Below are 104,539 nucleotides of genomic sequence, written 5' to 3' on the forward strand. Positions count from 1 at the left end.
GTATATTTGAATACTAATTAACAGATGAAAAAAAGTAGTTTTTAATGAAAAATGGAGGTGGTCATTTTGCTCCGGAATTAGGTGGTCATTTTGAATTGGAATCAGGTGGTCACTTTAAATTGGAATTGGGTGGTCAATATCACTGGAATTTGCACAGTATAAAACCAACATTAATAAAGGTATAGATTTTAATTTTAGAGCAGGAGCTAAGTATTTTTTACCTGTAAAATATAAAATAGAAGCAAAAGCAAATAATGTAAATGGCACAGCTTATTATCCGGATGTTAATTTGACTATTGATAATTTACCAGAGTATGGTTTTGGAGGACAAAGTAAGTATTCGGCAACTGGAGAATACCAAACTAAAAGTATTGTGATGAGCATGTTTGAGTTAGGATTTACATTTGATATGGGTACTAAAAATTCATTGTATGCAGCTATGTTTCTTGAAAGTGGATATGGAACAATACTTGATCAAAAAAATAATGAATCTTATATAGGTTATAACCCAACATCTGTTTCTGATAGAAAAGCAAATGGTTTGTACAGTACAGATAAAGATTCAGAAACTCGTCCTGTTGCCTTTGGATTAACATTAGGATGGAATTTTAAATAATACTTGTCTGATTTTCATATAATATCTACCTCTATATATTACAAATTCGATCTAGAAATTGAAGATCCTTGACGGAGTTCGAACCGAAATTAGTTGTAAACACTGACTCTGCTTAAAGTTAAAAATCTCTAAAGCATTTTCGAACCATAAAAAAAGCCTAAGAATAAAGATTCTCAGGCTTTTTGATTTTTATAGTGAACCTTAAGGTAAAAATTCGAACCTTTTACCAGAAGATTTGAAACTATTAGCCAACTGTTTTGATGGATAAAGTTACTAAAAATTCAGTAGTATTTTTTTATATTATTGAATGTAGTTTAAATCAGGCTGATACAAGCGAGCAGGTTTTCATTATAACACAATTAATAATGGACAAATTTGTCCATTATTAAAAATAAATGATTACATTTGTCCTGTAAAAAAAAGAATAAATGTTTTCAAAAGCTTGTGAATATGGTATTAAGGCATCAATCTACATTGCTGAACAATCTTTGGCTGGAAGAAAAGCGGGCTTGAAAGAAATTTCAGAAGCAATAGAATCGCCAACTGCCTATACTTCAAAAATACTGCAACAGCTTTGCCGCAATGGTATCATAAACTCCGACAAAGGACCTACGGGAGGCTTCTCAATGGATATTCAAAAAATAGAAAAGATCAAGCTGAGCGCAATAGTTTTTGCAATTGATGGAGATTCCATTTACAATGGCTGTGGTTTAGGATTAAAAAAATGTGATGAAAAAAAGCCCTGTCCTGTACATGATCAATTTAAACTAGTTAGGGATGAACTAAAAAAAATGTTAGAAACAACTACTGTAAAAACATTGGCTATGAATCATGAAAAAAAATTAACTTTTTTAAAACGATAAAAAAAAAATTAACTCAATAGTGGATATTTTTATCCAGTATAATTACAAGAAAATACATATTAACACAATACTTTAAATTATAAAAAAATGAATATTCAAGAAAACCAAATTATAGGCGAATTGGTAGCAAAAGACTATCGAACTGCATCAGTATTTAAAAAATACGGTATTGACTTTTGCTGTCAAGGTAACAGAACCATTAATGATGCTTGTGAGGCAAAAAAAATTGATGACCAATTAGTTGTTTCAGATTTGAATGCACTCCTACAATCCAATTCAGAGAATACCACCGATTATAAATCTTGGCCTATAGATTTATTGGCTGATTATATCGAGAAAAAACACCATCGTTATGTGCAGGAAAAAACGTTGGAAATAGAACCCTACCTAGATAAAATCTGTAGAGTTCACGGAGAACGTCACCCCGAGTTGTTTGAAATCAAGGAACATTTCGACGCTACTGCCGGCGAGTTGGCAAAACACATGAAAAAAGAAGAGCTTATTTTGTTTCCTAGTATACGCAAAATGGTTCAGGCAAAACAAGAAAACTCCAAGTGGGAGGCACCACAGTTTGGTACCGTACAAAACCCTATACAAATGATGATGGACGAACACACCACCGAAGGAGATCGATTTAGAAAAATTGAAACATTGAGCAATAATTATACACCGCCAGAAGATGCCTGCAATACGTATAGAGTAACAATTGCATTACTCAAGGAATTTGAACAAGATTTACACCTTCACATTCATTTGGAGAATAATATTTTGTTTCCAAAAGCTATTGAATTGGAAAAAGAATTGTCACAAAAAACTAATCAAAAATTATGAGTCAAGAAAAAAAATTATGGATTGGATTGTTAATAGTAGCGGTCTTTTCCTTTGGAGTTTTAGGCTATTATGGCTATGAAATTTACCAACAATCACCACCCGTTCCCGAAAAAATAATTTCAGAAAACAAGGAAGTCATTTTTACCGGTCAGGAAATTAAAGACGGTCAAAATGTTTGGCAAAGTATGGGAGGCCAAGAAGTGGGAACCATCTGGGGACATGGTGCTTATGTAGCCCCAGATTGGACTGCCGACTGGCTTCATAGAGAAGCCGTTTTTATATTGAATCGCTATGCGCAAAAAGATTTCAATAAAGATTTTGACGCATTGGACAAGGAAAAGCAAGCGGCTTTAAAAATACGTTTGCAAACCGATTTAAGAACCAATAGATACGATGAAAGAACAAAAACAATAACTATTTCTGAAAATAGAATTTTGGCCATTCAATATTTAAGTCATTATTATGAAGGTTTGTTTATGAATTCTCCCGAATTTGACAAATTGCGTAATGACTATGCAATTCCAAAAAATGCCATCAAAGACACAAATAGAATGCACAAAATGAATGCGTTTTTCTTTTGGGCAACTTGGGCAACAGTTACAGAACGACCTAATTCTACTATTTCATACACGCACAACTGGCCTGCAGATGATTTAGTGGGAAACAAAGCCACCACCGATTTAATGGCTTGGTCCGGAGTCAGTATAATTACCTTGATTTTGTGTATTGGATTATTGGTTTTTTATCATGCAAAATCTGGTGAAGGGGAAAGTTTACCAATACCAACATCAGATCCGCTTTTAAAACAAGGGATGACCCCATCGATGTATTTGGTGAAAAAATATTTCTGGGTGGTAAGTTTGCTCATGATTTTACAAGTGCTGTTGGGAATTGTAACTGCCCATTATGGTGTTGAAGGAAATGGTTTGTATGGAATTCCAATAGATAAATTTCTGCCATATGCCGTAACCAGGACTTGGCACACCCAATTGGCCATTTTATGGATAGCCACTGCCTGGCTTGCAACAGGATTGTATATTGCTCCGGCAGTTTCGGGCAAAGATCCTAAATTTCAATGTTTTGGAATCAACTTTTTGTTCATTGCCTTACTGATAATAGTGGTTGGATCCATGATCGGTCAATGGTTTGGAGTGATGCAAAAACTAGACTTGGTTCAAAATTTTTGGTTTGGACATCAAGGGTATGAATATGTTGATCTCGGTCGTTTTTGGCAAATCTTTTTGCTGGTTGGACTTTTCTTATGGTTGGCTTTAATGGTTCGACCTCTACTTCCTATTTTAAAAAGAAAAACGGAAGAAAAAAATCTAATCATTCTCTTTTTAATTTCATGTTCCGCGATTGCACTTTTCTATTCTGCCGGATTAATGTGGGGAAGACAAACCAATCTTGCCATTGCTGAATATTGGAGATGGTGGGTAGTCCACTTGTGGGTGGAAGGATTCTTTGAAGTATTCGCAACAGTGGTAATTGCATTTCTTTTTGTTCGTTTGGGGTTATTGAAAACCAAAACGGCCACATTGAATGTATTGTTTAGCACGATAGTCTTTTTGTCTGGAGGAATTTTAGGAACATTTCACCATTTGTATTTTTCAGGGACACCCAGTGCCATTATGGCTTTGGGAGCTACGTTTAGCGCCTTGGAAGTAGTACCGTTAACCCTTATCGGATATGAAGCGTATCACAACTATAAACTTTCTAAAGCGACAGCCTGGGTTGATGATTATAAATGGCCTATTTATTTCATGCTTGCCGTATCTTTTTGGAATTTCCTTGGAGCTGGTATATTCGGGTTTATCATTAATCCTCCAATAGCATTGTATTATGTTCAAGGCTTGAATACTACTCCTCTTCATGGTCATACCGCATTGTTTGGAGTGTATGGAATGTTGGGAATTGGTTTGATGTTATTTGTGCTAAGAAGTTTGTATAGAAACACCTTATGGAACAACAAGTTAATCAAAACCACTTTCTGGTCACTTAATATTGGTCTGTTTTTAATGGCGACAATGAGTTTACTTCCAATTGGAATTTGGCAAGCCATTGAAAGCATCGAAAAAGGAATGTGGTTTGCTCGTTCATCTGAATTAATGCAAGACCCTACCATGATTACATTAAAATGGCTGCGTACCTTTGGAGATGTTCTCTTTGCAATAGGTATTGTTACCTTCGCTTGGTTTGTATTTGATCTAACATTAAAAAACAAAAACAAGTAAATATTGAGTAATATAAGGACTTGAATTAGATTGTTTTAAAAAAAGCATCAAATTCAGATCCTTGAGTTTATCGGTTCAATTCCTGTGTTCATTATAAAAAAACCTTAAATAATTGATATTTAAGGTTTTTTTTATTGGGGATGGTATTTTAACCCAGAATCCGCATTAGAAATAAGGAGTTCGAAGCATATTGGTTTGAAATCGATAATTATCAATTTAATCACCATTCGTATCGGTTATTTCAAAACATCTACAAAGAGGTTCAAAAATTGTCTGACTCGACCACAATCCTTGAATAAATAGCGAAAATAAATATTCAAAGTTCAAATACAACTACCAAAGCAAAAAGAGCGAGGAAACAGAGTGGCAAAAATTTGAAAATCAGTTAAATTTGGGGTTTAAATAAAATTTCTTCTCTATTTCCACGTTTTTTATATATTCTAATGGTAAGCCGTTGGGTGAAATTTAATTAAAAAATGAACCACATACGCACATAGATTTAATATAAAATCATTTAAGAACGAATAGAAATAGCACTATTTTTCACATAGATTGACTATGTGAATAGTAAAACCTCTATCAAGCTCTTTTTTAAAACTATAAATTCTAAGTTTCTATGTGTTTAAAAAATAATTACATCCAACGAGTCAATAGTATTATGTTTTTCTGATTTAGGTCTAAATCGCTCATAAGAATCTGCAACCATCCACGACTTCAAAGTTTCATTTTTCAAATAATACCCAAACCACTCTTCGGTCCGTTGCGTCAGGTCTTTTTGATTCGATCCATCCATCAATGCGTGACCATCTCCAGGATAAATCAGCATAGTATGCTTTTTTCCAAGCCTTCTCAACGCAAGATAGAATTCAATGCTCTGGTAATAATTAACATGTCGATCTTCGGCACCAGTCCAGGACAATAAAGGCGTATGCACATTGGCAGCTTGCAGCACGGGAGAATTTTTCAAATAGCTGTCTGTATCGTCAAACAACGATTTCCCAATCCGCAGCTGGTCGTACTCAAAACGCCAAAAGTCTGGCTTTTGTTAATTCCCGCCTATATACAAATAGACGCTGACCAAATCAGTCCATACCGCTCCAGCTATAGCCGTGGCAAATCGATCCGTTTGCGTAATGATAAAATCCGTTTCATACTCGCCGAAAGAATGCCTAATCAAACCAGGACCTTGATGTAAAAATTAAAGATTGAGCTTTATTGATAGACCGCAGAGAATAATAAAAAAAAAGCCCCCCAGAAAAACCCAAAGGGTTATAAATTGAAATCTTATTTTTTAGATTCTTCAACAGAATCTTTTCTAAAGTCTTTTAAAAGTTTTTCAAGTTCCAAAGTTGATTTATATGTTTTTTGGCTTAATGATTACCAGTATAACAGTAAAAACAGGAAATGGGTCTGTCTTTTTAATCAATCTCCAATTATTTATGTATAATTTACTGTTATAGCAGTAAAAAATAACATTTTTATAATAAAAACACCTAGCCGAAACATATATTTGCTTAATTTTACTGTCAAAACGGTAAAATATGGATAGTTTTAATTTGGGGCTCTTTATAAAAGAGCATCGTAAGCAAGCAGGACTGACGCAATTAGAATTGGCGAACCTGGCAGGAGTAGGTAAGACCACAGTTTTTGATATTGAGAAAAATAAAGAAACAGTTAGTTGGAATAAACTTTTAGCTGTACTGAAAGTATTGAATATTGAAATACAATTTAAAAGTCCAATCCATAAACAGTCATGAGAAAAGCGATCATATTGGTTCACGATAAAAAGGCAGGAGTGTTGATTGAAGATACCAGCGGCGGTTATGAATTTATCTATGATGACAACTATGAAGGAGAAGCCGTATCGTTAACTATGCCATTGACCAATAAAAAGTATTCTTTTACAAAATTCCCTTCTTTTTTTGAAGGATTATTGCCTGAAGGGATAATGCTTGAAGGGCTCTTAAAAATAGGCAAGATTGATAAAAACGATTATTTCTCCCAACTTATAGCCACTGGAAATGATTTGGTAGGAGCGGTTACGGTAAAAGAATGGCAAGATGAATAGATGTCCAATAACCTACGAATTATGTGGTACTGAAAAATACAGTGAAAAGGGACTTCGTATGATTGCTCCTAAACTTACCACATTAAAGGATTTGCCATTTACAGCTGCCGAGCAAAGGCAAGAGGCTGCCAATCGTGCAAAGAAATTATCTATTCAAGGAGTTCAGCCAAAATTAAGTGCCGTTATTTCAGCTGTAAATCAGCAATTTGAAATTGTGGACCAGTTTGGTAATTATATTATCAAACCACAGAATGATCTATTTCCGGAATTACCCGAAAACGAGGATGTAACTATGAAAATGGCAAAAGTATATGGACTTGAGGTGCCTTTTCATGGATTGGTCTATTCAAAGGATGGAAGCCTTTCTTATTTTATCAAACGGTTTGACAGATATAGTAAGGGAAAGAAATATGCCACTGAGGATTTTGCTCAATTAACAGGCAATTCAAGAGATACAAAATATGATTACACCATGGAAAAATTGGTTAAAGTAATTGATGAATATTGCACTTTTCCTGCTATAGAGAAAGCAGATTTCTTTAAACGAGTTTTGTTCTGTTTCATAACAGGTAATGAAGATATGCATTTAAAGAACTTTTCAGTAATTACAAAAGCGGGAAAAACAACTTTGGCGCCAGTGTATGATTTCTTGAATTCTTCGATTTCCATTAAAAATCCGCAGGAGGAGTTAGCGCTATCCCTCAAAGGTAAAAAGAACAATTTCAAATCGACGGAATTGATAGATTATTACGCAAAAGAACGATTGGAACTTAATGATAAAACAATAAATGCCATTTTATCGAATATGAATAAAAGTCTATCGAAATGGATTGAACTAGTAGAAATGTCATTTTTATCAGATAGCATGAAAGAAAAGTATTTAAAGTTGATGGATAATAGGATTAAGAGATTTTAATAATTGCTCTTTGTATTTATAGCTACAACAGGATTTATTTAATAACATGTATAGTTTTTAGGACGGGACAATTAGCTTAATGGAAAATTGTTTTTGTATTTGCGAGATTTACTTCGTCTATTCTTCCCGATAATTATCGGGACTCGGGTGCTTCGCCTGTTCACAGAGAATGAACAATAAACTCATGAAAACGTCCTCTTCTCCGCCCTCATATTTTTAAACCAAAAACCCGATCCACGAAGTGTTCCTCTTTACGCTATGCAAATGTCTCACGCCTTTGCATTTTTATAAAAGTTATTGAAAACTGGAAATACGATAAAAGTCTTCTAACTTTTTTCAATGAATGATTTAAGAGTGTTCCCTGTGTTGTGCTGAAAAATTAGCCCAATGGCGCGAAATTGCATAATTTTGTAATGCATTAAGTAACTAGCTTCTTGATATCATACTATGAGCAACACATTTTCTGACAGCAGCCAAATTGGAATGGTGTCCACTTTTTCTGAACTTGTAAATACCGATTTTAAAGGAAAAATAAATGCACTATGCTGGTACCGAAATTTGGAAGGCGATTTTGCAGCGATTGTAGGTAAACTGCAAATAAAAGAAAATATAACGGAAGTTTATCCTGATGATCTATTGGCACTCCAACTATCGGAAAAGGGCAATATAGCAAGGGAAATTATCTTAAATGATTTACGATTATTAGCTGATTTGGGAGCTTCCCCCTCTCTTAATTTACTTAAATATTATGAACGAGATGATGAATTTGATTTCATATCCACAGATGTATATTCGTATCATGTTGATCGTTCTCCCATTGCAACGGATACTTTTTTATGTACCTATCACGGTATAGCAAGTGATATTATTTCTAACGAACAAGCGGAGCAAAAAATTCTAATTCCTGACATTCGAAAAAAACTGACAGCACTACATAACGGCCCATCGGAGGAATTTGAACACTTTTTGAAGGAAAATTATTTTGATTTGCATTATCAGGCGAAATCCCATGCAGCCCCTATTAATTTAGGATTAGGACATCTTTGGCGCTTGGCGGTGGATCATCCCAAACAACAGGTGCTACCTTGTATTCACAGAGCACCAATAGAAAAAGATGGAGAATATCGATTGTTGTTGATATGCTAAAAAACAGATGACGCGGAATTACACACGAACGAAGTGAACTGACGCAGTAATTCGTGACCGTATTTTTCACTTATAATTGCCAAACCAAAAATCACGATAGGGATTTGTGCGCTGGCGCTGGGAGTGCCCCCTAGCGGAGCGGCTGGGGTCATGATAAAGAAAACCGAAACGAAGTGAGGTTCATCGAATAACAATAAGTGATAAGTGAGCTAAAAGAAAAATCACTTCTTAATACTTTCTTTCACTTCAGAAATATCCCTCTTTAATTCCAAAAACATTTCTTTTACACTAAGCGGTTCTGAAATTTCAGCCTTTCTATCACTACGACCAATATTGCATTCATACTCCCATATCTCCAATATGTCAGAAGCTTTGACTTCATAGTTAGGGTAAAGTCTATTGTCGGACTCCAAAACAAGTGCATTCTTTTTGTTTTTGTTGAGACGCTTGTACACCATCCCCTCACTTTTAGTGATGAATATGTAGGTCTTGCCATCAAGAACCTCACCCAGTGATTCTACATAACGGCCAATAATGATGGAACCATCCTCATGGGGAGGCATGGAATCACCTTCCACCGGAAATCCCCTATGCTTACCCGAACCCAAGAAAGGAAGTGAGATTTGTTGCAGACTCTCAATATACTCCGGATCTGCATAACCATTTAAATAACCGGCTTTCACTTTTTGGGTAACTACTTCTATGAAGTTCTCCCCTTCTCTATCCACCATAATGGGAAGCACCAAACGATTATTCTCTAATTTTAATAAATCCTGGGAGTCAATTTTGCGGACATCCACCGACAGTAATAGATCGATACTGATATGATAATAATGTGCTATTTTCTTTAAAATATCATACGGAGCTTCTGATGTGCCATCTTCATACTTCACATACCTACCCCTGGTAATGCATAGACTCTCAGCAAGTTTTTCCTGCGATATCTTCTGCTTTACCCGAAGGGTTCTGATGTTGTCTGAAAATAAGGACATAGCTATTTTGTTACAATTTATAACAGCAAATATACTAAAAAATGTTGCAAACTGTACTAATTTTGTTCACTACAAAAACAAAGGAAAATGATACGGGCAATTGTACACATGGATTTGGATACCTTTTTTGTATCCTGTGAAAGATTGGAAAACTCCCAATTGGAAGGAATTCCACTAATTATTGGTGGTGGTGATCGCGGTGTGGTAGCCTCCTGCTCCTATGAGGCACGTCGTTTCGGGGTACGCTCGGCGATGCCCATTAATATGGCGATGCGCCTTTGTCCACAGGCCAAGATTGTCAAAGGGGATATGGAATTGTATTCCAAATTATCCCATGATGTAACCCAGGTGATTCAAGAAAAAGCGCCTATAATGGAAAAAGCCAGCATTGACGAGTTTTATCTTGATATTACCGGTATGGATCGATTTCATGGCAGTTATAAATGGACGAATGAACTCGCACAATCTGTGATTAAAGAAACGGGATTACCCATTAGTTTTGCTTTGTCTATCAATAAAACCGTCTCTAAAATAGCCACCGGTGAAGGCAAACCCAGAGGGAACTTAGAGATCCCTGAAAATAATGTACAAGCCTTTTTAAACCCGCTGTCCATCCAAAAGATACCGATGGTGGGCAATGTGACTTTTCAGCTTTTATCACGAATTGGCATTCGCACCATACAGACACTATCTGAAATGCCCGCCGAAGTACTGCAACGCATGATTGGCAAAAATGGTTTGGAGATTTGGAAAAAAGCCAATGGCATTGACAATACTCCTGTAGAACCCTATACCGAGCGAAAATCCATTTCCACCGAGCATACTTTTTCCCAGGACACGATTGACATCATAAAACTCAAATCGGTGCTGATGGGTATGGTTGAAAAACTAGCTTTCCAGCTCCGTTCCGAGCAGTGGCTAACCTCAACAATAGTGGTTAAAATACGCTATGCCAATTTTGACACCGAAACCAAACAATGCAAAATAGCCTATACCTCAGCGGACCATATCCTGACCAGAAATGTAACCGATCTCTTTGACAAACTCTATCAACGACGCATGAGGCTTCGATTGATAGGCATACGCTTTAGTGGTCTGGTGAGAGGTACCTATCAAATCAATCTTTTTGAAGACACTCAGGAAATGTTGTCCCTTTATGCCGCTATGGACAAAATGAAGAGCCGTTACGGATTTGATGCCGTGATGCGTTGCGCCGGAGCGTCCTTCAAACCCAATACCAAAGACGAAATTTTAAGAAGACTGGCTAAACCTAAAGAGTGAAGAGTCAAGAGTGAAGAGTTAAGAGTCAAGAGTCAAGAGTGAAGAGTGAAAAACAAAAAAACAAAAACCTAAATAATTATACCATTAAACAACTCTCATGTACCTCAACTGTCATTCGTTCCACTCCTTACGCTACGGCACCATCCCCCTTAATGATCTTATAGGGCAAGCCGTTACTTGTGGAGTAAAAGCAATGGCGCTCACTGATATTAATACTGTAACTGGTATTTATGATTTTATAAAAAGCTGTGGTGCTGTAGGGATTAAACCCCTTGTAGGTATCGAATTCCATTCTGAAAACAAATTGCGTTACATCGGTTTAGCCAAAAACGCAAGCGGACTGGCAGAAATGAATCGTTTTTTAACGGCTCATAATTTCAGCGGCGAACCATTACCAAAACAAGCACCAGAATTCGATTCCGTTTTTATAATTTACACCCTAGAAAATGCACCAATTTCGCTTAAAAAGAATGAATTTGTAGGCATTCGCCCCGAAGAATTACCCAAACTTTTTTCTTTGGAACTTAAAAATAAAATAGCCAAAATGGTGGTATTGCAACCCGTAACTTTTAGAACCAAAAAGGAATTCAATCTGCATAAAATTTTACGGGCTATTGATTCCAATATCATTCTATCAAAACTAACAGAAGCCGACTATTGCAAAACTACAGAAGTATTAAAACCTTTAAAAGAACTTCTAGCTCATTATACAGAATATCCACAAATTATTGCCAATACAGAACAACTAATAGAACAATGCAATTTCAAATTTGAATTCAATACCCCCAGAAATAAAAAATTCTATACCAACAATCGGGAAAGTGATTTTGCATTATTAACTTCATTGGCTCAACAGGGCATGTTATGGCGGTATGGGGGGGGAAATATTGATGCTAAAGTACGAGTTGAAAAGGAACTCAAAGTTATTGACCAATTAGAATTCAGTGGCTATTTTCTAATAACCTGGGATATTATTCGCTACAGTAACAGCCTTGGTTTCATGCACATTGGACGTGGAAGCGGTGCCAATAGCATTATAGCCTATTGTTTGGGGATTACGGATATATGTCCACTGGAACTGGATTTGTATTTTGAACGGTTTCTAAATGAAAATCGAAAAAGCCCACCTGATTTTGATATTGATTGGAGTTGGAAAGAACGGGATGTAATCCTGGAATACATCTTCAATCGGTATGGCAAAGAAAACGTAGCTTTTTGTGGTACGAATGTCGAATTCAAATACCGCTCCATCTTTCGGGAAGTTGGAAAAGTATTTGGTCTTCCAAAAGAAGAGTTAGACATGCTAGCAAAAAATCCAATGCAATTTCATGATAAGAACAACATTGTAAAGTTTGTGCAAGAATATGGAATGATGCTAGAGAAATACCCCAATCAACGCAGTATGCATTCCTGTGGTATTATAATCTCCGAAGAACCTATCACCAATTACACACCACTTGAAATGCCTCCAAAAGGATTTCCTATTGTGCTTTTTGATATGCATGTCGCCGAAGATATTGGTTTTGAAAAATTCGACATTTTAAGTCAACGAGGCATTGGTCATATTGATGATACGGTCAAACTGATTGAAAAAAACAGAAGTGTTCGGGTGAATATTCGCGATACTTCAATTTCAAAAAATGAAGCATTAGCCAATAATTATTTGGCTGAAGGCAAAACCATTGGATGTTTTTATATAGAAAGTCCTGCCATGCGGGGATTATTAAGAAGACTTAAATGTGATAATTATAAAACACTGGTGGCTGCCTCCTCTATTATTCGCCCTGGTGTGGCACAATCCGGCATGATGAAAGAATATATTTTTCGTCACAACCATCCCGACAAATTCGAATACTTTCACGAAGTGTTTAAACAACAGCTTGGGGAAACCTACGGAATTATGGTCTATCAGGAAGATGTTATTAAAATAGCATTACACTATGGAGGTTTACCTGCAGCAGACGGAGATATTCTAAGGAGAGCCATGAGTGGCAAAGGACGCTCGAAAGAGGCTTTGCAAAAAGTAAAGGACAATTTCTTTGCCTGCTGTACCCAAAAAGGACATCCCTTAAAACTGAGCGAGGAAATATACAGACAGATTGAGTCCTTTGCGGGTTATTCTTTTTGCAAAGCACACTCAGCATCCTATGCCGTTGAAAGCTATCAAAGCTTGTATCTCAAAGTATATTATCCCATTGAGTTTATGGTGGCCGTAATCAACAATCAAGGGGGATTTTACAGAACCGAAGTCTATGTGCATGAAGCGCGTATGGCTGGAGCCTCCATCCATAATCCTTGCATAAACAAAAGCGAATACGAAACCACGCTCTATGGTACTGATGTCTATTTGGGATTTATGCACCTGCAGAGTTTGGAATCCAAAATGGCACATTTCATCGTCTCAGACCGCAACAGAAATGGTAATTTTCAGTCGCTGGAGGATTTCATCAATCGCATTCCAATGGGAATTGAAGGAATTAAAATCTTAATTTTTATAGGCGCTTTTCGCTTTACTGGCAAAACCAAAAACCAGTTGCTGGTTATCGCCAGCTTGCTCTTAAACAATTATAAACCCAAAAACAGAAACTTACTCTTGATACAGGAACCCGTAAAAGAATACAAACTCCCAACGCTGGAGCGTTCTCTGTTTGAAGATGCTTTTGACGAAATTGAACTGCTGAGTTTTCCTGTATCCTGCACCCCCTTTGATCTTTTGCAGACCAAAAACCGCGGAGATATAATGGCCAAGGACCTGCTCAACTGTCATAAAAAACAAGTGCGCATGCTGGCCTATCTCATTTCAAGAAAACAAGTCCCTACCAAAAGAGGAACCATGTATTTTGGAACTTGGGTTGACCATGAAGGTTCTTATTTTGATACGGCACACTTTCCCGACAGTCTGACGCAATATCCTTTTCTGGGAGGTGGCTGTTATCTTCTCTTAGGTAGTGTAGAAGTGGACTATCATTTCCCCACTATTACCGTAACTAAAATGGCCAAGATGCCTTTTATCCCCGACCCTAGATATATGGATTCAAAAGACCAGTTCAAGACACAAAATCAAATCAGGGAAGATGTCAGTAGTACCCATCGTGAACCCTATCCTCAGGAACATGAGATTCATCTCCCTAGACATAGAATGATTTCTTGATAAAATTTTACCATTTAAAATTCGAAATAAAACAGTCTATCTTGCTTATTTTCATTTGCTTCTTTCTTCTTTATCCTGCCTCCTTTTACAATCTTTTTTATATGGAAAAACATATAAAATGAATACAATATCCGATTTTGTAAAAAAGAGATGAAAACAAGCAGGTCTTACACAAGAAGAATTTGCCATGAAAGCTGGTGTAGCATTGACCGTTATCCAAAAGATTGAACAAGGTAAGGACAACTTCAGTTTATGTAGTGTAAATCAGGTACTGAAAATGTTCGGGCACATTTTAGGTCCTATAAACGAAAAACAATTAGGCGACAAGCCATAATAAAATACAACGACATCCTCTCTTTCATTTTAAGAGAGCGAGATAGCGAATATGAATTTTTATATGATGAAGATTACATTCAAAACTATTCCGATTTATTTGTAATTTTCAGTATGTCAGTGTGAAATCATTCCAACACTGGCCCCATCTTCACAAATATTTCAGATAAAGAAAAACAGAAGATTCTAGGTTTTAATTAATTCCCTATTAACAGGAATCACAAGAAAAACCTTCTGTTAAAGTGAAAAAGTTTTCACAAACTTTACATGTCCTTTTCATAAATTAAAATTAAAGTTTTATTGATAACTTTGCATGTGAATAAATGTAGCACGTACAGGATTCTCAAAAACAATTAATTAGTGTTAGATATTATATCTCTATAATTATCATTTATAAGTTTGCCATACTATCATTGAGTTTTACAATAAAAGAGCAACTAGAGTTTAATTGAACATGCCTTTTGTTCTAAAATCTTTATTGTAGATTAGCGGTTGTATTTATAAAAAACGGCTAACCTTAGCAAAGATCTAATGACAACAAAACGATGGAAGACAAACTCTTAAATTATTTTTCTAGAATAATGCCTATTTCAAAAGAAGAAGCTGATGCTATTGCAGCCACTATGGTGATTAAAAAATATGAAAAGGGCACTATACTACTTAAAGAAGGGCAAATTTCAACAGAGGCTTATTTCGTTTTAGAAGGCTGTGTGAGGCAATATTTTATCGTTGATGGTGAAGAAAAAACGGGTAATTTTTTCACCGAAGAACAATGGGTAATTTCTTTAAACAGTTTTGGTAATAACCTCCCCTCAAATCACTATATGGCTTGTTCCACAGATTGTTTTCTTGTGGTTGGCAATAGAGACAAAGAAGAAGATTTATACCGTCGTTTTCCTAAACTAGAAACCGTTTCCAGAAAAGTAATGGAAAAAGTGTTTGCAGAACAGCAGGAACTGATGTCATCTTATACCACTGACACTCCTGAACAACGATACGTGAGGCTCTTAAATTCAAGACCTCAATTGTTTCAAACAATCCCCCAGTATCAAATAGCCAGTTACATAGGCATTAAACCAGAATCGTTAAGCCGGATCAGGAGAAGAATTGCATTGAATCGTGATAGCAACTGATCTTTAATTCGAAAATATTCTAATTCGTGCAACCACACATCAAATGATAACAGGAATTATAATAAAACTAAATCGTAGCAAGTTTCGGATTTTATAACGATAAACTTCTTTCGATATTTGCATTATAAAATATGACGAAAATGACTGAACAACAAAATATTAATTATAACAGAATTGCTGAAGCAATTGACTATATAAAAGAAAACTTTAAAGAGCAACCCAATCTGGATGAAGTTGCTGAGAAAGTTCATTTAAGCCCTTTTCATTTCCAGCGGCTTTTTAGTGAATGGGCAGGCACAAGTCCAAAAAAATTTTTACAATATACCACAGTTGAATATGCCAAAACCTTATTAAAAGACAATCAAGCCACACTTTTTGAAACAGCCTACGAAACAGGGCTTTCCGGTACAGGGCGATTACACGATTTGTTTGTCACTATAGAAGGTATGACACCCGCTGAATACAGAAATGGCGGAAAAAATTTAGTTATAAATTATAGTTTTTCGGAGAGCCCTTTTGGAAATATTATAGTAGCATCTACTGACAAAGGAATTTGCTATATGGCATTTTCCGATAATGAAACTTTGGCATTTTCAACAATGCAAAACCATTTTCCAAATGCCCTTTTCAGACAAATGGTAGATATAATTCAGCAAAATGCACTTTATATTTTCACTCACGATTGGACAAAATTAAATCAAATAAAACTGCACTTAAAAGGAACTGATTTTCAACTAAAAGTTTGGCAAACCCTTTTAAAAATTCCTTTGGGGCAACTGACAACCTATGGTGCTATTGCAGCTAAAATTGAAAAACCAAATGCTTCAAGAGCTGTGGGCACAGCAATTGGCAGCAATCCCGTTGCTTTCTTAATCCCTTGTCATCGAGTAATTCAATCTACAGGAATATTGGGTGGGTATATGTGGGGCAATACTAGAAAAACAGCCATTATTGGTTGGGAAGGAACAAAAATACATTCCGAATTTATTTAGCAAGTTTCGGGTTTTATGGCTACACGAATAGTTCGATTTTTGCATTTACTATTAAAGTCAAAAAAAAATGAAACTCACGAACACTTGGATAGCATACCTCAGTTTGCTAATTATTGCACTATTTTTTAATCCATTTCAAATGAATGCTCAAAACAAAAATGACAAGAAAACCTTTATTCTAATTCACGGTTCTTGGCATAGTGCTTGGAATTGGTATAAAGTAACACCCTTACTTGAAAAGCAAGGACATATCGTTTACTCCATTGATTTGCCAGGAATGGGAAGAGATAAAACACCAATAGAAAATGTACGATTTGATTCAACAATTCAACAATTGTGCAAGCTTATCGACAGTATTCCCGGAAAAGTAATACTAGTGGCTCATAGCAAAAACGGAATATTCAATTCTCAATTAGCAGAATTGAGACCAAATAAAATCGAAAAATTAATTTATCTAGCAGCGGTACTAGTTGCTAATGGAAAATGTGCCAAAGACTATTTTGCATTAGATGAAAAAGAAGTTCTAGGCGGACACATTACTTATAATGGTACTATTTCTTCTATGCTTTTACCTGAAATTTACAAAGAGGGATTATACCACGATTGCCCCGATGACATTACGCAAATGGCTAACATCATTCTGTTACCCGAATCAACAGAGTCTGCAAAAGCAAAATTGAAACTTACTGAAGGTAATTATGGAAACGTGCCACGATATTATATTGAATGCACCGAAGACCGAGCAATAACACCTTGGTTGCAAGAAAAAATGCTAGCGGAAATGCCCTGCTTGAAAGTATATAAAATTGCTTCTAGCCATTCGCCATTTTTTAGCATGCCCGATAAATTGACAGAAATTATTAATGAAATATCGAAGTTATAAGTATGTACATATCCGAGATATTTAAAATAACTGATCAATCGATTATCGCACCATTTATCAAAGAAAAACGAATTGGTACTTTAATACGTTCTGGAGAAACATATCCACTAGGAACCCATATTTCAATGGAGTTAGAAACCAATAGCAAAGTAGAAAAAATTCTAGGAGGACCTATTTCCAAAGAGAATCGACAATGGATTGATTTTGATAAATCACCGTTTTCATTAGAAAACACAACAAAATCGGTTCAAAAAACAAATGAACAGAATTGTTGGATTTGAAATTAGGATCGACAAAATAGATCGGAAGCCGATTTTGCCAATATTATTAAAGAACTACGACTAAACAATGCGTTTACCGCAATGCTGATGGCTGATGAAACGGAAAAGCAAAGAATAATTCAATCTAATAAATAAAACAATTAGTATTAAATGGAAAATACAAAAATGGCAGCAATAAATTGGCAAAATATAACCGAAGAAATGCACGAAAAAGGATATGCCATTATTCAAAATGTTTTAACCCACTATGAATGCACTGAATTAATAGCAGGCTACAACAATTCAAACAGTTATAGAAAAACCGTAGTTATGGAACGCTACCGTTTTGGTTTGGGCGAATACAAATATTTTAATTATCCGTTACCAAATCTAATTCAAAGTATTAGAGAAAGCGTATATCCAAAACTTGTTCCAATTGCAAACGCTTGGATGAAAGTACTAAATATCGCTACAATTTTTCCGGATGCACATCAAGAAATGCTAAATCAATGCCATGATAATAATCAAACAAAAGCAACCGTTTTGATTTTGAAATATGGCAAAGGCGGGCATAATACGTTGCATCAAGATTTGTATGGAGCTGTATATTTTCCCATTCAAACCGTTTTATTTCTAAATGAGCCCGATGAAGATTATACAGGTGGCGAATTTGTGCTAACCCAACAAACACCAAGAGCACAATCAAAAGCGATTGTATTAAAACCCAAGAAAGGCGATATGCTCCTTTTTACCACTAACTTTCGGCCAATAAAAGGAACCAAGGGGTACTATCGTGTGAATATGAAACACGGTGTAAGTGAAATTCAAAGTGGCGAAAGATACACTTTAGGGATTATTTTTCACGATGCATTAAGTTAAAAATGATAAAACATCTTGACATAAACGATGGAGATTTACGAAGCAAAATCAAACATAAAGTGATTACTTTTGGTGGAAATGTAAATTTAAAAATATACGGAACATTAAAATGCAAATCAGGCAAACGTTTGAAACGGGAAAACAGGATTTTCTTCTTTTCAGAAAGTGAAGCTCATGAAAATGGTTTTCGCCCTTGCGGACATTGCATGAAAATAGAGTACAAAAAATGGATTTATTCAACAACGAAATAGACGGCTCAACAAACCTATTACCAAAAGATGGTATAGTAAATTATTACGGAAAATTAATGTCTAATAAAGAGGGGAGTCATTATTTTGACACTTTAATGAATACAATCGAATGGAAAAATGACCAAGCCATAATCTATGGCAAACTAATAATAACCAAACGAAAAGTAGCTTGGTATGGGGACAGTGATTTTGAATACACCTATTCGAACACCACTAAAAGAGCCTTGCCTTGGACAAAAGAACTCTCGGAATTAAAATTACTAGTCGAAGAAAAAACAGGAGAAATATTCAACTCCTGTTTACTCAATTTATACCATAATGGCGATGAAGGAATGGCGTGGCATAGCGATGCAGAAAAAGATTTAAAGAAAAATGGGGCAATTGGTTCCTTAAGTTTTGGAGCCGAACGCAAATTTGCATTCAAGCACAAGGAAACAAAAGAAACCGTTTCATTGATTTTAGAACATGGAAGTTTACTTGTCATGAAAGACATAACACAAACGAATTGGCTACACCGACTTCCTCTAACAAAATTCATAGCCAAACCAAGAATAAACTTAACTTTTAGAACAATTGATTTGTAAATGGGACGAAAACCAAATTTAACAGTTATTTAAAAAAATGTATCTGACGGCAAAACGAAATAATAATTCTAATTTTAATTTTGGTGTTTTGGTGTCGTGCGTTAGAATGACCACTACCTCATCGATACAAGAAGTACTTTTTCTTTGTCCTCTTTTATCAATTTAAAAATAGTTTACGTGTTTTTTTTTACCATATTAATCCTATTTATTTTTTCGTCATTTATTTCAAAAATAACTACTTGCTCAATTTTTTCACTACTCCCATTACGTCCATGAATATATTCTTGCACAATAACCTTATTATCAAAAGTAATAGTGTTTACTATTTCAGCTCGAAGATTCGGTGAATTCACGAAAAGTTCAACATACATTTTTCGACAATCATTAATGCCTTCAATAATTATTTTGTTGTTTGAAAAGTCAACTACTTTAATTTCTTCACTAAAAACAGCCATCATACTATCAATATCTCTCTCATCATAAGCACGCATCTGTTTCTCTACAATTTGTTCTATTGTCATTTTATATTTTTTTTATTTATGTATTTACTATTTACGTATTTAATAGCACTCTGAACAAGCTGAGATGTTTTCGATAAAAATTTTGGTTTTGCATTTTGTAAGATCAAGTAAGACTAAACCTTTGGTTAATGACTAACTTCACAAATATTTAATCAACTTTAAAGTAAGCCTAAACCCAGCCTATTTCCAAACAGCGCTTAGCGGTAGGGTTTTGCTTTTATCTCGATTTGGGTTTTAATACTTTGTTTTACCTCTTCCCATTCACTATCCAAAATACTATAAAAAGCGGTATTTCTGGGTATTCTATTTGGTTCGATTTTATCTTTTCTTAAAACCCCTTCAAATATTCCGCCAATTTTTTGAATTGCTTTTCTTGAACGTGCATTGTTCTCTTTTGCTCTAAATTGAACTCTATTGGTTTTTAAATTTTCGAAACAATAATTGAGCAATAGTAATTTACATTCCAGATTTACAGTTGTCCCCCAATATTCTTTCATAATCCAAGTAACACCAATTTCAATTTTTTTGTCATTCGGATATATTTCAAGAAATCTAGTAGTTCCGATAATTTTGTTGGAATCTTTGTGAACAATAACAAACGGATACGCTGTACCTTTTTCTCTATCCTTTATAGCGCTGTTGAAATTAGGATAAAATATTTCTTCAACTGAGTAGTCTACAGATGTAAGTTCCCATATTTCTTTATTGGATGCCGCACGAAATAAATCTTGCAAATGTTCTTTTTCTAAAGGTAGTACCACTATTTCATCTCCTTTTAATACTACCGGGTGATTAATCCAATTGTCCTTCATAAGGCATTATCATTTATTTGATTACTAATTTTTTGTTGTGCTGATTCCCATTCGCTGTCAATCAAATGCCCTAGGATTTGCTTCTTGCTCCATTTTTCTATTTCTGGTTTATACGAAAATATTTCCTCTTCTATATTTTCTAATAAAGAGGGTACGGTTTTACATAAAAATTCAAGTCGTTTTATTGATTCCTTCATCCTATCAATTTATATTCGTTGTTATTTGGCGTTCTAAATACGATGGCTGCCAAGTGTAAAGCAAAACAGTAATCAAAATAACAAGACACAAGCCCAGAGCACTCGCTTCTATCCCAAAATCGCCTCCGCTAAGCCAAATTGGTGCATTATCAAATACCGGTTTAAATAAACTAGGCTCTTTGCTACCACTAACACCAAAGCCAAGAATTGTCCCTTGCATATAATTTGCCATAAAATGTAGCCCTAAAGGCATCGCTAAACTTTTAGTTTTTATATAAGCAATCCCAAACATAATCGAAGCAATAAATATATTAATTGAAGCCAATGTTTTTACTGTACCGGTCATTCCTGGGTTATTGATATGGGTTAGTAAAAAGAGTCCCGCAAGAACTAATTGCGCTGGCCACTCACCAAAAGCCCTAATTAATCGTTGAAACATAAAACCCCTAAACAGTAGCTCTTCAGCTATTGCTGCTAAAAGAAATATTGAAAAACCAGAAAGAATAGTTGAAAAAGAAAAAACATTTAGCTGCCAATGTATAAAATCAAAAATTGTCAAAATAGAAACAGGTAAAATCATCAGTACAGCACCAATCAGTAGTCCAATACAAAGTTCCTTAAGCCAAGTTGCATTAAATTTTCCAACCAAGTCACTTACTGATTTACGCCTTATCATTTGACAAATTATAGAAACAACCGAAATCAAAATGATTTGATGTATCATTGTTATTTCAAATGAAAAACGATCCGCCAAAATAATTAACGAAAATAAGAAGGAAGCCAGAATCAGGAAAAACAGAACCACCCACCAGATGCTTCGGATTTGTTTTTCGGGAGTTAAAAAAAAACGTAATGCCATATTTATTTATTTTTTAATTATCCGCTTTATTTCAATTTTGGTGATGCTTTCCGGCAACTGTTAACATACAATTTAGCAATTTGTAGTTGCTTTTTTTTTCAAAACATTCCAAATCAATAGGGCCAAAATTAGTGTAAAGACAGAAAACAATTTTTCGGAGTATGACTTGGCTGATAGGTTTCCAATAGTATTAAGAATAAAAAGAAAAAAGAAAATCCACAATATGCTATTTATTACTTTTTTATTCACCCGGAATTTTAAATAGTTTGCTCTAATAGATAAAACAGAAATTAAAAATAGATTGATGAAGATCGAAATTGCTTCGAATCCATACATTTCAGTATCATTTGTAAGGCGACCGCCCCAAGCAATGTCATAAGGAATAAGTTTTACCATTATGAAAAAGTGAAAAACAGTAACCATAAGTAGCATTCCCAGCAATATTTGTATCGAATTTATCTTTTTTTTCATTTTAAAATTTTATCCGCAATTTAATAAATCTCGATTGCTATATTCCCTTTTTTATGTCCTTTTTCTACATAAGTATGTGCTTCTACCATTTGTTCTAATGAATATGTTCGGTCTATAACCGGTTTCAATTGATCAGCGTCAATAAGCATTTTAAGGAAATTGATATCTTCTGCTGTATGACTTATAATACCATTTAATACTTTTATTTTCTTGCTACTGGTTATGGATGTCCAAGTCCCTTGCACCATTTCTGAAAATCCTGCCGCACTTAAAATCAATGTCCCACAAACTTTTAATGACCGCAAACTATCCGAAATTGACATCTTATTAACCGTATCAAAAATTACGTCATACGTTTCTCCGTTTTTACTAAAATCTTCTTTGGTGTAATCAATTACCTTGTCTGCTCCTAATGATTTCACTAAATCAACATTAATGGTGCTGCAAACTCCTGTAACATTTGCTCCAAAATATTTTGCCAGTTGAACAGCAGCCGTTCCAACTGCTCCTGAAGCGCCAAAAATAAGTACTTTTTGACTCTTTTGAATAGAAGCTTTTTTCAAAAAATGCAAAGCAGTTGTTCCTCCAAATGGAATTACCGCTACTTCTTGATGTGTAATAGTCGTAGGTTTTAATGCTATGGAACCCTTTTCCGGAAAACATTTATAGGAGGCATAAGTACCAAAACTCATATCGGTATGACCAAAAACGTCATCACCAACTTTAAAACGTTGCACTCCTGAACCTATACTTTCAATTTCACCTGAAAAAACACTACCAAGTAGATTTATTTTTGGTTTAAAAAGTCCAAAAAATAATCGAACGGCAAAAGGATCTGCTTTTCGTAGTCTTACATCACCTGAATTGACTGCTGTTGCCCGAATTCGTATCAGAATTTCATTATCCTTTGGAATTGGTTTTTCGACATCTCTCAACTCAAGAACTTCCGGAGAACCATATTGTGTATAGACTATTGCTTTCATGTAAAAATTAATTTTAAAACAAAGCAAAAGTACTAGCAACATTATTCCCTTTCATTGACTTTAGTTAAGAAATGAAAAAAATGTGTTTTTAAATTTTACAAAAGAAATAAAACCAATTATCATGAAAGACTATTATAAAAATGTTTACATCTAATGGAATATCACTTTCTCAAAAGAAATCCTTTTAGTAATTCCTTAAAAAGAATTTCCGATTTATATTGTAGATTAATACAAGATACTTTTGTCCAATGGATCCGGATATACAAACAAAAACTACACCTTTTGTTAAGCTACATTTTTGTATTTAATTTGATTGTTAAATTCTTCAATAGTTGCATAATTTAAAGTTGTGTATCCCTATTTTCTGTTGCACCAAATTTCACTATATCCAAAGATTTCCAATTTCATTTGTACTTTAGAAATGAGTCTCTTTCCATAAATATAAGCAGTTTTCAAGGATTTAAGAAAGCTTTCTGCTACTGTGTTGTTCCAGTAATTTCCTTTGTGTCTAAAGACCAATATAGAATCAAGTCATGTTCCAATTATTATTCTGTCTGCAAAATCAGAATTAGAAGATCAAATTTTAGGAATCGATTTAGGAGCAGATGCCTATATCACAAAACCATTTAATATGGATTTGCTGAAAACTCAAATTCGAAATTTGCTTAATTAACGTCAAAAGCTAAAAGAAAAATTCAGTAACTCTATTAAATGGGAAGTGGAAAGCGGTATTCTGATGTCGGCAGATGAACGTTTGATGGAGAGGATGTTTGATATAATAAAGAAAAATATGGATAATCCGGCACTTAGTGTTGAAATGATAAGTGATGAATTGAAAATAAGCCGAGCACAACTACATCGCAAAATGAAAGGAATTATAGATCAAACACCCGTAGACTTAGTGCGAAGTATCCGTATGAATCATGCCGCTACTTTGCTAACTACGACAGATCTTAAAACCTATGAAGTCGCTTATGCTGTAGGAAGTAATTCGCAATCGTATTTTTCAAGCAGTTTTTCCTAATTTTTCGGCAAGTCACCATCACAATTTAAAAAAGAAGGAAATAGTTAATATAAATAATCTTGACACCGCAGCACATTATACTCCCATAGATGATTTTTTGATTCCAACAGGAGAAATCGCTGGCGTAGAAAATTCAATTTTTAACTTACAAAAAAAGATAGCGATTGCAAAAAATCCAGATGCTCAAAATCAGCAACTACAATATGGTCTTGTTCATGATTATATTTATGTACTTAATCAAAAATTAGAATGTATAAATTATGCTGCTAAGGTTATAGAAACTTTTTTCAGGAAGAACTATGGAAATTTATAAAAACGAATCTGGTTTACAGCCCTATAGAAAATTTATTTTGGATATTACTGCAACTGAAAAAAATAGTAAAGTGTATGACTACAATAATAAATTCGCCAGAATTTCCCATGTAATTGGTTTTTCAATATAACCGCAAACATTTTTGTTTTTAGCTGCGCGGTCCTTATCCAACTGGTCAACTGAAGACGAAAGCATATAAATTTTTAATTGATCTTTTATACGGGTGTCAAAATTCTCAAATTCTTCTAGGAAATCCCAACCCGAGAGTATCGGCATATTAATATCTAAAAGAAGTATTGCTATTTTTTCGCTGGACTCAAAATAAAAGGACTTGATATAACTGAGTCCTTTTTCGGGATTACTAAATGCTTGCACTTCTGCTTTAGGAAAAACATGATGAATGACTTTTCGGCAAATAAGATTGCTAACGGCATCATCATCCACAACAATAAAATCTTTATATTTTTCGACAGAGCTAATTAAATCCATTTTAAAATTTGATTTTAAATTCTGTTTCTCAACTCTATTTAACACACCATACCCAAACTTTTACCCAACCTCCAAAATACCCCAATATCCTTATTGGTGCAACAATGCTATTTCAATTTTGTTACCCTAAACGTATGGCTACACACCACTTTACCAATTAATTATTTAAATAAAAAAAACTAGTATTAAACTTTATTTCATTTTTTAGGAATATCTAAACTAGGATACCTCTTACTGTATTTTGATAACATGTAAATTAATACTTTTAAATGGTTACCACAATACCCACTTTGGGTGATATTTCAATTATAAAGAAAAAAAAAGCATAAAACATGAAAAAAAAATTACAAGTAAGACACTATTAATCTTTTTCAATTCTTTTCTTTCAGTTAAAAAAATTTCCTTACTGCTTAAATCAATTGATAAAAATACGCATTTAGCCATTTTTAATAATTCTTGATACCCTATTATTTTATACTTTTGATTCATGCATTATACGAGGTCAACATGGATTAAAATAAAATAACGTATGAATTCCGATCAATTTATTTTCTGCCTCGAAGCTGTTCCCGACGTAGAAACTAGCACCACTACCGAAGTGGTCAAAAATTTAGAACAATTAGCTATGGAACTAGGCATTGCAAGTATTTATAAAACCTGCGACACCATTGAAGGATTGGAAGACAGCTTAAGTGCTTTACTCTATCATGACCATAATTTTACCGATTATGAAATCATTTATTTGGTAATGCCTGGGCAGAGAAACAACATTTGTCTCAATAACTATTACTACAGTTTAAAAGAAATAGCTGAAATTTTTGAAGGCAAAATGAAAGGTAAAATCATTCATTTTGCCAATGCAAAAATATTGGACTTAGACGAGGAAGAATCACAATATTTCTTAGCCATTACGGGAGCATACGCTATTTCTGGTTATGGTTCAAAATACAATAAAATAGCGAGTTGCAGTACTATCGACAAAGCTTTCTTTAGCCTATGCCAAGAACTAGATGATGTTGTGGAAATTGTGGAGAAATTGCATCAAAAACATTATGCACTTTGTAAGTTACTTGATTTCAGGTTGTATTATTAGTTTACCTTGTTGGTCTAAAAATGATCCTATTTAAAGTATCTTTACTTTTATTAAATTTCAAAAACAATGATTCTTTATATCAAAAATATGGTTTGCAACCGTTGCAAAATGGTAGTCAAAGCAGAATTGGAAAAACTTGGCATAACTACGCAAAAAGTCGAATTGGGAGAAGTTACCATTGACAAAGATTTGAACACATCAGAAAAGGAACAATTGGATCAGGTCCTCAAAGAATTGGGTTTTGAATTAATCGATGATAAAAAAAGCCGATACATCGAAAAAATAAAATCGCTAATTATTGAATTGATCCATGAACAAAACAATGATTTGAAAATTACCTTATCGGATTATTTGAGCCAAGAGGTGTATCACGATTATTTCTATCTTTCCAATCTTTTCTCTGAAATTGAAGGAACCACTATCGAAAAATACTTTATTGCCCAAAAAATAGAACGCGTCAAAGAATTATTGGCTTACAAAGAATTGTCTTTAGGCGAAATTGCATTCCAGCTGAATTATTCCAGTGTTGCCCATCTCAGTAATCAGTTTAAAAAAGTTACTGGACTTTCGCCAAGTCATTTTAAAAACATCCGATTGGGAGGTAGAAAATCTTTGGATGAAGTATAACTAATCAAAACACTGATTATCAATACATTAAAAACAAAGACAATTGCAATAAAAAGGAACTGACAAAAGTTTTTTCAGTTCATTTTTATTTACAATATTATCATTGATTACAATAAATTCCAAGCTCTACATTAAAGAAAATACTCATCTAATTTTAGGTTGTGGTAAGGACACAAACTCTGTTTCGTTGGGAACTCTTGGAAACTTTTGGTCCATCCAATCCTGTTTGGCTTTTTCAATTACGGCTTTATCCGAATGAACAAAATTCCAATAGATAAAATGCTCTTCAGGGAAAGGTTCACCTCCAAAAATATAGATTGTGCTATTTTCACTCATTTCAAATTGACAAAGACTGCTTTCCTTGGCAACCAAAATTTGCTTTGCCCCATAAGTGTTTCCGTCATTTTTAATTTCGCCTTCTAAAATATACAAAGCGCTTTCTCCGAACAGGTCTTTACCAATATTCAGTGTGGCTCGGTCAGTGCTTTTGATTTCAATAAGATATAACGGACTGTAAACAGGAACTGGTGATTTATTTCCAAAAGCTTCTCCCGCTATGAGTTTTATCGTGACATTGTCTTGTTGCCATTCGGGTATGTCTTTGGCTTCTATATGAAAGAAAGATGGTTCTATATTTTCCATTGCTTTGGGCAAGGCCACCCAAATTTGTAAACCGTGAAGGCTTTTATCGGTAGTTCTCAAACGCTCGGGTGTTCGCTCGGAATGGACTACTCCTTTTCCAGCGGTCATCCAATTGACAGCTCCAGGAGTAATTTCCATTTCGGTGCCAATACTGTCGCGATGCAATATTGCTCCTTCAAACAAATACGTGAGTGTCGATAACCCAATGTGAGGATGAGGCGGAACATCTAAGTTTTGGTAATCCTTCAGTTTTGCAGGCCCCATATGATCCAAAAAAACAAAAGGTCCTACGGCTCGCTTTTCTCGAAAGGGTAACAATCTTCCCACCAAAAAATTTCCAATATCGGCCGCTCTTTCTTCTATGATTAATCCAATGTTTGACATGACTATATTATTTGAGAATTAAAATCTTGAGGAACGAAATAGTCTCTATCAAAAGACAATCCTAAATTAAACAAAAAAAACCGCAAAAAGATTAATTTTTACGGTTTGAAATAGACAATAAAAACTTATTGCTTGATTAATTGTATTTCAACATTCAATTTAATTTCTTCTCCAACCAAAACTCCTCCAGTTTCAAGTGTGGAATTCCAAGTCAAGCCAAAATCTTTACGGTTAATTTTTCCTGTTATAGAAAGCCCTGCTTTAGTATTTCCCCATGGATCTGTCATTACTCCACTATATTCCGTTTCCAAAGACACGCTTTTTGTTACGTCTTTAATGGTTAAATCTCCATCTATTTGATAAAGACCTTCGTTCAGTTTTTTTACAGAAGTCCCTACGAAAGACAACTTTGGAAATTTTTCAACATCAAAAAAGTCTGCACTTCGCAAGTGATTGTCTCTGTCTCCATTGTTCGTGTCTACTGTATTTACATCAGCAGAAAAATTAATTTTTGAAGTTTCAAATTGATTGTCTTCGTTTTCGATTGTTACTTCTGATGTATTGAATTTACCAGATACATTAGTGAACATCATGTGTTTTACTTTAAATCCAATTTCGGAGTGTGTAGGGTCAATTGCCCAAGTTGATTTTGCCATTTTAATTTATTTTTTAAAGGTTTGTTATTATTTTTAATATTTGTTGTTGTTTATTATAAAATCATTGGTACTTCCATCAGTAAGATTTCGGTATCATCTGTATTTGCTGTAACTGTGAATGTGTTTGTATCCCAAATACCAAAACCATCTCTTTTCTCCAGTTTTTGGTTTTCGATAGTAGCTTCTCCTTTAAGAATGAAAGCATAGACACCATTCCCTTTTTTCTTGATGTTGTATGCTGTGGTAATTCCTTTTTCAAAGTTTCCCAAATGAAACCAAGCGTCTTGATGAACCCAAACGCCTTCATCATCGGGATTAGGTGATACAATTTGCTGAAATTTATTTTTACGAGCGTTCGGATCTAATGTGATCTGATCGTATCTTGGTGTAACATTCTTTTTATTGGGATATACCCATATTTGAAGAAACTTCACTAACTTATCTTGATTCTTGTTGTATTCACTGTGAAAAATTCCTGTTCCGGCGCTCATCACCTGAATATCGCCATTTTTGATTACAGTCGAATTCCCCATACTGTCTTTGTGTTCCAAATCACCTTCCAAAGGAATGCTGATGATTTCCATATTATCGTGTGGATGTGTTCCAAAACCCATTCCTGCATCCACTCTGTCATCATTAAGCACTCTTAAAACACCAAAATGCATTCGTTCTGGATTGTGATAATTAGCGAAACTAAAAGTATGATGACTTTCTAGCCAACCGTGATTGGCAAAACCTCTGGTATCGGCTTTATGTAAGATAGAATTTTCCATAATCTTTGAATCTGTATTTTGAATGTGATTGAAACCTAAAATTTCCGGTTTTTTGATTTCATCAATATCATTATCAACTATATTTCCAAGTGCGGCTGTTGCTGCAAACATTCCTGTTCCAAATAAGCCTTTTTTTATAAATTCTTTTCTGTCCATCTTTTATAATTTTATAGTACAAAGTTCTCTCTTTTCGAAACCCAAAGCATTGAACTAGTTCAAGAAAAATTCTTTATTAGTTTTAAACTTTTACTATCAAAGAACAAGGCAAATTTCTGACGATTCTAATTCCTGTGCATTGAACTAGTTCAAGAAAAAATCTCTTATTCTAAACTTTTACTTTCAAAGAACAAGGCAAAGTTCTGATGATTTCAATGGCTGTGCATTGAACTATTTCAAGAAAATCAAACTCAAAAAAAAACTCCCCATAAAACCAAAGCTCAATGGGAAGTCAATCATTATGCAAATAAATTTATTGTTTGGAAATCTTTGTTCTGATTTTACTCAAAAACTCTGCAGAAATTCCCAAGTAAGAAGCGATATAATGCTGAGCTACCCTTTGGGATATGGTAGGATATAATTTGATAAACTCAAGATATTTTTCAGGAGCCGATTTGGCCATCGTATTAATCAATCGGTTTTGAGTAGCAGAAAGGTTCTTTTGGACTATCAATCTAAAAAAGCGCTCGAATTTGGGAACTTTATGCAACAGCTCTTCTTTGTTGGTATCCGTAAGAACAAAGAGTTCGCAATCTTCCATTGTTTCAATATACATTTTACTAGGTTTCTTATCATTGAAACTGGCAATATCACTAACCCACCAATCCTCTATTCCAAACTGAAGAATCACTTCAAAACCATTGGCATCAATAAAATAGCTGCGAATACAACCTTTAACGATATAGGCTTCAAAATTGCAAATTTCTCCTTCTTGCAGCAAATATGTCTTCTTTGGAATTTTTTGATATTTCAATAAAGAATTGAATTGTTCTAGTTCCCCTTGAGTAAAAGAGGCAAATTTGCTAACGTTTTTATTTATGGCTTCAAACATAAAAAACTGATTTAAAGTTGGATTGCTACAAAATTTGTCGTCCCGATTCGGCTAAAGCGGATAGTATTTCATTTTTCAATAAGCCGCTTCCTCCACCGTAATGCTGAATGATAATTAGAGTTGGATTTAATTCGATTGCTTTTTCCCGAATCAATTGTTCTATGGTTTCTTCAATTCCGCAACTCAATAAAAGTATATCAAACTTAGAAAAATCGGAAACTGACAATGCCTGATTTTCATCCATAAAACCTTCGGCTGTCCAATCTTTCTCTGTATTTAGCAAACGGACAAGCACCTCGAGGATGGCTTCATTTTTACCTATTACCAAAAACTTTAATTTTTTCATGTTACGCATTTAAAATACAAAATTAGCCTAAATTTAAGAAGCATCTCTTAATCTAGTTCAAGAAAGGGACGATTCTTTTCTTTTCCGTGTTAATTATTTGTTGTATTGCAAAAACAGAATCGGAATATTGTATGGAAATTGTTTTTATCATTTAATAATTTTGAGGTAAGATTATATAAATTCAAAAAATCCTCTTATGAAAACGGATTTGCATGAGGGATCGCAACGGCATCTCCCGGTTTAGAAAAACAAGGCTTTTTTGCCGTAGTTTTTGTTAATCGGGAATACAGTGTAGCGCCCGACCTCGTTGCCTAAAATTGATGTTATCTAACCAAATGTTGTACAACGAGGTCATGCCCAAATTGAAACCCACCAAAGTCTTGCAACTCTTTCACAAGAATCTATAACTTATTAGAAGATTATCTGCTGAACTTTGTACTATAATTTAAAAGAAATACAAAAATGGCAACTCCAATAAATACTATATTTTACATTCCGCTGGAAGATGTCGAGAGCGAACATTGCGCACTTATCATCGATAACGGCCTGGGAAAAATAAAAAGCATCGATTCCCATACAGTGGAACTCAACAACAACAGAGCCGTGATTACGACTTCGAAACCCGAAGCATTGCCGGAAGCAGTCAGTGCGATTCGGGATTTGGGTTATGGCGTGACAACGGTAAAGAAAACCTTTCCCGTTCTAGAGATGAGTTGCGCCTCTTGTGCGATTGGGGTAGAAACTGCCGTTCAAATTCAACCCGGAATCGTTAGCGCATCGGTCAATTTTGCAACTGCAACTGTGGCAATAGAATACTTGCCTAATATGATTTCTATAGCCGAAATCAAGAAAGCAGTTCAGCTAGCTGGTTATGATTTGTTTATAGAAGAGGACAATAAAGAGCAAGAAACGCTGGAAGAAATTCATGAAAAAAAATTCAACCAATTGAAACTGAAAACGCTTTGGGCGGGATTGCTAACAGTTCCTGTGGTGATCATTGGAATGTTTTTTATGGATATTCCCTACGCCAATGAAATCATGTGGGTTTTATCGACCCCGGTGGTCGTTTGGTTTGGTCAAAACTTCTATATTAATGCTTGGAAACAAGCCAAACATCGTTCAGCTAATATGGATACGTTGGTGGCTTTAGGAACAGGTGTAGCGTATATTTTTAGTGTATTTAATACTTTGTTTCCACATTTTTGGCACGAAAAAGGTTTGCACTCCCACGTTTATTTTGAAGCAGCAGCGGTAATCATTACGTTTATACTGCTAGGGAAATTATTGGAAGAAAAAGCCAAAGGAAACACTTCTACTGCCATTAAAAAACTAATGGGGTTACAACCCAAAACCGTAACAATAATTACTGGTGATGAACAACAAACCACGATACCGATTGATACAGTTAAGCACGGAAATATTATTCTTGTAAAACCAGGAGAGCAAATCGCTGTGGATGGAATGGTAACCAAAGGAAACTCCTACGTAGACGAAAGCATGCTGAGCGGCGAACCTGTTCCGCTCTTAAAAAAGGAGAATGAAAAGGTGTATGCCGGAACGATTAACCAAAAAGGAAGTTTTCAATTCCGTGCCGAGAAAGTAAGTTCCGAAACAATGCTGGCCAGCATCATCAAAATGGTGCAGGAAGCCCAAGGAAGTAAAGCGCCTGTACAAAAACTGGTCGATAAAATAGCGGGTATTTTTGTTCCAATAGTAATTTTGATTGCGATTATTGCTTTTGTTTCATGGATTCTTTTAGGCGGGGAAAACGGATTTTCCCAAGGTTTGATAGCCTTTGCTACCGTTTTGGTGATTGCTTGTCCGTGTGCCTTAGGTTTGGCGACTCCCACTGCGATTATGGTCGGAATTGGTAAAGGTGCCGAAAACGGAATATTGATTAAAGATGCGGTAAGTCTGGAATTGGCACAAAAAGTGAATGCCGTTGTTCTGGATAAAACGGGTACTATTACCGAAGGTAAACCAATTGTAACTGATTCGCATTGGATGGACGAAAGTGGGCTTCTAAAACAAATTTTGGTCAGCATTGAAAAACAATCCGAACATCCTTTGGCGGAAGCCGTAATCAAACACTTTGATGACAATAGCAGCATTGCTTTAGAGCACTTTGAAAGTATTACAGGAAAAGGTGTTGCAGCAACAGTAGAAGGTAAAACGTATTTGGTTGGTAATAAAAAGTTATTACTGGAAAAAAACATACCCCTTTCGGATGAACTTATTGCAAAAACCAATGAATGGAGCGCCGAATCAAAAACGGTTATCTGGTTTTCGGACGGTAGCCAAGCGATAGCTGTAATTGCCATTGCTGATAAAATTAAAGAAACGTCTATAGCTGCCATTCAGCAATTGCAAAAATCAGGAATAACAGTTTATATGCTTACGGGAGATAATGAAGCTACAGCCGCAGCAATATCTAAAAAAACAGGTATTACCAACTATAAAGCCGAAGTGTTGCCTGAACAAAAAGCTGCTTTTGTAAAACAATTGCAAAGTGAAGGGAAAATTGTAGCAATGGTTGGAGACGGAATTAATGACAGTACCGCTTTGGCACAAGCCGATGTGAGCATTGCGATGGGAAAAGGCAGTGATATTGCGATGGATGTGGCCAAAATGACCATCATTTCATCTGACCTCAGTAAAATTCCCGAAGCCATTACACTCTCCAAACAAACTGTAGCGACAATAAAACAAAACCTGTTTTGGGCCTTGTTTTATAATATCATCGGTATTCCGATAGCCGCGGGAATTTTATATCCCATCAACGGATTCCTGTTGAATCCCATGATTGCCGGAGCAGCGATGGCGTTGAGCAGCGTAAGTGTGGTGAGTAACAGCCTAAGATTAAAATGGAAAAAATAATTTAGCCATTAGTGACTAGCAAATAGCGACTAGCTTCCATAATGATGAAACGATAAAACTAGGAATCTGCATTAGATATTTTTTTCGCAAAGACTCGCAAAGGACACACGAAGAATCACAAAGTTTTTTATAATAATACATTAAGAAAACAGTTAATCTTCGTGAATCTTGGAGCTACTTTGTGAAACTTCGTGAAATAATTTTCTATTGGGCAATAAAAAGTTAAAAACAACAAATAAATCTAACAAAAATGAACACTAATTTAAACGAAAAAGAAACCACATTTCATTTCAAAACAAATATAAAATGTGGTGGTTGTGTTGCAACTGTAACACCCTTTCTAAATGCTGTAAAAGGCATTAGCCAATGGTCTGTCGACACCGCAAACAATGACAAAATTCTATCCGTAACCTCCAATGGTATTTCAGAAGGCGAAATTATAGATACGGTTCAAAAAGCGGGTTATAAAATTGAGACTATAGATTAAAGAACCATTTTTCTATCATCAAAAAAATGAATGAACTTTCGACTCATTGGATTAAAAATTAGAGGTTTAAGGGCTTCATTCGTAGTGGATTCAATGTTGTTCCTTTATGTGCCACAATATGTTATTATTCACTCCTAATAGCCATAAAACATAACAACCTCATTCTTAATGAATAACATTTTATAAATAGATAAAAAATTTCTACTTTTAATTAATATTTAGACTGTTGGGCATGATTATTTAAAACGTCAGTTCGAGTGTTTTTTGTGGATAAAACGCAATAAAAAATGTATTGCGAATCGTTTCTAATAAAATTTTTCTTGTTCTCGATAAGATTTTCTAACGAAAATCACTCGACCTGACGAAAAATTATCATCAAAAACTAATTACGCCCAACGGCTTACTATTTATAAAAAAATAAGCATAAAAAATTGGTATAAAAGCAAAAAACTATCAGTAGAATAAATTCTTAAATAGTAAAGCCATGAAATATTTTGCAGACATACACAGTCATCCCACTATGAAATCCTATGGGCATAGCTTCCCGTCAAAAGAGAACAGTCAAAATCCATTATCTAACAGTTCCATTTGGTATTATGATCCGCCGACTCTTTCTGATTACCTCATAATACAAGCCCATAATTACATGACAAACTTTTCGGCCAATCTAACCCAAACTCGTAACCGAATTGATCCGGAAGAAATTGTAAACCGCATAATGGGCGATAATACTTATCCGTTTATACAAAAGCAATACCGTTAACATAAACCCTTATTACCATTGAAAGTGTATTAAATAAACGTAGTATAAAAATGATTTTAGTAACCTGGCTTCAATTGAATATCTGGTTTAAAAAAATCATCATATAGTGTACTTCAAGAAACTAAACAACTGTAAACCATCACATTCAGAATTGTTATTTACACAAATAAGTAGGTGTTTTTAATTTACATATGTTAAAAATTATTACTTTTAACATATAATTTCTTTGTAAATTATTTTTTTTTATAAAAAAAGGCAAATCTCAAGTGCCATTGTTCTTTAAGAATTTTCGAATTTCATTCCAAGTCTGATAAAATATTTAAGATTAACTCTCTAATTAAAAATTAAATTTATTATTCAAGTCCTAAAAACAAAAATAGATATAATATGCAATCAGAACAATACCTAAAAGAAAGAGTAAACGACCAAATAACATGGTACAACAAAAACAGTGGCAATAATAAATTCTATTATATGACTACTAAAGTTGTCCTAACCATTTCGGCTGCCATTATTCCAGCTCTAACGGCTTACATGGATAAAGACAATATTATTATCAAAATAGCAATTGGTGTTCTATCCGTATTAATGGCGATTTTAGTCAATATTAATGGGATTTTTCGATTTAAGGAAAACTGGATTCAGTACCGCTATATGTCCGAATTATTGCAAAGTGAAAAGCAACTCTACATTGCTGAAGCAGGAAAGTACAAAAACAACACGGAAAAAGATTCACTTTTTGTGGAATCTATTGAAGGGCTGCTAAAAAATGAAAACAGCCAATGGTTGGAAACCATCAAATCAGGAAAAGAAACGGAAAATAAATAACTAATGTTTCTAGGACAATGACAAAAAGCAAAGTTTATATATCATCAACTTTTAAAGACCTTGAATCCTTTAGAGGTTTAGTTATAAAAGAGTTTGAAAGTGAATTTTCAGAATCCTTTGAACTAAGCAGAATAATGGAATATATGTATGATAGTGGTAAAAACGTTCCTTTTGTTGATGACTGTTTAAATGAAGTGAAAGAAAGTGATGTTTACTTATTAATTCTTGGAAACCGTGTGGGCACGAATGTTCCAAATTCAGATAAAACATATACGGAACTCGAATATGAAACTGCCTTGAAAAATGGCAAACGTGTTTTTCGATTTATTAACAAAAACTTTGTCCAAACAGATTGTGATAATGTAGAAAAATACAATGCATTCAAACTAAAAATGCAAGGTTTACCTGCTCACGAATATTCAGATCTACAATCATTCGAAAATAAATTTTTAAAATGTATGAGTTATTTGTTACAGCAACCAATAGGAAACGCAACAAATGATCGTAAATTTTATATCATCCTTGCCTCTATACTTGGTTTAATAGGCATTATTGCATCTTATATCACCTACTCCCTTACAAAAGAATCCGAATACAATATACTCATAACATTACTAATTCCTTTGCTCTTTTCCTGCATCATTTTATTTGTATTGAAAAACGTAATATTCCCCACAGCAATGACAACTTTTAAATCATAATTCATGAAATGAGCATGGCTGTAAATTGATCATAAATAACAATGATGATATGCAAACTACATATGACCAATAAAAAACAATAAATATCGACATATGAAAAAAGAAACTGATTTACTCGAATATTTCATAGAAAATGAAAAGAAACAAAAAAAAATAACTCTTGTGGCGGCCATTTTTTTTTCCCTTTTTGCCATTGTAATTATAAGCTTAGGACTTTATGCACATAATCAAAACAAAATAATCAAATCAAACGAAGAAAATATCTCTAAGCTAAATACAAGTTTGAATGAGGCAAATAAAAAACTAAATCTAGCTGTTTCAAAACTAAAACAAGATTCATTGTCTTTAAATAGAACAGCTAAATATTTTAAAAAAGAAGAACTTGAACATCCTGAAACTTCAAACAATATTCCTCTAAACACTAATGAATACACATTATACATTCAATATATGGATGGTTATTTAAAGCAATCTCATCAATTAAAAGAAGTGTTTTCAGAAAAAAAATACACTATTGCAAAAGAACAGAACATGAAAATTATATTCAAATCCAGTGTTCGCTATTTTTATCCAAACGATAAGGAAAAAGCAATTAAAGTAGCCGAAATAGCTGAACAAACTATTGGAATGAAATTTAAAGTTCAGTATATGAATTTAATATCTCCAAAAAATCAATTGGAAATTTGGGTAGGGAAATAATTAATAAAATAAATAAAAATGACTACAGAAATAGAAAATGCATACACCACAATAGCACGGCAAATTACATCTCCTGTAGGACAATGTGTTTTGATATTAGGACCAGAATTGGTGATTAATAAAGATGGAATTGGATACAAAAACTATTTCAGAGACATTTTACCTAAAAAAAGTAAGTATTTTGATTCCGAAAATCTCTTTTACTTTTATGACCAATCTGACTGTTTTACCGTAAAAGACAAAGTAATAAAATATTATGAAGAAGTAGGTGACCCCGCCCTTATAGAAATGATTTCCAGAATTCCATTTCCGTTAATTATTAATGTAAATCCTGATAAAGCAATAAACAAAATTTACAAAAATAAAGGAATTCCATTTGCAGAAGGTCATTTCACAAAAGATTCTAAAACCGAATTTAATTCCTTAATACCCATTCCTTCAAAAGAAATACCTGTAATCTATAATATATTTGGTACCATCGATGTAGAACAATCTCTTATACTAACACATAAAAAATTATACCAAACCATTGAGTTCCTATTGCCAAAAAAATCATTACCCGATAATATTGAACTTTTTTTAAACGAGACTGCAAACAGTTTTATTTTTTTAGGTTTTAAATTTGATTCGTGGCAATATCAACTATTATGTCATAAACTTATAATAAAATCCCAAGAAGATGTAAAAACAAACATCAGTTCAATTGATATAATTGAAAATGAAAATGTCTCCATAATCATGAATAATTCTTTTGACATGAAGTTTACTTCGCAGAATCCGATGCAATGCATTCAGAATATAATTAGGAACATTGAAAGTATTCAAAAAGATAAAAACATACAATATTTGAGGCCAAAAAACCCCAATGGAGCTTATAGTACTTTTATTTCTTATGCACGAAAAGACGATAGCAATATTGAACGCGAAAACATTGTCAATTACATCGAGAAACAATTTAACACAAACAATCAAAATAATATATACCAACTTTTTAGAGACCGAAATGATCTTAAATATGGTGATAGCATAGATTCCTTTATGACCCATATTGGAGTGGGAAAAACGGTAATTCGCGTGATTAGCCATAAATATTTAACCTCAATTTTTTGCATGATTGAAGCCTATCGAATGCAAACCTATATGGATAATGATAAAAGAATATACACTATCGTAATGGACGATGCCGATATTCATTCGAAAGATAGTATAAAAAAATACAAGGATTATTGGTTCAATGAATGCCAAACCATTTTGAATGATCCAACAAAATTAGGAAACGGTAATTACGATGATTATGTAAAGATTTATCGATTTATAGACACTTTCATAGCCGAAATTAAAGATCAAGTGCATCTTCAATTAGCATATACCGATGTAAATAAAAAAAATGATCTTATAGCCCCTTCTGAATATACTATCAACGACACTAAAAAACCAGAATTCGAACAATTTTTAAGCAATGTGTTCAGTAAAATGCAAGAGCAATAATCATGGAAAACAACAACAACTATCGATATCCTGGGGTAAATTATTTCACAAAAAAAGACAAAGATATATTTTGTGGAAGACAAGAAGACACAAATGAATTCTATACTCAAGTAATGCTAAGTAGAACACTTGTTTTGCATGCTGAATCTGGTAACGGAAAAAGCTCTTTAATACAAGCTGGCTTTTTACCTCTATTAGAAGAAAAACAAAATGAATCGATTAAACTGGAACACAACCAATTCCTATTTTATCCTATTACAATTCGGTTTGATTCCATTAACAAAGCTAATGACACTAAAAAACAGCCCCTTGATACTAAAATACTAATTAACGACACTATTTCAAAAATTGAAAATTCGTTTCCAGAATTAAATAAAATTGAGCTTCCTTATTTAGAAAAAACAAACACAAATTCATTGTGGTGTATTGCAAAAAAATTAGCCACTAAAAAATTAAAATTGCTATTAATATTCGACCAATTTGAAGAATTACAAGGCTACCCAACAGAAACAATTACTTCTTTTAAAAAAGAATTAGCCGAACTATTAAATTCTGAAATCCCTAAACCTATTTATGAAGAGATAAAAAAAATAGCTTCTGAAAATGCTCTAATTGAAAATCTTGAAGAAGAAAAGAGAGAAGAATTCAATACTAATTTTAAATTTTACGAAAAGCCACTTGACGCAAAAATAATTTTTGTAGTACGAGAAGACAAACTTGGGACAATGAGTTTATTATCAGATTATTTTCCCAATATTCTTAAAAATGATTTTTTATTAAAATCATTATCGTTTCAGAATGCATGTCATGCTTTGACAAAACCAGCTACAGTGCCAGGAGATTTCATTTCACCCATTTTTAAATTTGAATCGAATGAGTTAGTACAAAATTTAATTACTGAAATTGCGGATAAACAAACAGGATTGGTTGACCCAATACAGATTCAAATAATAGCTACCAGAATAGAGAAAAATATTATTGAAAAAGCAAAATTAAATCCCAATACTGATTCTGAAACATTAGTTGTAACCAAAGATGACATTCCGCAATTAGGAGATATTATTAATGAATTTTACAATAATTGCTGGGAGACTGCAAAAGCCAAACTGCAACTTAGTGACGCTGAATTTGAGCATAAAAAAAACAATATCATCAGTGTACTGGTTGTAAATGACCGAAGAGATCTCGTAAACTCTGGCTGGATTATTGAAAACAAAACCGAAGAAATAGATCAAAAAATTGTGTCTGAATTACTAAAATCCGGGCTCCTTAGAGAAGTGCCTTCGGGAAATGATAAGTTTTATCAGCTTTGTCATGATCGATTTATAAAACCGGTATTAGAAGATCAAAAAAGGGTTGAATTACTGCAAAAGGAAAAAGAAGAAAAAGAAAGAACAGAAAACCTTGAAATACAATTAAAAGAGGAGAAAAAAAGAAGTGACCAGTTAAAAGAACTTAATGAAAAAGTCAAACATTCAAAGAAAATTGCTAATATAATTGGTATATTTTTTATTATTCTTCTATCATTCATGTTATATCAGAATAAAAGCGAATTAAATAAAAAATCAATAGAATTAAACAATAATAAAGATTCTGTAAATGAATTAACAATTGAACTAAAAACAAATGGAAAAGAATCCATTCCCGCATTTTATGTCTATGCAAAGCAACTATTGGACGAAAAAAAGCCATTGGAAGCTAAAAATGTGTTTTTAAGAATTCTAAAAATTGAAGATTCACCAAAAATCAGATATGCAATAACCAATATTTATTTTAAAAAAACTGGAATCAGTCATTTTAAAGAATTTTTCTTATCCAACAATTCAAATATAAAAGATTATTATGAGTTCTTTAATAACAACACTTTTTACGAAACTTTTGGTAATGGAACTTATGATAATAAAACTTTATTAGAATATTATTCAAATCTAGTAGCTTTAGATTTGGAATATTTAAAAATGAAACCGGTTAATAAATATGTAGTAGAAAAAGAAACTTCAGAACATTACAACTCTTTGGGCTATTATAGTTTATTATGCAAACAATATGAAAAAACGATTTATTTTTTTAATGAAAGTATAAAATATAGTAAAAGATATGGTATTAATAACGACGCTGCAAAGGGTAACTTACCACATGCCTATTTGTTCAATAATCGATATGAAGAAGCAAAAGAACTGTATTTAAGTCTAAAAGATAAACCTTTTAAAAATTTAAATTATGACGATAAAATTAAAACCTTTAAAGATGCTTTTTTAGATGATTTTAAAAATTTCAGAGAAGCAGGTATTACAAATAAAGATATGGATGAAATTCAGGCATTATTAGAAAAATAATGTTCAGCAAACCTTAAACAATGCTCTTTCTATTATCAAAAAAATGAATGGGTTTTCGGCTCATTGGATTAAAAATTAGAGGCTTTAGGGCTTCATTCGTAGTAAATTCGATTTTTGGTGTTACACGCAATTTAGCTCTGAAATGATCTTTTAATTCCTGCAAGAAAATCGGTGTTGGATTTTGAACCGCAATTTTTATGAGAATCTCATCTGTTCCTAAATCATTGGTGGTAATTTCGATGATGTAGCTTTCTATGCTGTCAAAATCATTTAAAACATCATTCATAGCGGGCGGATACAAAGTCGTACCTTTGTATTTAATCATTTGCTGTTTTCGTCCAATAACGGGGCCTACCCGCACTGTATTTCGTCCACATAAACAAGGATCAGTATGCAATTGTACAATATCACCGGTTTTGAAACGAACCAACGGCATCGCTTCAATTCCCAAAGTAGTAAAAGTTAATTCCCCAGATTCTCCATTCTTCACAGGATTATTGTTTTCATCCAATACTTCAACGATAATCAATTCGGGATGGTGGTGCCCTCCTACACCATGTTCACATTCAGTAAATGCAGTACTCATTTCAGTGGACGCATAGGTAGAAAACAACTTGATATTCCATTTATCTGTTATTTTTTTGGACAACACATTCATGCTGAAATCCTGATTTCGGAGTGATTCTCCAATACAAATTGCGCCTTTCACACTCGAATTATTGAAATCAATATTGTGTTTTTCTGCATATTCAATCATTTTTAACAAAAAAGAAGGAACGGTAATTAAATAAGTTGGTTTGTATTTTAAAATAGAATCCCATTGCAATTCTGGTATGCCGGCACCAACACGAATCACTCCCACTTTCATTTTTCGAAGTCCAAGGAAATAAGCCAATCCTGCCATAAAACGGCGGTCAATGGTAGTCATTAACTGCACAATATCTCCTTCTTTTATACCCGCACAATCAAACGAAATGGCTTCATTATAAGCCAATCTGTCCAAATCATTGTCGGTTAACCCAAAAGTTACAGGATCTCCCAAAGTTCCTGATGTTGTGGCGTAATCAATGATTTTTTGGACTGGAACACATAGAAAATCATCATTGTGTTTTTGCAAATCTTCTTTGTTAGTAACAGGCAATCGAGATAAATCCTCAATTGTTTTTATACTAGTACTATCAATATTATTTTTAACAAAAAGTGCACTATAAAAAGGCGAATTGGTATTCACATAGTTTAAAAGTTCAACCATTTTTTGTTCCTGAAATGTTTTTATTTCGGCTACAGTAGCTATTTCTATCTTTGGAATCATTATCGCTTTCTTTTTGTTTTCTTTAAATAGTTGCTAATCTCTTCTCTTTCAGGAAGGGTACTAATCTCTTTTGTCAATGCTTTTTCAAATTGCTCTTGAGCCAAAACGTATTTTTTATTTTGATAAAAGTACAACCCTGCTTTATAATAAACAACCCAATAATCCGGATTTAAAGATTGATAATATCCGATGAAATCTGGAGGTAAATCCTCCTTCCTTTTCAAAAACAGATCCACTTTTTTGTCCTCTATTCGAAACTTTTCGTAGTTTTGATAGGTAACCGTTTCCAAAAAAGGATCTTTGGCAATGTTCTTTTTTTCATCTTCTAAGGATACAATGATGTCATTCATTTTTCTTTTTCCAAAAATAACAGACAAATCATAACAGACAAATTCACCCAGTTGATAAGGACTTGCCGATACCCAAACTAAACGTTTTGAGGGTTGAAATACGATTCCGTGATGAGCCAGTAAATGGTTTAACGCTTTATCGTTCCCATATCCCAAAGGCAAATTATTTATCCCCTCTTTATTTCTAAGTATATCTACAGCTATTTGTGGAGTTATTTTTGGATTTACATCCAATAACTGAGTCATTCGATCAAAACGATATTGGGAATGACTATTTTTTATTTGGTCTTTATTTCGTTCGTTTTTTTTAAAGATATCACTTTGAAAATGATTGGAACAAACCAACTGATTGCCATTTGAAACATCAAAAACTCCTAAAGTATCGGGTGCAATTTCTATGAGAATAGCTTTATTGTCCTTGGCACTTCCCACCATAATTGACTCGGATACAAATACTTTTTTCTTTTTGGCAATGGCAATCGCTTCGTCAAGCGTTCTGGCGTATTGCAGTATTTCCCGTGTCAAAATAGAAATAGGTGTCTTGGCAATTAATGGAATTTTAGACTTGCTGGCATTGATTGTTACTGTCAATCCTTCTGCATTCATTCCGGAACAAACGCCAATCATTCCTGGCCAGGTTAACATCATAAACGGATACCCCCCTCTTGGATTGATAAATGCAACTATTTTATCTTTTGCGAAAGCATCACCAACATAAAAATCGAAATTCCTTCCCAAAATTAAATTCCCCTCTTCAGTTTTATCTCCCCAAACTGCAAAAGAAGTACAACCGACCATAGCCAAATCCTGAACGGCATGCCCAATATCATGAGCGCCGTGTAAATACATATCTCTTAAAAAATTGGGAGCTATAGAAGCTAAGTCCTTTGGTGCATATTGTGAAAGACCGTAAATTTCGGTTTGAAATTCATTATCCACATTCAGATATAACTTTCGATTGTACCAATTTAAAAAGCGAATCATTACACTTTTTTTAAAATTAGATGGAATCAAATCATTTACTCTGTCAAAAAACAGATACTCTTGTTTTTTTAATAAAGAATCGGTCAAACTCCCAATAGCCAAACCGCGTTCCAGTGGATCGCCTTCAACATAGAGTTCCCATAAATTATGTTTATTTTTTAGCAAAAAATTATTGCCTGTGTAAAAAGCAGTATTGGATTGTTTGGCAACAACAGGAATCGTGTTATTAAAACTTGCTATTTTGGGTTGGTGGTGTATCGATTTTGAGATGCCACAAGAGGCAACTGCAAAAACGAGGAAAACAATATAGCAAATATGTTTTTTCATATGTTGATAATATTTGTTTTTTAAAGGATCATGATATAGACGATCATCATTTGTGTTTATCGCATCGTTTACTATTTTGTTTTGGTATTCGATGATTTTCAATTGCTATCACGGTTGTCTGACGATTTCATGCGCTCTAATCGTTCATCAATCCTTGTTTTGATTAATTTTATTTACCAAATACGCCCTCCCTAAAATCTCAGAACAAGTAACAACCGCACCAATGGTTACGCCTAAAACGCCATGCATATTAATACTTTGGCCCGTTAGATAAAGATTTTCCAATTTTGTTTTGGACGGAATAAATGTTTTCATTGGATTATTGGAATCTTTTTCATAACCATACATATTTCCGTTGTGACCTCCAATATAATCTCTATACGATAAAGGTGTAGAAGTATGCACCGATCTGATACACCCTTTAATTCCAGGAAACTTGAGTTCTATTGCCTCCAGAAAACGAGCAGTTTTGCGAGTTTTAAAAGCTTCATAACTTTCACCTCTGTCCTTTTCATCTGCAATTGTATTGTACGTTTCTTTCCATGAATCAAGTTCAGAGAACTTCATGTAGGTAATAAAAGTCATTCCCTCAGCCCAACCATCATCCTTTTTAGAAGCGTTCATAGAAGCCATGAATGCTTTTGGCCAAGTTTCCTCGGTATAGTCTTGTGCTGTCCATACGTATTTACTATCTGAAAAATGGTAATGATTACGGTTTAAATATTTAAAAGTCTTCGGCTTAAAAACGATATACAAACTAAAAGCAGAAACCCCTCCTTCCAAACTGGAAATCCTATTGACAAAAGCTTTTCTAAAGTACTCTTCCCCTGCCATTTTTAAGGTAGTTTTAGGATCCACATTGGATATAAAATACTGAGCGGAAACACTAGCGCCATCTCTCATTTTAGCTGCAGTAACTGCATTGTTCTCTACAACTAATTGCTGTACATCTTTGTATTTAAAAACAACACCACCGTGTTTTTTGAGTTGTTTTATTAGCTGCTTTGTTATCTGACTTCCTCCACTAATACAACGCCAAGCGCTTTGCATGTACGAATTTACCGTTAATGCATGAACATAAAAAGGAGATTTGTCTCCGCTTCCGGCATACAAGAAGTTACTTCCCGAAAAAACGGCCCGCAACATTTTATTTTCGGTCAATCCATCAATGAACTCTTTGGCATTTATGGCCAAAATATCATTATCATATTCACCTTCCGATCTTAAATTATAAAGCGGAAATGAATCACAAGTGCTCACTATGACTTCACAGTATTTGCGAATGGCCTCTCTTTCCTCCGGGAAAAAATTCACCAATTGATTGATAAAATTTTCATATCCTTGCGCATGGGGAAATTCCCGATCCAGATCACCAAAAGAAATCATATCGTGTCCATTCTCGTCTAGTTTTTTCAGGTTCAAATCATCCATGATCCCGATGTATTTGAAATACCGATACAGATTCTGGCCTTCGCTCAACCCTCCGATGTAATGAATTCCAGTATCAAAAATAGTTTTGTCACGCACAAAGGTTTGCAGATTTCCGCCGTACTGATTGTTTTTCTCCAACACACAAACACTATAACCTTCTTTTGCCAAGATGATAGCCGAAACGAGTCCGCCCAATCCGCTTCCTATTACAACAACATCATAGTGTTTTTTCATTTTCATAGGAACTTCTTCTTTACTACTACTAACTTTTCAGTCTCAAATTGAATTTCAAAACCAAAACTCAATACAGTATTTTTTACTTTTTCTGCCTTTACTAAAATAACAGTGGTTGCCAAATTACAAACTGTTTCCAAATTGGTTAATGTACTGTCATCTGAAATTAAAACAACATCATATTTCTTATGAGCAATTGATTCAATTGAATTCCAATAATGCATTTTTCTTTTTCCCACAATGTAATTGGTTTGGGCAACTGCTCTATTTTCATCTGAAACAATTACTGAATCAATTTTTCTTTGAGGTTCCTGCAATGCTATCAAAACATCTAATTGTCCATAATCATTTGCTAAATGTACTATTTTGGCTTTAGAATCAATCCATTTGTTCAAATTGTCATAAATTTCTAAATGCTGTTCTGTATCTAATTTAATTTCTTGTACAACCTGAGATTCTTTGAAAGCATAACTATTTATTAGTTTTTTTCTAAAATAATCTACTCCCTCTAAATTCAAACGCATTTTTTTAAATTGTAGTTTAAAAAAAGTACTTATTTTTTTGGTTCGCTCTGCTAAATCAGTTCCAAAAGCTATGTCATCATACGAAATTCGATCCAAAATAGTCACCGTAGTATTTCCTCCATTGATAACAAAATCTCCTTTTGGCAAAACCTCAGAATATCCGTGAATAACTACAGGAACAATATCTAATTGCAATTGCTCTGCCAAATAAAAGGCTCCTTTATGGAAACGTTTTATCGAGTTATCCTCAGATCGTGTGCCTTCCGGGAAAACCATAATAGAAAATCCTTCCTTCACTTTAGTTCTTAAATGGTCAACTCCATTATCCATGCCGCTGGAAACCGGATAAAAACCTGCCAAACGAACTCCTTTTCCAAAAACAGGTGAATTGTAAACCCAATCGCTAACCAAAAAAATGATTTTCGGGCTCAACATTCCAATAGCCAGAATGTCCAAGAACGAACTATGATTGGCAATAATTACAGCTGGTTTATCAAACTTTTCATTGGACATATTTATAATTTTTCGCTTTAATGAGGGATACGTCATCAAAACTGAATGCATAAACTTTGATAAAATAAAATGAAAAGCCATAAGTTTTGACCTTTTCGAAAAAGGTAGAACTGTCATCAAAATCCAACTGAGTATTGACAATAAAAAACCACCCAATCCAAAATATGTAAACGATAAAAGGGAATGCAACAATCGTCTGATTTCATAAGGTGCTTTTCCTTTTTTCACTCTATTGGTAACAAAAAAATGAAATACTAATGGCTGCAAAATAAAGGTTATCATCAGCGCCGAGAATATTCCAATAATGGCAATCAAGGATATGGACTTTAAGGCTGGATGTTTCGCAAAAATGAGCACACCGATTCCTAAGATTGTAGTTGCCACTGACAGTAAAATGGAAGTTCTATAACTTGGTAATTCGATTTTGCCGAAAGTATATTCCTTTTGCAAAGCCGAAGTCATAAAGATACTGTAATCCACTCCTATTCCAAAAATCAACGTGCAAACAATGATGTTAACCACATTAAATTGCAATCCAAACATTCCCATAAGCCCTGAGGTAAAAATCCAACTTATCAAGATTGGAATAATACTGATAATGGCTAATTCTACTTTTCTAAAAGCCAATAACAGCACAAAAAATACCGCTATAAACGAATAATTGACAAGATCCTCAAAATTTGTTTTTAGTGTTCCGAGAAAAGTTTCATTGGTTTGTTGCCTGTCAATAACGACCAAATTAGGTTGTTTTTTTATTTGGTTTACAAAGACATCTCTTTTTTGCACAGGGACTTTCACCAAGGTAGAAATGGTATAAAACCCATTCTTTTGGGCTATAAATTCATCCAGAAAAAAAGACTTTACTTTAAGATATTCGTTAATGGTTATTGGGTTAAATTTTTTATTCAATAATTCATAAAAACTAGTAAATGTAGTGGCTTTAAAACCATATCGATTGCCTTCACTTATTAACGATTGTGTCAGATTGGATTTCTTTTCGGAGCTCCAAAAAGTATTCCATTCCGCAATTTTTTTCTTTTGTACTTCAGCAGAAAAAACAATTCCGCCTATCGAACTAAAATTTAAAATTCCATTTGCTTTTTTATCTTTTTCTAATACTCCAAAAAGAATATTATTATTAGCAACTACTTCATTATAACTTTTTCCGTAAGTAGCCAAATAAATAGATTTTGAAGAGTCACTATTGGCAATGTGATCCAATTGTTTCTCGGCCATTTTTAATTTGGGTGTCATGAAATTTAAAGCCGAAAGATCATTATTGAAAGTCACCTTAGAAAATGCAAAAAGACAAACAATCAACAACAAGAGCATCGAACCAATCAAAAATTTATTTTTATGATAGGAATATCCTCCCAGTTTATCAATAAAATTAGCCTTTGGAACAAATAATTTTGTGTTTTTTTTATACAAAACCGGAATTAAGACCAATGAAAAAACAGAAGTTGAAACCACACTTAAACTCGCAAAAATCCCCAAATCCTGCAAAGCTTCTGATTTGATTAAAAACAAGCACAAAAAAGTAATTGATGTTGTGATTCCGCAAAGCAGTAAAGGTTTTGTAATGTCTTTATATAATAATTTTACATCCTTATTATTCCTCAAATGTGTTAAAACATAAATAGAATAATCGGTGGTTTCACCCAACAAAATAGAGCTAATTCCCAAAGAAATAGCAGATATAGTGCCTTTACAAAAATACAAAACAGTCAAAGCGAAAAGAGCACCTAGCAAGGACGGAATGAAAATAATGATTGGAGTGGACAGGCTTCTATAGAAAAAAGCCAGAAGCAAAATCAATGTAACTCCAGCAAAAATAGAAGTATTTTGTACATCGGCTTTGATTTGAGTGGCATTGGCAACTGCTACTGGAGTTGCACCAAAATAAGTCATTTCTACTTTGCCTTTGAATTGTTGATTCAGATTTATTCTGATCTTCTCAATATTCGTGATAAAAATAGTATTCTTATCCGTTTCATTTGTAGCCAATTTAGGCGTTACAAAAAGCAATAAATGCTGATTGTCTTTGGTCAATATGAATCCGTTTTCAATTGCAAAATCATCACCCACACTCAGTTGTTGCATTTTCTTCAAAGCAATAAATGAAATCCCTAGCGGATCACGGAGGATAAAATCTTTTGAAACCAATCCCGCAGGCGAAAGTATAGATTTATAATCGGCGGCAACATTATTGGCAATACTGTCTTTTTGTAATTTGTTTTGAATTAATGCGTAATCCTTTTCATCCAGAAATAGCGGTAAATTGGCATACACAAAATCAAAAGTTTCCTGAATATTTTCTTCTTCAATCTTACCTTGCACTTTGGCCACAAACGGTTTACAATTAGCATCTAAACTGTCGATAAAAGCATTGGCATACTCTGTTAGATTCTCTGGTGAACCATTATTTTTACTGGAAATAATAATGGTTATTTTATCAGCAAAATTAACCTGATCCAGTACTTTTGAAGTCACTCCGGATTGATCGTTGGAAGGTATCAATTGATTTATATTTTCCTGAAAAGAGATTCGGGAAGCAAAGAATCCCAAAAACAAAACCATAGCAATTGCTATACCTGCTGAAAGGAATTTTCTCTTTGTCATTAATGAATATAAATCGAATAAAAACTTGCGCATGCTGTTACTTTTTGTTTTTTAAATTATCCATCAAAGTGAGTAGCAAATAACTTGTAAGACCGAATAGAATAGCCATAAAAGTCGCTAAAATAAAACTTCCAACCAGGTATTGGGTAATGTTTTTTTGAATATCGGTCAAAGTCATATCCATACTCAAAAGCAATGGATTATCGCTAGTAATGAAATAGCTGCCTATTTTTAACGAACCATAAATAATAAACGGAATGAAAGGCGGAAAACTCACATTAGAAAAGGCAAAAGCAATGGCTTTGTTCAGCTTCAGTAAAACGGCTAAAAACAAGACAATAATCGTTTGAAATCCCCAAAATGGAGAAATCCCAACGAAAACGCCTAATGAAATTGAAAACGCTTTTCGGGCATTCGAATCATTACTTTCTAATACATTTTCAAGGAAAAATTTCTTAAGTCCTTTTTTTTTTAGTTTCAGCAAAAAATCTCTAGGCTTTATATAAACCAAAGTAATCGTTACCAAAACGGTGTTGAGGATACTGATTCTCGTAAAATCTTTAAAAGGTCTAAAATGCGAAACCCGCTCCTCAGGATCGTACAAAACCTGAACCGGAATGTTCTTGACCGGAATATTTTTCCAAGCCGAACGTACAATAACTTCTATTTCAAACTCAAATTTATTGGTAAAATAACGAGAAGGGATTTTTTGCAAAGGGTACAATCGAAAACCAGATTGGGTATCTTCTAACTTATTCCCGGTTTCAAACCAAAACCAAAAATTAGAGAATTTATTTCCAAAACTGCTTTTTTTAGGAACATTTTCCTGAGTCATATTTCGGCTTCCTATCAAGAGCGCATCTGCATCTGTTTCCAAAGTGGCAATAAAACTGGGAATATCCGAGGCAAAATGCTGTCCATCAGAATCGATAGTAATAGCATAGTCGTACTTTAATCCTACTGCCTTTTTGAAACCACTACGTATTGCCATCCCTTTTCCGATATTCTTGGAATGGTGAATTTGTTCCACATGCGAATATGCCTCCAGAATCTGAGCGGTACTATCAGTAGAACCGTCATTGACCACAATAACATTCGAAGTATATTGCAAAACCGAATCTAAAACACGCTTCAAAGTCTTGTGATTATTATAGGTAGGTATAATAACACAAACTTTCAATTGCTCCATACGTTCTGTTTCTGGAAAACTAGTACTCATTTATTCTATTCTTTAACTATTTGACCAATTGTTTTTCGGTCGCAGAAAAACTTTTTGACTGCAAAATAAAGTCGCCAATATAAGCTTTCAAAATACCCGTTTGTTCCTTAAAATGGTCTAACAGATACTTTTTGTCTTCCTTTTTATTTCCTCTATAATTTACAATCTTTGGCACATTTTCCTGAACACTCAAACGAATCATTCGTATTTCTATCGAGTTGGGTTCGTTTGCGACAGCATATTCAATTAAGCTGGAACCTTCTTTGAATTTCTTGGATTTATCCGAAACCTTCTTTTCCAATTTTGAAAGGATTGCCAAAGAAGCTCCTTTATAAGCCACTAACGTTTTATTATCCTCTTTACTGACCTCATTCAGTTTTGACGCAAACTCTTTAGCATTGCTCTCAGAACTGAGAGCGTTACCGTATAATTTTCTGATTTCAGTAATAGAAGGATTACTGAAAAGGAATAAAAATAGAACTAAAATGGTAGTTTTCATTTAGGTCAAATTAATTGCGTTCATAAATTAAACTTTTCGGTAAACACTGCTTAATTTTAAAGCAATGGTTTCATCAAAATAACTCACATTTTTAACCTTAACCAAGTTGTCTTCAGTAGTTGTTATATCCAATTCCAAAAGTAATTCCGGTGTTCGAAATGGATTTATCAATGCCATGAACTTAACGTTGGATAAAGATTGCATAAACAAAGAACTGGCGGTAATTTGTTCCGTCAAATCTTTTATTATTTGCATCATACAAACGCCGGGCATTATTGGATTTCCAGGGAAATGTCCGTTGAAAACATCGTGTTTTTCATTGATTAAAATCACCACCTTATATTTGGAATCGGCAACGTTTTCTAATGAAATTATAGTATAAAAATCTTTCAATAACATAGTTTTATTTTACATCAAAAGTATAAGTTCCTCCTAAAGAAAAAACAACATTAGTATGGTTCTCATTAAAATCAACAACAGGAATTATTCCTTTTTTAACTCTTCCTTCAATTCCAAAATTGCGGGTTAAATTGATCCCCATTCCCAAAACAAAAGCCATATCGACATTCGCATCCGTATTGAAGTTTGTACTTGTTACAAAATCAAGTGTTGGACCAAAATGCATATTGAATCTATCGTTAAAGGTAAATTTATTCAGAACTTCAAAAGATAAATAATCAACATCTAAGGTAATACTATTATTGGTTGATGATCTGTAAATTGAACCTTGTGATGAATAATCAATCTCAGGTTGCAAAGAATAATATTTGGACAGTTTCAAAGTACCGTAAAAACCAATATAAAAGTCCGTTTTAGTTGAATAATCAACAGTCGAAACGCTAGGATAAGCAGGGTCATAGGGATCCGCATAATAGTTATTCCCTTTCGTGAAATGACTAAAATTGGCACCTCCCCTTAAACCTGGTCTAAAACTTACCTGAGCTTGTGCTTGCAGCATTCCGAAAAACACAAAAAATAAAATCAGTATTCTTTTGGTTATTTTATTTCTAAACTTCATAATGGTTAATTGGCTTATTGGTTAAAATAATTCAGTTCTATTTTTAATTTAATATTTTGATGCTGAATGATAATTCTTTCAGCAAAAATATTGTTTTCCGAACTATAAAAAAGGTTTATTATTTCTTTTCTTTTCGAAGCATATACAATTTTACTTAATTGATTCGTTGGTTTTGAAAAGAACAGGTAATTCATTTTGTTTTTATCTAATGCCGAATAAACCTTGTTTTCGGCGTTTTCAAACTGTTCACTAATAGTATAATGACTTCGTAAAAGCAATCTAAAATCCGTGACTAAGGTGTTTATCAACATTTTCCTGTCCAATTCCTCCAGAATAAAATTGACTTTAAAATCATTCTCAGAAATTTCAAAATCCATAAGCTTGTTTCCAAATTCAGTTGTAAACACGACTCTATGTGTGGTTTCATTTATTTTTTTTGCAATAAAAATTCCCGTTAACTCATTACCATATACCGTAATATTGGCTTTGTAAACATAATCTGTTGCTGGGTTAGAAAAATAAGGCACTTCCATAGACGTTTTATCTAAAGGCATCTTATTGTAGTCTTTCACCACATTATTGGTTGAACAGGACGACAAAACAAGAACCAGAATACTACTAATTCGTAAAAGAAGCTTCATCGACTTTTGTATTGATTACTTTGTTCTTTAATACAATTCGGGTATAATCTGCAGATGATTCAAGCAATTTCACTTGTACAACTGTAGCATCTGCTTTATCAAAAGTCAATTCTATCTGCTTGATGTATTTTTTTAGAGTGGCATCTTTGGGAATAAACTTGGTTACATTTTGATCTTTATTTTTAAAGTATGATATAGAAAACTCTTTGTCATCAAATAAATCACCACTTACACTTCCCACAATCAGTTTGTTGATTTTTCCAAATAATTTGCTGTTTCCTATATCTACTGCGCTTTTCTTTCCTTCGTCATTTATCAAAATTTTTCCGTTTTTAAAAACAATCGAATAGCTGTATGGCTTTTTGTACTGCCAAAGCAATAAATTAGGTTCTTTGAAAACCATTTTACCAGAAGTTTCAATGTCTTTGGATAGGAAATCAAGATGTTTGTATTGCACAAAATCAGTGCTCAAAGTCTTGATTTTTTTGGAAACCACCGCAACCGATTGTTTGAATACTGCAATTTCGTTTTCACTCATCTTTTGGTCTTGAGCCAAAGATTTAAAAAGCGAAACATTCAAAAAAATCAGTAATAAGATGTATTTAATTCTCATAAGCTTTTATATTCAGCAGTTCTTCTAATGAAACAACGGCATAATTATTCTGTTGCAAAAACGATAACAATTGTTCTACTACGTTTACCGTTTGAATCGATGTATCATGCAAAAGTACAACTCCTCCGGGTTTAATTCTTTTTTTAATTCGATCCAAAAGAAACTTTTCGCTTTTGACAACTCCATCCAAAGAACGAATATTCCAACCAATCGTTTTGTGATGAGTAACTTCTAATGCTCTTCTAATAGATGGATTGGTAACTCCGTAAGGCGGTCGGAATACTGTTGTTTTCTTACCTGTAACAGATTCAATCAAAGCATCTGTTTTTTCGATTTCGGCAATGACTTGATCTTTTCCGTAAAAATCAAAAAAAGGAGAATGGCTATAGGAATGATTTCCAATGGTATGCCCCTCTTCTATTGTTTGCCTCAAAATATCTGGATGCGTTTCAATGTTTTTTCCGATGCAGAAAAAAGTAGCTTTGGCATTGTATTTTTTTAAAATATTCAAAACCAACAGCGTCATTTCATTTGGTCCATCATCAAAAGTAAGGGCTATTTTTTTTTCAGTTTCTAATGGATTACTGCAATATGTTTTGACATGATAATTGGAGGCAATAAATGTAGAACCCCAAAACACAATCAAAAACCAAAGACAAATAACCATTGCAAAATACTTGATTTCTGTCTTTTCAAAAAAGGGTAAGAAAGCGAGCAGCATTAGAACCAAAACAAAAAAAACTGTTACTATTTTATGTTTCAACAGCTTGAAATTAAGGTGAAACTATGATCATTTCCATTACGCTGATTGTACAAAAGAATTGTTTTATACGCTGGTTTATCCAAAGCATTTAGCTTTACAATGTCAGGAATATTCTGAGTTTGAATAATTTTAGAACCTACCCATAATCCAAATGCGGAAGCCGTATCGTACTCACCGCTCAAATGTTTGTAATAGACTTGTGGCGTATTTACAAAAGTGGTATTGGACAAATTTTTATAGTACGAATCAGAATCCACGTCGCCATTATAGCCTAGAACTACAGCATCAACATCCTTCAGTTCAAAATTATTTAATGCTAAAAAAGAAATAATTTTATCTTCAACTTCCGATACATCCAATTTATTAAGAATTTCTAAATCCAAAATTTCGGCAATTGTATTTTCTTTTGCTTCATTTTCTAAAGCAAAAAAAGTAGCTCCTTCACCAAAAACAACGCCATTGGTTGTTGCCTCTAAAACGGAATAAGGCCCTTGATTTTCTTCCTTTATAAATCCCGCCAATTTAAATAATGACATGGTGTAATCACTTGTTTCATCAATTCCTCCAACTAATATAGAAGAAGCTTCTCCTTCCTCAATCTTCATTTTGGCATCAAAAAGAGCCGATTCAAAAGAAACAGAACCGTTAACATACGTCAAGTTATAGGCTTTACATTGCAATCCCAAAGCAATTTGACCACCAACCGTATTGTGTGTCGATTGAATGAACGAAGTGGGTGTGAGGAACTGTTCATCATTATCCAAAATAGCTTTTAGGAACTTCTCAGAGTCTTCGATGCACCCCATTCCCGTTCCGGTAATAATAGCGTCAACCGTTTCTAAATGAGCTACTCTCAAAGCAAGAGTAGAAGCAACAATTCCATTTTTGACTCCTTTTGCCATTCTTCTGATAGCAACGGGCGGAATAAAGTCTTTGTAGACAGGGGCTTTTAAAGGCAAAATAATATCATCCTCATTCAATTCTGCTTCTTCCAAAAAAATAGTATCGAACGTTTTTTGAGCAGAAATACAACCTAATCCATTGATATATGTCTTTTTCATTCGCTTTTTGAAAATATAAGAGTCGAACAATTCCCTCCAAATCCAAAAGAATTAGAAAGTACGTGTTCTATAGTTGCATGTTTTAAAGTCGTTTGTGGCACCAAACTAAATTCTTCCATTGGCGTTTTAAAATTCAGGTTCGGGAAAACTACATTATTCTGAATGGCCAACACGCTATACACCGCTTCAATAGCAGCGGCAGCAGCCAAAGTATGACCTGTAAAAGGTTTGGTTGAACTAAAATCAGGTACTTTATTTTCGCCAAACAATCGAACAATCGCCCTACCTTCCGATAAATCATTATTAGGTGTTGCTGTACCGTGAACATTGATATAATCGATTTGTTCCGGTTGCAACTGGGCTATTTTAAAAGCTTTTTCCATTGCCAGAAAAGCACCATCTCCATTTTCGGAAGAAGCAGTTTGATGAAAAGCATCGTTGGCATTTCCATAACCGGAAACTCTTGCCAATACTTTTTTATTTTCTTTTTTGACCAATTCATCGGATTCTAGTACCAAATAGGCGGCAGCTTCACCGAGATTCAAACCTGTTCGTTCATTATCAAACGGTTTATTGTAGTCCTCGGATAAAATCATAAGCGTTTTGAAACCATTAATGGTGAACTTAGACAAGGCATCGGTTCCACCAACAATTACGCGATCCAGTTTCCCCGATTTTATCAAACGAGCACCCAACATAATTGCATTGGCAGCAGAAGAACAGGCTGTACTAATGGTAGTAACCATCCCTTTCAATCCCAATTCACTGGCAATTTTATCGGTATTATCACCTGCATTATGACTACTAATGTATTTTACAACTTCGGGATTATCAAAATATTCGTGATAGTAGCGTTCCGTCATATCCATTCCACCCACACTCGTAGCAGAAATCAATCCAGTTCTGTATTCATTAATCAAAGTTATGCCAGCATTTTTCACCGCTTGTTTAGCCGCAATAGTACCCAACATAGCCGTTCTGGAAAAATTATTATCTTCTCCTAATTGCAATTCTTCAATTAACTCCTGATTGGTTTTTTTAATTTCCCCAACCTTTATCACATCAGCATGCACTGTCGCAATATTTTCGATAGTAGTAATTCCAATTTGACTATTTAGCAATGCATTGTAATTTTCCTCAACCGAATTCCCGATTGAAGAAATAATACCCATTCCTGTTATGGCAACTCCTTTATACATTTTAGATTTTAGATTGCAGATTTTAGATTGCAGATTTTAGATTAATTTTAGATTCCAATTAATCTAAAATCCACACTCAAAATTCTAAAATTATTACTTAACTCTGTTTTCAGAAATATAAGCAGCCATAGTCTCTATAGACTTAAAAATAGTTTTTCCTTCTTTTGGGTCAACCAATTTGATGCCATAATCTTTATCTAGCATTACTATAAGTTCCAACGCATCAATTGAATCAAGTCCCAATCCGTCGCCAAATAAAGCATCATCATCATTTATATCTGCTATTGCAATATCTTCCAAGTTTAAAACTTCAATGATTTTACTTTTTAATTCTTGCTTTAATGCTTCCATAATTATTGTTTGTATAATTTTTTTAATAATTCTTGATTTTGTTCTAATTTGCCTTGAGTATCTATTAAATACAAAAAGGCTTTGTAATCTTCCTTGTAATATTCGACCCAACCACACAGTACTTTATCTGCTTTTTGGGCTTCCAAAAGTATGTTGCTGTATTTCTCCATAAATTCAGGGTTGTAATCCGCAAATATAAAGAAAGAATTTTCGCTTTTCAATCGATGTTTGATACTAATTTCGCCCAAACAAATATTAGGCAACGTATAAACAAAAACGGCAGGACTTGGATAATAATTTTCTGGATCAGAAATTGAATCTTGATATTTCACATCGGTATCCAAACTTGATGATTTATTGGCAAAGACTAATGCTGTATTGTTTTCTATTTCAGAATCATCTTCATTTTTCAAAAGCAATTCTGCTCCAAGAAAAGCCAATTTGCTCAAATTATCCATTTTAAAAAACTTAGGATAATTCATTTCCAAATGCTGATACGCTTTCTTCGAAAAATCAGAAAACACAGTCGGTTCAGTATCGAAAACAATTTCTCCATTCAGCGAAATTTGATTATTCTGAATCGTACAAAAAGATTTTATATAGGTTTTATTTACTGTCATTAGTTTACTTTTTCGAATAAAACTGCCGTATTACAACCACCAAAACCAGAAGCTGTTTTTAGAAAATAACGAATCTTTTTATCCTCATTTTTTTCTATAATATGAATTGGCTGACTCACTCCAATAGTGTCAAAACCCAAGGAAATAAACAATTTACTTTCCTGCACCGATTCAATTCCGATAACGGTTTCTAATAATCCCGAAGCTCCCAATGTGTGCCCATAAAACCCTTTCATACTATTAACAGGGACATTTTCAAGACCTAATCTGTTCAAAGCTATGGCTTCCATTTCGTCATTAAAAGGAGTTGCTGTGCCGTGAGCCGAAATAAAATCAATTTGATTACTATTTATTTTGGCTTCCGTCAAAGCACTTTGAATGCTTCTAAAAAGTCCTTCTCCAGTTCTCGAAGGTCCCGAAATATGATTTGCGTCGTTGATGGAGCCATCTCCAATCACCTTTATTTTGGCATTTTCTTTATTAGAAGAAACCAAAACTGCAGCTGCCGCTTCTCCCAATGTCACTCCTGTTCGGTTTATTGAATATGGTTTGCAAGGCAAATCGCTCATCGCCTGAAAAGAATTAAATCCTGATACTATAAATTTTGAAATTTCATCACCTGCCACTATGAATACATTATCATAGACATCTGCCTGAATCAATCTTTTGGCCACTGAAACTGCCAATATTCCCGAAACACAAGCATTAGAAACTACAATCGGTTCCGTATTGAATCCGAAGAAATTAGCAACCATTCTAGCCAATTGATGCAAATAAGCAGACTCTATCTTTTGATTTTCTAAAGCCTTAACATTTCCTTTTGTAGTTGAAAGTATAAAAGCGGTTCGTTCATTTAAAATAACTTTAGACTTTTTGATGATGGGTTCCAAAGCCAAAATCATCATTTTCTCTAATCTGGAATAGTTCGTGGCCGAAGTCACTTTGGCGAAAGCCAAATTCAAATCTACATCATTAATTATAGAAGCATAAAAAGGCACATTAAACAACATTGGTTTATCGTGCAATTGAATACCAGAAACTTCATCATCAATATTTTTTATATTGGCAGCCACATCAAACCCAATGGGCGTAATACAATTCGTTTCGGTTATATATACTTCTTTTATCATTCTTTTATCAAACCTACTTTTCGCTTCCATTCTTCAAAAAATGGAGGATTTGTCAACATTAATTCACCTTGGTTATCCAAAAAAACTTGAACGGTTTCCCCAGTACAGGCAATTTCATTTTTGGTATCAAATATTCTGTATCTAAAAATCATTTTGGCAGCTGGCGTATCAACGATAGTTGTCTCTATGCGAGCTACATCGCCGTAACGCAGCGATAATTTATGTTCACAAGACGATTTTACAATGGGTGTAGTATAACCACTATCAGCAATATCCAAATAAGAAATTCCATGATGACGACCGAAAGCTTCTCTTCCATCTTCAAAATAGGTAATATAATAGCCGTGCCACACTATTCCAAGCGGGTCAGTTTCATTGAATCGTACTCGAATCTCTTCTGAAACAGTCAAGTCGGTTGCCTCTTTATACAGCTCTTTTCTTCTTATCATACAGCAATGCTAACGTTGTGGTAACTACGAAAAATAAAAATAATAAAAATAACTCTGGAACCAAATCCCAAAATGTTGCGTTGCGCAAAAGCACATCATAAAATGCTTCTAGTCCCCAGTTCATTGGTGAGGATTGTGCAATGATTTGCATTATTTTTGGCATCGCAAATACAGGAACCCACACTCCGCCTATTGCCGCCAAAATAATCACTGCTGTAGCACCAAAAGGAGCTGATTGCTCTTGTGTTTTGGCAATGGTTCCCAACAATATACCGAATCCTATCGCCGCTAAACCTGAAAACAAAGCAACAATACTCATCAAAATAAGATGTCCTTCTACATTAAGCGCTGGTAATCCTAAATGTGGAAACAAAAATATGGCAACAGCAACCATCATGTAAAACTGAATCAAGCAAATGATTAAATACATAACTGTTTTGCCAGCCAAAACAATTTTATTGGAAACAGGATTTGTACGCAATCGAATAAAAGTACCTTGTGTTTTTTCCTTCACCATATTGATTGACAAAGGAATTACAATGAAAAATATTGCAAAAAGTGTCCAAGCAGGTACATTATGCTGTACCGAGTTTGGTCTAATCTCTTTATTGTTGATTTTAGGAACAATTTCTTTGAACGTAATAAAACTTTTCTGCTCAAATTTAGCATCCTCCTCCCCTAATTGCTCTTGAAAAGTAGTATAGATTGATTTGGTTTCAATTTGAGAAATCATTTTGTCAATCCCATTCATCACGCCGCTTTTAAAACTCAATTGCACAGCAGGGTCAAAATAGAGTTTAACTTCTTTTTGATCAACCAATTTAGTATTTGATTTTGTTGCCAAAGAATCAGCAAAGCCCAAACTACTGACAATCTTTTGGACATTCTGATCAATCTTGGCTTGCAAATCGGTACTTAAATGAGATGGAATAATAATTGCCAACTGGTATTTTCCTTTAAAAACAGCTTCCTTGGCGACAGCCTCCGTAATTGGTGTAGCATCTAAGCTGGTTACTACGCTAAAAACGTTGCTTTTTTGCAAATTATCAAAAATCGTTTTGGAGACATTTCCTTTGTCATAATCGACCAAAAGAATTGGAATTTTGACATCATTCTCTTTTTTATAGCTGCTGTCTTGAATGAGCGTAACCGTTATAATTAACACCAATGGCATTAAAAATAGCGTAACTACGCCTCCCATATCTCGTTTCAACAACAAGAATTCTTTATAAACAGACATCCAAAGTTTATATAGCATCTCTCAATTCTTTTCCGGTTAATGAAATAAAAACATCTTCCAGATTTCTGGCATTTGCCGTAGCAGCTATTAAATCCTTTGGTGTTCCTTCGGCATAAATAATACCTCTATCTACAATAGCTATGTCGGTACAAAAATCCTGTGCCTCCGATAAATGATGCGAAGTATAAATAATGGTAGTTCCTGTTTTGTTGAGTTCCTTTAAGTACTCGATAATAACATTTTTTGAATGCACATCAACACCTACAGTGGGCTCATCAAGGAAAAGAATTTTTGGATTATGCAGAATTCCGGCAATCAAATTCACACGTCGTTTCATACCTCCCGAAAAAGTCTCAATACGCTTGTCTGCAAATTTCAACAATCCCAAAAAATCAAGGCTATCAATAACTTTTTCTTTAAGATCGGTTCCCTTTAAGCCATACATACTTCCAAAATACAGTAAATTTTCTCTAGCAGTTAAAGTCGGATACAAAGCATATTCCTGAGGCACTACACCAATTATTTTTTTGATTTCATTGGCATTTTTAGCATAAATCAAATTATCAATAGAAAATGAACCCGAAGTAGGTTTAACCAATCCGCAAAGAATTGAAATCAAAGTGGTTTTCCCAGCACCGTTTGGTCCTAGCAAACCGAAAATTTGTCCTTCCTTTATATCCAAAGAAAAATCATTCAAAGAATACATTTCGGCATCTTTGTATATTTTAGACAGATTTGATATTTGGATTATGGATTTCAAAATGGCAAATTATTTTTAGTTTATAGCATTTTTTAACTTCTTAAAAAACACTTCTTCTTTATCGGCTATAACCAAAAGTTCATTCGAAAGGGTATTGTAAACATCCACTTTAGTACTTCTGTTTTTATAAACACGAGAAGCTTCTACTGCAAAATCTCTCCATAAATCGCCAATAGTCGTCATTTCCAGTGATAACTTTTGTAATTCGTCGTTTTCTAATATAACAGCCGCTTCTTGCAAAAAAGCTGCATATATAAATCGGAAACCACCGCCACCAGTTCCTATTTCCTCTTGCATTCTAACTATTTGAGCCAAATAATGATTGGCTTTCTTGGTTCCTTCTTTTACGGGCCATTTCTTAATCAGTTTGGCTACATATCGAATTCCACGAACACCTATTATTGGCATTGGTGCCAACATATCGCGACAGGTGTTTTTTATCCCTTTTATAATTGCGCCTTTCAAATCTACATTGGCAGGAACTTGAATTGGATAATACATCTGACCTCTTGGCGCAAAAGCTCCTTTGGCAAAACGCACTTTATTCAATTCGGCATGTGTAAGCGTCGTTACGTTTTCCATAACGGGGTCACTGATTAAATAATCCGTTTCCGTTTTTCCATAAACCACTAAATTGTGGGCGTTAAAATGAAAACGATATTCATCTGGAAAATACGTTAAGTTGTACACTCCCACCTGCAATCCGGAAGGAATATTGTTTTTTAGATTTTCATCTAATGCTTTGATGGCACTGGCTTCACTAGAAAATTTCTGTCTCTTGATTTTTAACCCCAAACGTTTGGCCAACTTATTAAAAATGGAACCAGGCATGGGTCTGTAACTGATTGCTGGCGCATAATTCACTTTTAAAAAAGGCAAATAAACAAAGAAAAGTCCAGAACCGATTCCAAAAACCATCGGTTCGCTAATATTCAGTCCATTGTGTTTTAACAAATTGGAAGCAACTCCATTCTCACAATGAGCCGATTGATGATGTGTGAAATTTGTTTCCATTAATTTGTTTTAAAATTTTTCAATTCTTCGATAGTTATATTGAATGATTCAGCATATTTTTTCAAAATAGAATCACTTAATCCTGAAAAAACTTTGGGTTTGAAGTGTCTTTTTACACGCCATTGCCACATTCCCACATAACTGGAAAGCACGCTTAGATCCATTCTACTTACTTCCATAAAATAAGCAATCGGACTCACTTCATTCTTCTCAACCTTCGCTTTTGCAATAGCAATTCGCTCACTTATTTCATCAATAGAATTTGATAACGCAATCGTTTTGGGTTCCCAACCAGTACTCAGTGCAGTGGTATAATTGCCTTTTTCATCCGTGGCGTAAACCAACTCTTTCATGTTTTTATTGGAAAGATTGCCTTTGTCTTGAGGAACTTCGTCTTTTTTCATATTATATTTCTATGATTTATTTTCTTGAATAAACAATGTAATTTCACCTTCCAAAAGTAATTCATCAGCTCTGAAAGTTTGACATTTCATTGTACATAAACTATATGATTCGGTAATAAATTTTGAAACCAATAGTGCTTTTGTATAAATAACATTATTTACTTCTGGTAAAAAATGAATATTTAATGTTTTGATCCCACTAATGAAGCCAACTACATTAACATCGATCTTATCATTTTTATTTTCATCTACAAAATAATCCTTGGCAACTACTGAAGAACACGTCTGCGCCATATTTTCAACTAAACCTGATTCCGTAAAAAAACCATTCTCAATAAATATGTTGTTCTCTTTAATTTCGAAAATAGTTTCGACTTTTTCGTCATCCATTTCCAAAATCATATCCACCATTAGCATTGGAGCCCGATGAGGCAAATACTTAATTATATCAACTGGATTTGAAGTTTCTTTTTTACTCACGGTGTTGGTGTTATCAGTTATTTAGCCAAAACAGTCTTCAATTGACCTTTAGCTATTTCAACATCGTTTAATGTGGTCACAACATCAACCAAAGTAATACCAGCAAACTCCTGCAAAATAGAAACTTTAGTTCTAATCTCTTCATGAAGTTTAGGCAGTTTTAGTATTTCAATATTTTTTATAGAACCAATATAACCAGTTGGTGCTTGTTCGTTCCTTAAATAAAATTGATATCCCGTATGCAGTGCCACCGACTGCGCCATGTGTTCTATCAATCCTGGTTCAGCAAGACTATCATTCTCAAAGAAAATGGTATGGTTTTGTATCGTAAATCCTGAAACCAATTCCGTTTCTGAATACGAATACAATTTATCCACCATTACAAATGGGAATCGTTGGGGAATTAAAGTTTCGACAAAAGCTTTATCTCCTAAAAAATTATTTTCAGCCGTTGCCATTAACAAACCGTTAAATAAGCATAAGCATAAGAAAAACGTCCGCTTTCCGGAACAGATAAAAGAATTTTATTCCCTTTTTTTAATTTGCCGGAATTCATTAATTCTTCTAAAGCCAGATAAATGGAAGCTGCACCTACATTGCCTACGTAAGCCAAATTCATAAACCATTTATCCATTGGGACTACCATACCTCTTTCGGCCAACGCTTTGCTCAATCCATCCACAAAATAATGCGAAGAAACATGAGGCAGGAAGAAATCTATTTCATCTGCCGAAACATTGTTTTTGGACAACGCTTCGCCCATACTTTCAGCCCCTTTAACCAAAATAAATTCGTCCAATAATTTAACATCTTGTTTGAAAGCAAACAAAGATTCATTCAGCCATTGGTCTGGGTTGTAATCATTCCAAGGTTTTATTTCTCCGCTTTCCAGTTTATCACCACCTGCATACATGCAGGTTTCCAGTTCGAATGCATACGAAAAAGCTTCCATCCATTCGATTTTTAAAGAAATGGCACCAGTTGGCTTATTTTCCAATAAAAAAGCCCCAGCCCCATCAGACAACATCCATCTCAAAAAATCTTTTTTGAAAGCCAAAATCGGCTGCTCTTCCAGATTCTTCAAATTAACCACCTCATTTTCATATTTCTCCGCACGCATCCAGGTTGACAATTTCTCGGAGCCCGTACAAACTGCATTTTGCGTATTACCGGATTTTATAGATAAATAGCCATATTTTAAAGCATTCATACCAGCGCAACAAACTCCTGATGAAGAGTTTAATTCTAGTGTTTTGTTTTTCAATAACCCATGTACCATCGATGCATGCGAAGGCACAAGAACATCTGGAGTAGTTGTCCCACAAGACAATAATTCCATGTCATGAGCCGTAAAACGATCATCAAATAATCCTAGAATGGCAGTATTGGTCAATTCGGCATTATTATGAGTACTTTTTCCGTTTTTATCTAGAGCGTAATAACGACTAACAATCTTATTATTCCTTAATATTAGCCTTCTGGCTTTGGAAGCGGTTTCATTTATTAAACCCAAATAATCTTCCATTTCATCATTGGAAATAGCGCCATTTGGCAAACATTTGGCCGCTTTTGTAATATATACATCAAACATATAATCTAATTTATTCCTTTATAATAGTCTAATTCTTTCCTTATTTTTTGCATCTTGAAGGGATAAGTAAGAACGTGCAATATATAAACTATTGGTGAGATTAACCAGATAGCCAATAGCAAATACACTTTAAAAACTTTCACCCAAGATTTTCTGGACTCTCCTTTATTGATGATTAAATTAGACCATTTTGCAAAAATTTTATTGGCTGTTCTATCAACGGTAACCAAGTAAGAACTAACTTTTACAGCATTAATTTCTATTAATTTTGATTGTAAATTATCTAAATTATTTTGTTCCAAATTGGAAAGAATTGTTTCTCCAAATTTTGTAGATTCAGCAATATCTTTATTCGAAACTCCTGGTAAAGGAAAGATTCCCAGATATCTTTTTTTTACACCCGAAAACATCCATTCTACAATTGTAATAACACTTATCAAGTTGCCTACTCTATCCACCAAAGCAATATTCCCTTTTAGTACTGCATTATTTTGTTTCAACAATACTTTGACCTTTTCTTGCGCCATAACCCACATATTTCTGGAACCATTGATCGTCACAACAGGAGTATTATTCAATAAAACTTTAGCCTCTGGACTTTTCAAAAAAGAATTCACAGGAATTGAAGGTGTTAAATACCAAACTTGATAATTTAAAAGAATTAAATCAAATTTTGTGTTCATTATTTTTTCTGGGACTGGTTTCAATGCACTTGGGATTTGCAAAAATGATTCAGGAAAAGCTCCAAAAAATGCTTCATTGGTCCAAGGGAATGGAAACGGTTTATCTAACTGAATTTCATAAAATGACACATTTATATCCGTTGAATTCAAAAGTGGTTTTGCAATATTTCTGGCAATAGATTCCAGTTGTCCCGATTGAGAATAATAGATTACAAGGACGTTCTTCATTGGGGTTAATTTTTTATAAAAGCGAATTTAACTTAAATTTATATTTTATGCTAATAGTCGTCTGTTTCTCTAAAGCCAAAAAAGGACATATTATTCAGATTAAAGGCTAGAAACGAAAATTACACACTTTAATATCAAATAGTTATGGAAAAACATCAAAATTCACACAAATTATAATTGGAGTCTATTTCCTATATCAATTTGTTTTTTTATCATTAAACTATTGATCAAAAGCAATTTACATTTAAAACAAAACTACTATTGCCCAAAATGAAATAAAAAATTAAATAATTGTTATTAATCATTGATTTGATTCCAAAAATCAAAATAATTAAACCACTGCAAAGGATATCTTTTTACCATAGTTTCTACACTTTCGGCGTATTCTTTAAGTAATCCTTTTTCGTCACGATGTATCACTTTCGCTTCTCTGGTATAAAGATGGTAATGCAAATTGGGTTCTTTCATTACATATACAAAAACAACAGGAACTTTTAATCGAGAGGCAATTAGGAAAGGACCAGCGGGGAAAAGTGCTTCCTCGCCTAATAAGTTTTCACTTAAAGATTTTACCCCTTCAAAATACCTATCTCCTGTAAAACAAACCAACTCGTTCCTAGCTAAAGCCGAATTAATCTCAAAAATATGAGACAAATCATCGCCAATCAGTATAAAATTCACAGTAGGTTTATGGGTAATACTTTCCAGATATTTTTTTATGGTAGAATGCTCTAAATCGGTAGTGACCAAGCTTATTTGAAAATTGACATCAATCTCGCTAAAAAAATGTTCGGCGATTTCAAAATTTCCAATATGGGCACTAATAAGCACTCCCCCTTTTTTTTCTTCTAAAAGTTTGATAAGAATCTCTCTCCCATCATGTTCATAAGTAAACTTATTTTTCAATCCGGCACCAATCGCAATTTTATCTATAATAGTCTGGCCAAAAGTGTAATAACTATTAAAAACCATTCTCTTAGATTTAAAATAAGAATACCCCAATCTTTTTCTAAAATAATAAAAGATTGAGGTATTGCTTTTTTTTAGGAAAATAAAATAATAGCTTGCTACAAAATAAAGAATCAGATAGGCTGATTTAACACCTACATTTTTTATAAAAAAAACAAAGATTTTGTATCCTAAAACAGTGCCTTTAGATTTTCCATCCCATTGACTCATTAATTAGCTTTTGCTTTTAATTTATTTTCGATTAGATTATAGAAACTTTGAAATGAATCTATTCCTACAAAATCTGCTTCAACTAATTTTACACCAAAGTTTGACTCGATAGAAACCACTAAATCAACATAATCTAAACTATCCAATCCTAAGGTATCTTTTAAATTTGCATCTGACTGAATATCATCACTATCGACCTCAAATTCATCAATTAAAAACGCATTAATCTTCTCTATGATTACTTCTTTGTTCATTACTTTCTTTATACTTTTTAACTACTAATGCCGAATTCGTCCCTCCAAAACCGAAGGAATTCGACAAAAATATGTCAATTTTTTTATTTAAAGTGGTTTTAACTAAATTTAATTTTGCAGCATCTTCATCTGGAGTTTCCAAATTAATATTTGGGGCGATGAAATCATTTTGCATCATCAAAATAGAATAAATAACCTCACTGGCTCCTGCCATCCAACATTCGTGTCCTGTCATTGACTTTGTAGAACTCACATAAGGGTTACTTTCTCCAAAAACTTCAAATATGGCTTTCGCTTCATTGTCATCACCGACTGGTGTTGATGTAGCGTGAGCATTAATATAATCGACCTCACTGGCTTTTATTCCGGCTTCATCCAAAGCTCTTTGCATCGCTATAGATGGCCCTTCGACATTTGGCGTGGAGATATGACCACCATTGGACGAAAATCCATAACCCACCACTTCTGCCAAAATAGTAGCTCCTCTATTTATCGCTGATTCGTACGATTCCAATATTAAAGTAGCACCACCTCCACTAGGAATTAAACCATCACGATTAATATCAAAAGGTCTTGAAGCTTTGGTCGGTTCTTCTTCCCTGGGAGAAAAAACACCCAAACCATCAAAACTACTCATAGCATATTTGTTAATTTCTTGTGCGCCTCCGCAAATGATGATATCCTGAAACCCGCTTTTTATCAAAAAATAGGCCAATCCAATAGAATGTGATCCGCTGGCACAAGCTGCACTAACCGTCAAATTAATTCCTCTCAACTTAAAAATAGTCGAAAGATTCATCGTAACTGTAGAATTCATGGATTTGAAAATAGCTCCAGAACCAATCAAAGCAGTGTCTTTTTTTTCTCTAATAATGTCTGTTGCTTCAATAACAGCTTTTGATACACTATCATTGCCATACATAATTCCAACTTCGTTTTCATCAAAAAAAGCATCGTCCATATTGGCATTTTTTAATGCTTCAACCGTTGCCATATAAGCATATTCTGTTTCTTCGCCTAGACTTATTCTTTGTCTTCTCGTAAGTAAATTTTTTAAATCTGGTTTTGGAACCATTCCAGTTAAAGCGGATCGAAAACCGAATTCTTTGCGCTCTTGATCAAATGCAATACCTGATTTTCCTTGATATAAAGAATCCTTTACTTCGTCCAACGATGTTCCTATACAAGAATAAATCCCCATTCCTGTGATGACAACTCTCTTATTCATTTTCTTTTATACTGTTTTATGAATAAATCCCACCATTAATATTGATAATCTCGCCGGTAATATAGCTCGATTTTTTGGATACTAAAAAGCTAACCAGATCCGCCACTTCTTCGGCTTCACCAAAACGATTTACGGGAACCATTTTTATCAGTACTTTTTCATCAAGCTGACTGGTCATATCTGTTCTTATAAAACCTGGAGCTACTGCGTTTACAGTGATATTTCTTTTGGCCACTTCTTGTGCCAAAGCTTTGGTTGCCCCTATTATAGCTCCTTTTGCAGCAGAATAATTAGTTTGCCCTGCAGTTCCTTTTACTCCCGATAGGGATACCATATTTACAATTCGTCCGTATTTATTGCGCAACATTTTTTGCATAAAAAAGTTGGTCACATTAAAAAATCCATTCAAACTGGTATTCACAACACTGGACCAATCTTCTGGACTCATCCACATAAACAAACCATCTTTGGTAATTCCTGCGTTGTTCACAATCGCCTCAACCAATGCTTCAGGATTTGCCTCTTGCCATAGCGTCAATACTGATTGCACCTCATTAAAATTGGCCACATCAAACTGAATAATTTCACCTGTGCCTCCGTTTGCAATTACTTTTTCTAATGTATTTTCGGCAGCTTCCTTGTTGGAATGATAATTAATCAAAATATGGTAGCTGCTGTCTTGCGCTAATTTTTCACAAATAGCACTACCAATTCCTCGAGATCCCCCTGTTACCAATGCACATTTCATATTTTTATTTTAGATTGCTTCGCCAGTTCGCCCTTTGGGCTCGTGTGCAGATTTTAGATTATTGTCAAAAGATTAGCTATAAATCAAATACTCTTTCACTTTTTGTACGAAAGGATACATAACCTGATCTTTTTCAAACCTTGGAATAATGACACGAATATCATCATATATTTTTCTGGTCACAGATGAAATTTGGTCTTTTTGTTCCAGACAATCAATTGCCTGAACAATAGTTATCAATTCGATAGCCAAGACTTCAAATGAATTTTCAATAACTTTTGATGTAATTACGGCAGCATTCGTTCCCATACTTACAATATCCTGATTGTCATTATTGTTTGGGATACTGTGAATATACATTGGATTCGACAACATCTGATTTTCGGCAGTTGTTGAAGTCGCCGTAAACTGTACGCCTTGCATTCCAAAATTAAATCCTAACGTTCCTAAATTTACAAATGGAGGCAGAATTTCGTTAATTTTTGAATTCAATAAATAATTCAACTGACGTTCGGCAAGCATCGTTAATTTGGTTATTACGATTTTCAATTTATCCATTTCCAAGGAAATATAATCTCCGTGAAAGTTACCACCATGATACACGTGTTGATTTTTTACATCTATAATCGGATTATCATTTGCCGAATTGAATTCTTCTTCCAAAATAGAAGCCACATTATTTATGGTTTCTAGCACCGGCCCCAAAATTTGAGGAACGCAACGCAACGAATAATACTCTTGAACTTTTTCCTTAAAAATATCTTCGGTATTTTCTCCAGAATACAAATGGTCTTCTCTTTTTCTGATTAAAGTACTGTCGTCAAGGTTGGTTCTCATTCTTGAAGCAACTTCACGTTGCCCTTTATGACGTTTTGTATTGTTTAATTCTTCCGAAAAATGGTCGTCATATGCCTGCACAATTTCATTAATGGCACATGAAAATTTAATTGACCAGTCCAATAATTTATTCGCATGAAAAACATTGACAACCCCAATTCCAGTCATTACAGACGTTCCGTTCATTAGAGCCAACCCTTCTCTGATTTCTACCTGAATCGGTTCTAGCTTTTCAATAGCAAAAACCTCTTGAGTAGGTCTTCTTTCCCCTTTATAAAAAACTTCGCCTTCTCCAATAAGAACCAAAGCCAAATGAGCCAATTGCACTAAATCTCCGCTGGCTCCTACTCCACCGTGTTCAAAAATTAACGGAGTAATATCTCTATTGATTAATTCTTTCATCAATTGAATTAGCGAAGGATGAACACCCGAATTACCTAAAGAAAGTGTGTTTAGCCTTGCCAATATTGCTGCTTTGACACAAGTTGCATTCAAGGGCTTTCCTGTTCCCGAAGCATGACTTCGTATTAAATTATATTGCAATTGTATGCGATCTTCATCTTTTATACGGTATTGAGCCATTGGTCCAAAACCCGTATTTACGCCGTAAATAATTTTATTAACTGAGAATCCTTTTAGGAAATCAAAACTTTCATTAACTCGATCTAAAACAGCTTGGCTAATATCTATTTTATCATTATTAAAGATTACTGATTCAAACTCTTTTAGACTTAAATATTCCTTTATAGTATTCATTCAATTAGTATTATTTTTTACAACTAAATATATCAAAATTTAATTTTTATTTAGAATTTAATGTGGTTAATTTGAATAAACAAATGTAGCACAATATCGCTAAAATTAGTAAACCAATATTTTTTTGTTTTCCAAGAACCAAACACAAACATAACAACAACAAAAACAACCACTTACAACACCTCTTAAAACATCAAAATAAAAATGAAAGATTTTGGTTCCGACAAAAAAAATGTTCTTCAAGCTAATTTAGATGCTCAAAAAATTGCATTTGCCCCAATTATGTTCCAAGCTGCAAAATCTCTCCGAAATCTGGGTATTTTGCAATACTTATTTAACAAAGACAAAGCAAGCATAGAAACTATTGCAACCGAATTGAATTTATCCGTCTATGGTGTAAAAGTTTTACTCGAAGCCGGTCTAAGTTTAGAAATGGTTTATCTAAAAAACAATGAATTTATTCTCACAAAAACGGGTTATTTTGTTTTGAGAGATGAAATAACCAATATTAATATGGATTTTACCCAAGATGTCAATTATCTCGCTATTAATCATTTGGAAAAATCTATAATTAATGGCAAACCAGAAGGATTAAAAGAATTGGGGAATTGGGATACGGTTTATGTTGGTTTATCTGAATTACCCGAAAAAATCAAAAAAAGTTGGTTTGACTTTGACCACTTTTATTCCGATTATACTTTTCCGGAAATCATGCCCATTTTGTTTGACAATAATCCAAAATCTTTTTTGGACGTTGGAGGCAATACTGGAAAATTTGCATTACAATGTGCCCAATACGATTCAACCGTAAAAATTACCATTTTGGATCTGCCTGGACAAACTAATGTAGCTCGAAAAAAAATAACCGAGGCAGGTTTTGAAGATCGAATTTCCACAATAGCTATCAATTTATTGGACAATTCCATTCCATTCCCAAAAGGCTTTGACATCATCTGGATGAGTCAATTCATTGATTGTTTTTCATTAGACGAAATTTATGGTCTTTTCAGAAGAGCTTACGAAGCCATGTCAGAAAATGCCAGTTTCTATATACTAGAAACGTTTTGGGACTTACAAAGATTCCAAGCATCAACTTACAGTTTACATGCCACTTCCCTATATTTTACAGCTGTTGCCAATGGAAATAGCCAAATGTATCATTCAAAAGACATTTTAAAAGTTATCGAAAAAGCTGGATTTTTAGTAGATGAAATGCATGAAATTATTGGCATAAGCCATACCTTGATTAAATGCAAAAAAAGAATTTTATAACTCAATAAATCTTTAAATTTGCATTATTCGTTTACAGCATATTTGTAGTCAACACTATAAAAATTGCACATCTCTTTACAAAAACTTAAATTACAACAAATAAATGTTACAAGAATCCGTAGATGTTTTAATCATAGGAGCAGGACCATCCGGATGTGTATCCGCAGCTTATCTTCATAAAAAAGGAATCAAAGTTAAGGTCGTAGAAAAAACAAAATTTCCGCGAATTGTTGTTGGCGAAAGCCTAATTCCAAGAGTCATGGATCATTTTGCGGAAGCCGAATTATTCGAATGTCTGGATGCCATGAACTTCGAAAAAAAGCTGGGTGCGAGATTTATCAGAGGAGAAGAAATATGTATTTTTGATTTTAGCAATAAATTCTCTGAAGGCTGGGACTGGACTTGGCAGGTGCCCAGAGCCGATTTTGATAACACCATGGCACAGGAAGTGATTCGAAAAGGCATTGACTTAGAATTTGAATCAGAAGTTGTTTCGGTAAGCTTTAAAGGAAAAAACTCAACAACAGTCGTTAAAGATAAAGATGGTCATTTAAAAGAAATTCACGCTAAATTCATCATCGATTCCAGTGGGTACGGGAGAGTTTTACCTCGACTTTTGGACTTGGACACGCCTTCACAATTAGATCCTCATTCGTCTATTTTTACCCATGTAGTAGATATCAACCGTCCTGAAGGAGAAGAAGGGACGATGATTTCGTTTGACATTTTGGAAACCGAAGTTTGGTTGTGGGTTATCCCTTTTTCAAATGGTAACACAAGTCTTGGCGTTGTGGGACCAACGGATTTTATCAATTCGCTTTCTGCCAACAAAGACAATGTCGAAGCGTTGAAAAATGCCATACAGCTTTCTGAATTTTATATCAAACGGTTTTCAGGTGTCGATTTTATATTCAAGCCTATCAAATTAGAAAACTATTCCCGATCAGTCAAAAAAATGTATGGAGATGGTTTTGCACTTACAGGAAACAGTTCCGAGTTTTTGGATCCCGTGTTTTCATCAGGTGTCGCATTTGCTACCGAATCCGGTATGCTTGCAGCCAAACTATACCTCAAAGAATCACAGGGAATTACTGTAGATTGGGAAACCGAATTTACTGGCTATATGAAAAGAGGAATTGCTGTTTTTACCACTTACGTAAAAGAATGGTACACAGGAAACCTGCAAACCTTGTTTTTTCACCAGCCAGAGAATCAAGATGTAAAGAGAAAAATATGCGCAGTTCTTGCAGGTTATGTTTGGGATGAGAACAATCCTTTTGTAAAAAAACATGATAATCTAATCAAAAATATGGCACACATACTCCAAATGGGAGGCGAATAAATCTACAATACTAGTTCACAGTTAGTTTTTTTTTGCCCGATACACTTAAAATTGTAATAAAATAAACATTCATTAATCTCATTTTTGGGTTACCTAAACACATTTGCAACCCTTTCAAAAATTTATTTAAAAGCAAAATTTATTCGATTTTGCTTTTTTATATTAAATATGTATCGTAATATTGCAATATAAATATATCGCAATGGGAATCACTAAAACAGAACACTTTACAGACGAGCAAAACGAATTAGCAATTCTAACCAAAGCATTAGGTCATCCAGCTCGCATTGCCATTATACAATACTTAATCAAAGTAGAAAGTTGTATTTGTGGTGACATTGTAAACGAATTACCGCTTGCACAACCAACAATCTCTCAACACCTGAAAGAATTGAAAAACGCAGGTTTGATAAAAGGAAACTTCGAAGGAAATGCAATTTGTTATTGCATAAATGAAGTAGGTTTCGATAAAATAAAAGGATTTTTTCGACATGTCAATACCTATCTCGACAAAAGAAAAAATAGTTGTTGTTAGTTAAAGCATCAAGAATTGAGTCCAACTTAAACTTATAAACTCTTTAAATTTTTAAACTTTCGTATCATGAAACTATCAGAAATTAAAAAACACTTAAGCACTGCAACTGGAGTGACTTTTCAGTTGCCAAACGGCACATTCGTACCCGAACATTTCCACGTAACCGAGGTTGGAATGATTACTAAAAACTTCATTGACTGTGGCGGAACCCTACGTAAGGAATCGGTTGTGAATTTTCAATTATGGGATGCCAATGATTTTGACCACCGTTTGAAAGCACAAAAACTTTTGGATATTATCGCTCTTTCCGAAAAAGTACTGGAGCTTGAAGACCTTGAAATTGAGGTAGAATACCAAGATAACACTATCGGGAAATATGATTTGGGTTATAATGGAGAGACCTTTTTACTGTTAAACAAACAAACCGCCTGTTTGGCTTTAGATCAATGTTGTCCTCCACAAGAAAAACAAAAAGTAAAATTATCCGAAATAGGAAACGAAACCAGCTGTTGCACTCCTGGTGGAGGATGTTGCTAAGCGCAAGTTAAAAAATGGCACATAGATGACACGGATTAAACAGGTTGACGCGGATTTTCGAATGAATTTTTTAATCCGTGAAAAATCAGTTCAATCCGTATTATCGATGACTAATATTCATCTTACATTTAATCAATCAAAGACTAATTCCAAATGACCCAAACCAAGAACACCCTATTCGCTCCCATCAAGAGCGCCATCGATACGTTTAATTTTGAAAGCATTTCAGCCGAACGCAAAATCATTTTGCAACCACTTATTGATTTCATCCAATCCAAAGTAACGGCAAACGAAGACATCCTACTCAATTTCATCTGCACACACAATTCCCGCAGAAGCCATTTGTCCCAAATATGGGCGCAAACCGCAGCGGCCTATTACAACATCAAAAACGTATTTAGCTATTCGGGCGGAACCGAGGCCACCGCTTTATTCCCCATGGTAGCCCAAACATTGCACCAAACGGGTTTCCAAATAAAAACCCTTTCCGAAGGCAACAATCCAGTGTATAGCGTAAAATACAGCGAAAACGATCACCCGCTGATTTGCTTTTCCAAAACCTATGACGACGCTTTCAACCCAAAAAGTGAGTTTGCGGCAATCTTGACTTGTTCCTCTGCCGATAACGGTTGTCCGTTCATAGCAGGAGCCGAAAAACGAATTCCAATCACCTACGAAGATCCAAAAGCCTTTGACAATACCCCACAACAAGCCGAAAAATATCAGGAACGCAGCATCCAAATTGCAACCGAACTGTTTTATGTTTTCTCCCAAATAAAAAATTAAATTCAAAATTTCAACCATTAAGAAATTAAGCAAAATAAGTTTTAGAGTATTGCAAAACAATACTAAACTAATCTTAATCCCTTAATGGTTCAAAAAATGAAAGGTAAAAAATAAATTATGTCAGCAAACAATTGTGCTCCCGCTTTAGAGCGAAAAAAATTAGGATTCCTCGACAGTAACCTAACCCTTTGGATATTTCTGGCTATGGCTGTTGGAGTTTCCATTGGCTATTTTATCCCCTCAAGTAGCGGATTCATCAACTCGTTTTCTAGCGGAACAACCAACATCCCTCTAGCCATCGGACTAATCCTGATGATGTACCCGCCCCTCGCCAAAGTCAAATACGAGCAAATGGGCGAAGTATTCAAAAACACCAAAGTACTGGGCGCATCCTTGTTTCTCAACTGGATTGTTGGCCCAATTTTAATGTTTGCCCTCGCCTTACTATTCCTAAACGGCTACCCCGAATACATGATTGGCGTTATCCTCATCGGACTCGCGCGCTGCATCGCCATGGTCGTAGTCTGGAACGATCTAGCCGATGGAGACCGGGAATATGCAGCAGGATTAATCGCCCTCAACAGCATCTTTCAAGTATTAATGTTCAGCGTTTATGCCTATGTTTTCATCACCATTCTTCCTCCTTATTTTGGGTATCACGGCTTTGAAGTCAACATCAGCATTGGGCAAATTGCCGAAAGTGTAGGCATCTACCTCGGAATTCCTTTCGCATTAGGAATCATCAGTCGCTATGCCTTAATTGCGACCAAAGGAGCGAAGTGGTTTGAAACCAAATACGTGCCTTTCATCTCCCCTATTACCTTAATTTCCTTATTATTCACCATCATATTAATGTTCAGCCTTAAGGGAGAATTAATCGTTCAAATTCCAATGGATGTCGTGCGCATCGCCATACCGTTAGTGATCTATTTTGTCATTATGTTCGTTATGAGTTTCTTCATCGGAAAATACTTTGGCGCCGATTATTCCAAGTCCACCGCCATTGCCTTCACCGCAACGGGTAACAATTTTGAGTTAGCCATTGCCGTAGCCATTGGCGTTTTCGGCATCAATAGCGGTCAAGCCTTTGCAGGTGTCATTGGTCCACTAGTCGAAGTTCCCGCTTTAATCGCCTTGGTCAATGTCGCCTTTTGGTTCAGGAAAAAATATTATGCAATAGAGTAGTGTTATTAGAAGCTAATTCCTGCTGTACACTATATCTTTTGTGCCGAACCCCGGCACAAAAGGATGTCGTTTCCATCAGGGCTAGAGCTTCCGCTTTCATAAGATCATTTATTTTCAAAAATATTATAAACTGCAATTCCAGAAAATTTGGGATTACAGTTTGTTTTTTTGAATGTAATAAAAAATATTCAATGAAATTTACTTCGTCAGCTTGTTATCTCTTGAGTGCCCCATTTCACAAATAGATATACATAATTCGAATCAAGGATCGAAATAAAATAATAATCATCATCAGATTAAACCTAAAAGGTTTTTAAAAACTGCTATTTTTCATTCAATCCAAACAAGTTGTCACTAAACAAAAAAGAGGACTAAAAAGTCCTCTTTTTTGTTTTTATCACTTAACGTTACAATACATAACTATACAGTCTCCTCTATATATTCCGGATCAAATTCCATCGTATCCTCAACCTCAGCTGTTGCTGGTTTTGACGCTTTCAGTGCGTTGAATCGTTCCAATTGCTCTGTTTCTCCTTCTTCTCCACTGAAATAAGGAAAAACATCCATGATCGGAGATTCTGATATTGCTGGAATACTGTACTCACCCATGGTAGTTTTCATAACATGGAGTGTATTATCATAAGCTTCTTTTACATCATTGGCTTGTACCAAAAGATACATATTCGATCGGCGTTCTTTTCCGCTTTCCTCGTCATACGCCATTAAAGAAACTTTTGATTTGAACCAACGATCAGCATTTTCAAAAGGATGTATCTCGGCATAATTAGCCACTTTTATATTTGTGATTTTAAACTCTTCACTAATGTAAGCAGACATTTCTTCATTAATTCTGCTTTCTGCTTCCGTGTAGGACAAGGCATCTACCAAATAAGGTTCTGTCGTAACTTTTTGTCCACCAGTTTCGTCTGTTTTTCTATATTTTACTTTGCATTCGTACCAAATTGTGCTCATCTTTCTTTTTTTTAAGGAAGCCAAAGATAGATTTTACAGCAAATAAAAATCATAATTTAGAAAATAGATATTCACAATTTATTTCTATCAAACCCAACATTCTGTAATTCAAATTAGGTCTTCGAATTCTACAACTATTTTTCAATGCCATCATACGCGTGAAGGATGGAAGCGGCATCTCCTGATTTAGAAAAACAAGGCTTTTTCTGCCGTAGTTTTTGTTAATCGGGAATATAGCGTACAGCCTGACCTCGTTGCTCCAGAAATCTTGTTGCAAACCCAAATGTTGTGCAACGAGGACACGCCCAAATACAACTACTAATGCAATACCACTTTGTCAATGTAAAAATCCTCTCTATCTTTGCTTGTAAAAACCGAATATAAATTAAAATTCTATGGCTACATTTAGCAAACAACTATCCTTTCGTTGGTCTGATTTAGACCCCAATTTTCACTTACGCCATAGTGCTTATTATGATTTTGGAGCGCAGCACCGTGTGGAGATTCTCGCACAATTAGGACTGACATTAAAAGTGATGCAAAAGGAACATGTTGGCCCGATATTATTTCGAGAGGAATGCGTTTTTAGAAAAGAAATCAATCTCTCTGACGAAATAATTATGCAAACCAAAATGGCTAAAATGAAAGCCGATGCTTCTCGCTGGTCTATTGTTCATGAGTTTTACAGAGAAGAGGTTTTGTGCGCCGTAATCACTGTTGATGGGGCTTGGATGGATACCAAACTTAGAAAACTGGCCTCTCCTACTCCACAAATTGTGGTTGATGCATTGAGTACTTTTCCTAAAACAGCCGATTTTATTGCCTTATAATTAATCCAAATTCAATCTCATTATGTTTACCATTGCTCAAATAAAAGAGGCCCATTCCAAAGTACAATCGGGAGCCGATTTCCCTGCCTACATTCAGGAGTTAATTGCATTAGGAGTTCAAGGTTATGACACCTTTGTCAATGACGGTCATGTAGAATATTTTGGTGCCAATAATTTTCGCGCGGTAGCAACTGACACCTATGCCAACATCACTATTGCTCCATTTGCCAACAAGGAACGATTCATTGAATTTTTGGTTATACACCAAGACGGACAAACCGATTACCTCACTTTCTGCAATCATGCCGGGCAATGTGGTATTGCAAAATGGAGCGTGAATATTATAGAAATGACCTGCACTTATTTGGATCAATCAGGTGCTCCCATTTTAATTGAAAAAATCCCGAGTTAGTTATAAAATACAAAAAAGTCACATCTCTAAAGATTTTACTACTGGAGAGTGTACCTTTTGTGTGATTTCAACTTTAATTGCTATTTTCGTTAAACTGAAAATGCGCTGTATTATATTTCCCGACCTGATCAAGCCAGCGTAAAATTGTAAACAACCAATTAATACGGATAAGCTGAAAACCGAAAAGAGTAAGCATCAATTAAATTAAATTGGTAATGAAAAAAATTAAACTTTTAGCATTATTTCTTTTACTTATGAACCTTCTTCATGCTCAAAAAAGCAATTCATATGACCTCACTTTTAATCATGCAGCTTTATCAGTAAAAGAAGTTAACATTTCTGCTGATTTTTACATGAACGTACTCAACTTAAAGGAAATTACGAACCGGACCAAAATGGACGGAATTCGATGGTTTTCTTTAGGTGATAATAAAGAATTACATCTTATATCCACTATAAAGGAAAACTTTACTATCAACAAAGCCATTCACCTTGCTCTAACTACACCAAATTTTGATGATTTTATAATCACACTCGATAAGTTTAACATCATGTATTCTGATTGGCCTGGAGCAGCGCATAAAATAAACATTAGAGCGGATGGTATTAAGCAGGTATTTTTTCAGGATCCAGATGGTTATTGGATTGAGGTTAATAGCGCTGCACAAAAACAATAACCTAAGTACAACTTGAATAATTAAAAAAGGTGGTCTGCTTCCAAACCACCTTTCTACTCTTAAAAAATTCGTATTAAACCAAATCAAAACGATCCAAATTCATCACTTTGTTCCAAGTGGCTACAAAGTCTTTTATGAATTTCTCTTGCGAATCTGCACATCCATAAACCTCAGCAATAGCGCGAAGTTCAGAGTTGGAACCGAAGATCAGGTCAACACGCGTTCCTGTCCACTTCAAAGCACCTGTCTTGCGATCACGACCTTCAAATACTTCTTTAGATTCCGAAGAAGCTTTCCACGTTGTGCCATAATCTAGTAAATTTACGAAAAAGTCGTTAGTCAATATCTCAGGGCGACTCGTAAATACTCCATGTTTAGAATGATCGAAGTTTGCATTCAGAACACGCAAACCACCAACGAGCACTGTCATTTCGGGCGCTGTAAGTGTCAAAAGCTGTGCCTTGTCAACCAACATTTCCTCTGCCGAAACGGTGTATTGGGTTTTCATATAATTTCTGAATCCATCAGCCTCAGGCTCAAGAACACCGAAAGATTCAACATCTGTTTTTTCCTGTGTAGTATCAGTTCTTCCTGGTGTAAAAGGAACAGTTACATTTTGTCCCGCTTGCTGAGCAGCTTTCTCTATTCCTACACCTCCAGCCAGAACAATTAAATCAGCCAGCGATACTTGCTTTCCGCCAGATTGGGCGCTATTGAAAGCTGTCTGAATTGCTTCAAGAGTTACTAACACATTCGAAAGTTGAGTCGGATTATTCACTTTCCAATCCTTTTGCGGAGCAAGACGGATACGGGCTCCATTTGCACCACCGCGTTTATCAGAACCACGAAAAGTCGACGCCGAAGCCCAAGCTGTTGAAACCAATTGAGACACAGATAATCCTGAAGCCAGAATTTTAGACTTCAAATCCGCAATATCATTATCCTCTATTAATTGATGGGTTACCACAGGAACAGGGTCTTGCCAGATGAGCTCTTCGTTTGGCACCTCTGGACCTAGATAACGTGTGATAGGTCCCATATCACGATGAGTCAATTTGAACCATGCACGAGCAAACGCATCGGCAAATTCATCTGGATTTTCATGATAGTGTCTTGAAATTTTCTCATAAATAGGATCTGCTCTCAAGGCAAGATCAGCGGTAAGCATGGTCGGTGCGTGACTCTTTGCCGGATTGTGAGCATCTGGCACGGTACCGGCTCCTGCTCCATCTTTGGGTTTCCACTGATGTGCACCCGCTGGACTTTTCGATAATTCCCATTCAAATTTAAATAAATTTTCAAAGTAATTATTACTCCACTTATTAGGCGTAGTAGTCCAAGCACCTTCTAGCCCACTACCAATAGTATACTCGCCATTTCCGGTGCCAAAAGTATTTTTCCAACCAAGACCTTGTTCCTCAATTCCCGCAGCGGCAGGTTCTGGCCCAACATATACATTTGGATCGGCAGCTCCGTGTGTTTTACCAAAAGTGTGTCCACCTGCGATAAGCGCAACGGTTTCTTCGTCATTCATAGCCATACGCTTGAAAGTCTCCCGAATGTCAATGGCCGAAGCAACTGGGTCAGGATTACCGTTAGGCCCTTCTGGATTCACATAAATCAATCCCATCTGAACGGCTGCCAAAGGATTTTCCAATTCGCGTTCACCCGAATAGCGGTTATCGTCCAACCATTTCCCTTCGGATCCCCAATAAATATCTTCTGCAGGTTCCCAAACATCAGCGCGTCCTCCAGCGTACCCAAAAGTTTTAAAACCCATAGATTCCAATGCGCAGTTTCCGGTAAGAATCAATAAGTCAGCCCAAGAAATTTTCTTTCCATATTTTTGCTTAATAGGCCATAGCAACAAACGAGCCTTGTCCAAATTCACATTGTCTGGCCAACTATTTAATGGTTCAAATCGTTGCGTACCAAAGCCCGCTCCTCCGCGTCCATCCGCAATACGATAGGTACCTGCACTGTGCCACGCCATCCGAATGAAGAATGGCCCATAGTGCCCATAATCTGCTGGCCACCAATCTTGCGAATCTGTCATTAAATCGAAAAGATCTCTCTTAACGGCAGCTAGATCAAGACTCTTGAAAGCCTCGGCATAGTCAAACCCTTCTCCCATTGGATTAGATAATGAAGAGTGTTGACGAAGAATACCTAGTTTTAATTGATTAGGCCACCAGTCACTGTTTCTTGTGCCAGAGCCTGCAGTTTGCTTTGAGCCAGCTCCTGAAAACGGGCATTTGCCTTCCCCGTTTGAATTGACATCGAACGATGCACTCTGATTTTCGTTATTTTCCATAATATGATGATTTTTAAAAACTTACATACGAATTTATTAAATTATTTCTTATCTAAATTATTTTTTCAATAGATAAAATCTATACAAATACGCAAAAACCGCAGTTTAGAATAGTTCTTTACTTTACTGAAATATCTTTTTTTATTTGTATTTTCGTTTAACATAAAACATTCAATTTCTAACGTATCCAACTTTAAAAAAGAGAAACAGTAGTATCATACAAATTGAAAGGAAACCTATGAAAACTGATTTTAAAACTGTTGACGAATACATCTCCACTTTCCCAAAAGAAATTCAATCTCTTTTGGAAAATGTTCGTGCGACAATTAAGAACAAGGCGCCAGAAGCAATTGAAAGTATTTCGTATGGAATGCCCACCTACAAGACAAATGGAAAACCATTGGTCTATTTTGCAGGCTACAAAAATCATATCGGATTTTATGCAACACCAACCGGACATACTGAGTTTGCCAATGAACTTTCCAATTACAAACAAGGAAAAGGTTCGGTTCAGTTCCCTGTTGACCACCCAATTCCATACTGGCTGATAGAACAAATTGTTGTCTTTAGAGTAAAAGAAAATGAACAACAATTTAAAAAATAAAACACTATGCAACACAAAGCCAAATCAATTCGTCCTTTCATTGGATCCACAAATTTTGAAATTTCCCGAAGTTTTTATCAAGATCTAGGTTTTAGAGAGAGCATTTTGGCTCCCAATTTCTCGTATTTCGAAACCGAAGGAATTGGGTTTTATCTACAAGATTACAATTCCAAAGACTGGATTGACAACACTATGCTTTTTTTGGAAGTCGAAGATGTCAATCTGTATTGGGAAGCACTCACTAAATTAAACTTGACCGCCAAATACAAAAGTGCAAAATTCGTCCCAGTACGCGAAATGGATTGGGGCAAAGAATGCTTTATTCATGATCCCTCCGGAATTCTATGGCACATTGGAGAATTCTACAAATAATTTGGAGCCAGTTCCTGCTGTCCACTGTATTCCCGATTAACAAAAACTACGGCAAAAAAGCCTTGTTTTCATAAATCGGGAGATGCCGTTCCCATCAGGGCTAGGGCATTGTTTTTCAAAAGAACAGTTATTTCTAAAATATATAAAAAACTAAATAACAAATAATGTACAAATTAAATGATTCAAAAAAACATTAAGCAAAGCAAAAAATAGAAGATCTAAAATTTTCGGTGTCGCCCTGATGGTTTTGAGCAAGGGTTAAGGATTATAGAATGATAAAAAATTATATTACTGTTTTTAATCGTATTTTTGTCCCACCGAAAATACTCGTTTTCATTGATTGCAAACGGTCAAACAATGTGAACACTAAAAAACATAAAACACTCATGTTTAATCACATAAAAACCAAAAAAATTACAATCACTACTTTTTTAGTATTAAGCCCAGCATCAATTGTATCGGCTATTTTTTTTTATATTGAGAGGAATCTAGATTATGTTAAATAAAAAGGAAGTGAAAATGAGGGGAAATTCAGCCACAAGCTGGACTATATGTCCCGAATGTAAGGGACGCGGTAAAAAAAGTCGAGGACTCAGCATGAAGGTGCGACGCCAATATAAGAAGGCATTAGATCAATTTGAAAAAATGAACAGCGAAGGGACGGCCCCAATGCATCCTGCGGGTCACCTATACATCTGCTTGAACTGTTCCGGATCTGGTTTAATTCATTCTGCCGATCCTCCTATACCAGATAAAGAAAACTACCCACATGTTGCTATTATTGGCGGTGGTATAGGAGGCGTGGCTCTAGCTGTGGCCTGCTTGCACCGCAGAATCCCCTTTACACTTTATGAACGCGATAGTAACTTTGATGCTCGATCTCAAGGATATGGACTTACTTTGCAACAAGCAAGTAAAGCAATAGAAGGATTGGGTATTTTCTCGTTAGAAGAAGGAGTCATTTCAACAAGGCATGTGGTTCATACGACAGAAGGAAAAATAATAGGTGAATGGGGAGTGAGAAAATGGACGCAGTCAGATGTGAAAACATATCCGAAACGTACCAATGTGCATATCGCACGTCAGTCTTTGCGCTTAGCACTACTTAAGCAACTGGGCGGAAATGACACATTACAATGGGGGCACCAGTTAGTCCATTTTAAGGAATGTGAGGATGAAGGTATTGAACTGACCTTTGAAGTGGATGGAAAAATTAAGAACGCGAAGGCAGACATTGTGGTTGGAGCTGATGGTATTCGTAGTTCGGTGCGAAGGTTGCTCATTGGTGAACATGTTACCCCTTTACGTTACCTAGGCTGTATCGTAATATTGGGTATTTGTCCTTTGAGGTCTCTCGATGGTCTTACTAATTCTTTGCTGGATTCGGCTACTGTATTTCAAACCGCCAACGGCACTGAACGAATCTACATGATGCCTTATACGTCAGACTCGGTGATGTGGCAACTTAGCTTCCCAATGCCCGAAGAAGAGGCTAAGGTACTAAGCGCTCGAGGACCTCAAGCACTCAAGGAAGAAGCGTGTCTCAGAACGCAGTGGCACGATCCCATTCCTCAGATTTTAGCGGCGACACTACAAACTCAGATTTCTGGCTATCCTGTTTATGACCGTGAATTGCTTGAGTTAGAATTACTGAAAAAAGGAGGAAAAGTTACCCTGATCGGAGATGCAGCTCATCCAATGAGTCCATTCAAAGGACAGGGGGCAAATCAAGCGCTGCTGGATGCACTCACACTGGCTCGGGGAATTTCAAAAGGATGCAGAACTGCATCGCAATGGAGAAAAACTGGACTGAGAGAAAGTGTATTAACGGAGTTTGAATCAGAAATGTTACAACGCTCTGCCACCAAAGTGAAAGATTCCGCCGCCGCCGCAGAGTTCCTACATTCCGAAATTGTACTTCATAAGGGGGATGAACCTAGAGGACGGTGTCTAAAGAAAAAAGACGATTTACAGTGAGAATTTGTTCAAAATGAGATACAATGCGAATTAAACCCCAAAGCTCTTGTGATAAGTAATTTATACTCTCTCGACAAAGAATAAACCTAACAAATCCAAAATAAAAGTCTTTGTTCGAATAACTATCGAAATAATACTTTCACTGGCGCTCGTTTGCAACGAGTGCCAACATTACTTTATAACCAAATCATAGCGATTAGAATAAGAGTATTTCAACCTCAAGATCTTGAATTAACTAATCTGCTTTGTTTTTCCTAAGTATTTGCAACTACTCAATACTCAAAAACCATCCTATGCCGTCACTTGCAGGAAGGATGGAAGCGGCATCTCCCAATATTGAAAAACAAGGTTTTTTTACCTTAGTTTTTGTTAAGGGTAATACAGCGTTCCAAAAGCTTTCGAGAAGACTGAACTTCTTGCTCCAATTATTATATAGATTATTAAAGTCTTCTACAACAGAAATACACCCAAATCCAGTTCTATATTTGTTCAGAATCGAATTACTGCTTATTAAAAATAATTCTATTTTAGAAAAAAAACAAAAAAATAAGTATTTAAATTAAGTATTTATACGTATGTTTGCGTAGTAATACTTAATTAACAGATTATGATTAATGTGATAGTAGTCGGAAACGGCATGGTAGGTTATAAATTTTGCGAGAAATTCATTTCGAAATCTGGGCAAGAAAATTATCAAATTACAGTATTTGGAGAAGAACCAAGACGCGCGTATGACAGAGTTCACTTGAGTGAATACTTTGCAGGAAAGACCGCTGATGATCTGTCTCTATCAACGACATCGTGGTATGAAGACAACAATATCATATTAAACACATCGGAGTTAATTACGGATATTAACAGAGAACAAAAAACAATACATACGCACTTAGAAAAAACGTATGAGTATGATTACTTAGTTTTGGCTACAGGATCTGCTGCTTTTGTACCACCAATTGACGGGGTAGAAAAAGAAGGTGTTTTTGTTTACAGAACCATAGAGGACTTAGATGCTATTATGGCTTACGCCAAAAAAATAAAAGCCAATGGATCTACCGAAGCGGCTGTTCTTGGTGGTGGATTATTAGGATTAGAAGCGGCAAAAGCAGTGCGTGACTTAGGATTAAATCCACATGTAGTTGAATTTGCCCCTCGATTAATGCCAAGACAATTAGACAAAGGGGCTAGTGATATGCTTCAATCCAAAATAGAAGAACTTAATATTGGCATTCATCTGAATAAAGCAACACAATACATCGCTGGTGAAGAAAACATAAAAGGGATGATGTTTGCTGATGATGAATTGTTAAACGTAGATATGTTGGTTATATCAGCTGGCATAAAACCTCGAGACGAACTAGGAAGAGTTTCCGGACTTGAAGTAGGCATTAGAGGCGGAATCGTAGTCAATAATAAAATGCAAACATCAGATCCTAGTATTTACGCCATCGGTGAGGTCGCTTTATACAATCAAATGATTTACGGACTTGTAGCTCCTGGTTACGAAATGGCCGATGTTGCCGCCGAGCAAATCCTCAAAGGGGACAAAACGATGAGAGAAACCATCGATATGTCAACTCAATTGAAATTGATTGGAGTTGAAGTTGCGAGTTTTGGTGATCCATTTATCGAAAATGAAAATGTTACTGCTATTGTTTACGAAAACAAATTCAGCGGCATTTACAAAAGAATCAATGTCACCAAAGACGGAAAAACATTATTGGGAGGGATCCTTGTTGGAGATTCATCTGATTACAATGGTTTGTTCCAAATTTATGCCAACGCAATGGCTTTACCTGCAAATCCTGAAGATTTAATTCTTGGCTCACGTGGTGGTGAAGGATCTACTTTAGGAAGCGCAGCCGACTTACCTGATACAGCAGTAATCTGTTCTTGTGAAAACGTGACCAAAGGTGCAATTTGTTGTTCGCTTATTGAAGGAACTGCAAGTACTTTTGGCGATGTAGTAAAGTTAACTAAAGCAACTTCAGGTTGTGGTGGTTGTAAACCAATGGTGGTCGACATTGTAAAAGCCACCCAAAAATCACTTGGAAAAGAAGTTAAAGACACTATTTGTGAGCACTTTAATTACACCAGACAAGAATTATTTGATATTGTAAAAATCAATAAATACACCAATTATTATGAAGTAATCGATCATCACGGAAATGGCGATGGTTGCGAAGTTTGTAAACCAGTAGTCGCTTCGATCTTCTCAAGTATCTACAACGACACGGCCAACAAACACGTTACCACCCAAGATACCAACGACCGATTCTTGGCCAATATTCAAAGAAATGGAACCTACTCTGTTGTACCTAGAGTTGCCGGTGGCGAAATCACTGCCGAAAAACTAATCGTAATAGGTGAAGTAGCCAAACAATTTGATTTATATACAAAAATCACAGGAGCACAACGTGTCGATTTATTTGGAGCCCACTTAGATGATTTACCTAAAATCTGGAAAATATTAATCGACAATGGTTTTGAAAGCGGTCACGCTTACGGAAAATCATTAAGAGCCGTAAAAAGTTGCGTAGGTAATGCTTGGTGCCGCTACGGAATGGACGATAGTGCTGGTTTTGCGATTGAACTTGAAAATCGTTACAAAGGGATTCGTGCACCTCACAAAATAAAAGGTGGCGTTTCGGCCTGTATTCGTGAATGTGCCGAAGCTAGAGGAAAAGATTTTGGTTTAATCGCCGTAGAAGGTGGTTGGAATCTTTACATCTGCGGAAATGGTGGTGCCAATCCAAAACACGCTGTATTATTGGCCGAACAAATTGACAAAGCAACTGTTATAAAATACTTAGACCGTTTCTTGATGTACTATATCCGTACTGCAGGGCCATTGGTTCGAACAGCCACTTGGCTTGACAAACTGGAAGGCGGAATGGATTACCTAAAAGAAGTCATCATTTTTGATCGTCTAGGAATTTGTGAAGCACTGGAAACCGAAATGGACTCACTAGTAGGTACTTTTGAATGTGAATGGAAACAAGTATTGGAAAAACCAAGATTGATGAAACGTTTCAGCCATTTTGTGAATTCAGATGAGAAAGATGACAACATTGAATACGTACCATTAAGAGATCAAAAAATGCCAAGACCTTGGTAAAATAACAATAAAAAAAATAACATTTCTAATCTTGGCTTCGTTACTCCTCAGAGCGGAGCTGGGATCAGAAAAAAAACTAAATCCCATGGAAGAACTATTAAATCAATACGAAACCGTAAACTTAAGCGCAGTAAAAACTTGGTTCAAAGCCGGAAACATCAAAGATTTTCCAAGCAATAGAGGCGGATGCATTAAATACAAAAACAAACAAATTGCTATTTTTAACTTCGAAAGAAGAAACGAATGGTATGCGTGTCAAAATGCCTGTCCACACAAAATGGAAATGGTGTTATCAAGAGGAATAACGGGTTCAGCAGATGGCGTTCCAAAAATTGCCTGCCCAATGCACAAAAAAACATTCTCATTAGTAGACGGATCCAATCTAAATGGTGATGATTATAAAATTGCAACTTATCCCGTAAAAATTGAAGGAGATGAAGTATTCGTTGGGTTTTTAGAATAATGTAGATGCATAAATGTTTCAAAATAAAGCATACAATTACTTCACTATACTTATAATTTAATAGGTGTTCCGTGAACCTCGTTTTCTCTTGTTCTTTTACCTTTTTCTTTGTTAAAAAATATTTCAATAGCCCAACTATTCAATTATTTTTTGCCTTGAAAAAGGTAAAATAACTTCGTTAAATTTTGTATACCTTATTTCAAAACCTTTACTATATTTGAACATATACTTTTTCAAATGAAAACAATACCTTTTTTAAACGCCAGCGCGTGGATTGATGCTGAAAACGAAGCCGATCCAAACAACGAAATATACCAAGACGTAACCTATCCGAAAGAATTATTATATTCGGACAGAATGTATGAAAAGCTAATGACTTTTCAACCCTCAGCTTCAGAAGCAGTTCAAATTGCCGCAAAAGCACAACATATTTGCCGTTGGAAAATGCCTAGGGAAACGTATCCAATGGATCGCGTGGGTTATTTAAAATGGAGAGAAGATTTGAAAAAATTTCACTCCAAAACCACAGCCGATATATTGAAAAAAGCAGGCTATGATGATACATTTATTGACCGCGTTTCTTTCTTGATCGAGAAAAAATTACTTAAAAAAGATGAAGAAACACAACTCCTCGAAGATGTTATTTGTTTGGTGTTTCTAGAATTCTACTTGAATCCGTTTGTACACAAACACGATACCGAAAAACTGAAAAATATCATTCTGAAAACCTGGAATAAAATGTCGGACAAAGGACACCAAGAAGCTTTAAAAATAAACTTCAGTCCCGAAAACTTTCAGTTGATAAAAGACGCTTTAGGATTGTAAATTGATCAAAATTATTTTTTTTTACCAACGTATTTACAAAAAAAACGAACTGCAACTCGAATTCGAAAAATAGTTACGGTCTTTTATATGAAAAAAAAATCCAAAGTATCCTTTGATAAAATCTCTTTTATAAAATTAAGGCGGATGTATCTATTCGCCTTAATTACAATTGCGATAACGGTACTTTTAAGTCAATTGCTTATTCAATACAATCTTAATAGCCAGCTTAGCGATTCTAAAATCATAAACATTTCGGGAAAACAAAGAATGCTCAGCCAAAAACTGACGAAAGAAGTTTTAATTCTGAATTTCATAACCGACTCTTTACACAAAGAGAAACAAATAGATCGCATTTCTAAAACCATTTCACAATGGAAATTCAATCATTATTCATTAGTAAATGGAAATGATAGCTTGGGTTTTCCCAAAGAAAAGTCACCAATTCTAGCTAAGCACTTCGAAAATTTAAAACCAAATTTCGATATCATAATTAAGGCAACCAATACATTTTTGGCCAACAAGAAGCAAAATATAAACGACCAGGAAAATCAAAAACTGGTTCAAACCATTCTCGAAAATGAAACTGTTTTCCTTTCGAAAATGAATCAAATTGTTAGCGAATATGATACAGAAGCACTAGAAAAAGTAACCCTGCAACGCAAAACAGAATATGGCATTCTTGCATTTACTTTATTGGTTTTATTCCTCGAATTTTTATTCATTTTCAAACCCACCAACAAGAAAGTTGAATTACTTATTTCCAACTTACTGTCTTCGGAAAGGAAAGCATTGAAATTGGCTCAAGACACTGAAATCATTAGCGAAGCAAAAGAAAATTCGGTTAAAGAACTAAAATCCCTCAATTATGCAATGGAGAACACCCTACTCTACTGCCGAATTGCAACAGACGGAACCATCATTCATATTGGTGAAAAATTTGCAAAACTACTGCAATATAATCCATTTCTTTCCGATAAAAAATTTGGCCAAGTACTGACTCCTATAGAGAAAGAACAAATTATTATCGACCGTATCGTACTCGAAAACCACCGCAGAGGCTGGCAAGGAGAATTGAACATTACCACTCGAAACGAACAAACGCTTTGGCTGGATTTATCGATGGTGCCAGTTACGATAAAAAGAGACGAATCGGAACTATTGATTATTTGCTTTGACATTACCGAACGTAAAAAAGCGGTTCAGGAAGTCGAGCGTCTGAATGCGGCCAACATTGCTGACAAACTGAACCAACAAAAAGTAATTTCGAGCAAGATTGTCGAAAATCAGGAAAACGAACAAAATAGAATTGCCCGAGAAATCCACGATGGAATAGGACAAATGCTGACGGGATTAAAATTCAGCCTTGAAAGCATCAACCTCGACGACAAAGAAAAAGCCACCATAAAAATTGAATACTTAAAAAAGCTGGCTCTCGATATTATCAAAGGAGTTCGCACCGCAACTTTCAATTTGATGCCTCCAGAATTGAGCGATCACGGAATCAACTCAGCTCTTGCCAAACTGACCCAAGAACTTTCAAAACTTACCGGAAAGAACATTCTTTTTTACAACAAAACCGACTTCAATAGTAGACTGGATTCATTAATCGAAATCAATATTTATCGATTGACGCAAGAAGCCATCAACAATGCCATTAAATATGCCGATTCTACCCATATTATAGTGCAACTTTCGCATAGCGCCACACTGCTCAGCATCACTGTTGATGACAACGGAAAAGGATTTGACATTAATGCCGTGGAAAAAAAGCGAAACAGTGAATCCGGAATGGGCTTGCTCTTTATGAAAGAAAGAATTCAATACATCAATGGCCGTGTTTTCTTTAACTCTATTCCAAATGAAGGAACAAGAATCACGTTTAATATTCCGATTTAAAAACTATTAAGGTGTGCCAACATAAAGAGAAGAAACCTAATTATGAAACCGGATATTCGGTTCCTTCTCTATATGCTGTCTCCCGATAGCTATCGAAAATCCGCCTATTCAGCAGCCCGCTTTTATCCCAATGTCATTAAGTTAAGAGATTTTAGATTTAGGATTAACGATTTTTGATTTCCGATTTGGTGTTACTTAATATTTTATTGTCGATTTTACGACGCAAAGTACATCTACAATCAAAAATCGTTAATCAAAAATCAGCAATTATTTTATCAATTATTCCTTAACTTAATGGCATTAGCTTCGATCCTTCACGCAACTCTGCAACTTAAAACAACAATTTACAATAAAGAGCCTTATAAAGGTTTGCCTTTTTTAAATTTCTTTTTGTTATTGAAATTGTTATTGAAATTTAAAAAATACGTATCTTAGCATTCAAATTAGATGAATATACTTAAAAAATTAAGTGTTGAACAATAAGTACATTATGAATAATACAATTCGAGTAGTTCTTGCAGACGACCACGTATTTGTGAGAGATGGCATTAAATCATTGTTAGAAAACGAAGCCAATATTACTGTTGTAGGCGAAGCCACAGACGGTCTTGAAGCATTAACTTTAATTGACAGTCTCCAACCCGATTTACTTATTCTCGATATCAGAATGCCAAATATGACGGGTATTGAAGTCGTAGAACAACTAAGAAGCAAAAACAATTTGGTAAAAATTGTGATGCTTTCCATGCATGAATCCGAGGAATACGTATTAAAATCCATTCAAGCGGGTGCTGACGGATACTTACTTAAAGGATCCAGCAAAGAGGAATTTTTAAAAGCACTCCATACGGTTGCCAATGGCGGAAAATATTTTAGCGGAGACATTTCTTCTATATTAATTGGGCAATTGACCAATCCCACATTTACTGCGGAACCCAAACAATCCTTAGGTGAAGAGCAATTAATCACCAAAAGAGAAAAAGAAATCCTAAAACTTTTGCTTACAGGAAAAGGAAACAAGGAAATAGCAGAAGCGCTAGACATCAGTAAAAGAACTGCCGAAGTGCATCGATTCAATTTGATGAAAAAATTAAAAGTAAAAAACCTGATGGAGCTTTCGAATAAAGCAACGGAGTATTCACTTTTGTAATAATAGATTGATAGTATTTTAGATTATTAAGTTTCTAAAATCTTGGCCTCTTTAATATTTAGCTTATAAAATACGTATAAATACTTAATTTTTATTAAAAGACTGCGAAAACGCAGCTTTTAAATACGATATACTACTTAGTTTTGTAAAAAAAATAAGTATTATGTCAACAACAAACTCCCTTTCACAATCACACCGTATTTTATTTTTAAACACATTGGCCTTTACGGTATGCTTCGCCTGCTGGACTCTTAACGGAGTTCTGGTAACATTCTTAGTAGATAACGGAATTTTCAAATGGGACGTTGTCCAAGTAGGATGGCTTTTAGGAATTCCAATTTTAACAGGATCTGTAATGCGTTTACCAATAGGCATGCTAACCGATAAATTTGGCGGTAAATACGTATTTTCTTTATTACTTCTCCTCTGCTCTATTCCTTTGTTCTTATTGCCATTTGCAGATAGTTTTTTCATGTTTGCGTTGCTAAGTTTTTTCTTTGGTATGGTTGGAACCAGTTTTGCAGTAGGTATTGGCTTCACCTCCATTTGGTACCCAAAAGAATGGCAAGGAAGAGCTTTGGGAATATTTGGAATGGGTAATGCCGGTGCTGCCATCACCACGTTTTTAGCACCATCATTATTAAATGAATTCTCCGTATCTGATCCTCAAAATGGATGGAAACTACTACCTGTAATCTATGGTGCAGCATTAGTCGTAATTGGCATTATTTTTTTAATTTTTACCAAAAACAAGAAACAAGAAAACCAAACCAAAAGTGTTAGTCAAATGTTACAATCCTTAAAAAGCACCAGAGTTTGGAGATTTGGAGCCTATTACTTCTTAGTCTTTGGATGTTTCGTTGCCTATTCACAATGGCTGCTTCCTAACTTTATGAATGTTTATCAAACAAGCCTGGTTATGGGCGGCATGTTTGCGACCATGTTTAGCTTACCGTCGGGAGTTATTCGTGCTTTTGGAGGTTTCTTATCGGACAAGTTTGGAGCTAGAAAAGTTATGTATTGGGTATTGAGCTCATCAGTTATCCTCAGTGCTTTACTAATGGTACCAAAAATGGACATTACAACCTCAGGACCTGGTGTGATGGCTACAAAAAAAGGAATCATCACTGCCGTAACAAGCACACTTGTGAAAGTAGGAGAAAAAGAATTTCCGGTTAACTTAAAAGTAAATAAACCGATTGAAAACACCATTTTCCCAACACGTAATTCTTGGCAAGAAATAATTGTTAATCAGAACCAAGAAGTTAAGAAAAAAGAACTTATTGCAAAGGGAGTCACAGCCATACATTTCAGTGCCAATATGTGGGTCTATCTGGTACTGGTTATCCTAATCGGGATTTCATGGGGCATTGGTAAAGCTGCTGTTTACAAACACATCCCTGAATATTTCCCTACCGAAGTTGGAGTTGTAGGTGGAATGGTAGGCATGATCGGCGGACTTGGCGGCTTCTTTGGACCAATCATATTTGGGTATTTATTGACCGCCACAGGAATCTGGTCAAGCTCTTGGATCTTTATATTGTTGTTATCTGCCCTATGTTTGATTTGGATGCATGTTACTGTTACCAAAATCATGAATGAAAAACAACCAATCTTATCCAAAGAAATGGACAGAAAATAGTATTCCTTTTTTTAACTTGTGTCTAGCTGCTCCCATAAATGCCATTTTGGGAGCAGTTTTTTTATTAAGTACCACAACCAAACTAGTTATTTTTTTTCAAAAGGTACAATCACTATTTCTACATATTAGATTTTAACTTACTTAAAAACAGTAATGGAAATGAAAATTCTTCTTTTTACAAATCCTTTTCTAAGATTTAAATATAAAGAATACCTTATAATTTCAATTTCCTCAAAAATAAACTAATACGTAATTTAAATTTCAAAAAATAAGTAGTATTACGTATTTTTACTGAAGTATTAACAAACAAACCAAAGACCATGAAAAAAGCAACCCTACAATTATTTACGCTAATATTAATAGTATTTACTGCTTCTAGCTTTAAAAATGGAACCAGTAGTGTCCCTATTTTAAAAAGAGAAATTACAAATCCACCGAAAACTAAAAAATTAGCATTAGAAAAACCTAATCTAACTATTGGGTTCATCAAACTAACTGATATGGCTCCGCTTGCTATTGCAAAGTTCTTAGGCTATTTTGACGATGAAGGACTGGAAGTAAACTTAATAGCGCAAGCAAACTGGCGAGATATTTTAGACAAAGTAATTGACAATCAATTAGACGGAGCACAGATGCTGGCTGGACAACCCATTGCAGCAGCGGTAGGATGTGGAAGACAAGCCCAACTGGTAACCATCTATTCCATGGATTTGAACGGCAATGCCATAACCGTATCCAATACTATCTGGTCAAAAATAAAAGACAGCATCCCCGAAGAATATGGCAGACCTGTGCATCCTATTCCATCGTATGCTTTGAAGCCAGCCTTAAATTATTATAAAAAAATGAACAAACCATTTACTTTTGGTATTGTTGCGGCTTATTCAACCCATAATTATCAATTAAGATATTGGCTGGCGGCTGGCGGTATAAATCCCGGATTTTATAATAACAATAATATTCAAGGAAACAAAGGAAATACAGAAGGCGATGTACTACTAAATATTACTGCTCCACCACAAATGCCTGAAACATTAAAAACAGGAACTATAGATGGATACTGTGTGGGAGAGCCCTGGAATCAACAAGCAGTTGAAGAAACTATCGGTGTCCCCATAGTGACCAGCAGAGAAATTTGGAAAAACCACCCTGAAAAAGTCTTTGTGATGACCAAAGAATTTATTTCCAAATATCCAAATACTGCCATTGCCATTACAAAGGCTTAAATTAAAGCGGGCAAATGGCTTGATAATCCCGAAAACCGAAAAGAAGCCACGCGTATCTTATCAAAATCAGCTTATGTCGATGGTAACAAACATGTAATTGACAATTCGATGCTCGGAACTTTTGAGTTTGAAAAAGGGGATGTACGATCTGTTCCTGATTTTAATGTTTTCTTTAAATACAATGCCACTTACCCCTATTATTCAGATGGAATTTGGTACATGACTCAGATGAAGCGTTGGGGACAAATCACAGAATCAAAATCTGATGACTGGTACTTCACCAAAATCAAAGAAGTTTACAGACCTGATATTTGGAATAGAGCTGCAAAATTTTTACTCGAAGAAGGATTTATTACAGAGACCGATATACCTTACACAGATGGATTCAAACCTGCAACTAATGATTTTATTGACAATATGAGTTACGATGGAAAAAAACCTGTCGAATACATTAATGGGTTCAAAATTGGTCTAAAAAATTAATCCACTATTGTAAGTTCTCTTAATACGAAACAACTCGATACCCCAAAAATAAATTTCCTAATTCTAAAAACTTGATGCAATTAGAAAATGCATCAAGTTTTTTTTCGTCAAATAAAAAATTACAACTACTTGATAACAAAGAAAATTTGTTCTCAGATCGCGTGAGTGATGGCAGTGAAGCTCTTTTTTGGAGAGTTTTTTTTAAAAACTCTCCAAAAAAAGCGAGAACATACAGCACGACCCGTAGGGGCACGCCCAGATTGCAGATTACAGTCTTGAAATTGCATATATCGGATGCCATTGTCTTCTGCTCACTTTCTTCTGCCTTCTGTTTATCACCTACCAAACTTGCAAAAACACAATTATTAATCTGCAATCACAGCCAATTCTTGTAATAATTCAAAAAAGTGAACTTAATATTAAGATTCTAATTATATTGAATGCAAACCTCAAAATTAATTAATTTTATACGTATTTATACGTAATTATTACTTATTTTTGTCTTCGTACAGTGTACATTTGATCCTATCAAGACTACTTTATAAATAAAGACATACCTAATGCAAAATACAGAAATCAAAACTACGTGTTCCTATTGTGGAGTAGGATGCGGAATTATTGTAAAAAATGATTCTAAAAATGGAGTGACGGTTGCCGGCGACAAAGACCATCCCGTAAACAAAGGAATGCTTTGTTCTAAAGGGATGAACCTGCATTATGTGGTCAATGATACTTCGGATAGAATACTATATCCCGAAATGAGATGGAGTAAATCGCATCCGAAGGAAAGAGTAAGTTGGGACAACGCTCTGGATCGTGCAGCTGCTGTTTTTTCCTCCATTATAAAAAAACACGGACCGGACAGCGTTGGATTTTATATTTCAGGACAATGTTTGACCGAAGAATATTACTTGGTTAACAAATTAGTAAAAGGATTTTTGAAGACCAACAACATCGACACCAACTCCAGACTTTGCATGAGTTCGGCAGTGGCGGGTTACAAAAAAACCTTTGGCGAAGACTCCGTACCTATTGCGTATGCCGATATAGAGCTTGCCGACACTTTCTTGATAACAGGTGCAAACCCCGCTTTTTGCCATCCGATTCTTTTCAGACGAATTGAACAACACAAAGAGAAAAACCCAAAAACAAAAATCATTGTTATTGATCCAAGGCGCACCGACTCGGCTATGGCAGCCGATTTACATTTGCAAATACTACCGGGAACGGACATTGTTTTATACCACGCCATAGGAAAACGTTTGATCGAAAAAGGATATGTGGATTCGGATTTTGTGAAAAACCATACTGAAAATTATCAGCTTTACAAAGAGATGGTCTGCAACAGTTCTTTTGAAAAAGCGTCTAAATTATGTGGTGTTTCGGTAAGCGACATTCATTTGGCCGCCGAAATTATTGGCAAAGCCAAAGGATTTATCTCGATGTGGGCCATGGGATTGAACCAAAGCGCCATTGGTGTTGACAAAAACACTGCCTTACTGAACCTTTCTTTGGTAACGGGTCAAATAGGGAAACCGGGTTCTGGACCTTTTTCATTGACTGGACAGCCCAACGCTATGGGTGGTCGTGAAGTAGGCGGCATGGCCAATTTACTGGCCGTTCACAAAGAACTGAACAATCCCCAACACCGCAAGGAAGTTGCCGATTTTTGGGGAGTGGAATCCATTTCGGAAAAACCGGGATTGACCGCAACCGAAATGTTTGATGCCTTAGAATCGGGAAAAATGAAAGCCATTTGGATTATTTGTACCAATCCGCTAGTGAGTTTACCCGATGCTCGAAGAGTTGAAAAAGCATTAGCAAATGCTAAATTTGTAGTAGTTCAAGACATCTCCCACAATGCTGATACTGCTAAATTTGCTGATTTACTTTTGCCCGCAGCAGGATGGCTAGAAAAAGAAGGGACGATGACTAACTCGGAGCGTCGTATTTCGTATTTACCAAAAGGAATTAACGCTCCAGGTGAAGCTTTGTCTGATGTGGAAATCTTACTAAACTTTGCCAAAAAAATGAAATTCTCCGGCTTTAATTTCAACAACACCGAAGCCGTTTACAAAGAATACTGCCTGATGACCAAGGGCACCAATATTGATGTTTCCTATTTAAATTATTCCCGACTTAAAAACGAAGGTACTTTTCAGTGGCCGGTTCCGGATTATGGCCATCCTGGAACGCCAAGATTATTTGCCGACAAAAAATTCTTTACACCATCGCAAAAAGCGATTTTTAATATCCCGACAAGTATCGAAAACACATCGGCACTGCCTTCGGTTCAATATCCATTTATATTGACTACGGGACGAATTCGCGATCAATGGCATACGATGACCAAAACGGGTAAAGTGTCCCGATTAATGACGCACACCCCTAGCCCAGTTCTCGAAATCAACCCAATAGATGCCTACAAGTCCGAGATAAAAAATGGCGACATTGTTGTGATAAGCAGCAAAAATGGTGAAGTTCGGGTGAAAGCCAAAGTAACAGATACCATCAAAGAAGGCGTTTTGTTTTTGCCGATGCACTGGGGGAAACAATTGGACAACGATTTGAACAGAACCAACAATCTGACCAACACGATTGTCGATCCTATATCCAAAGAACCTGATTTTAAATACACCACGGTCTCGGTAACAAAATATATAAAACCGTTTCAAAAAATAGCTGTAGTTGGCGCCGGAGCTGCTGCTTTCCGTTTTATTCAAAATTACAGGGAAATTAATACTACCGATGAAATCATCGTTTTCTCCAATGAGGAAAACCCATTTTACAACCGCGTTCTGTTACCAGAATATGTGACTGGAGAATTTACTTGGGAAAGCCTTTTGAAAATAAAAAGCGATGGTTTGAGCCAATTGAATATCACGATGAAATCGGGTGTGGCCATCGAAAACGTAAATACTACAGACAAAACGATAACCGACTGCAAAGGCATCGTTCATCAATTTGATATGTTGATTATGGCAACCGGAAGCCGCCCTTTCATTCCCGAAAATGCCCAGTTGCATCTTCCTGGACGTTTTACCATCCGAAAGAAAAATGATGCCGACAGACTTAAAAACTATTTGGACGAAACCAATTTACCCTCCGAAGAGCAACACGTAGTGATTGTGGGTGGTGGACTATTGGGACTGGAACTGGCTGCTGCCCTTAAACATAAAAAAGTAAAAATAACGATTATACAAAGAGCTTCCCGATTGATGGAGCGCCAATTGGACAGAATCTCGAGTAAATTATTGGCCGAAGAAGTACAGCAAAGAGACATTCAAATCTATTTTGATAACGAGGTCAGCACCGTATTTGAAACCGATAATGCAAACGAATTAGAAATAGCCCTAAAAAGTGGTCGAATCATTACCGCCAATGCCATTGTTTACACCATTGGAACCATCCCAAACATAGAATTAGCAAAGGAAACCGGGCTGGCTTGCGGTCGTGGCGTAAAAGTCAATCAGTATTTACAAACCTCCCATCCCGATGTATTTGCCATAGGCGAAATAGCCGAATTCAACAATATGTTATTCGGAATCACCTCTGCCGCCGAAGAACAAGCCGATGTTTTGGCTAACTTTATTGCCGGTGATATCAGCAGTTTTTACAAAGGATCAGTGTTGATGAATATCCTGAAATTAGAAGACATCAATCTGTGTTCTATTGGTCAAATTGAAGTTCCTGAAAATGATGATTCCTACGAAGAAATTGTTTTTGCCGACTTAGGGAAACGCTATTATAAAAAATGCATCGTCAAGAACGATTTACTCATAGGCGCCATACTGATGGGAGACAAAAATGAGTTTGCCGAATTTAAAACGATGATCGAAAGCAAAATCGAATTGGCTGACAAACGAAATACTTTACTAAGAGGAAGCGGCGCCGAAGCAAAGCCGGTACTGGGGAAACTCGTTTGTTCCTGCAGTCAGGTAGGAAGCGGCAACATCGAAGATTGCATCAAAAGCGGTGTTACCAATTTTACCGAATTGTGCAAAACCACCGGAGCAGGACTCGGCTGTGGCAGCTGCAAAACCGAAGTGAAGGAGCTATTGGCGAAGGTGAAATAGATTGCAGAATTCAGAAGGCAGGTTGCAGGAGGCAGATTTTAGATAGCAGAATTCAGATTGGAGGTTTAGATTGCAGATTTGAGATAGTAGAATTCAGAAGGCAGGTTGCAGATTTTAGATTGCAGATTTTAGAATAGAGAAGTGAATACTCATAATTTATAATTCAAAAGAAAATGGAATTAACAAGACTCATAGTAAAAGGTGGAGTATTATCTCCGGGAGAATTACGAGAAATTGTAAATATGGGACTCGAGCAAGGTCTTGACGCTATCTCTTTTGGTTCCAGACAAGACATTATATTCCCAAAAGGATTCAAAAATAACACACCCGAAAAAATCGGAAAACACCATTTTGTTTTACCCAACGAAAAAAGCGGTAACAACATCGTTTCTTCGTATGTTTCCACCGATATTTTTAGAAATACCCCTTGGCTTACCGGAAATAAATTTCTGTATATTTTAGAACAATTCAAGGAACAACCCCAATTAAAAGTCAACATAACCGATCCCAAACAGCAACTAGTTCCTTTATTCACGGGACATATCAACTTTATAGCTTCGCACCACGAAGATTATTGGTTCCTGTATGTGCGCTTGCCAAAGTGGGACAAAATGGAACTTTTCCCAGTATTGATCTACAGTTGGGACATCGGCAAAGTGTATTATGAAATCGAAAAAATACTCCAGGAAGAACCCGATTCTACCGAAATGATTTTCCAACTCATCAGTGATTTGGACACCAACAACAGAACCATCGACCAACCGCTGAACATACCGTTCTACCCGTTTCCGTATTACGAAGGCATGAACAGACTCGGAATCGACCAATACTGGCTTGGGCTCTACTGGCGTAACAACCTGTACGATCTGGAATTCTTAAAAGAAATGTGCGATTTGTGTTTTGATTGCAAGATCGGAAAAATATGTATCACCCCCTGGAAATCTTTCATTGTCAAAGGAATCCCAAAAGAGCGCAAACTCGACTGGGAAAAATTCCTGGGCAAAAAAGGAATCAACGTGCGCCACTCTCTTTTGGAACTCAACTGGCACTTACCCGTAGCGACAGAATGGGCCTTGAACCTCAAAACCTTTTTAGTGCGAACCCTCGACCAGTTCGACATCAGCACCTATGGTCTCACCTTCGGGCTATCCGACTACAATCGGGACGGTCATTATTTCACCTCGGTGGTCATCGAAAAAAACGAAGCGCCAAAAGACCTCGAATCCATCAAAATCCGAGACACTTTCAACGTTTTGTATGCCAAAAATTTTGATCCCAACACCAAGGAATATATCGTACATGCACAAGATGTGGATAAACTCGAATTACCCAATATCCTCATCGAATTGAGTAAAAAATACTTCGAAGAACTCGGCAACAGCGTACTCGAATTCCAAAACACAGCTGCCAAAAAAGAAACCAAAGCGCAAGACATCCACCAATGTCAAGAATGCCTAACAGTCTATAATTCTGATTACGGAGACATCATTCAGGGCATCGAAAAAGGCACACTTTTCCAGAATCTTCCTGAAGATTACTGCTGTTCGTTATGCGAAGCGCCCAAAAGCAGTTTTATTCCATTGACAGAAACCACAGTATAAACCTACCATTTAGTTTCTCAAAGTAGATTTACTTCGTCATTTCGATAAAGTTCATTTGGGCGAGTCACCATCCCGATAAAAAGGGCAATTCACTTTGTGTTGATCCCCCTTTTTATCGGGATGCTGTCACGTCATCCGTGCTACTTCGGTAGCTAGCAACAAATGATATTCACTGAACTTATATGAAAATATAGTATTGTGAAATAATCACTGACGCAGATGTAAAGCAAGAAATTCTATGGAAAAACAGTCAATACCAATCAACTATGCAAAAAAAGAAAATGCTCTTAAGAGTCTGTTTTTTAAATGCACCCCTTTCCATACATTATCCATACACTATCCATACACTATCTATGCTTTATCTATGCTCCTTTATTACCCCTATACAATATCACTGTTAATTACCCTTTTTACTTAGAGGTTTATAGTTTTATACATGTGTATTCGTTTTTGGTGATGTAGTAGATTAATTAATATTCCAAAACAAAAAAGAGACTTGATAGTCTCTTTTTTGAATTAATATAACTTTTATAAAAGTTTATTTTGCATTTAGATTTTCGAAATATGAATAAGAATTATTTATTTATTAATTTTTCAAGTCTTGCCATCATTTCATCTTTCTCCTTCAACATCCTTTCATACAAAGCAATCTTTTCTTCGTGAAGTTTCTTTAACTCTTCGATAGAATTGAATTTGAATGTAGAATTAGGATTTCCAACACAAGCATTATCTCCAAAAGTATTCGAAATAATATTTATTGCTTGCTCCTCATCAAAATTCTGAAACGCTTCAACGGGAATTTTTAATGCATCTGAGATTTGATTAAGTATATCGTCTTCAATTACATCTTTTTGCTCTAGCATAGAAATTTTCTTTTGATTCCAGTCATTTCCCAGATCAAAAGCCAATGCCTCCTGTTTGATTCCAAGCATTTCTCTGAAGCGTTTTACGTTTCTTCCCTGATGTATTTTCTGTTCCATAATGAGTATCAATTTTCTGAAGGCTCAAAGATAAAGCCATTTGGATTAAAAATTCTGAATTTCAAAGATAAAAAAATATCCTGCAGAATATCCATTTTATAAGATATTATATCCAAATTCCAAATAGACTGCCTTCTTTTAAGAACGGAACTTCGCTGGTGAATATTAAATATTCCCACCATGAAAAAGAATAAAACATCCTTTCCGACTATTTTTTGGGCGGCGTATGAGGCAGTAAATCCATTTGAAGCTGTTTAAGTATTTTTTGACTTTGCGCATCTTGATTACTATACACAGATTTTAAGTGAAGTAGTAATTTACAGCCATAAGTGAGAAATTTACAAACAGAATAACCCCTCCGAATTTTTTGTTTTCTATACGGCAGTCAGCACTTTTATCAAAATCTGTTATAACTTGAAAGTGAAAAGCAAAAAATGCAAAGTGAAAGGGTCAGCTGATTATGTGTCAATACTTCATCTTGCTTCCCTCACTAAGGAAGAATGCGGGAATCCTTTTCTTGTATTTCAAGAGGCATTTGCTGAGAGAATTCCAGCAGAATTTGAATTCTTCCTTTGTGAAATCCTACAACTTTCATTACCTCCCTACACAGGAGAATCTGAAATTCATTTGCCATTTTTTTTGAACGATTAGAAAAAGGCAAAGGTTGGTTTGAATAACTAAAAATGCTTTAATGAAAAAATTAGAATCTAAAACGGCTTCCCGCTAGCAGCTACAACGTCAGGCGCAGCATTTAATGACCGAAAAAACGAATAACCTACTATTTCATACTGGAATAGTTTTCCTTTTTCTGATAATGGCAAAAAAGCAAATTACCTTCCTTTAGCCCCGGTTGAAGTGAAAATCCTTTTGAGTCTCGTCTTTTTTGGACGAGACTCAAAAGATTACTTCACTATACTTTTATTTTCATAGGAGTTCAGTGACCTTCGTTTGCAACGGAAAACGGGACGATATTGCCAAAAAGGACTAATCTTTCTGCTCCAAAACAATAATTGAACTTCTTTTTTAAAACAGCTCTGCTAATTACTTTGATTGTAAAATAGTATTGCGGAGATCATTCCTCACCTTCCACAACTCACTATTCATTAAAATTAAAAAATATGCAATCTTTTCCTTATCTTTATCATTCAATTATACGCCTTTACATTAACTATAAGCCATTTTATGAACTGGAAAGCCAAACTTATCAAACGCGGTGGCGAAAGCCGCATCGCAATATATTTCGAAAAAAACCAAGATTGGATTGATCGTATCAAAGAACTGGAAGGTTCCCGATGGAGTCAAACATTAGGAGTTTGGCACTTGCCTGACACCTTAGAAAACCGAATGTTATTTCGAATTATCGAAACACCTATCAAACTTCCTTCGGCTGAGGGAATCGCACATATAGAAAAATTCAAATGCTGGCTATTGTCCCGCCGTTACAGTGATAGCACTATAGCAACGTATTCCGAAGCTTTAAGATATTTTCTAACCTTTTACAACGAAAAAGCAGTTGCAGAAATCAACAATGATGATGTTATTCGATACAATAACGAGTATATTTTAAACAATAAATTATCTGGCTCCTTTCAAAATCAGATTGTCAACGCCATAAAACTTTTTTTTTCAACCGTGAGAGATACCAAAATAGAGTTAGACAAAATTCACCGTCCCAAAAGAGAAAAATTACTACCTAACGTTTTAAGTAAAGAGGAAGTCAAAATAATACTGAATGCACACAGCAACCTCAAACACAAAACGATGCTAAGTTTAATTTATGCCTGCGGATTACGTCGAAGCGAACTCTTACATTTAAAACCTGCAGATATAGACTCCAAAAGAGGAGTCGTAGTTATTAGGCAAGGTAAAGGAAAGAAAGATAGGATTGCTCCGCTATCAGATAAAATTTTAGTCATGCTTCGAGACTATTATGTAGCCCACAAACCCACAACCTATTTATTTGAAGGGAAATTTAATGGCGAGCCATACTCAGAATACAGCTTACAAAGTGTTCTGAAACAGGCCTTACAAAAAGTAGGAATAACTAAACCTGTAACACTGCATTGGCTACGACACAGTTTTGCCACACACTTACTGGAAAGCGGAACTGATTTACGTTATATACAAGAACTATTAGGGCATAACAGTAGTAAAACAACAGAAATCTACACACATGTTAGTACGAAAAGTATTCAACAAATAAAAAGTCCCTTTGATGATTTGTAAGTATTAATGTGTATATTTGATTTTGAAAAAAGTGTGTATATCATCACACATATGCCCCCGTTTTTGGGTGGATATGTGTGACTCCATCACACATATATACTAGTTATACGGCATTTAACATCTTTGTCGCTAAAATCGACTCGTAATAGTTAACGGAAGAAATTGAATTTTTTGATGAGTATTAGAAAAGATACTAATAATAAATAATTGTTTTTCTTAACATTAGAAAATCTTTAGTTAGAATTATAAACTAAGACCAAAACAAAGTTACAAATGAAATATTTACTACTCTTTTTTATTTTAATTTCATGCACAAAGAAACCAAATGTTGAATATCAGGAAAAAATTGGTGTTGTAACTTATAATATCAAGGATACTACAAGTACAATAATTATTGGTCATTGTGATATAACTGAATGTCTTGATGCAGAAAAACATTCAGGAAATTTATATTACCCAGAAAAGATTTTTCAAGATATTAAAAAATATTCACTACAAAAAGGTGAAGCCTTTATTCCAAACTCACATGATTTATATTTAAAAGGTGAAGAAAACTTAACAATAAAATTGTTTGATTCAATATTGAGTCCCAAAATGGCAAATAAATATATTGTGACAGGTAAAGTCATAGGATTTAAAGGTTATGGAACTTATTTTAAAATTTACACATACAAAAAATTAGCCGATAAATAAACGCCGTATAACAGCCACTACAACGGATTTGGGCAATAGGCTTAATGGAAAGATGGTTTTGTATTTGGTATGATTTGGCAAATCCGAAGAATGGTCTTAATTTAGTCCCAAACCCGCTGTAGTGCCAAGACGTTGTAGGGCATAACTTTGAAAATCAGAACTTAAAAAACAAACTTCCAATACTAAATACAAATATTCACAATTACAAAAATGGATTTAGAAAAATTTTTCTCATCTGAATTGATTCTTGAAAACG

104 protein-coding genes and 2 pseudogenes are annotated in these 104,539 nt (G+C 35.0%); 58 read left to right on the forward strand and 48 right to left on the reverse strand.

Annotation, left to right across the window (positions count from 1 at the left end; all coding sequences use genetic code 11):
* Positions 1–44 precede the first annotated feature (44 nt).
* The 5 genes from KZH69_RS16090 (at position 45) to KZH69_RS16110 (ending at position 4,544) form a co-directional block, all read left to right on the forward strand.
* Positions 45–185 (forward strand): hypothetical protein, encoded by a 141-nt coding sequence (locus KZH69_RS16090; RefSeq protein WP_219318500.1) that lies wholly within the window; start codon positions 45–47, stop codon positions 183–185.
* A gap of 191 nt (positions 186–376) precedes the next feature.
* Positions 377–616, forward strand: coding sequence for a hypothetical protein (locus KZH69_RS16095; protein WP_219318501.1), 240 nt, complete (start codon positions 377–379; stop codon positions 614–616).
* Between the two features lie 428 nt (positions 617–1,044).
* On the forward strand, positions 1,045–1,479 hold the full coding sequence (locus tag KZH69_RS16100) for an RrF2 family transcriptional regulator (protein WP_219318502.1): 435 nt from the start codon (positions 1,045–1,047) through the stop codon (positions 1,477–1,479).
* 87 nt (positions 1,480–1,566) lie between these two features.
* The gene (ric, locus tag KZH69_RS16105) at positions 1,567–2,310 is read left to right on the forward strand and encodes an iron-sulfur cluster repair di-iron protein (protein WP_219318503.1); all 744 of its coding nucleotides are present in this window, start codon (positions 1,567–1,569) and stop codon (positions 2,308–2,310) included.
* A complete protein-coding gene (locus KZH69_RS16110; RefSeq protein ID WP_219318504.1) occupies positions 2,307–4,544 on the forward strand; it encodes a nitric-oxide reductase large subunit in 2,238 nt (745 codons plus the stop codon). Before ric ends, KZH69_RS16110 begins: the two co-directional genes overlap by 4 nt.
* Before the next feature lie 622 nt (positions 4,545–5,166).
* Here the strand turns inward: KZH69_RS16110 and KZH69_RS16115 are convergent.
* Both KZH69_RS16115 and KZH69_RS20710 read right to left on the reverse strand, forming a co-directional pair.
* The gene (locus KZH69_RS16115; RefSeq protein WP_219318505.1) at positions 5,167–5,535 is read right to left on the reverse strand and encodes an alpha/beta hydrolase family protein; all 369 of its coding nucleotides are present in this window, start codon (positions 5,533–5,535) and stop codon (positions 5,167–5,169) included.
* A gap of 293 nt (positions 5,536–5,828) precedes the next feature.
* A pseudogene (locus tag KZH69_RS20710) lies at positions 5,829–5,894 on the reverse strand (histone H1); the annotation flags it as partial.
* A 191-nt stretch (positions 5,895–6,085) separates the two neighbouring features.
* Between KZH69_RS20710 and KZH69_RS16120 the strand changes: the two are divergent.
* The 4 genes from KZH69_RS16120 to KZH69_RS16135 all read left to right on the forward strand — a co-directional run bounded on the left by KZH69_RS16120 (position 6,086) and on the right by KZH69_RS16135 (position 8,674).
* Positions 6,086–6,301 carry a helix-turn-helix domain-containing protein gene (locus tag KZH69_RS16120; RefSeq protein WP_219318506.1) on the forward strand — a complete coding sequence of 72 codons (216 nt, stop codon included), beginning with the start codon at positions 6,086–6,088 and terminating at the stop codon, positions 6,299–6,301.
* Positions 6,298–6,612: a HipA N-terminal domain-containing protein gene (locus KZH69_RS16125; protein WP_219318507.1), complete on the forward strand. Its 315-nt coding sequence runs from the start codon at positions 6,298–6,300 to the stop codon at positions 6,610–6,612. Before KZH69_RS16120 ends, KZH69_RS16125 begins: the two co-directional genes overlap by 4 nt.
* A complete protein-coding gene (locus tag KZH69_RS16130) occupies positions 6,605–7,528 on the forward strand; it encodes a HipA domain-containing protein (protein ID WP_219318508.1) in 924 nt (307 codons plus the stop codon). The genes KZH69_RS16125 and KZH69_RS16130 overlap by 8 nt, the downstream gene beginning before the upstream one ends.
* Before the next feature lie 447 nt (positions 7,529–7,975).
* Positions 7,976–8,674 (forward strand): DUF1826 domain-containing protein, encoded by a 699-nt coding sequence (locus tag KZH69_RS16135; protein WP_219318509.1) that lies wholly within the window; start codon positions 7,976–7,978, stop codon positions 8,672–8,674.
* A gap of 221 nt (positions 8,675–8,895) precedes the next feature.
* Here KZH69_RS16135 and KZH69_RS16140 read toward each other — a convergent pair whose 3' ends face one another.
* Positions 8,896–9,666, reverse strand: a complete 771-nt coding sequence (locus KZH69_RS16140; RefSeq protein ID WP_219318510.1) for an XRE family transcriptional regulator — start codon at positions 9,664–9,666, stop codon at positions 8,896–8,898.
* 87 nt (positions 9,667–9,753) lie between these two features.
* Here KZH69_RS16140 and dinB point away from each other — a divergent pair, with 87 nt between their 5' ends.
* The 10 genes and pseudogenes from dinB to KZH69_RS16190 all read left to right on the forward strand — a co-directional run bounded on the left by dinB (position 9,754) and on the right by KZH69_RS16190 (position 19,413).
* Positions 9,754–10,947, forward strand: a complete 1,194-nt coding sequence (gene dinB, locus KZH69_RS16145) for a DNA polymerase IV (RefSeq protein ID WP_219318511.1) — start codon at positions 9,754–9,756, stop codon at positions 10,945–10,947.
* Between the two features lie 97 nt (positions 10,948–11,044).
* Positions 11,045–14,098: a DNA polymerase III subunit alpha gene (locus KZH69_RS16150; RefSeq protein WP_219318512.1), complete on the forward strand. Its 3,054-nt coding sequence runs from the start codon at positions 11,045–11,047 to the stop codon at positions 14,096–14,098.
* A 166-nt stretch (positions 14,099–14,264) separates the two neighbouring features.
* Positions 14,265–14,432 (forward strand): annotated as a pseudogene (locus tag KZH69_RS16155) (helix-turn-helix domain-containing protein); the annotation flags it as partial.
* Between the two features lie 544 nt (positions 14,433–14,976).
* Complete coding sequence (locus KZH69_RS16160; RefSeq protein ID WP_219318513.1) at positions 14,977–15,564, forward strand: Crp/Fnr family transcriptional regulator; 588 nt, start codon at positions 14,977–14,979, stop codon at positions 15,562–15,564.
* Between the two features lie 140 nt (positions 15,565–15,704).
* Entirely contained in the window at positions 15,705–16,556 is an 852-nt protein-coding gene (locus KZH69_RS16165) for a bifunctional helix-turn-helix domain-containing protein/methylated-DNA--[protein]-cysteine S-methyltransferase (protein WP_219318514.1), read from the forward strand.
* Positions 16,557–16,623: 67 nt separating this feature from the next.
* Entirely contained in the window at positions 16,624–17,439 is an 816-nt protein-coding gene (locus KZH69_RS16170; protein WP_255558287.1) for an alpha/beta fold hydrolase, read from the forward strand.
* 2 nt (positions 17,440–17,441) lie between these two features.
* Positions 17,442–17,720, forward strand: a complete 279-nt coding sequence (locus KZH69_RS16175) for an FMN-binding negative transcriptional regulator (protein WP_219318515.1) — start codon at positions 17,442–17,444, stop codon at positions 17,718–17,720.
* A gap of 150 nt (positions 17,721–17,870) precedes the next feature.
* Positions 17,871–18,578, forward strand: a complete 708-nt coding sequence (locus KZH69_RS16180; RefSeq protein WP_219318516.1) for a 2OG-Fe(II) oxygenase — start codon at positions 17,871–17,873, stop codon at positions 18,576–18,578.
* Between the two features lie 2 nt (positions 18,579–18,580).
* A complete protein-coding gene (locus tag KZH69_RS16185) occupies positions 18,581–18,829 on the forward strand; it encodes an Ada metal-binding domain-containing protein (protein ID WP_219318517.1) in 249 nt (82 codons plus the stop codon).
* Positions 18,805–19,413: an alpha-ketoglutarate-dependent dioxygenase AlkB family protein gene (locus KZH69_RS16190; RefSeq protein WP_219318518.1), complete on the forward strand. Its 609-nt coding sequence runs from the start codon at positions 18,805–18,807 to the stop codon at positions 19,411–19,413. Before KZH69_RS16185 ends, KZH69_RS16190 begins: the two co-directional genes overlap by 25 nt.
* Before the next feature lie 173 nt (positions 19,414–19,586).
* Here the strand turns inward: KZH69_RS16190 and KZH69_RS16195 are convergent, their stop codons facing one another.
* From KZH69_RS16195 to KZH69_RS16220, 6 genes are all read right to left on the reverse strand, one after another.
* The gene (locus KZH69_RS16195) at positions 19,587–19,934 is read right to left on the reverse strand and encodes a nuclear transport factor 2 family protein (RefSeq protein ID WP_219318519.1); all 348 of its coding nucleotides are present in this window, start codon (positions 19,932–19,934) and stop codon (positions 19,587–19,589) included.
* A 197-nt stretch (positions 19,935–20,131) separates the two neighbouring features.
* The gene (locus KZH69_RS16200) at positions 20,132–20,746 is read right to left on the reverse strand and encodes a GNAT family N-acetyltransferase (protein ID WP_219318520.1); all 615 of its coding nucleotides are present in this window, start codon (positions 20,744–20,746) and stop codon (positions 20,132–20,134) included.
* A complete protein-coding gene (locus KZH69_RS16205; protein ID WP_219318521.1) occupies positions 20,743–20,943 on the reverse strand; it encodes a DinB family protein in 201 nt (66 codons plus the stop codon). Before KZH69_RS16205 ends, KZH69_RS16200 begins: the two co-directional genes overlap by 4 nt.
* Before the next feature lie 4 nt (positions 20,944–20,947).
* Complete coding sequence (locus tag KZH69_RS16210; protein WP_219318522.1) at positions 20,948–21,667, reverse strand: CPBP family intramembrane glutamic endopeptidase; 720 nt, start codon at positions 21,665–21,667, stop codon at positions 20,948–20,950.
* Positions 21,668–21,874: 207 nt separating this feature from the next.
* The gene (locus KZH69_RS16215) at positions 21,875–22,273 is read right to left on the reverse strand and encodes a hypothetical protein (protein ID WP_219318523.1); all 399 of its coding nucleotides are present in this window, start codon (positions 22,271–22,273) and stop codon (positions 21,875–21,877) included.
* A 20-nt stretch (positions 22,274–22,293) separates the two neighbouring features.
* A complete protein-coding gene (locus KZH69_RS16220) occupies positions 22,294–23,256 on the reverse strand; it encodes an NAD(P)-dependent alcohol dehydrogenase (RefSeq protein ID WP_219318524.1) in 963 nt (320 codons plus the stop codon).
* Between the two features lie 502 nt (positions 23,257–23,758).
* On the opposite strand from KZH69_RS16220, the gene KZH69_RS20715 reads away from it, so the two are divergent.
* From KZH69_RS20715 to KZH69_RS16235, 3 genes are all read left to right on the forward strand, one after another.
* On the forward strand, positions 23,759–23,929 hold the full coding sequence (locus KZH69_RS20715) for a response regulator transcription factor (protein ID WP_219318525.1): 171 nt from the start codon (positions 23,759–23,761) through the stop codon (positions 23,927–23,929).
* A 63-nt stretch (positions 23,930–23,992) separates the two neighbouring features.
* The gene (locus KZH69_RS16230) at positions 23,993–24,280 is read left to right on the forward strand and encodes a helix-turn-helix domain-containing protein (RefSeq protein ID WP_219318526.1); all 288 of its coding nucleotides are present in this window, start codon (positions 23,993–23,995) and stop codon (positions 24,278–24,280) included.
* Between the two features lie 97 nt (positions 24,281–24,377).
* Positions 24,378–24,593, forward strand: a complete 216-nt coding sequence (locus KZH69_RS16235) for a hypothetical protein (protein WP_219318527.1) — start codon at positions 24,378–24,380, stop codon at positions 24,591–24,593.
* A gap of 78 nt (positions 24,594–24,671) precedes the next feature.
* Here the strand turns inward: KZH69_RS16235 and KZH69_RS16240 are convergent, their stop codons facing one another.
* A complete protein-coding gene (locus KZH69_RS16240; RefSeq protein WP_219318528.1) occupies positions 24,672–25,082 on the reverse strand; it encodes a response regulator in 411 nt (136 codons plus the stop codon).
* Positions 25,083–25,611: 529 nt separating this feature from the next.
* Here KZH69_RS16240 and KZH69_RS16245 point away from each other — a divergent pair.
* Entirely contained in the window at positions 25,612–26,175 is a 564-nt protein-coding gene (locus KZH69_RS16245; protein ID WP_219318529.1) for a DUF6642 family protein, read from the forward strand.
* A 66-nt stretch (positions 26,176–26,241) separates the two neighbouring features.
* On the forward strand, positions 26,242–26,802 hold the full coding sequence (locus tag KZH69_RS16250; RefSeq protein WP_219318530.1) for an AraC family transcriptional regulator: 561 nt from the start codon (positions 26,242–26,244) through the stop codon (positions 26,800–26,802).
* A 144-nt stretch (positions 26,803–26,946) separates the two neighbouring features.
* Here the strand turns inward: KZH69_RS16250 and KZH69_RS16255 are convergent, their stop codons facing one another.
* The 5 genes from KZH69_RS16255 to KZH69_RS16275 all read right to left on the reverse strand — a co-directional run bounded on the left by KZH69_RS16255 (position 26,947) and on the right by KZH69_RS16275 (position 30,651).
* Complete coding sequence (locus KZH69_RS16255) at positions 26,947–27,828, reverse strand: pirin family protein (RefSeq protein WP_219318531.1); 882 nt, start codon at positions 27,826–27,828, stop codon at positions 26,947–26,949.
* Between the two features lie 125 nt (positions 27,829–27,953).
* Positions 27,954–28,484 carry a YceI family protein gene (locus KZH69_RS16260; protein ID WP_219318532.1) on the reverse strand — a complete coding sequence of 177 codons (531 nt, stop codon included), beginning with the start codon at positions 28,482–28,484 and terminating at the stop codon, positions 27,954–27,956.
* Positions 28,485–28,537: 53 nt separating this feature from the next.
* Positions 28,538–29,257 (reverse strand): pirin family protein, encoded by a 720-nt coding sequence (locus KZH69_RS16265; RefSeq protein ID WP_255558355.1) that lies wholly within the window; start codon positions 29,255–29,257, stop codon positions 28,538–28,540.
* Positions 29,258–29,726: 469 nt separating this feature from the next.
* Entirely contained in the window at positions 29,727–30,305 is a 579-nt protein-coding gene (locus KZH69_RS16270; RefSeq protein ID WP_219318534.1) for a Crp/Fnr family transcriptional regulator, read from the reverse strand.
* A 25-nt stretch (positions 30,306–30,330) separates the two neighbouring features.
* A complete protein-coding gene (locus KZH69_RS16275; RefSeq protein WP_219318535.1) occupies positions 30,331–30,651 on the reverse strand; it encodes a hypothetical protein in 321 nt (106 codons plus the stop codon).
* Between the two features lie 462 nt (positions 30,652–31,113).
* Between KZH69_RS16275 and KZH69_RS16280 the strand changes: the two genes are divergently transcribed.
* The 8 genes from KZH69_RS16280 (at position 31,114) to KZH69_RS16315 (ending at position 40,830) form a co-directional block, all read left to right on the forward strand.
* Positions 31,114–33,528, forward strand: a complete 2,415-nt coding sequence (locus KZH69_RS16280; protein WP_219318536.1) for a heavy metal translocating P-type ATPase — start codon at positions 31,114–31,116, stop codon at positions 33,526–33,528.
* A gap of 250 nt (positions 33,529–33,778) precedes the next feature.
* Positions 33,779–34,015 carry a heavy-metal-associated domain-containing protein gene (locus KZH69_RS16285; protein ID WP_219318537.1) on the forward strand — a complete coding sequence of 79 codons (237 nt, stop codon included), beginning with the start codon at positions 33,779–33,781 and terminating at the stop codon, positions 34,013–34,015.
* 484 nt (positions 34,016–34,499) lie between these two features.
* A complete protein-coding gene (locus KZH69_RS16290) occupies positions 34,500–34,778 on the forward strand; it encodes a hypothetical protein (RefSeq protein WP_219318538.1) in 279 nt (92 codons plus the stop codon).
* A 387-nt stretch (positions 34,779–35,165) separates the two neighbouring features.
* Complete coding sequence (locus KZH69_RS16295) at positions 35,166–35,606, forward strand: DUF4231 domain-containing protein (protein WP_219318539.1); 441 nt, start codon at positions 35,166–35,168, stop codon at positions 35,604–35,606.
* 17 nt (positions 35,607–35,623) lie between these two features.
* Positions 35,624–36,307 (forward strand): DUF4062 domain-containing protein, encoded by a 684-nt coding sequence (locus KZH69_RS16300; RefSeq protein WP_219318540.1) that lies wholly within the window; start codon positions 35,624–35,626, stop codon positions 36,305–36,307.
* 93 nt (positions 36,308–36,400) lie between these two features.
* The gene (locus KZH69_RS16305) at positions 36,401–37,006 is read left to right on the forward strand and encodes a hypothetical protein (RefSeq protein WP_219318541.1); all 606 of its coding nucleotides are present in this window, start codon (positions 36,401–36,403) and stop codon (positions 37,004–37,006) included.
* Between the two features lie 18 nt (positions 37,007–37,024).
* On the forward strand, positions 37,025–38,494 hold the full coding sequence (locus KZH69_RS16310) for a toll/interleukin-1 receptor domain-containing protein (protein WP_219318542.1): 1,470 nt from the start codon (positions 37,025–37,027) through the stop codon (positions 38,492–38,494).
* Positions 38,495–38,496: 2 nt separating this feature from the next.
* On the forward strand, positions 38,497–40,830 hold the full coding sequence (locus tag KZH69_RS16315) for an nSTAND1 domain-containing NTPase (RefSeq protein ID WP_219318543.1): 2,334 nt from the start codon (positions 38,497–38,499) through the stop codon (positions 40,828–40,830).
* Positions 40,831–40,843: 13 nt separating this feature from the next.
* Here the strand turns inward: KZH69_RS16315 and flxY are convergent, their stop codons facing one another.
* The 30 genes from flxY to flxA all read right to left on the reverse strand — a co-directional run bounded on the left by flxY (position 40,844) and on the right by flxA (position 70,092).
* A complete protein-coding gene (flxY, locus tag KZH69_RS16320; RefSeq protein WP_219318544.1) occupies positions 40,844–42,142 on the reverse strand; it encodes a flexirubin biosynthesis putative acyl-CoA ligase FlxY in 1,299 nt (432 codons plus the stop codon).
* Positions 42,142–43,803, reverse strand: coding sequence for a C45 family autoproteolytic acyltransferase/hydrolase (locus KZH69_RS16325; RefSeq protein WP_219318545.1), 1,662 nt, complete (start codon positions 43,801–43,803; stop codon positions 42,142–42,144). The genes flxY and KZH69_RS16325 overlap by 1 nt, the downstream gene beginning before the upstream one ends.
* Positions 43,804–43,950: 147 nt before the next feature.
* Positions 43,951–45,468, reverse strand: a complete 1,518-nt coding sequence (locus KZH69_RS16330; RefSeq protein ID WP_219318546.1) for a phytoene desaturase family protein — start codon at positions 45,466–45,468, stop codon at positions 43,951–43,953.
* Between the two features lie 2 nt (positions 45,469–45,470).
* Positions 45,471–49,160 (reverse strand): MMPL family transporter, encoded by a 3,690-nt coding sequence (locus tag KZH69_RS16335; protein WP_219318547.1) that lies wholly within the window; start codon positions 49,158–49,160, stop codon positions 45,471–45,473.
* A 4-nt stretch (positions 49,161–49,164) separates the two neighbouring features.
* Positions 49,165–50,346 carry a DUF2062 domain-containing protein gene (locus KZH69_RS16340; protein WP_219318548.1) on the reverse strand — a complete coding sequence of 394 codons (1,182 nt, stop codon included), beginning with the start codon at positions 50,344–50,346 and terminating at the stop codon, positions 49,165–49,167.
* A 16-nt stretch (positions 50,347–50,362) separates the two neighbouring features.
* Complete coding sequence (locus KZH69_RS16345) at positions 50,363–50,845, reverse strand: hypothetical protein (protein WP_219318549.1); 483 nt, start codon at positions 50,843–50,845, stop codon at positions 50,363–50,365.
* A gap of 27 nt (positions 50,846–50,872) precedes the next feature.
* Positions 50,873–51,244 (reverse strand): ApeI family dehydratase, encoded by a 372-nt coding sequence (locus KZH69_RS16350; protein WP_219318550.1) that lies wholly within the window; start codon positions 51,242–51,244, stop codon positions 50,873–50,875.
* A 4-nt stretch (positions 51,245–51,248) separates the two neighbouring features.
* Positions 51,249–51,863: an outer membrane beta-barrel protein gene (locus KZH69_RS16355; RefSeq protein WP_219318551.1), complete on the reverse strand. Its 615-nt coding sequence runs from the start codon at positions 51,861–51,863 to the stop codon at positions 51,249–51,251.
* Between the two features lie 14 nt (positions 51,864–51,877).
* Complete coding sequence (gene lolB2, locus KZH69_RS16360; protein WP_255558319.1) at positions 51,878–52,504, reverse strand: flexirubin biosynthesis protein LolB2; 627 nt, start codon at positions 52,502–52,504, stop codon at positions 51,878–51,880.
* On the reverse strand, positions 52,482–53,117 hold the full coding sequence (lolA2, locus tag KZH69_RS16365) for a flexirubin biosynthesis/transport protein LolA2 (protein WP_219318552.1): 636 nt from the start codon (positions 53,115–53,117) through the stop codon (positions 52,482–52,484). The genes lolB2 and lolA2 overlap by 23 nt, the downstream gene beginning before the upstream one ends.
* The gene (locus KZH69_RS16370; RefSeq protein WP_255558324.1) at positions 53,107–53,880 is read right to left on the reverse strand and encodes a polysaccharide deacetylase family protein; all 774 of its coding nucleotides are present in this window, start codon (positions 53,878–53,880) and stop codon (positions 53,107–53,109) included. The genes lolA2 and KZH69_RS16370 overlap by 11 nt, the downstream gene beginning before the upstream one ends.
* Positions 53,877–54,941 carry a beta-ketoacyl synthase N-terminal-like domain-containing protein gene (locus KZH69_RS16375; RefSeq protein ID WP_219318553.1) on the reverse strand — a complete coding sequence of 355 codons (1,065 nt, stop codon included), beginning with the start codon at positions 54,939–54,941 and terminating at the stop codon, positions 53,877–53,879. The genes KZH69_RS16370 and KZH69_RS16375 overlap by 4 nt, the downstream gene beginning before the upstream one ends.
* A complete protein-coding gene (locus tag KZH69_RS16380) occupies positions 54,938–56,140 on the reverse strand; it encodes a beta-ketoacyl-[acyl-carrier-protein] synthase family protein (protein WP_219318554.1) in 1,203 nt (400 codons plus the stop codon). The genes KZH69_RS16375 and KZH69_RS16380 overlap by 4 nt, the downstream gene beginning before the upstream one ends.
* 93 nt (positions 56,141–56,233) lie before the next feature.
* Positions 56,234–56,491 (reverse strand): phosphopantetheine-binding protein, encoded by a 258-nt coding sequence (locus tag KZH69_RS16385; protein ID WP_219318555.1) that lies wholly within the window; start codon positions 56,489–56,491, stop codon positions 56,234–56,236.
* Between the two features lie 2 nt (positions 56,492–56,493).
* Complete coding sequence (locus KZH69_RS16390; RefSeq protein ID WP_219318556.1) at positions 56,494–57,111, reverse strand: 3-oxoacyl-ACP synthase; 618 nt, start codon at positions 57,109–57,111, stop codon at positions 56,494–56,496.
* Positions 57,111–58,241 carry a beta-ketoacyl-[acyl-carrier-protein] synthase family protein gene (locus tag KZH69_RS16395; protein ID WP_219318557.1) on the reverse strand — a complete coding sequence of 377 codons (1,131 nt, stop codon included), beginning with the start codon at positions 58,239–58,241 and terminating at the stop codon, positions 57,111–57,113. The genes KZH69_RS16390 and KZH69_RS16395 overlap by 1 nt, the downstream gene beginning before the upstream one ends.
* Entirely contained in the window at positions 58,238–58,690 is a 453-nt protein-coding gene (locus KZH69_RS16400; RefSeq protein ID WP_219318558.1) for an acyl-CoA thioesterase, read from the reverse strand. The genes KZH69_RS16395 and KZH69_RS16400 overlap by 4 nt, the downstream gene beginning before the upstream one ends.
* A complete protein-coding gene (locus KZH69_RS16405; RefSeq protein ID WP_219318559.1) occupies positions 58,665–59,948 on the reverse strand; it encodes an ABC transporter permease in 1,284 nt (427 codons plus the stop codon). Before KZH69_RS16405 ends, KZH69_RS16400 begins: the two co-directional genes overlap by 26 nt.
* Complete coding sequence (locus KZH69_RS16410) at positions 59,938–60,636, reverse strand: ABC transporter ATP-binding protein (RefSeq protein ID WP_219318602.1); 699 nt, start codon at positions 60,634–60,636, stop codon at positions 59,938–59,940. Before KZH69_RS16410 ends, KZH69_RS16405 begins: the two co-directional genes overlap by 11 nt.
* Before the next feature lie 69 nt (positions 60,637–60,705).
* A complete protein-coding gene (gene darH / locus KZH69_RS16415; RefSeq protein ID WP_219318560.1) occupies positions 60,706–61,704 on the reverse strand; it encodes a BtrH-related acyltransferase DarH in 999 nt (332 codons plus the stop codon).
* Positions 61,704–62,108 carry a flexirubin biosynthesis protein DarG gene (DarG, locus tag KZH69_RS16420; RefSeq protein ID WP_219318561.1) on the reverse strand — a complete coding sequence of 135 codons (405 nt, stop codon included), beginning with the start codon at positions 62,106–62,108 and terminating at the stop codon, positions 61,704–61,706. Before DarG ends, darH begins: the two co-directional genes overlap by 1 nt.
* Positions 62,109–62,117: 9 nt before the next feature.
* Positions 62,118–62,588: a hotdog family protein gene (locus tag KZH69_RS16425; protein ID WP_369410670.1), complete on the reverse strand. Its 471-nt coding sequence runs from the start codon at positions 62,586–62,588 to the stop codon at positions 62,118–62,120.
* A gap of 17 nt (positions 62,589–62,605) precedes the next feature.
* On the reverse strand, positions 62,606–63,046 hold the full coding sequence (locus tag KZH69_RS16430) for a hotdog family protein (protein WP_219318562.1): 441 nt from the start codon (positions 63,044–63,046) through the stop codon (positions 62,606–62,608).
* Entirely contained in the window at positions 63,046–64,179 is a 1,134-nt protein-coding gene (gene darB, locus KZH69_RS16435) for a dialkylresorcinol biosynthesis protein DarB (protein ID WP_219318563.1), read from the reverse strand. Before darB ends, KZH69_RS16430 begins: the two co-directional genes overlap by 1 nt.
* Positions 64,180–64,184: 5 nt before the next feature.
* A complete protein-coding gene (locus KZH69_RS16440) occupies positions 64,185–65,090 on the reverse strand; it encodes an NADPH-dependent FMN reductase family protein (RefSeq protein WP_219318564.1) in 906 nt (301 codons plus the stop codon).
* A gap of 297 nt (positions 65,091–65,387) precedes the next feature.
* Positions 65,388–66,269, reverse strand: a complete 882-nt coding sequence (locus tag KZH69_RS16445) for a lysophospholipid acyltransferase family protein (RefSeq protein WP_219318565.1) — start codon at positions 66,267–66,269, stop codon at positions 65,388–65,390.
* Entirely contained in the window at positions 66,269–66,523 is a 255-nt protein-coding gene (locus KZH69_RS16450) for an acyl carrier protein (protein ID WP_219318566.1), read from the reverse strand. The genes KZH69_RS16445 and KZH69_RS16450 overlap by 1 nt, the downstream gene beginning before the upstream one ends.
* Positions 66,492–67,751 carry a beta-ketoacyl-[acyl-carrier-protein] synthase family protein gene (locus KZH69_RS16455; protein ID WP_219318567.1) on the reverse strand — a complete coding sequence of 420 codons (1,260 nt, stop codon included), beginning with the start codon at positions 67,749–67,751 and terminating at the stop codon, positions 66,492–66,494. Before KZH69_RS16455 ends, KZH69_RS16450 begins: the two co-directional genes overlap by 32 nt.
* A gap of 16 nt (positions 67,752–67,767) precedes the next feature.
* The gene (flxB, locus tag KZH69_RS16460) at positions 67,768–68,499 is read right to left on the reverse strand and encodes a flexirubin biosynthesis SDR family reductase FlxB (protein WP_219318569.1); all 732 of its coding nucleotides are present in this window, start codon (positions 68,497–68,499) and stop codon (positions 67,768–67,770) included.
* Between the two features lie 72 nt (positions 68,500–68,571).
* Positions 68,572–70,092 (reverse strand): flexirubin biosynthesis tyrosine ammonia-lyase FlxA, encoded by a 1,521-nt coding sequence (gene flxA, locus KZH69_RS16465; protein WP_219318570.1) that lies wholly within the window; start codon positions 70,090–70,092, stop codon positions 68,572–68,574.
* 204 nt (positions 70,093–70,296) lie between these two features.
* On the opposite strand from flxA, the gene KZH69_RS16470 reads away from it, so the two are divergent.
* The 6 genes from KZH69_RS16470 to arsB all read left to right on the forward strand — a co-directional run bounded on the left by KZH69_RS16470 (position 70,297) and on the right by arsB (position 75,749).
* Positions 70,297–71,364: a class I SAM-dependent methyltransferase gene (locus KZH69_RS16470; RefSeq protein WP_219318571.1), complete on the forward strand. Its 1,068-nt coding sequence runs from the start codon at positions 70,297–70,299 to the stop codon at positions 71,362–71,364.
* A 103-nt stretch (positions 71,365–71,467) separates the two neighbouring features.
* Entirely contained in the window at positions 71,468–72,706 is a 1,239-nt protein-coding gene (locus KZH69_RS16475) for an NAD(P)/FAD-dependent oxidoreductase (protein ID WP_219318572.1), read from the forward strand.
* Between the two features lie 202 nt (positions 72,707–72,908).
* Positions 72,909–73,241 (forward strand): ArsR/SmtB family transcription factor, encoded by a 333-nt coding sequence (locus KZH69_RS16480; RefSeq protein ID WP_219318573.1) that lies wholly within the window; start codon positions 72,909–72,911, stop codon positions 73,239–73,241.
* A 66-nt stretch (positions 73,242–73,307) separates the two neighbouring features.
* Positions 73,308–73,778: a DUF6428 family protein gene (locus KZH69_RS16485; RefSeq protein ID WP_219318575.1), complete on the forward strand. Its 471-nt coding sequence runs from the start codon at positions 73,308–73,310 to the stop codon at positions 73,776–73,778.
* 153 nt (positions 73,779–73,931) lie between these two features.
* Positions 73,932–74,564 (forward strand): arsenate-mycothiol transferase ArsC, encoded by a 633-nt coding sequence (locus KZH69_RS16490; RefSeq protein ID WP_219318576.1) that lies wholly within the window; start codon positions 73,932–73,934, stop codon positions 74,562–74,564.
* A gap of 117 nt (positions 74,565–74,681) precedes the next feature.
* Positions 74,682–75,749: an ACR3 family arsenite efflux transporter gene (gene arsB, locus KZH69_RS16495; protein WP_219318578.1), complete on the forward strand. Its 1,068-nt coding sequence runs from the start codon at positions 74,682–74,684 to the stop codon at positions 75,747–75,749.
* 420 nt (positions 75,750–76,169) lie between these two features.
* Here the strand turns inward: arsB and KZH69_RS16500 are convergent, their stop codons facing one another.
* Positions 76,170–76,721, reverse strand: coding sequence for a DUF4494 domain-containing protein (locus KZH69_RS16500; protein ID WP_219318579.1), 552 nt, complete (start codon positions 76,719–76,721; stop codon positions 76,170–76,172).
* 395 nt (positions 76,722–77,116) lie between these two features.
* Here KZH69_RS16500 and KZH69_RS16505 point away from each other — a divergent pair, with 395 nt between their 5' ends.
* From KZH69_RS16505 to KZH69_RS16515, 3 genes are all read left to right on the forward strand, one after another.
* Positions 77,117–77,551 carry an acyl-CoA thioesterase gene (locus KZH69_RS16505; RefSeq protein ID WP_219318580.1) on the forward strand — a complete coding sequence of 145 codons (435 nt, stop codon included), beginning with the start codon at positions 77,117–77,119 and terminating at the stop codon, positions 77,549–77,551.
* A gap of 22 nt (positions 77,552–77,573) precedes the next feature.
* Complete coding sequence (locus KZH69_RS16510; protein ID WP_219318581.1) at positions 77,574–77,963, forward strand: DUF1398 domain-containing protein; 390 nt, start codon at positions 77,574–77,576, stop codon at positions 77,961–77,963.
* Positions 77,964–78,178: 215 nt separating this feature from the next.
* A complete protein-coding gene (locus tag KZH69_RS16515; RefSeq protein WP_255558342.1) occupies positions 78,179–78,640 on the forward strand; it encodes a VOC family protein in 462 nt (153 codons plus the stop codon).
* A 73-nt stretch (positions 78,641–78,713) separates the two neighbouring features.
* Here the strand turns inward: KZH69_RS16515 and katG are convergent, their stop codons facing one another.
* A complete protein-coding gene (gene katG, locus KZH69_RS16520) occupies positions 78,714–80,954 on the reverse strand; it encodes a catalase/peroxidase HPI (RefSeq protein WP_219318582.1) in 2,241 nt (746 codons plus the stop codon).
* 238 nt (positions 80,955–81,192) lie between these two features.
* On the opposite strand from katG, the gene KZH69_RS16525 reads away from it, so the two are divergent.
* The 14 genes from KZH69_RS16525 (at position 81,193) to KZH69_RS16585 (ending at position 100,384) form a co-directional block, all read left to right on the forward strand.
* Positions 81,193–81,558: an iron chaperone gene (locus KZH69_RS16525; protein ID WP_219318583.1), complete on the forward strand. Its 366-nt coding sequence runs from the start codon at positions 81,193–81,195 to the stop codon at positions 81,556–81,558.
* Positions 81,559–81,564: 6 nt separating this feature from the next.
* Complete coding sequence (locus tag KZH69_RS16530; RefSeq protein WP_219318584.1) at positions 81,565–81,930, forward strand: VOC family protein; 366 nt, start codon at positions 81,565–81,567, stop codon at positions 81,928–81,930.
* A gap of 519 nt (positions 81,931–82,449) precedes the next feature.
* Positions 82,450–83,907 carry an FAD-dependent oxidoreductase gene (locus KZH69_RS16535; protein ID WP_255558346.1) on the forward strand — a complete coding sequence of 486 codons (1,458 nt, stop codon included), beginning with the start codon at positions 82,450–82,452 and terminating at the stop codon, positions 83,905–83,907.
* A 293-nt stretch (positions 83,908–84,200) separates the two neighbouring features.
* Entirely contained in the window at positions 84,201–84,470 is a 270-nt protein-coding gene (locus KZH69_RS16540) for a hypothetical protein (protein WP_219318586.1), read from the forward strand.
* Between the two features lie 44 nt (positions 84,471–84,514).
* Positions 84,515–87,022, forward strand: a complete 2,508-nt coding sequence (gene nirB, locus KZH69_RS16545; RefSeq protein ID WP_219318587.1) for a nitrite reductase large subunit NirB — start codon at positions 84,515–84,517, stop codon at positions 87,020–87,022.
* Between the two features lie 85 nt (positions 87,023–87,107).
* Positions 87,108–87,485, forward strand: a complete 378-nt coding sequence (gene nirD, locus KZH69_RS16550; RefSeq protein ID WP_219318588.1) for a nitrite reductase small subunit NirD — start codon at positions 87,108–87,110, stop codon at positions 87,483–87,485.
* Positions 87,486–87,722: 237 nt separating this feature from the next.
* On the forward strand, positions 87,723–88,310 hold the full coding sequence (locus KZH69_RS16555; protein ID WP_219318589.1) for a DUF4202 domain-containing protein: 588 nt from the start codon (positions 87,723–87,725) through the stop codon (positions 88,308–88,310).
* Positions 88,311–88,454: 144 nt separating this feature from the next.
* Positions 88,455–90,206, forward strand: a complete 1,752-nt coding sequence (locus KZH69_RS16560; protein ID WP_255558350.1) for a sensor histidine kinase — start codon at positions 88,455–88,457, stop codon at positions 90,204–90,206.
* Between the two features lie 490 nt (positions 90,207–90,696).
* Entirely contained in the window at positions 90,697–91,356 is a 660-nt protein-coding gene (locus KZH69_RS16565) for a response regulator (protein ID WP_219318591.1), read from the forward strand.
* Between the two features lie 163 nt (positions 91,357–91,519).
* Entirely contained in the window at positions 91,520–92,998 is a 1,479-nt protein-coding gene (locus KZH69_RS16570) for an MFS transporter (protein WP_219318592.1), read from the forward strand.
* A 320-nt stretch (positions 92,999–93,318) separates the two neighbouring features.
* On the forward strand, positions 93,319–94,224 hold the full coding sequence (locus KZH69_RS16575; protein ID WP_369410671.1) for a CmpA/NrtA family ABC transporter substrate-binding protein: 906 nt from the start codon (positions 93,319–93,321) through the stop codon (positions 94,222–94,224).
* A 108-nt stretch (positions 94,225–94,332) separates the two neighbouring features.
* The gene (locus tag KZH69_RS20720) at positions 94,333–94,707 is read left to right on the forward strand and encodes a hypothetical protein (RefSeq protein ID WP_369410672.1); all 375 of its coding nucleotides are present in this window, start codon (positions 94,333–94,335) and stop codon (positions 94,705–94,707) included.
* A gap of 560 nt (positions 94,708–95,267) precedes the next feature.
* Complete coding sequence (locus KZH69_RS16580; RefSeq protein ID WP_219318593.1) at positions 95,268–98,783, forward strand: nitrate reductase; 3,516 nt, start codon at positions 95,268–95,270, stop codon at positions 98,781–98,783.
* 173 nt (positions 98,784–98,956) lie between these two features.
* Positions 98,957–100,384: a rubredoxin gene (locus KZH69_RS16585; protein WP_219318594.1), complete on the forward strand. Its 1,428-nt coding sequence runs from the start codon at positions 98,957–98,959 to the stop codon at positions 100,382–100,384.
* Between the two features lie 575 nt (positions 100,385–100,959).
* Here KZH69_RS16585 and KZH69_RS16590 read toward each other — a convergent pair.
* A complete protein-coding gene (locus KZH69_RS16590) occupies positions 100,960–101,364 on the reverse strand; it encodes a helix-turn-helix domain-containing protein (RefSeq protein ID WP_219318595.1) in 405 nt (134 codons plus the stop codon).
* A gap of 414 nt (positions 101,365–101,778) precedes the next feature.
* Here KZH69_RS16590 and KZH69_RS16595 point away from each other — a divergent pair, with 414 nt between their 5' ends.
* From KZH69_RS16595 to KZH69_RS16605, 3 genes are all read left to right on the forward strand, one after another.
* Positions 101,779–102,015: a hypothetical protein gene (locus KZH69_RS16595; RefSeq protein ID WP_219318596.1), complete on the forward strand. Its 237-nt coding sequence runs from the start codon at positions 101,779–101,781 to the stop codon at positions 102,013–102,015.
* Positions 102,016–102,546: 531 nt separating this feature from the next.
* The gene (gene xerA, locus KZH69_RS16600; protein WP_219318597.1) at positions 102,547–103,590 is read left to right on the forward strand and encodes a site-specific tyrosine recombinase/integron integrase; all 1,044 of its coding nucleotides are present in this window, start codon (positions 102,547–102,549) and stop codon (positions 103,588–103,590) included.
* A 273-nt stretch (positions 103,591–103,863) separates the two neighbouring features.
* Complete coding sequence (locus KZH69_RS16605; RefSeq protein ID WP_219318598.1) at positions 103,864–104,283, forward strand: hypothetical protein; 420 nt, start codon at positions 103,864–103,866, stop codon at positions 104,281–104,283.
* The last annotated feature ends 256 nt before the right edge of the window (positions 104,284–104,539 follow it).

The sequence above is a fragment of the Flavobacterium taihuense genome, assembly GCF_019351435.1.
GTDB classification, from domain to species: domain Bacteria; phylum Bacteroidota; class Bacteroidia; order Flavobacteriales; family Flavobacteriaceae; genus Flavobacterium; species Flavobacterium taihuense.

What these genes read in the sequence shown, in the direction of transcription:
- KZH69_RS16090 (WP_219318500.1), top strand. Translation starts at nt 45, where the DNA reads ATGAAAAATGGAGGTGGTCATTTTGCTCCGGAATTAGGTGGTCATTTT.
- KZH69_RS16095 (WP_219318501.1), top strand. Translation starts at nt 377, where the DNA reads ATGAGCATGTTTGAGTTAGGATTTACATTTGATATGGGTACTAAAAAT.
- KZH69_RS16100 (WP_219318502.1), top strand. Translation starts at nt 1,045, where the DNA reads ATGTTTTCAAAAGCTTGTGAATATGGTATTAAGGCATCAATCTACATT.
- ric (WP_219318503.1), top strand. Translation starts at nt 1,567, where the DNA reads ATGAATATTCAAGAAAACCAAATTATAGGCGAATTGGTAGCAAAAGAC.
- KZH69_RS16110 (WP_219318504.1), top strand. Translation starts at nt 2,307, where the DNA reads ATGAGTCAAGAAAAAAAATTATGGATTGGATTGTTAATAGTAGCGGTC.
- KZH69_RS16120 (WP_219318506.1), top strand. Translation starts at nt 6,086, where the DNA reads ATGGATAGTTTTAATTTGGGGCTCTTTATAAAAGAGCATCGTAAGCAA.
- KZH69_RS16125 (WP_219318507.1), top strand. Translation starts at nt 6,298, where the DNA reads ATGAGAAAAGCGATCATATTGGTTCACGATAAAAAGGCAGGAGTGTTG.
- KZH69_RS16130 (WP_219318508.1), top strand. Translation starts at nt 6,605, where the DNA reads ATGAATAGATGTCCAATAACCTACGAATTATGTGGTACTGAAAAATAC.
- KZH69_RS16135 (WP_219318509.1), top strand. Translation starts at nt 7,976, where the DNA reads ATGAGCAACACATTTTCTGACAGCAGCCAAATTGGAATGGTGTCCACT.
- KZH69_RS16140 (WP_219318510.1), bottom strand. Translation starts at nt 9,666, where the DNA reads ATGTCCTTATTTTCAGACAACATCAGAACCCTTCGGGTAAAGCAGAAG.
- dinB (WP_219318511.1), top strand. Translation starts at nt 9,754, where the DNA reads ATGATACGGGCAATTGTACACATGGATTTGGATACCTTTTTTGTATCC.
- KZH69_RS16150 (WP_219318512.1), top strand. Translation starts at nt 11,045, where the DNA reads ATGTACCTCAACTGTCATTCGTTCCACTCCTTACGCTACGGCACCATC.
- KZH69_RS16160 (WP_219318513.1), top strand. Translation starts at nt 14,977, where the DNA reads ATGGAAGACAAACTCTTAAATTATTTTTCTAGAATAATGCCTATTTCA.
- KZH69_RS16165 (WP_219318514.1), top strand. Translation starts at nt 15,705, where the DNA reads ATGACTGAACAACAAAATATTAATTATAACAGAATTGCTGAAGCAATT.
- KZH69_RS16170 (WP_255558287.1), top strand. Translation starts at nt 16,624, where the DNA reads ATGAAACTCACGAACACTTGGATAGCATACCTCAGTTTGCTAATTATT.
- KZH69_RS16175 (WP_219318515.1), top strand. Translation starts at nt 17,442, where the DNA reads ATGTACATATCCGAGATATTTAAAATAACTGATCAATCGATTATCGCA.
- KZH69_RS16180 (WP_219318516.1), top strand. Translation starts at nt 17,871, where the DNA reads ATGGAAAATACAAAAATGGCAGCAATAAATTGGCAAAATATAACCGAA.
- KZH69_RS16185 (WP_219318517.1), top strand. Translation starts at nt 18,581, where the DNA reads ATGATAAAACATCTTGACATAAACGATGGAGATTTACGAAGCAAAATC.
- KZH69_RS16190 (WP_219318518.1), top strand. Translation starts at nt 18,805, where the DNA reads ATGGATTTATTCAACAACGAAATAGACGGCTCAACAAACCTATTACCA.
- KZH69_RS16195 (WP_219318519.1), bottom strand. Translation starts at nt 19,934, where the DNA reads ATGACAATAGAACAAATTGTAGAGAAACAGATGCGTGCTTATGATGAG.
- KZH69_RS16200 (WP_219318520.1), bottom strand. Translation starts at nt 20,746, where the DNA reads ATGAAGGACAATTGGATTAATCACCCGGTAGTATTAAAAGGAGATGAA.
- KZH69_RS16205 (WP_219318521.1), bottom strand. Translation starts at nt 20,943, where the DNA reads ATGAAGGAATCAATAAAACGACTTGAATTTTTATGTAAAACCGTACCC.
- KZH69_RS16210 (WP_219318522.1), bottom strand. Translation starts at nt 21,667, where the DNA reads ATGATACATCAAATCATTTTGATTTCGGTTGTTTCTATAATTTGTCAA.
- KZH69_RS16215 (WP_219318523.1), bottom strand. Translation starts at nt 22,273, where the DNA reads ATGAAAAAAAAGATAAATTCGATACAAATATTGCTGGGAATGCTACTT.
- KZH69_RS16220 (WP_219318524.1), bottom strand. Translation starts at nt 23,256, where the DNA reads ATGAAAGCAATAGTCTATACACAATATGGTTCTCCGGAAGTTCTTGAG.
- KZH69_RS16230 (WP_219318526.1), top strand. Translation starts at nt 23,993, where the DNA reads ATGTCGGCAGATGAACGTTTGATGGAGAGGATGTTTGATATAATAAAG.
- KZH69_RS16240 (WP_219318528.1), bottom strand. Translation starts at nt 25,082, where the DNA reads ATGGATTTAATTAGCTCTGTCGAAAAATATAAAGATTTTATTGTTGTG.
- KZH69_RS16245 (WP_219318529.1), top strand. Translation starts at nt 25,612, where the DNA reads ATGAATTCCGATCAATTTATTTTCTGCCTCGAAGCTGTTCCCGACGTA.
- KZH69_RS16250 (WP_219318530.1), top strand. Translation starts at nt 26,242, where the DNA reads ATGATTCTTTATATCAAAAATATGGTTTGCAACCGTTGCAAAATGGTA.
- KZH69_RS16255 (WP_219318531.1), bottom strand. Translation starts at nt 27,828, where the DNA reads ATGTCAAACATTGGATTAATCATAGAAGAAAGAGCGGCCGATATTGGA.
- KZH69_RS16260 (WP_219318532.1), bottom strand. Translation starts at nt 28,484, where the DNA reads ATGGCAAAATCAACTTGGGCAATTGACCCTACACACTCCGAAATTGGA.
- KZH69_RS16265 (WP_255558355.1), bottom strand. Translation starts at nt 29,257, where the DNA reads ATGGAAAATTCTATCTTACATAAAGCCGATACCAGAGGTTTTGCCAAT.
- KZH69_RS16270 (WP_219318534.1), bottom strand. Translation starts at nt 30,305, where the DNA reads ATGTTTGAAGCCATAAATAAAAACGTTAGCAAATTTGCCTCTTTTACT.
- KZH69_RS16275 (WP_219318535.1), bottom strand. Translation starts at nt 30,651, where the DNA reads ATGAAAAAATTAAAGTTTTTGGTAATAGGTAAAAATGAAGCCATCCTC.
- KZH69_RS16280 (WP_219318536.1), top strand. Translation starts at nt 31,114, where the DNA reads ATGGCAACTCCAATAAATACTATATTTTACATTCCGCTGGAAGATGTC.
- KZH69_RS16285 (WP_219318537.1), top strand. Translation starts at nt 33,779, where the DNA reads ATGAACACTAATTTAAACGAAAAAGAAACCACATTTCATTTCAAAACA.
- KZH69_RS16290 (WP_219318538.1), top strand. Translation starts at nt 34,500, where the DNA reads ATGAAATATTTTGCAGACATACACAGTCATCCCACTATGAAATCCTAT.
- KZH69_RS16295 (WP_219318539.1), top strand. Translation starts at nt 35,166, where the DNA reads ATGCAATCAGAACAATACCTAAAAGAAAGAGTAAACGACCAAATAACA.
- KZH69_RS16300 (WP_219318540.1), top strand. Translation starts at nt 35,624, where the DNA reads ATGACAAAAAGCAAAGTTTATATATCATCAACTTTTAAAGACCTTGAA.
- KZH69_RS16305 (WP_219318541.1), top strand. Translation starts at nt 36,401, where the DNA reads ATGAAAAAAGAAACTGATTTACTCGAATATTTCATAGAAAATGAAAAG.
- KZH69_RS16310 (WP_219318542.1), top strand. Translation starts at nt 37,025, where the DNA reads ATGACTACAGAAATAGAAAATGCATACACCACAATAGCACGGCAAATT.
- KZH69_RS16315 (WP_219318543.1), top strand. Translation starts at nt 38,497, where the DNA reads ATGGAAAACAACAACAACTATCGATATCCTGGGGTAAATTATTTCACA.
- flxY (WP_219318544.1), bottom strand. Translation starts at nt 42,142, where the DNA reads ATGATTCCAAAGATAGAAATAGCTACTGTAGCCGAAATAAAAACATTT.
- KZH69_RS16325 (WP_219318545.1), bottom strand. Translation starts at nt 43,803, where the DNA reads ATGAAAAAACATATTTGCTATATTGTTTTCCTCGTTTTTGCAGTTGCC.
- KZH69_RS16330 (WP_219318546.1), bottom strand. Translation starts at nt 45,468, where the DNA reads ATGAAAAAACACTATGATGTTGTTGTAATAGGAAGCGGATTGGGCGGA.
- KZH69_RS16335 (WP_219318547.1), bottom strand. Translation starts at nt 49,160, where the DNA reads ATGCGCAAGTTTTTATTCGATTTATATTCATTAATGACAAAGAGAAAA.
- KZH69_RS16340 (WP_219318548.1), bottom strand. Translation starts at nt 50,346, where the DNA reads ATGAGTACTAGTTTTCCAGAAACAGAACGTATGGAGCAATTGAAAGTT.
- KZH69_RS16345 (WP_219318549.1), bottom strand. Translation starts at nt 50,845, where the DNA reads ATGAAAACTACCATTTTAGTTCTATTTTTATTCCTTTTCAGTAATCCT.
- KZH69_RS16350 (WP_219318550.1), bottom strand. Translation starts at nt 51,244, where the DNA reads ATGTTATTGAAAGATTTTTATACTATAATTTCATTAGAAAACGTTGCC.
- KZH69_RS16355 (WP_219318551.1), bottom strand. Translation starts at nt 51,863, where the DNA reads ATGAAGTTTAGAAATAAAATAACCAAAAGAATACTGATTTTATTTTTT.
- lolB2 (WP_255558319.1), bottom strand. Translation starts at nt 52,504, where the DNA reads ATGAAGCTTCTTTTACGAATTAGTAGTATTCTGGTTCTTGTTTTGTCG.
- lolA2 (WP_219318552.1), bottom strand. Translation starts at nt 53,117, where the DNA reads ATGAGAATTAAATACATCTTATTACTGATTTTTTTGAATGTTTCGCTT.
- KZH69_RS16375 (WP_219318553.1), bottom strand. Translation starts at nt 54,941, where the DNA reads ATGAAAAAGACATATATCAATGGATTAGGTTGTATTTCTGCTCAAAAA.
- KZH69_RS16380 (WP_219318554.1), bottom strand. Translation starts at nt 56,140, where the DNA reads ATGTATAAAGGAGTTGCCATAACAGGAATGGGTATTATTTCTTCAATC.
- KZH69_RS16385 (WP_219318555.1), bottom strand. Translation starts at nt 56,491, where the DNA reads ATGGAAGCATTAAAGCAAGAATTAAAAAGTAAAATCATTGAAGTTTTA.
- KZH69_RS16390 (WP_219318556.1), bottom strand. Translation starts at nt 57,111, where the DNA reads ATGACAGTAAATAAAACCTATATAAAATCTTTTTGTACGATTCAGAAT.
- KZH69_RS16395 (WP_219318557.1), bottom strand. Translation starts at nt 58,241, where the DNA reads ATGATAAAAGAAGTATATATAACCGAAACGAATTGTATTACGCCCATT.
- KZH69_RS16400 (WP_219318558.1), bottom strand. Translation starts at nt 58,690, where the DNA reads ATGATAAGAAGAAAAGAGCTGTATAAAGAGGCAACCGACTTGACTGTT.
- KZH69_RS16405 (WP_219318559.1), bottom strand. Translation starts at nt 59,948, where the DNA reads ATGCTATATAAACTTTGGATGTCTGTTTATAAAGAATTCTTGTTGTTG.
- KZH69_RS16410 (WP_219318602.1), bottom strand. Translation starts at nt 60,636, where the DNA reads ATGTATTCTTTGAATGATTTTTCTTTGGATATAAAGGAAGGACAAATT.
- darH (WP_219318560.1), bottom strand. Translation starts at nt 61,704, where the DNA reads ATGGAAACAAATTTCACACATCATCAATCGGCTCATTGTGAGAATGGA.
- DarG (WP_219318561.1), bottom strand. Translation starts at nt 62,108, where the DNA reads ATGAAAAAAGACGAAGTTCCTCAAGACAAAGGCAATCTTTCCAATAAA.
- KZH69_RS16430 (WP_219318562.1), bottom strand. Translation starts at nt 63,046, where the DNA reads ATGGCAACGGCTGAAAATAATTTTTTAGGAGATAAAGCTTTTGTCGAA.
- darB (WP_219318563.1), bottom strand. Translation starts at nt 64,179, where the DNA reads ATGTTTGATGTATATATTACAAAAGCGGCCAAATGTTTGCCAAATGGC.
- KZH69_RS16440 (WP_219318564.1), bottom strand. Translation starts at nt 65,090, where the DNA reads ATGAAGAACGTCCTTGTAATCTATTATTCTCAATCGGGACAACTGGAA.
- KZH69_RS16445 (WP_219318565.1), bottom strand. Translation starts at nt 66,269, where the DNA reads ATGAGTCAATGGGATGGAAAATCTAAAGGCACTGTTTTAGGATACAAA.
- KZH69_RS16450 (WP_219318566.1), bottom strand. Translation starts at nt 66,523, where the DNA reads ATGAACAAAGAAGTAATCATAGAGAAGATTAATGCGTTTTTAATTGAT.
- KZH69_RS16455 (WP_219318567.1), bottom strand. Translation starts at nt 67,751, where the DNA reads ATGAATAAGAGAGTTGTCATCACAGGAATGGGGATTTATTCTTGTATA.
- flxB (WP_219318569.1), bottom strand. Translation starts at nt 68,499, where the DNA reads ATGAAATGTGCATTGGTAACAGGGGGATCTCGAGGAATTGGTAGTGCT.
- flxA (WP_219318570.1), bottom strand. Translation starts at nt 70,092, where the DNA reads ATGAATACTATAAAGGAATATTTAAGTCTAAAAGAGTTTGAATCAGTA.
- KZH69_RS16470 (WP_219318571.1), top strand. Translation starts at nt 70,297, where the DNA reads ATGAAAGATTTTGGTTCCGACAAAAAAAATGTTCTTCAAGCTAATTTA.
- KZH69_RS16475 (WP_219318572.1), top strand. Translation starts at nt 71,468, where the DNA reads ATGTTACAAGAATCCGTAGATGTTTTAATCATAGGAGCAGGACCATCC.
- KZH69_RS16480 (WP_219318573.1), top strand. Translation starts at nt 72,909, where the DNA reads ATGGGAATCACTAAAACAGAACACTTTACAGACGAGCAAAACGAATTA.
- KZH69_RS16485 (WP_219318575.1), top strand. Translation starts at nt 73,308, where the DNA reads ATGAAACTATCAGAAATTAAAAAACACTTAAGCACTGCAACTGGAGTG.
- KZH69_RS16490 (WP_219318576.1), top strand. Translation starts at nt 73,932, where the DNA reads ATGACCCAAACCAAGAACACCCTATTCGCTCCCATCAAGAGCGCCATC.
- arsB (WP_219318578.1), top strand. Translation starts at nt 74,682, where the DNA reads ATGTCAGCAAACAATTGTGCTCCCGCTTTAGAGCGAAAAAAATTAGGA.
- KZH69_RS16500 (WP_219318579.1), bottom strand. Translation starts at nt 76,721, where the DNA reads ATGAGCACAATTTGGTACGAATGCAAAGTAAAATATAGAAAAACAGAC.
- KZH69_RS16505 (WP_219318580.1), top strand. Translation starts at nt 77,117, where the DNA reads ATGGCTACATTTAGCAAACAACTATCCTTTCGTTGGTCTGATTTAGAC.
- KZH69_RS16510 (WP_219318581.1), top strand. Translation starts at nt 77,574, where the DNA reads ATGTTTACCATTGCTCAAATAAAAGAGGCCCATTCCAAAGTACAATCG.
- KZH69_RS16515 (WP_255558342.1), top strand. Translation starts at nt 78,179, where the DNA reads ATGAAAAAAATTAAACTTTTAGCATTATTTCTTTTACTTATGAACCTT.
- katG (WP_219318582.1), bottom strand. Translation starts at nt 80,954, where the DNA reads ATGGAAAATAACGAAAATCAGAGTGCATCGTTCGATGTCAATTCAAAC.
- KZH69_RS16525 (WP_219318583.1), top strand. Translation starts at nt 81,193, where the DNA reads ATGAAAACTGATTTTAAAACTGTTGACGAATACATCTCCACTTTCCCA.
- KZH69_RS16530 (WP_219318584.1), top strand. Translation starts at nt 81,565, where the DNA reads ATGCAACACAAAGCCAAATCAATTCGTCCTTTCATTGGATCCACAAAT.
- KZH69_RS16535 (WP_255558346.1), top strand. Translation starts at nt 82,450, where the DNA reads ATGAGGGGAAATTCAGCCACAAGCTGGACTATATGTCCCGAATGTAAG.
- KZH69_RS16540 (WP_219318586.1), top strand. Translation starts at nt 84,201, where the DNA reads ATGCCGTCACTTGCAGGAAGGATGGAAGCGGCATCTCCCAATATTGAA.
- nirB (WP_219318587.1), top strand. Translation starts at nt 84,515, where the DNA reads ATGATTAATGTGATAGTAGTCGGAAACGGCATGGTAGGTTATAAATTT.
- nirD (WP_219318588.1), top strand. Translation starts at nt 87,108, where the DNA reads ATGGAAGAACTATTAAATCAATACGAAACCGTAAACTTAAGCGCAGTA.
- KZH69_RS16555 (WP_219318589.1), top strand. Translation starts at nt 87,723, where the DNA reads ATGAAAACAATACCTTTTTTAAACGCCAGCGCGTGGATTGATGCTGAA.
- KZH69_RS16560 (WP_255558350.1), top strand. Translation starts at nt 88,455, where the DNA reads ATGTATCTATTCGCCTTAATTACAATTGCGATAACGGTACTTTTAAGT.
- KZH69_RS16565 (WP_219318591.1), top strand. Translation starts at nt 90,697, where the DNA reads ATGAATAATACAATTCGAGTAGTTCTTGCAGACGACCACGTATTTGTG.
- KZH69_RS16570 (WP_219318592.1), top strand. Translation starts at nt 91,520, where the DNA reads ATGTCAACAACAAACTCCCTTTCACAATCACACCGTATTTTATTTTTA.
- KZH69_RS16575 (WP_369410671.1), top strand. Translation starts at nt 93,319, where the DNA reads ATGAAAAAAGCAACCCTACAATTATTTACGCTAATATTAATAGTATTT.
- KZH69_RS20720 (WP_369410672.1), top strand. Translation starts at nt 94,333, where the DNA reads ATGCTCGGAACTTTTGAGTTTGAAAAAGGGGATGTACGATCTGTTCCT.
- KZH69_RS16580 (WP_219318593.1), top strand. Translation starts at nt 95,268, where the DNA reads ATGCAAAATACAGAAATCAAAACTACGTGTTCCTATTGTGGAGTAGGA.
- KZH69_RS16585 (WP_219318594.1), top strand. Translation starts at nt 98,957, where the DNA reads ATGGAATTAACAAGACTCATAGTAAAAGGTGGAGTATTATCTCCGGGA.
- KZH69_RS16590 (WP_219318595.1), bottom strand. Translation starts at nt 101,364, where the DNA reads ATGGAACAGAAAATACATCAGGGAAGAAACGTAAAACGCTTCAGAGAA.
- xerA (WP_219318597.1), top strand. Translation starts at nt 102,547, where the DNA reads ATGAACTGGAAAGCCAAACTTATCAAACGCGGTGGCGAAAGCCGCATC.
- KZH69_RS16605 (WP_219318598.1), top strand. Translation starts at nt 103,864, where the DNA reads ATGAAATATTTACTACTCTTTTTTATTTTAATTTCATGCACAAAGAAA.